At 62.0% G+C, this 110045-nt stretch carries 115 protein-coding genes, 1 tRNA gene and 2 pseudogenes (2 of these 118 only partly in view); 39 read left to right on the top strand and 79 right to left on the bottom strand.

Annotation, left to right across the window (positions count from 1 at the left end; all coding sequences use genetic code 11):
- Nucleotides 1-471, top strand: the 3' portion of a protein-coding gene (locus HPDFL43_RS08870; protein ID WP_007196977.1) for a hypothetical protein. It extends 249 nt beyond the left edge of the window; only the last 471 of its 720 coding nucleotides appear in the window; the start codon falls outside the window, past its left edge; the stop codon is at nt 469-471.
- A gap of 119 nt (nt 472-590) precedes the next feature.
- On the opposite strand, the gene HPDFL43_RS08865 is transcribed toward HPDFL43_RS08870, so the two are convergent.
- The 6 genes from HPDFL43_RS08865 to HPDFL43_RS08840 form a co-directional block, all read right to left on the bottom strand.
- On the bottom strand, nt 591-1430 hold the full coding sequence (locus HPDFL43_RS08865) for a DNA adenine methylase (protein ID WP_007196976.1): 840 nt from the start codon (nt 1428-1430) through the stop codon (nt 591-593).
- A gap of 154 nt (nt 1431-1584) precedes the next feature.
- A complete protein-coding gene (locus HPDFL43_RS08860) occupies nt 1585-1977 on the bottom strand; it encodes a DUF1515 family protein (protein WP_007196975.1) in 393 nt (130 codons plus the stop codon).
- The gene (locus HPDFL43_RS08855) at nt 1974-2270 is read right to left on the bottom strand and encodes a hypothetical protein (RefSeq protein WP_007196974.1); all 297 of its coding nucleotides are present in this window, start codon (nt 2268-2270) and stop codon (nt 1974-1976) included. Before HPDFL43_RS08855 ends, HPDFL43_RS08860 begins: the two co-directional genes overlap by 4 nt.
- Nucleotides 2236-2652 carry a hypothetical protein gene (locus tag HPDFL43_RS08850; RefSeq protein ID WP_007196973.1) on the bottom strand — a complete coding sequence of 139 codons (417 nt, stop codon included), beginning with the start codon at nt 2650-2652 and terminating at the stop codon, nt 2236-2238. Before HPDFL43_RS08850 ends, HPDFL43_RS08855 begins: the two co-directional genes overlap by 35 nt.
- The gene (locus HPDFL43_RS08845) at nt 2649-2897 is read right to left on the bottom strand and encodes a hypothetical protein (protein WP_007196972.1); all 249 of its coding nucleotides are present in this window, start codon (nt 2895-2897) and stop codon (nt 2649-2651) included. The genes HPDFL43_RS08850 and HPDFL43_RS08845 overlap by 4 nt, the downstream gene beginning before the upstream one ends.
- A 2-nt stretch (nt 2898-2899) precedes the next feature.
- Entirely contained in the window at nt 2900-3715 is an 816-nt protein-coding gene (locus HPDFL43_RS08840) for an NlpC/P60 family protein (RefSeq protein ID WP_210165631.1), read from the bottom strand.
- A gap of 112 nt (nt 3716-3827) precedes the next feature.
- Here HPDFL43_RS08840 and HPDFL43_RS08835 point away from each other — a divergent pair, with 112 nt between their 5' ends.
- A complete protein-coding gene (locus HPDFL43_RS08835; protein ID WP_007196970.1) occupies nt 3828-4745 on the top strand; it encodes a hypothetical protein in 918 nt (305 codons plus the stop codon).
- A 226-nt stretch (nt 4746-4971) separates the two neighbouring features.
- Here HPDFL43_RS08835 and HPDFL43_RS08825 read toward each other — a convergent pair whose 3' ends face one another.
- From HPDFL43_RS08825 to HPDFL43_RS08630, 40 genes are all read right to left on the bottom strand, one after another.
- Nucleotides 4972-6048 carry an SGNH/GDSL hydrolase family protein gene (locus HPDFL43_RS08825; RefSeq protein WP_007196968.1) on the bottom strand — a complete coding sequence of 359 codons (1077 nt, stop codon included), beginning with the start codon at nt 6046-6048 and terminating at the stop codon, nt 4972-4974.
- Nucleotides 6045-6839, bottom strand: a complete 795-nt coding sequence (locus HPDFL43_RS08820; RefSeq protein WP_007196967.1) for a hypothetical protein — start codon at nt 6837-6839, stop codon at nt 6045-6047. The genes HPDFL43_RS08825 and HPDFL43_RS08820 overlap by 4 nt, the downstream gene beginning before the upstream one ends.
- Entirely contained in the window at nt 6836-7732 is an 897-nt protein-coding gene (locus HPDFL43_RS08815) for a hypothetical protein (RefSeq protein ID WP_007196966.1), read from the bottom strand. Before HPDFL43_RS08815 ends, HPDFL43_RS08820 begins: the two co-directional genes overlap by 4 nt.
- Before the next feature lie 19 nt (nt 7733-7751).
- Nucleotides 7752-8588, bottom strand: coding sequence for a putative phage tail protein (locus HPDFL43_RS08810; RefSeq protein ID WP_007196965.1), 837 nt, complete (start codon nt 8586-8588; stop codon nt 7752-7754).
- A 4-nt stretch (nt 8589-8592) separates the two neighbouring features.
- Nucleotides 8593-9684 carry a baseplate J/gp47 family protein gene (locus HPDFL43_RS08805; protein WP_007196964.1) on the bottom strand — a complete coding sequence of 364 codons (1092 nt, stop codon included), beginning with the start codon at nt 9682-9684 and terminating at the stop codon, nt 8593-8595.
- A 132-nt stretch (nt 9685-9816) separates the two neighbouring features.
- Complete coding sequence (locus tag HPDFL43_RS08800) at nt 9817-10350, bottom strand: phage GP46 family protein (RefSeq protein ID WP_007196963.1); 534 nt, start codon at nt 10348-10350, stop codon at nt 9817-9819.
- Nucleotides 10347-10826 (bottom strand): phage baseplate assembly protein domain-containing protein, encoded by a 480-nt coding sequence (locus HPDFL43_RS08795; protein WP_007196962.1) that lies wholly within the window; start codon nt 10824-10826, stop codon nt 10347-10349. Before HPDFL43_RS08795 ends, HPDFL43_RS08800 begins: the two co-directional genes overlap by 4 nt.
- 3 nt (nt 10827-10829) lie before the next feature.
- A complete protein-coding gene (locus HPDFL43_RS08790) occupies nt 10830-11882 on the bottom strand; it encodes a phage baseplate assembly protein (RefSeq protein WP_007196961.1) in 1053 nt (350 codons plus the stop codon).
- Nucleotides 11879-12469, bottom strand: coding sequence for a hypothetical protein (locus HPDFL43_RS08785; protein ID WP_040449155.1), 591 nt, complete (start codon nt 12467-12469; stop codon nt 11879-11881). Before HPDFL43_RS08785 ends, HPDFL43_RS08790 begins: the two co-directional genes overlap by 4 nt.
- A gap of 11 nt (nt 12470-12480) precedes the next feature.
- On the bottom strand, nt 12481-12942 hold the full coding sequence (locus tag HPDFL43_RS08780; protein ID WP_040450029.1) for a DNA circularization N-terminal domain-containing protein: 462 nt from the start codon (nt 12940-12942) through the stop codon (nt 12481-12483).
- A gap of 8 nt (nt 12943-12950) precedes the next feature.
- On the bottom strand, nt 12951-14885 hold the full coding sequence (locus tag HPDFL43_RS08775; RefSeq protein ID WP_007196958.1) for a phage tail tape measure protein: 1935 nt from the start codon (nt 14883-14885) through the stop codon (nt 12951-12953).
- A 97-nt stretch (nt 14886-14982) separates the two neighbouring features.
- Nucleotides 14983-15336, bottom strand: coding sequence for a hypothetical protein (locus tag HPDFL43_RS08770; RefSeq protein WP_007196957.1), 354 nt, complete (start codon nt 15334-15336; stop codon nt 14983-14985).
- A gap of 3 nt (nt 15337-15339) precedes the next feature.
- On the bottom strand, nt 15340-15711 hold the full coding sequence (locus HPDFL43_RS08765) for a phage tail tube protein (protein ID WP_007196956.1): 372 nt from the start codon (nt 15709-15711) through the stop codon (nt 15340-15342).
- A 58-nt stretch (nt 15712-15769) separates the two neighbouring features.
- Entirely contained in the window at nt 15770-17254 is a 1485-nt protein-coding gene (locus tag HPDFL43_RS08760; protein WP_007196955.1) for a sheath protein, read from the bottom strand.
- On the bottom strand, nt 17251-17475 hold the full coding sequence (locus tag HPDFL43_RS08755; protein WP_007196954.1) for a hypothetical protein: 225 nt from the start codon (nt 17473-17475) through the stop codon (nt 17251-17253). Before HPDFL43_RS08755 ends, HPDFL43_RS08760 begins: the two co-directional genes overlap by 4 nt.
- Nucleotides 17476-17480: 5 nt before the next feature.
- On the bottom strand, nt 17481-18236 hold the full coding sequence (locus HPDFL43_RS08750; protein WP_007196953.1) for a hypothetical protein: 756 nt from the start codon (nt 18234-18236) through the stop codon (nt 17481-17483).
- Nucleotides 18236-18643, bottom strand: coding sequence for a hypothetical protein (locus HPDFL43_RS08745; RefSeq protein WP_007196952.1), 408 nt, complete (start codon nt 18641-18643; stop codon nt 18236-18238). Before HPDFL43_RS08745 ends, HPDFL43_RS08750 begins: the two co-directional genes overlap by 1 nt.
- A gap of 21 nt (nt 18644-18664) precedes the next feature.
- Entirely contained in the window at nt 18665-18991 is a 327-nt protein-coding gene (locus HPDFL43_RS08740; RefSeq protein ID WP_007196951.1) for a DUF2190 family protein, read from the bottom strand.
- An 86-nt stretch (nt 18992-19077) separates the two neighbouring features.
- Entirely contained in the window at nt 19078-20730 is a 1653-nt protein-coding gene (locus HPDFL43_RS08735) for a phage major capsid protein (protein WP_040449153.1), read from the bottom strand.
- Nucleotides 20731-20811: 81 nt separating this feature from the next.
- Entirely contained in the window at nt 20812-21438 is a 627-nt protein-coding gene (locus tag HPDFL43_RS08730; RefSeq protein ID WP_007196949.1) for a hypothetical protein, read from the bottom strand.
- On the bottom strand, nt 21431-22960 hold the full coding sequence (locus tag HPDFL43_RS08725; RefSeq protein WP_007196948.1) for a phage portal protein: 1530 nt from the start codon (nt 22958-22960) through the stop codon (nt 21431-21433). The genes HPDFL43_RS08730 and HPDFL43_RS08725 overlap by 8 nt, the downstream gene beginning before the upstream one ends.
- Nucleotides 22960-23160 carry a phage head-tail joining protein gene (locus HPDFL43_RS08720; protein ID WP_007196947.1) on the bottom strand — a complete coding sequence of 67 codons (201 nt, stop codon included), beginning with the start codon at nt 23158-23160 and terminating at the stop codon, nt 22960-22962. The genes HPDFL43_RS08725 and HPDFL43_RS08720 overlap by 1 nt, the downstream gene beginning before the upstream one ends.
- Nucleotides 23160-25169: a phage terminase large subunit family protein gene (locus HPDFL43_RS08715; RefSeq protein WP_007196946.1), complete on the bottom strand. Its 2010-nt coding sequence runs from the start codon at nt 25167-25169 to the stop codon at nt 23160-23162. The genes HPDFL43_RS08720 and HPDFL43_RS08715 overlap by 1 nt, the downstream gene beginning before the upstream one ends.
- Nucleotides 25169-25795, bottom strand: coding sequence for a winged helix-turn-helix domain-containing protein (locus tag HPDFL43_RS08710; RefSeq protein WP_169743243.1), 627 nt, complete (start codon nt 25793-25795; stop codon nt 25169-25171). The genes HPDFL43_RS08715 and HPDFL43_RS08710 overlap by 1 nt, the downstream gene beginning before the upstream one ends.
- Nucleotides 25796-26003: 208 nt before the next feature.
- Entirely contained in the window at nt 26004-26549 is a 546-nt protein-coding gene (locus HPDFL43_RS08705) for a phage tail protein (protein WP_169743242.1), read from the bottom strand.
- Nucleotides 26550-26714: 165 nt separating this feature from the next.
- Nucleotides 26715-27521, bottom strand: coding sequence for a hypothetical protein (locus HPDFL43_RS08700; RefSeq protein WP_007196943.1), 807 nt, complete (start codon nt 27519-27521; stop codon nt 26715-26717).
- Between the two features lie 280 nt (nt 27522-27801).
- Nucleotides 27802-29625, bottom strand: a complete 1824-nt coding sequence (locus HPDFL43_RS08695) for a DNA primase family protein (RefSeq protein WP_007196942.1) — start codon at nt 29623-29625, stop codon at nt 27802-27804.
- Nucleotides 29622-30509 carry a DNA adenine methylase gene (locus HPDFL43_RS08690; RefSeq protein WP_040449151.1) on the bottom strand — a complete coding sequence of 296 codons (888 nt, stop codon included), beginning with the start codon at nt 30507-30509 and terminating at the stop codon, nt 29622-29624. Before HPDFL43_RS08690 ends, HPDFL43_RS08695 begins: the two co-directional genes overlap by 4 nt.
- The gene (locus HPDFL43_RS08685; protein WP_007196940.1) at nt 30506-31861 is read right to left on the bottom strand and encodes a DUF7146 domain-containing protein; all 1356 of its coding nucleotides are present in this window, start codon (nt 31859-31861) and stop codon (nt 30506-30508) included. Before HPDFL43_RS08685 ends, HPDFL43_RS08690 begins: the two co-directional genes overlap by 4 nt.
- Nucleotides 31858-34125 (bottom strand): DNA cytosine methyltransferase, encoded by a 2268-nt coding sequence (locus tag HPDFL43_RS08680; protein ID WP_007196939.1) that lies wholly within the window; start codon nt 34123-34125, stop codon nt 31858-31860. The genes HPDFL43_RS08685 and HPDFL43_RS08680 overlap by 4 nt, the downstream gene beginning before the upstream one ends.
- The gene (locus HPDFL43_RS08675) at nt 34122-34448 is read right to left on the bottom strand and encodes a hypothetical protein (protein WP_007196938.1); all 327 of its coding nucleotides are present in this window, start codon (nt 34446-34448) and stop codon (nt 34122-34124) included. The genes HPDFL43_RS08680 and HPDFL43_RS08675 overlap by 4 nt, the downstream gene beginning before the upstream one ends.
- Nucleotides 34445-35041: a hypothetical protein gene (locus tag HPDFL43_RS08670; protein ID WP_007196937.1), complete on the bottom strand. Its 597-nt coding sequence runs from the start codon at nt 35039-35041 to the stop codon at nt 34445-34447. Before HPDFL43_RS08670 ends, HPDFL43_RS08675 begins: the two co-directional genes overlap by 4 nt.
- Complete coding sequence (locus HPDFL43_RS08665) at nt 35038-35250, bottom strand: hypothetical protein (protein WP_007196936.1); 213 nt, start codon at nt 35248-35250, stop codon at nt 35038-35040. The genes HPDFL43_RS08670 and HPDFL43_RS08665 overlap by 4 nt, the downstream gene beginning before the upstream one ends.
- Nucleotides 35247-35693, bottom strand: coding sequence for a hypothetical protein (locus HPDFL43_RS21380; protein ID WP_007196935.1), 447 nt, complete (start codon nt 35691-35693; stop codon nt 35247-35249). Before HPDFL43_RS21380 ends, HPDFL43_RS08665 begins: the two co-directional genes overlap by 4 nt.
- Nucleotides 35693-36286, bottom strand: coding sequence for an MT-A70 family methyltransferase (locus tag HPDFL43_RS08655; protein ID WP_040449149.1), 594 nt, complete (start codon nt 36284-36286; stop codon nt 35693-35695). Before HPDFL43_RS08655 ends, HPDFL43_RS21380 begins: the two co-directional genes overlap by 1 nt.
- Nucleotides 36280-37236, bottom strand: a complete 957-nt coding sequence (locus tag HPDFL43_RS21375; RefSeq protein ID WP_007196933.1) for a ParB N-terminal domain-containing protein — start codon at nt 37234-37236, stop codon at nt 36280-36282. Before HPDFL43_RS21375 ends, HPDFL43_RS08655 begins: the two co-directional genes overlap by 7 nt.
- Entirely contained in the window at nt 37233-37511 is a 279-nt protein-coding gene (locus HPDFL43_RS08645) for a hypothetical protein (RefSeq protein WP_040449148.1), read from the bottom strand. Before HPDFL43_RS08645 ends, HPDFL43_RS21375 begins: the two co-directional genes overlap by 4 nt.
- The gene (locus HPDFL43_RS08640; RefSeq protein WP_007196931.1) at nt 37511-37996 is read right to left on the bottom strand and encodes a hypothetical protein; all 486 of its coding nucleotides are present in this window, start codon (nt 37994-37996) and stop codon (nt 37511-37513) included. Before HPDFL43_RS08640 ends, HPDFL43_RS08645 begins: the two co-directional genes overlap by 1 nt.
- Before the next feature lie 179 nt (nt 37997-38175).
- Nucleotides 38176-38251, bottom strand: a tRNA-Met gene (locus HPDFL43_RS08635).
- 20 nt (nt 38252-38271) lie between these two features.
- Nucleotides 38272-38517, bottom strand: a complete 246-nt coding sequence (locus HPDFL43_RS08630) for a hypothetical protein (protein ID WP_007196930.1) — start codon at nt 38515-38517, stop codon at nt 38272-38274.
- Nucleotides 38518-38612: 95 nt separating this feature from the next.
- Here HPDFL43_RS08630 and HPDFL43_RS08625 point away from each other — a divergent pair, with 95 nt between their 5' ends.
- A complete protein-coding gene (locus tag HPDFL43_RS08625; protein ID WP_040449147.1) occupies nt 38613-39239 on the top strand; it encodes an XRE family transcriptional regulator in 627 nt (208 codons plus the stop codon).
- Here the strand turns inward: HPDFL43_RS08625 and HPDFL43_RS08620 are convergent.
- Nucleotides 39202-39852 carry an SWIM zinc finger family protein gene (locus HPDFL43_RS08620; protein WP_007196928.1) on the bottom strand — a complete coding sequence of 217 codons (651 nt, stop codon included), beginning with the start codon at nt 39850-39852 and terminating at the stop codon, nt 39202-39204. The two genes, HPDFL43_RS08625 and HPDFL43_RS08620, sit on opposite strands and share 38 nt — an antisense overlap.
- A gap of 166 nt (nt 39853-40018) precedes the next feature.
- On the opposite strand from HPDFL43_RS08620, the gene HPDFL43_RS21650 reads away from it, so the two are divergent.
- From HPDFL43_RS21650 to HPDFL43_RS08575, 10 genes and pseudogenes are all read left to right on the top strand, one after another.
- A complete protein-coding gene (locus HPDFL43_RS21650) occupies nt 40019-40252 on the top strand; it encodes a hypothetical protein (RefSeq protein ID WP_007196927.1) in 234 nt (77 codons plus the stop codon).
- Nucleotides 40249-40434, top strand: coding sequence for a hypothetical protein (locus tag HPDFL43_RS08610; protein WP_007196926.1), 186 nt, complete (start codon nt 40249-40251; stop codon nt 40432-40434). The genes HPDFL43_RS21650 and HPDFL43_RS08610 overlap by 4 nt, the downstream gene beginning before the upstream one ends.
- On the top strand, nt 40434-41120 hold the full coding sequence (locus HPDFL43_RS08605) for a hypothetical protein (protein ID WP_007196925.1): 687 nt from the start codon (nt 40434-40436) through the stop codon (nt 41118-41120). The genes HPDFL43_RS08610 and HPDFL43_RS08605 overlap by 1 nt, the downstream gene beginning before the upstream one ends.
- 11 nt (nt 41121-41131) lie before the next feature.
- Nucleotides 41132-41479, top strand: coding sequence for a hypothetical protein (locus tag HPDFL43_RS08600; RefSeq protein ID WP_007196924.1), 348 nt, complete (start codon nt 41132-41134; stop codon nt 41477-41479).
- A 200-nt stretch (nt 41480-41679) separates the two neighbouring features.
- Nucleotides 41680-42837, top strand: coding sequence for a DNA polymerase III subunit beta (gene dnaN / locus HPDFL43_RS08595; RefSeq protein ID WP_007196923.1), 1158 nt, complete (start codon nt 41680-41682; stop codon nt 42835-42837).
- Between the two features lie 3 nt (nt 42838-42840).
- A complete protein-coding gene (locus HPDFL43_RS08590; protein ID WP_040449145.1) occupies nt 42841-43146 on the top strand; it encodes a hypothetical protein in 306 nt (101 codons plus the stop codon).
- Nucleotides 43147-43157: 11 nt separating this feature from the next.
- Complete coding sequence (locus HPDFL43_RS08585) at nt 43158-43370, top strand: hypothetical protein (RefSeq protein ID WP_007196921.1); 213 nt, start codon at nt 43158-43160, stop codon at nt 43368-43370.
- Nucleotides 43367-43528 (top strand): annotated as a pseudogene (locus HPDFL43_RS22425) (helix-turn-helix domain-containing protein); the annotation flags it as partial. The gene HPDFL43_RS08585 and the pseudogene HPDFL43_RS22425, both read left to right, overlap by 4 nt.
- Before the next feature lie 14 nt (nt 43529-43542).
- Nucleotides 43543-44643, top strand: coding sequence for a tyrosine-type recombinase/integrase (locus tag HPDFL43_RS21370; RefSeq protein ID WP_007196920.1), 1101 nt, complete (start codon nt 43543-43545; stop codon nt 44641-44643).
- Nucleotides 44644-45186: 543 nt separating this feature from the next.
- Nucleotides 45187-46812 (top strand): pilus assembly protein, encoded by a 1626-nt coding sequence (locus tag HPDFL43_RS08575; RefSeq protein WP_007196919.1) that lies wholly within the window; start codon nt 45187-45189, stop codon nt 46810-46812.
- A 170-nt stretch (nt 46813-46982) separates the two neighbouring features.
- Here the strand turns inward: HPDFL43_RS08575 and HPDFL43_RS08570 are convergent, their stop codons facing one another.
- Nucleotides 46983-47252, bottom strand: coding sequence for a P-loop NTPase family protein (locus tag HPDFL43_RS08570; protein ID WP_007196918.1), 270 nt, complete (start codon nt 47250-47252; stop codon nt 46983-46985).
- A gap of 11 nt (nt 47253-47263) precedes the next feature.
- Nucleotides 47264-48484, bottom strand: a complete 1221-nt coding sequence (locus HPDFL43_RS22370; protein ID WP_342586390.1) for a GNAT family N-acetyltransferase — start codon at nt 48482-48484, stop codon at nt 47264-47266.
- Nucleotides 48485-48568: 84 nt separating this feature from the next.
- Here HPDFL43_RS22370 and HPDFL43_RS08560 point away from each other — a divergent pair, with 84 nt between their 5' ends.
- The gene (locus HPDFL43_RS08560; RefSeq protein WP_007196916.1) at nt 48569-49567 is read left to right on the top strand and encodes a LysR family transcriptional regulator; all 999 of its coding nucleotides are present in this window, start codon (nt 48569-48571) and stop codon (nt 49565-49567) included.
- Between the two features lie 141 nt (nt 49568-49708).
- Here HPDFL43_RS08560 and HPDFL43_RS08555 read toward each other — a convergent pair whose 3' ends face one another.
- The 6 genes from HPDFL43_RS08555 to HPDFL43_RS08530 form a co-directional block, all read right to left on the bottom strand.
- Nucleotides 49709-50257 (bottom strand): MerR family transcriptional regulator, encoded by a 549-nt coding sequence (locus tag HPDFL43_RS08555; protein ID WP_007196915.1) that lies wholly within the window; start codon nt 50255-50257, stop codon nt 49709-49711.
- Between the two features lie 278 nt (nt 50258-50535).
- Complete coding sequence (locus HPDFL43_RS08550; RefSeq protein WP_007196914.1) at nt 50536-50859, bottom strand: integration host factor subunit alpha; 324 nt, start codon at nt 50857-50859, stop codon at nt 50536-50538.
- A 168-nt stretch (nt 50860-51027) separates the two neighbouring features.
- Nucleotides 51028-51999, bottom strand: a complete 972-nt coding sequence (locus HPDFL43_RS08545; protein ID WP_040449144.1) for a beta-ketoacyl-ACP synthase III — start codon at nt 51997-51999, stop codon at nt 51028-51030.
- Nucleotides 52000-52008: 9 nt separating this feature from the next.
- On the bottom strand, nt 52009-53067 hold the full coding sequence (gene plsX / locus HPDFL43_RS08540) for a phosphate acyltransferase PlsX (RefSeq protein ID WP_007196912.1): 1059 nt from the start codon (nt 53065-53067) through the stop codon (nt 52009-52011).
- Nucleotides 53068-53172: 105 nt separating this feature from the next.
- A complete protein-coding gene (locus HPDFL43_RS08535; protein WP_040449143.1) occupies nt 53173-53727 on the bottom strand; it encodes a YceD family protein in 555 nt (184 codons plus the stop codon).
- Between the two features lie 16 nt (nt 53728-53743).
- Nucleotides 53744-54295, bottom strand: coding sequence for a ubiquinol-cytochrome C chaperone family protein (locus tag HPDFL43_RS08530; RefSeq protein WP_007196910.1), 552 nt, complete (start codon nt 54293-54295; stop codon nt 53744-53746).
- 144 nt (nt 54296-54439) lie between these two features.
- Here HPDFL43_RS08530 and HPDFL43_RS08525 point away from each other — a divergent pair, with 144 nt between their 5' ends.
- Nucleotides 54440-54940, top strand: coding sequence for an outer membrane protein assembly factor BamE (locus tag HPDFL43_RS08525; protein WP_210165630.1), 501 nt, complete (start codon nt 54440-54442; stop codon nt 54938-54940).
- Nucleotides 54941-55080: 140 nt separating this feature from the next.
- Here HPDFL43_RS08525 and HPDFL43_RS08520 read toward each other — a convergent pair whose 3' ends face one another.
- From HPDFL43_RS08520 to ribH, 4 genes are all read right to left on the bottom strand, one after another.
- Nucleotides 55081-57234, bottom strand: coding sequence for a sodium-translocating pyrophosphatase (locus HPDFL43_RS08520; protein WP_040449141.1), 2154 nt, complete (start codon nt 57232-57234; stop codon nt 55081-55083).
- A 245-nt stretch (nt 57235-57479) separates the two neighbouring features.
- On the bottom strand, nt 57480-58721 hold the full coding sequence (locus HPDFL43_RS08515; protein ID WP_007196905.1) for an MFS transporter: 1242 nt from the start codon (nt 58719-58721) through the stop codon (nt 57480-57482).
- A gap of 5 nt (nt 58722-58726) precedes the next feature.
- A complete protein-coding gene (gene nusB, locus HPDFL43_RS08510; protein WP_007196904.1) occupies nt 58727-59221 on the bottom strand; it encodes a transcription antitermination factor NusB in 495 nt (164 codons plus the stop codon).
- A 2-nt stretch (nt 59222-59223) separates the two neighbouring features.
- Entirely contained in the window at nt 59224-59679 is a 456-nt protein-coding gene (gene ribH, locus HPDFL43_RS08505) for a 6,7-dimethyl-8-ribityllumazine synthase (RefSeq protein WP_007196903.1), read from the bottom strand.
- 356 nt (nt 59680-60035) lie between these two features.
- Here ribH and HPDFL43_RS08500 point away from each other — a divergent pair, with 356 nt between their 5' ends.
- Nucleotides 60036-60722 carry a DUF2161 domain-containing phosphodiesterase gene (locus tag HPDFL43_RS08500; protein WP_007196902.1) on the top strand — a complete coding sequence of 229 codons (687 nt, stop codon included), beginning with the start codon at nt 60036-60038 and terminating at the stop codon, nt 60720-60722.
- Nucleotides 60723-60839: 117 nt separating this feature from the next.
- Nucleotides 60840-62291 carry an O-antigen ligase family protein gene (locus HPDFL43_RS08495; protein ID WP_007196901.1) on the top strand — a complete coding sequence of 484 codons (1452 nt, stop codon included), beginning with the start codon at nt 60840-60842 and terminating at the stop codon, nt 62289-62291.
- A 15-nt stretch (nt 62292-62306) separates the two neighbouring features.
- On the opposite strand, the gene HPDFL43_RS08490 is transcribed toward HPDFL43_RS08495, so the two are convergent.
- The 6 genes from HPDFL43_RS08490 to HPDFL43_RS08465 all read right to left on the bottom strand — a co-directional run bounded on the left by HPDFL43_RS08490 (nt 62307) and on the right by HPDFL43_RS08465 (nt 67934).
- A complete protein-coding gene (locus HPDFL43_RS08490; protein ID WP_007196900.1) occupies nt 62307-62921 on the bottom strand; it encodes a riboflavin synthase in 615 nt (204 codons plus the stop codon).
- Between the two features lie 4 nt (nt 62922-62925).
- Nucleotides 62926-63999 carry a bifunctional diaminohydroxyphosphoribosylaminopyrimidine deaminase/5-amino-6-(5-phosphoribosylamino)uracil reductase RibD gene (gene ribD / locus HPDFL43_RS08485; protein ID WP_052093283.1) on the bottom strand — a complete coding sequence of 358 codons (1074 nt, stop codon included), beginning with the start codon at nt 63997-63999 and terminating at the stop codon, nt 62926-62928.
- 34 nt (nt 64000-64033) lie between these two features.
- Nucleotides 64034-64516, bottom strand: coding sequence for a transcriptional regulator NrdR (gene nrdR, locus HPDFL43_RS08480; RefSeq protein ID WP_040449140.1), 483 nt, complete (start codon nt 64514-64516; stop codon nt 64034-64036).
- Nucleotides 64517-64522: 6 nt separating this feature from the next.
- Complete coding sequence (gene glyA / locus HPDFL43_RS08475) at nt 64523-65836, bottom strand: serine hydroxymethyltransferase (protein WP_007196897.1); 1314 nt, start codon at nt 65834-65836, stop codon at nt 64523-64525.
- A 268-nt stretch (nt 65837-66104) separates the two neighbouring features.
- Nucleotides 66105-66521 (bottom strand): VOC family protein, encoded by a 417-nt coding sequence (locus HPDFL43_RS08470; protein WP_007196896.1) that lies wholly within the window; start codon nt 66519-66521, stop codon nt 66105-66107.
- A gap of 141 nt (nt 66522-66662) precedes the next feature.
- Nucleotides 66663-67934, bottom strand: a complete 1272-nt coding sequence (locus HPDFL43_RS08465) for a L,D-transpeptidase family protein (RefSeq protein ID WP_052093179.1) — start codon at nt 67932-67934, stop codon at nt 66663-66665.
- Nucleotides 67935-68089: 155 nt separating this feature from the next.
- Here HPDFL43_RS08465 and HPDFL43_RS08460 point away from each other — a divergent pair, with 155 nt between their 5' ends.
- Nucleotides 68090-68875: a DUF1295 domain-containing protein gene (locus HPDFL43_RS08460; protein ID WP_169743241.1), complete on the top strand. Its 786-nt coding sequence runs from the start codon at nt 68090-68092 to the stop codon at nt 68873-68875.
- 103 nt (nt 68876-68978) lie between these two features.
- Here HPDFL43_RS08460 and ldtR read toward each other — a convergent pair whose 3' ends face one another.
- Nucleotides 68979-69503 (bottom strand): transcriptional regulator LdtR, encoded by a 525-nt coding sequence (gene ldtR / locus HPDFL43_RS08455; RefSeq protein WP_007196892.1) that lies wholly within the window; start codon nt 69501-69503, stop codon nt 68979-68981.
- A gap of 125 nt (nt 69504-69628) precedes the next feature.
- Complete coding sequence (locus tag HPDFL43_RS08450; protein ID WP_007196891.1) at nt 69629-70078, bottom strand: DUF6163 family protein; 450 nt, start codon at nt 70076-70078, stop codon at nt 69629-69631.
- A gap of 199 nt (nt 70079-70277) precedes the next feature.
- Between HPDFL43_RS08450 and HPDFL43_RS08445 the strand changes: the two genes are divergently transcribed.
- The 3 genes from HPDFL43_RS08445 to HPDFL43_RS08435 all read left to right on the top strand — a co-directional run bounded on the left by HPDFL43_RS08445 (nt 70278) and on the right by HPDFL43_RS08435 (nt 72712).
- The gene (locus tag HPDFL43_RS08445; protein WP_156970230.1) at nt 70278-70676 is read left to right on the top strand and encodes a hypothetical protein; all 399 of its coding nucleotides are present in this window, start codon (nt 70278-70280) and stop codon (nt 70674-70676) included.
- Between the two features lie 151 nt (nt 70677-70827).
- Nucleotides 70828-71883: a porphobilinogen synthase gene (hemB, locus tag HPDFL43_RS08440; protein ID WP_007196889.1), complete on the top strand. Its 1056-nt coding sequence runs from the start codon at nt 70828-70830 to the stop codon at nt 71881-71883.
- 358 nt (nt 71884-72241) lie between these two features.
- Nucleotides 72242-72712 (top strand): RDD family protein, encoded by a 471-nt coding sequence (locus HPDFL43_RS08435; RefSeq protein ID WP_007196888.1) that lies wholly within the window; start codon nt 72242-72244, stop codon nt 72710-72712.
- On the opposite strand, the gene HPDFL43_RS08430 is transcribed toward HPDFL43_RS08435, so the two are convergent.
- Nucleotides 72713-73183, bottom strand: a complete 471-nt coding sequence (locus HPDFL43_RS08430) for an Lrp/AsnC family transcriptional regulator (protein WP_040449138.1) — start codon at nt 73181-73183, stop codon at nt 72713-72715. It abuts the gene before it with no gap.
- A gap of 126 nt (nt 73184-73309) precedes the next feature.
- Here HPDFL43_RS08430 and HPDFL43_RS08425 point away from each other — a divergent pair, with 126 nt between their 5' ends.
- The 5 genes from HPDFL43_RS08425 to HPDFL43_RS08405 all read left to right on the top strand — a co-directional run bounded on the left by HPDFL43_RS08425 (nt 73310) and on the right by HPDFL43_RS08405 (nt 81399).
- Nucleotides 73310-76729: an indolepyruvate ferredoxin oxidoreductase family protein gene (locus tag HPDFL43_RS08425; protein ID WP_007196886.1), complete on the top strand. Its 3420-nt coding sequence runs from the start codon at nt 73310-73312 to the stop codon at nt 76727-76729.
- A 192-nt stretch (nt 76730-76921) separates the two neighbouring features.
- Nucleotides 76922-78754, top strand: a complete 1833-nt coding sequence (locus HPDFL43_RS08420) for an SLC13 family permease (RefSeq protein WP_007196885.1) — start codon at nt 76922-76924, stop codon at nt 78752-78754.
- A gap of 19 nt (nt 78755-78773) precedes the next feature.
- The gene (locus tag HPDFL43_RS08415; protein WP_007196884.1) at nt 78774-79526 is read left to right on the top strand and encodes an arginyltransferase; all 753 of its coding nucleotides are present in this window, start codon (nt 78774-78776) and stop codon (nt 79524-79526) included.
- Nucleotides 79527-79691: 165 nt separating this feature from the next.
- Nucleotides 79692-80603, top strand: coding sequence for a DMT family transporter (locus HPDFL43_RS08410; protein ID WP_007196883.1), 912 nt, complete (start codon nt 79692-79694; stop codon nt 80601-80603).
- A 70-nt stretch (nt 80604-80673) separates the two neighbouring features.
- The gene (locus tag HPDFL43_RS08405) at nt 80674-81399 is read left to right on the top strand and encodes a DUF3750 domain-containing protein (RefSeq protein ID WP_040450010.1); all 726 of its coding nucleotides are present in this window, start codon (nt 80674-80676) and stop codon (nt 81397-81399) included.
- Nucleotides 81400-81431: 32 nt separating this feature from the next.
- On the opposite strand, the gene parC is transcribed toward HPDFL43_RS08405, so the two are convergent.
- A complete protein-coding gene (gene parC / locus HPDFL43_RS08400) occupies nt 81432-83678 on the bottom strand; it encodes a DNA topoisomerase IV subunit A (RefSeq protein ID WP_007196881.1) in 2247 nt (748 codons plus the stop codon).
- 206 nt (nt 83679-83884) lie between these two features.
- Here parC and HPDFL43_RS08395 point away from each other — a divergent pair, with 206 nt between their 5' ends.
- The 4 genes from HPDFL43_RS08395 (at nt 83885) to HPDFL43_RS21940 (ending at nt 87160) form a co-directional block, all read left to right on the top strand.
- Entirely contained in the window at nt 83885-84235 is a 351-nt protein-coding gene (locus tag HPDFL43_RS08395; RefSeq protein ID WP_040449137.1) for a YciI family protein, read from the top strand.
- A 5-nt stretch (nt 84236-84240) separates the two neighbouring features.
- Nucleotides 84241-85506, top strand: a complete 1266-nt coding sequence (locus HPDFL43_RS08390) for an RNA polymerase sigma factor (RefSeq protein ID WP_007196879.1) — start codon at nt 84241-84243, stop codon at nt 85504-85506.
- A gap of 128 nt (nt 85507-85634) precedes the next feature.
- Nucleotides 85635-86855, top strand: coding sequence for a hypothetical protein (locus HPDFL43_RS08385; RefSeq protein ID WP_007196878.1), 1221 nt, complete (start codon nt 85635-85637; stop codon nt 86853-86855).
- Nucleotides 86856-86989: 134 nt separating this feature from the next.
- Nucleotides 86990-87160 carry a hypothetical protein gene (locus tag HPDFL43_RS21940; RefSeq protein WP_007196877.1) on the top strand — a complete coding sequence of 57 codons (171 nt, stop codon included), beginning with the start codon at nt 86990-86992 and terminating at the stop codon, nt 87158-87160.
- Between the two features lie 107 nt (nt 87161-87267).
- Here the strand turns inward: HPDFL43_RS21940 and aspS are convergent, their stop codons facing one another.
- The gene (gene aspS, locus HPDFL43_RS08380; protein ID WP_007196876.1) at nt 87268-89055 is read right to left on the bottom strand and encodes an aspartate--tRNA ligase; all 1788 of its coding nucleotides are present in this window, start codon (nt 89053-89055) and stop codon (nt 87268-87270) included.
- Nucleotides 89056-89288: 233 nt separating this feature from the next.
- Here aspS and HPDFL43_RS08375 point away from each other — a divergent pair, with 233 nt between their 5' ends.
- The 3 genes from HPDFL43_RS08375 to HPDFL43_RS08365 all read left to right on the top strand — a co-directional run bounded on the left by HPDFL43_RS08375 (nt 89289) and on the right by HPDFL43_RS08365 (nt 92345).
- Nucleotides 89289-90578 carry an MFS transporter gene (locus tag HPDFL43_RS08375; protein WP_007196875.1) on the top strand — a complete coding sequence of 430 codons (1290 nt, stop codon included), beginning with the start codon at nt 89289-89291 and terminating at the stop codon, nt 90576-90578.
- A gap of 15 nt (nt 90579-90593) precedes the next feature.
- Nucleotides 90594-91739 carry a ribonuclease D gene (gene rnd, locus HPDFL43_RS08370; RefSeq protein WP_040450006.1) on the top strand — a complete coding sequence of 382 codons (1146 nt, stop codon included), beginning with the start codon at nt 90594-90596 and terminating at the stop codon, nt 91737-91739.
- 93 nt (nt 91740-91832) lie between these two features.
- Entirely contained in the window at nt 91833-92345 is a 513-nt protein-coding gene (locus HPDFL43_RS08365; RefSeq protein ID WP_007196873.1) for a GNAT family N-acetyltransferase, read from the top strand.
- Nucleotides 92346-92568: 223 nt separating this feature from the next.
- On the opposite strand, the gene HPDFL43_RS08360 is transcribed toward HPDFL43_RS08365, so the two are convergent.
- From HPDFL43_RS08360 to HPDFL43_RS08335, 6 genes and pseudogenes are all read right to left on the bottom strand, one after another.
- The gene (locus HPDFL43_RS08360; RefSeq protein ID WP_007196872.1) at nt 92569-93864 is read right to left on the bottom strand and encodes an SAM-dependent methyltransferase; all 1296 of its coding nucleotides are present in this window, start codon (nt 93862-93864) and stop codon (nt 92569-92571) included.
- Nucleotides 93865-94000: 136 nt separating this feature from the next.
- Nucleotides 94001-95527: an exopolyphosphatase gene (ppx, locus tag HPDFL43_RS08355; RefSeq protein WP_007196871.1), complete on the bottom strand. Its 1527-nt coding sequence runs from the start codon at nt 95525-95527 to the stop codon at nt 94001-94003.
- Nucleotides 95528-95738: 211 nt separating this feature from the next.
- Nucleotides 95739-97880, bottom strand: a pseudogene (locus tag HPDFL43_RS08350) (RNA degradosome polyphosphate kinase); the annotation flags it as partial.
- Between the two features lie 195 nt (nt 97881-98075).
- A complete protein-coding gene (gene hdaA / locus HPDFL43_RS08345) occupies nt 98076-98783 on the bottom strand; it encodes a DnaA regulatory inactivator HdaA (RefSeq protein WP_007196868.1) in 708 nt (235 codons plus the stop codon).
- The gene (locus HPDFL43_RS08340) at nt 98780-99940 is read right to left on the bottom strand and encodes an AI-2E family transporter (RefSeq protein ID WP_007196867.1); all 1161 of its coding nucleotides are present in this window, start codon (nt 99938-99940) and stop codon (nt 98780-98782) included. Before HPDFL43_RS08340 ends, hdaA begins: the two co-directional genes overlap by 4 nt.
- 41 nt (nt 99941-99981) lie before the next feature.
- Nucleotides 99982-100527, bottom strand: coding sequence for a CDP-alcohol phosphatidyltransferase family protein (locus HPDFL43_RS08335; protein WP_007196866.1), 546 nt, complete (start codon nt 100525-100527; stop codon nt 99982-99984).
- A gap of 198 nt (nt 100528-100725) precedes the next feature.
- Between HPDFL43_RS08335 and purM the strand changes: the two genes are divergently transcribed.
- From purM to HPDFL43_RS08320, 3 genes are all read left to right on the top strand, one after another.
- Complete coding sequence (purM, locus tag HPDFL43_RS08330) at nt 100726-101796, top strand: phosphoribosylformylglycinamidine cyclo-ligase (protein WP_007196865.1); 1071 nt, start codon at nt 100726-100728, stop codon at nt 101794-101796.
- A complete protein-coding gene (gene purN / locus HPDFL43_RS08325; RefSeq protein WP_084594601.1) occupies nt 101793-102416 on the top strand; it encodes a phosphoribosylglycinamide formyltransferase in 624 nt (207 codons plus the stop codon). Before purM ends, purN begins: the two co-directional genes overlap by 4 nt.
- 119 nt (nt 102417-102535) lie before the next feature.
- Nucleotides 102536-103807, top strand: a complete 1272-nt coding sequence (locus HPDFL43_RS08320; RefSeq protein ID WP_007196863.1) for an SAM-dependent methyltransferase — start codon at nt 102536-102538, stop codon at nt 103805-103807.
- Between the two features lie 112 nt (nt 103808-103919).
- Here the strand turns inward: HPDFL43_RS08320 and HPDFL43_RS08315 are convergent, their stop codons facing one another.
- Nucleotides 103920-104879 carry a VOC family protein gene (locus tag HPDFL43_RS08315; protein ID WP_007196862.1) on the bottom strand — a complete coding sequence of 320 codons (960 nt, stop codon included), beginning with the start codon at nt 104877-104879 and terminating at the stop codon, nt 103920-103922.
- Between the two features lie 292 nt (nt 104880-105171).
- Between HPDFL43_RS08315 and HPDFL43_RS08310 the strand changes: the two genes are divergently transcribed.
- Nucleotides 105172-105924 carry an SDR family oxidoreductase gene (locus HPDFL43_RS08310; RefSeq protein ID WP_007196861.1) on the top strand — a complete coding sequence of 251 codons (753 nt, stop codon included), beginning with the start codon at nt 105172-105174 and terminating at the stop codon, nt 105922-105924.
- A 52-nt stretch (nt 105925-105976) separates the two neighbouring features.
- Here the strand turns inward: HPDFL43_RS08310 and HPDFL43_RS08305 are convergent, their stop codons facing one another.
- Nucleotides 105977-108100, bottom strand: coding sequence for a molybdopterin-containing oxidoreductase family protein (locus HPDFL43_RS08305; RefSeq protein WP_007196860.1), 2124 nt, complete (start codon nt 108098-108100; stop codon nt 105977-105979).
- An 85-nt stretch (nt 108101-108185) separates the two neighbouring features.
- Between HPDFL43_RS08305 and HPDFL43_RS08300 the strand changes: the two genes are divergently transcribed.
- Nucleotides 108186-109037: a 23S rRNA (adenine(2030)-N(6))-methyltransferase RlmJ gene (locus tag HPDFL43_RS08300; RefSeq protein ID WP_007196859.1), complete on the top strand. Its 852-nt coding sequence runs from the start codon at nt 108186-108188 to the stop codon at nt 109035-109037.
- A 22-nt stretch (nt 109038-109059) separates the two neighbouring features.
- Here the strand turns inward: HPDFL43_RS08300 and HPDFL43_RS08295 are convergent, their stop codons facing one another.
- Nucleotides 109060-109626: a Crp/Fnr family transcriptional regulator gene (locus HPDFL43_RS08295; protein ID WP_007196858.1), complete on the bottom strand. Its 567-nt coding sequence runs from the start codon at nt 109624-109626 to the stop codon at nt 109060-109062.
- Between the two features lie 76 nt (nt 109627-109702).
- Between HPDFL43_RS08295 and HPDFL43_RS08290 the strand changes: the two genes are divergently transcribed.
- Nucleotides 109703-110045: the 5' portion of a hypothetical protein gene (locus HPDFL43_RS08290; protein WP_007196857.1), read on the top strand. 269 nt of this gene lie beyond the right edge of the window; the window shows 343 of its 612 coding nt (coding positions 1-343); the start codon lies at nt 109703-109705; the stop codon falls past the right edge of the window.

Raw genomic sequence — 110045 nt, 5'->3', positions numbered from 1 at the left:
AGAGGCTTGTCCCATTATCCCTTCTGGCGTCGCGTGCTGCCGATCGTATCCAGCAACCAGATTTACCAAATAGAGGCATCAGAACTAGCCCCATTAATGGAGGCTAAGGCGAATGAAATTGTCTATGCCGCCACTGACATGCTCATGCAGCACAGTGTTCTAATTGCTGCTCTCCAAAGTTATTCCGAGAAGCGGGGAGAGCTGAAAAAAATAATAAAACGCCATACGGCAACCGAGGACGGCGTGCTTACTTCTGGACTCACCGAAAGTGAAGTTGCCGAGATGGCACCTTACGAGATTGAGCTTGAAAGCTTGATAAAGGAAGTTCGTTCTCGTTTACACCCCGTCCAAGAGCTTGCTGAGAAAGTCACCTTCGGAATTGGCCCTGCAATACAAAAGCATTATGGAGACAACGACTTCCCGGTATTTGTAGCCGCTCAAATTGGGCAAGAAGCCGCGACTGAGTCTTGATCGAATTTCTGGTCCGCGTATTTAATTCGTAAAGGGATTCACGCTGGACCAATCGTCTCAATTGTGCGTCAGGATAGCACGAGAGCCAGAAAAGCAGAATATGCACCACGGGTTGAGTGTCACCCCCTTGGCATGTTCGCCGGCGAAGGCTCCTTGTTGTCGAAAATGATGACCTCGCCCACCTTGCTCCCCTCGCCGCCGTGCAGCGTGTATGTCAGGCCGACGTCGGCGAAACGGAACCCGGAGAACACAGCCCGCACCTCCGGACGATCGTTGAGCGAGAGTATGAACCGGCCCTGGATGCCGACCAGCACTTTTGCCAACCTTGCAAAATCTGACCGACTGAAGACTCCAGGGCCGTAGTCGTCCTCGTTGCCGTAGTAGGGCGGGTCGAGATAGAAGAGTGTTTCTGGCCGGTCATAGCGATCGATGAATGCCTGCCAGTCCAGGTTCTCGATCGTCACTCCGGCAAGACGCTCGTGAATTTCCGCCAGCAGCGGCCCGAGGAGATTGACGTTGAAGCGAGCTCCGCCGGTGTAATCCACACCGAAACTGCGGCCACTCACCTTGCCGCCAAACGCCAGCCGCTGCAGATACAGGAACCGAGCCGCCCGCTCGAGGTCGGTGAGTGTGGTCGGATCCGCCTTGCTGAGCCGGTCGAAGTCGGACCGGCTGGTGATCTGGAATTTGAGCGCATCCATGAACTGCGGATAGTGCCGCTGCAGGATCCGGAACAACGTCGTCACGTCGCCCGAGCGATCGTTGATCACCTCTGACCGGGCCGCTTGCCGGCGCCGGAAAAAGACGCCGCCCATGCCGACGAACGGTTCTGCATAAATCCCGTGCGGGATCTGCTCGACGATGGATGCGACACGCTGCGCAAGCTGTTTCTTGCCGCCGATATAGGCTGCCGGTGGCGAGACGGGGCGGACTTCTGTGAAGGGAAAGAGATCGGTCATTGTGGTGAGACCCGTTTTCTGACACACCGCTAACGCCCGCGAGGGCCCGGGTGCGACGGTATCTCTGGTGCTGTCGGGCGGGATTCCCTATGCCAATAGGCCCGCTGTCTGAAGCCCCTGCAAGGGCTTTTGGCCACCCGGGGACGGCGGTAGACTACGGAGGCGGCTTTCCGGTGAGATAAGTATAGGCGGACACCAGCCAACCCGCGACGGCAAGGACCGCAATTCCGATCTTGATGAGCCAGTGACCGAGCGTGCCTGCCCCTTGCGCCTGCTGGCGCATCGCCTTCACGTCATCCGTAACCTTCTGAACATCTGAGACGGAGGCCTTGAGCCCTTCAAGGGCGGATGCCTGGCCGGAGGTTTCCAGCCGAAGATCATGAATTTCCTTCTGCACGCCGTCGATACGGTTGTGCATATGCCCTCGGCTCTTGTCTGACTTTTCTTCGGACTCCTTCAAATCGACGCGGGTTTCATCGAGCTTTGTGTTCAGGTTTCTGACCTGCTCGGCAATAGTCGCCAGTAGTTCGCGCGTCGTGTCCGTCACTGCGCCACCCCTTTTCTCACTTCGTCATACCAGCCGGCACATTCCCGGATCTGTCCGTTGGCGCGCGCCAGCGCCCGGTCCGTCCTGATCAGCGCCGCATCGAGCCTGTCGCCGGCGGCAACGCCGGAGCGGTGTTGTCGGCGGCAGTCATCCGGATAGGCCGGCAGGGTGCGGCCGATGCGGCGTTCCTCGTCGGCGACTGCGAGTGCAGCCGGCACCTGCCCGGCCTCGGCCGTAATGCTGCCGGCGCGGGCGAACCTATCGGGATTGCAGCCGGCCAAGAACATCAGCATCAACAGCGCAGTCCCGATCAACAGGGCGCGAAAGCAGATCTGCCAGGTCGTCATTGAGGATCTCGTTTTCTGTCTGGATGGCCATGAGGCGCATCGAAAGGTTGGTCCGGGCTGTCGCCTCCACCGTGAGCCGCCGCTGCGCCTCACGCGCAGCCTCGGCGGAACGGGCCGCTATCTGGCGCTGGGCGGCGATCTGCGCTTCAAGCGCTTCGATCTCCGCACCCGCCACCATCTCCTTCACCCGCTCGTTGACCGCGCTGCGGATGGCGGACGACTTGTCGAACTGCACCCATGCCAGCGCGGCGAGGATCAGCGTCACCGGAACCGGAATGGTGAAGCCGAGGATGCGCAGCGCGGCCTTGCCCACAAGAGCCAGCGTCATGGCCCCGGCGCCCGGTCGTCATAGGCGGCCGGGCCCATGTGCTTCATCACGTTGTTGTCGTCTATCGTGGCCGCTCCGGTGTAGACCGAGAGCAGGATCACGCAGACGCCGAAGGCCGTGGTGATGGCTGCCTGGTCGACGGCGCTGCCGGTGTTGCGCCACAACAGCCAGACAATCAGGCCGGCGCAGAAGATCAGCGCGAGATCGATGCGCCGGCGACGTTCTTTCCAGGGCGGGCGGTTCATGGTCAGGCCTCGTTCGTGGTTTCGACCAGGCGTCCGCCATCGGCGATGACGCGTCCGCCGGCGGGCAGCGGGAAGCCCGCGGGCCAGCGAATGCCGCCGTCGCGCAGCCGCCCCTTCTGTATCTTGGTGATGGTGATGGCGTTGGACTGGTTGCCGCCCAGCACATGGTAGTGGGTGGCGTCCTCGCCGACATAGAAGCCGACATGGCCCTGCCACCCGGATTTCGAGCCGCGCCAGAAGACGAGCACCGCGCCGAAGGCCGGGGTCTTCATCTCGCGCCCGAATTTCAGCCAGTTGATCGAGGCCATCGGGTTGGCCGGCACCGGCTCATCGGGCAGCGCGCGCAGGATGGCGGTTTCCACCGCGTCGCCGCACCAGGGCGTGCGCGCCGGGTCGACGGCAGATCCGGCCGAGCGGAGCCAGGCCGAGAGCGACGCGTGGTCCCTGCCCTCGTGCAGCCCCTTGCGCCGCATCATCTCGTCAACCCATGGAGGCGTCGGCCGCGCGGTGCCGGCCGGCGCGCCCTTCCTGGTCAGCGCCCTGTCGAGCGCCGACCAGGTGCGCGGCCCCGCCACCCCATCGATGCCCAGCCCGTGGTCGGCCTGGAACTCCCGCACGGCCTTGCGCGTGTTCGGCCCCATGGCGCCGTCGACAATGCCCGGATTATAGCCGAGCGCCTTCAAGCGCTCCTGAAGATCGCGTATCGTCTGCATGGTGATGTCCTTGTGGTGATGGGCACGGCAAAGCGCCCGGTAGACGTGAAACCCCGGAGAAGGTCCGGGTTGCTTGGGCCCACGCTGCGTTGTAGGAGGGGTCATGGAAATGACAATGCCGACGCGGCAATGGGACATTATGCATTTAGATATCTGTGCGGACGTAGCCTCTCTCACCCGCGATGAGGCCGTAGTCCTCAACCCCAGCCGTTAGCGCATGCTGGCCATGCGCCTTCTCCTTTCCGCTCTTTTCGCAGCCGCTACAGCTGGTGCCGCACACCTTGCAATTAGCGCAGCGGTGACGTTCTTCATGATGAGCTATGACGAGCGGATATTCGATGTACGCGCTTTTGAAAGTCCACTCTACGCGTCGTTGATCGGCGGTTATTTGGAGAGCCGTGATGGAAAGATTGACAGGTTGGCCATCGGATCTTCCTTCACTTACGGCTATCCGTTCGCACCAGAGTTCGCTTATCCAACCGCCATCGGCGCGGTAAACGCTGGCGTTCTGTCAGGCGATCTTGAGATGTCATTTCACGCATCGCTGTGCGAAATGAGGGCTCGCAATATTCGCGCCCAAAAACTGATCCTCGAGATCCCGATCGTAAACGAAGCCTACACTCTGGTTCACTACAGTCGCCGCCCGATGCAATGCGATGAGGGTCGGCGCGCATCGCTCTTCGAGTTCGCTCTGCTTCGGCCTTGGGGGCTACAATGGCTGGGCATGGTCAGTGATCCGCATCAAGTGCGCCTTGAAGGGCCGGTCGACATCAAAACCGTGGATCCTGGGTACTTTGTCGATCTGGACGAATTCGAGCCCTTCCGAAAGGAATTTACTGACCGCCTTCGCGCCAACTATACTCTCGCCCAGCAAGTATCCGACGAAGCGTTCCTCTTTGTCTCTCCTATATATATTGGAGGAATCGAAGCCGCAGGCGACGACCCCATCAAGGTCAGAGCGCTGTTCGACATCGCGCAGTCAGCCTGCATCGACGTGGCAGGCGATCGATGCATCAGAACGGACGGTTACCTCGACAATCCGGCTTTCTATGCTAACTTAACCCACATGAACATCACCGGACTGAAACAGTTCGCGGACGACACCATGAAGATCGTTGAAGGCACACCCAGATGAGTTCCTCCACTAGTACCGCCAAGCCCGGGCCGATTACATGGCGACTCTTTCTGGTCTCTGTCCTCATGGGCATCGTAGGCTATGTCGGCGTTGTCGGTCTTTACATGTTCGCGCCGCAGCCTCCCCAGGCGGAAAACTGCATTCGCCTCTGGGAGCAGCCGTGGCTTGCCAGCATGATGCGCGAAGATGGCACGATCGACGGAAAGTGCGTGTGGACTTCGCCGCGTTAAAACCCGTCCGTCTGGATTTCAGTGACCAGGGACAGATAGCCGGAATAGCCGGTAAAACCGGAGACACTCAAACACGCAGCTTCGTCGCCCGGCTTGTAAAATGTTGCGACGCCCGGAACGCTCGTCTTCGCCGAGAGTCTATCAGCACCCGATCCGCCATTGCAGTGACCCGTGAAAATTCGTGGCCCCCCAGATGAAGGGTAGGGATCGCTGGTGATCTTTCCCCCCTGCGGGACCGTGAATGCCGTTTGCCCGTTGATGCGCATCGGAACAAGGCTTGAGGCGTTCGCACCGGACGATTGCGCACCGGAAAACACTTTGCTGAACGTGATCGGCTCATCCGGATGGCCTTGGAACGTCGCCCGCTCCATTGTCACCGTTCCCGGCTGGCTCATTGCTGCCGTGGGTATCACAACCCGGAACGTGCCGCCATTGACGTTGCCGAAGCTGCCATTGTGCGTTTCGTCCAGCACTGCGCCAAGTGTTGGCATATTCGGGGCCGGAATTGCCGACCAGTCCATGTCCCCGATGAAAGCATGGCCTGCGGCAGCCAGATGATGTTTGTCCGGGTCGGCCAGATACAACGCCAGGAACGACGCCTTTGAACTTTCGATGGCAACGCCGGCGATAGCGTCATAGATGTTGACGAATCCGATGCTCTTGCTGTCGCAAAGGGTGGCGAGCGCATCGACCAGATGAGGAAGCCGGAAACACATCTCCGGGATGCGGGCGGGCGGGGGCGTGAACAGCACCGGGAATATGCCTGCCGTGAGCAGCAAATCCGTGGCGGCGTCCATGTCCGAGATATAGCTCGATGTCATCGTGGCATTGGAGATGTCGTTTTCATGCGCCCATGCGGCGTTGTTGGTGCCGAAACCGGCCACGCACGTTTGTGGATTTTGAGCGATTACGTCCGCTTCGACGCGCGCCAGAAAGTGCGAGGACTGATTGCCAGAGATGCCGGATGCTGAGACAAATGGATAGCCGCGAGCCGAGCCGACGATTGAACTGAACTTTTGCTGGCTGCTTACATACTGGTCAAGGTTGCTGTCACTCGGAAAGATGATTTTCATCGCACTGCCTCAATCGAAAAGAAGGTCTGACTACTATTGAGTACCGAGAGATCAGATCCACGCGTATGAGTGACGAGAGCCTGAAAGTAATCACCTGGGCTCACAGCTATTGGCGCGCTACACACCTGCTGTGTTGAACCGCTCCCCGAACCGTCCGAAACGACCGCACCTCCACCGGCAAAGGCTGCGCCGTTCTTATAAATTTCAAGCGACCTGACGCCGGCAGCTACAGTATCCCACCTGATATTTGCTTTGACCCGAACTCTCGAAATGCCCGCTGGTACGGTCAGTCGGCTTGGTGCTCCCCCAGTCCACCAGCCGCCGGCGTCTTCCAGTTCTGTACTCCACGCAATTGCTGTCGCTGTCGAGTTGACGATTGTTGCATTTGCACTCAACCGGACAAGAGCGCCGCTAAAATCCAGACCGATGCCCGTCCGAAACGCAGCCGCGTCAGCAACTCCATTCAGTCCCTGCACGAAGGCCGAGAAACCAAGCGCCGTCAGAAGCGTTCCCGCCCCCGCGCCTATGTTGGCACCATCAAGATCGAGCTTACTGGCCACCGCCGCGACCAGCGACGCCAGCCCGTCCTCATTGTCCTTGATCTGCGCGACCACCTCCACCCAGGTGTCGAGCGCGGCGTTACCGTCATCGACGATGATCTGCCGCACGCGCTCCGCGACCTGCGCCATCGTCAGCCCCTGGGCAAATCCCGCCAGCATTGTGACAAAGATGTGGGCGTCATTGGCGGCTGATGCCGGCGGGAGTCCAGCAGGAGTGATTTGGGTAGTCATAGCCACACCGTATAGTCATAGACGGTTGCATAAGTCGTCCCGTTGGAAATCGTGTAACTCTGCACTGAAAGCGAATAACGTGTCTTAACGGTTGGAAAGACCGCCGTCTCACCGCCGTCATTTGCGCTTCCCGTGGTGTTTTGCGAAAACTTCGATAGGGCGATTTCCGGTGTACGCGCTAGATCGAGCACATAGGTGTCCGTTTGCGCTCCAGCTCCACCAATATCGACAAAAGCCGCCCGTCCCACCGTCGTCGAATATCTGTCCCTGTTCACCAGGTTGGTGATCGTCGCCACGTTGCCGGCGCTGGTGACGATGCGGGCAATCAGCATGTCATCATAGGTGCTATCGAAGGCGACATTGCTTTCGGCCAGGACCGACGGGTTGTAGCCGCTGTCCGCAAGATCCTCGAGCGTGAAGCCATCGACCGGGTTCCAGCGCAGGTGATAGGTCTTGTTGGCCAGCGTGTCGAAAGTGCGGGCGGCTTCGAGATAATCGGAGGTGGAGACCGGATAGCTGCCGCGATGCGTGAAGGTGACGGATGTCGGCACCTGCACCGTGCCGGCCGACGGGCTGGTGACGTTCATCTTGCCGTCGGCGCTCTCGATCTCCGGAAAGAACTTCAATCGGGAGCGCGCCTGGCTGATCAGTAAGAATTGCGAGGTGTCGCCTCCGCCGGTGGCCGCGGCGATCGCCGCCTCGATCGCCTTGCGCAGTTGCTGCAGATCCGTGTTTGCAGGCGTCAGCCCGAAGAACGAAATGACGTGGTCGATCTCGCGCTGCGGATTTTCGACCGCCGCCGCGGGCACCAGCGAGCCCTTGGTGCCGGCCGAGCGGTTGCCGTCGACATAGGACGCGTCGGCGGCCTCGCCGAGGGGTTGGACATATTTCATCGGAATGTCTCCGTCAGTGTCAGAGGGATGAAGCAAGAACAGGCATGATCAGCGCCTTGCCGGTTTCGGTAACAATGCGGGCGCCGGTCTCGGTGACGAGATAAAGCCCCAGCGGCTGTTCGGCGTAATTGAAGACAACGATGGTCCACGCAGGCGAGATGCGGCGGATCTCGCATTCGAGCGTGCCGTGGTCGAAATCGAGCAGCCGGTCGACCCCGGCCTCGCCGATGCCCGCCTCGAACTGGGTGAACGGCGCATCGCGAACCAGCACAACCCACTGGCTTTCCAGCGCCACGTTGGAGAGTTCGCCGAGCCCCATGCATGTGCTTTCGCCGCAGAGAAAGGCGTCCGGTTCCTCGATCGCCACGACATAGCCGAGCCGGGCGGCAAGCCGCACCACGTCGGCCGGGGTGATGGTGGCGAGCCGCGCCACCCGCGCCCGCAATGTCGCCAGCCGCTGGTCCGCGCTCTGGCCATCGCCGGCGCAGTCCGACGGCAGGCCGAAATCGGCTTCCCATTCGTCCATGCTGTCGACCAGCGACGAGACCCGCGATTCCTCGGTCAGCCGCCAGGCCCTGGCGTAAAGCTCCGCGAACGCCGAAAGCAGCGCCCGCGTCAGCCCGGCGATCCTGCTCGCGGTCGAGGGCGCCTCGCCATCCGGCGTGCCCCAGGCCGGGCCGCTCGGCCACAGCGACAGGCCGGCATAGAGCAGCCCCTCGACCGTGGGCGCGGCTTCCGCGTCGCGCGGGTCTATCTCCAGGTCGGAGAACCCGTCATCGGGATCGACCCGGAACACGGGCCCGCCATCGACCGCGTAGAAATCGGTCCAGTCGTCATTGACATGCCATGTCGACATGTCGCTATGACCAGCTGATCGCGCCCAGCACCGGCAACTCGCCAGGCTGGAACACGGGGCCGGTGGCCGGCACTGTGAGCACATGGCCGGTTTCGCCCGGCACGGTGGAGATCACTTCCGATATCCACGCCAGCGGCAGCGTGAACGGATCGTCAGGCAGGCCGGGCCGCAGCCGCGTGTCCTGTAGCGTCGCGTCGAAGAACGTCGTCAGCGCGTCGGTCACAGCCGTGCGGTTGGCTGACGTGTCGGGCGACAGAGCAATCGTGAGATCGACGGGCTTGGCCACCGGCGCCACCGTGAAGTAGCCGGCGCGCACCAGCCGCAGATTTTCGATATAGGCGTCGACCGCGGCGAGATCGCCAGCCTCGGGAATGCCGTTTGGCCGTCCGTCGAACAGGATCCAGACGCCGACCGTGCCGATGCCATTGGCGAAATTGGCGGCCCATGCGCTGACCACTCCGGGCACCTCGAGCGCCCAGTTCTCATAATCCGGCAGGGTGCCGCCCTGCGGTGGCGAGGCCTTGCGCTTGAGGCCGCGGGCGCGCAGATCCTCGATCGATTCGATGTCCGCACCGCCGCCAAGACCGCCCGCGCCCACCGCCACCACAGTCGGCAATGTCGGGTAGAGCGCCGGGTCGGCGAGCAGCAATTCCGCCGCGGCGTCGCGGTTGGTGGCAGCGCCTGCGCTTTCGGCCTGCACGCTCGCCGTGAATTGGCCCACCGCATTGGCGGTGAAGCCCGCCGTCGTCACATAGGTGACGCCTGCGGAGACGAAGCGCACGCCCGCCGGATAGGTGGCGTGGGCCTGCGCCGTGCCGGTCACCGCGCCGGCGGCCGCCGAGGCGGGCTTCTGCAGGATGCGGTATTCGGCGGCGTGCAGCCGGATGATCGCCGGGCTGGTCGCGGTCGTCAGGAACAGCTGTTTGAAGATCCATTGCTGCCGCAGCTCGTAGGTATGCGAAAGCAGCGTCACCACCTTGCCGATGACGCGCAGCACGTTCTGCATCAGGCTGGCGTCGGTGCCCGGCAGATATTGCCTTATGGCCCCGCGAACCGAGGCCGAGATCTCGTCGAGCGAGCGGATGGGAAAGGCCATTAACGGATCTCCGAAAGGACTAGAGAGCTGGCCACGTCGCCGCAGGCGACGAAGCGTCCGACCGGACGCCGCGGACCGTTCCGCGCCCCACCGGAGCGCCAGGCGGCGAAGCCGCCGGTACGGCGCGTGAGGTCAGGGATTGAGCGGATCGGAAACACCATTGAGCTGCTCCCACAGGACTGCGAATTTCTGGTCATGAACCTGGCTGCCGTCGCGGCCGTAGCCGGCGATGGAAAGCACAAGCCTCGAATTGGGCCGGTCGGCCACAGCGGTCACATCGAAGCGCGCCACCGCGCCCTGGTCGATCAGCGTCTGCAGCGCCGCCCGGGCATAATCCTCGGCCAGCGTCTCGATACCGGCGGTCAGCGCCCGGCGCCGGAGCAGCCAGAGCTTCGAGCCGAGCGGTGGCTCGCCGGGGTCGCGGTCGAAGCTGTCGCCGGCCCAGCCGCGGTTGATGTCGCCGTCGCGCAGTTCTGTTTCGTCGGCGCGCGCATCGGTCATCAGGCAGATCAGGATGGCGGTGGCCAGCGCCTGGGTGGCGCGCAGCCCGCCCGGGTTGACCGGATCGTCAATCGATGTTGTCGCCAGGTCGCCGACGCGCCCGTCCCAGACCAGGTCCGGATCGAGCAGCGGCTCGGCCGTGGGCGCAAGCGGGATGATCCTCATGTCGCAAACACACCGGCTGCGAAGTTGCTGGTTTCGGCATGGCCTGCGCTGTCGAGCGTCCCCTCCGCCGACACCGGTCGCGATGCCCCCGGCCCGCCGAGAAAGACGACGCCTTCGAGAATGATCTCCGGCGCGATGATGTGAACCTTGGCGGAATGCACGATCCGGATCTCCGGCTGCACCACCGAGACGACATTGCCGGTATGGTCGTAGATCTTCACGCCGCCCAAATCGACCGATGGCCGCAGGCCGGGGTTCTCTCCGCCGAACACATAGGCCGAATCGCGGTTGCCCCGCGCCGACATGGCCACGCCGATGCCGCCCTTGACCGGGTTGCTGGCAAATCCATGCGGCTCGATACGGTGCACCCGCTCGAACCGGTCGCCGGCAAAGCCCTTGCCGTTGACGAATTGCTGGCCCTCGCGGTGCTCGACCGTGCCGTCGAGCTCGAACCGCGTCAGGTTTCCGTCAAACATCTCTCAGCCTTCCCGGTAGTCTGCATCTGCCGAGCCGGGAGCGGCCCAGGCATCATTCGATTTGCCGCGCGGATTGTCGCCGCCGAGTGCACGCGGATCCTTCAGCGAAAGCGTCGTCGTGGTGCCGCCCGCCCCGTCCTGTGACAGTTTTGCCGAGGCGATCACCATGTCCTGCTCGATCCCCAGCCAGTCGTCGTCGACCTCGACCAGCCGGTTGCGTTGCCACAAGCGTCCGGCCTCGTCGCGAAACCCGGGCACGGTGATCGTGCAGGTCACGCCCTCGCCGCTCGCCCGCCGGGCTTCCCACTTGGCGCGCTTCTTCAGCCGCTCCGATGTGGCCTCGCCCTCGAACGGCACGATCAGCACCCGCTTGCGGCGGCTTGCGCCCTTCGCCTCGGCCTCCGCCCGCAGCGCAGAGGCGCTGACCCCGATCGAGGCCTGCCCGCGCACCTTGACCTTGGAAAAGCTGGTGGCGCCCGACAGGCTGCCCGAGGCGCTTTCGATATTGACCCCGCGCCTCAGCGCGCCGGCGTGTCGGCCTTCCGGCTTGTCGGCCAGCACCAGTTTGCCTTCCGGGCTGTCATAGATCAGCACGCCCTGCGCCCGCGCGTCTGTCTCCAGTGTCTGGAACAGCGTCTCGCCTGGGCGGATCTTGTGCACCGATTTCCTGATGGTATTGGCCTTGATCTCGACGCCGACGCCGTAGCTGTCGAACGCCTCGGCGATGTCGCCGAGGTCGGCGTCGCGCTTCAGCCCTTCCAGATCATCGACCGAACATTCCGTCGCGTCGCAGGTCTTCGAAACAAAGCTCACCGCATAGGTCCGGCTGTTTTCGTCATGGGCGCCGCGCACGTCGCGCACATAGCCCGTGCCCCACAATTCCCCCGAGATGGTGATCGTCGCCTCGTCGTCGGGCGCGCAGGGAATGCCGGGCCCCGTCCACGCCACATCGAACACCGCATTGCGCACAGCCTCTTCGGCGGATTCGTCCAGCGTCGCGGACGTGTGCGGCAAAGGCCTGCCCTTGACCGAAAACACGATTGTCTCCAGCGTCACGGCGCCACCGCCTCGAAGCTCACCGGCATCAGCAGCGATGTGCTGATCCGGTTGCGATCGACCAGTTCACCGGCGCGGCCTGCATCGCCGTAAAGCTGATAGGCCAGCACCGTCGCGGGCAGCGATATGCCGGTCTCGACCCGCACCGCCGGCGCCCGTTCCGCCGCCGTCCGCGACAGATAGCGCGTAGCGACGCCGGTCAGCGACATCAGCCAGGCAAGCGTCTCCGGTCCGTAGGCCGAGACCTCGGTGTAGACGATCTCCGCCCGGGCGCTGATCGCGGTCCGCGCGGCCTGCGCATCCTGCCGTGACGGGTAGTCCGCCCGCACTGCGGCGAAGCACACAACCACCAGCCCGGCCATCCGCCACAGTGCGCTGTCGTCCTGCACCCGGTCGACGGCGTCCGTCACAGCGCCGGCATCGTCGGCCGCCTCGCTTGTCAGCCGCGCCAGTTGCAGAAGCGCCGTCACGCCGCTTTCCCCACCGGCCTGCGCCGCCACGGCAAGCGCGTCGACGCTCGCCAGGTCGTCGGCATCGAGAATGAGCTCCCGCGCCAGCCCGGAAAGGATGGTCAATACCTGGTCCATTGTCATCCCGATCAGAATTGCGCCGCGATCAGCACCGAGACCGCTGCAACGCCGGCATCGAATGCCGTGCGCAGCTGCCCCAGCCCGCTGGCCGTGAACGCCACCGCCCCGCCTGCCTTCATGAATTCCAGCCGGTAGGCGATGAAGCCGTTCCTGTCCTTGCGCCGGCTGCGCGAGCAGGAGAGGCAATGCGCCGTTTCGCCCGCATCCATCGGCAGGATCAGCAGCGACGCACCCGGCGCACCGCAGGCCCGCTCCAGCGCGTGACCGGCAACGTCCGCAAGGTCGCCCGCCACATAGGCCTCGACAAAGATCGTCTTGGTTCGAGCGCCCATGTCCTCGGTCAGCGAGGCGTCGCCGCCGGAGATCTCATGCGCCACCACGCGGCGACCCACCTCCGGATCCTCACCATCGACCCAGAACGGCACGCCCCGGAACGACGCATGCCGCAGTGTTTTCGCCCAATCACGCATCGGCATCTCTATTGCGCCCTTCCGGCTTGCCCGGCCGCAGGCATGGTGCGCCCGCGATTGCCGGAGACGGCGGGCGAAGAACCTGCGCCAAACGCGCCGCTGATCGCCGCCCGGATCTGCGAGGCCAGCGAGGCGCCGGCGTCGCGGATAGCCGCCGCCGCGTCCTGTCCGCCGCGGGCGATATCGTCACCGGAAGCGCGCACCGCGGTCGCGGCATCCTCGCCACCCCTGGCAATCTCCGTCGCCGATTGCGATCCGGCTTCCTCGAGCCGCGCCAGCAACCCCTGCATCTCGCCGACAGTCTCGCCCGGCCTCACGGATATGGCCCCGAATGAGCCGGACGCGGATGGCAGCATTCCGCCCAGCGGGCTCATGCCTTCGCGCCGCATGCCGCGTGCTGCCGCCATGCGGGCCGCGTCAGAGGCTTCTATTGCCATGTCGGTCTGGTTGGGCCGTGCCTTCGGCAGAGGCACCGCGGCGCCGCCTTGCGCAGCCGCGGCAAGAACCGTTCCATCCCGCAGTGTCACGATCGGCCCGGCTGAGGGCATTGCTCCGCTCGGCATCCGGAAGGCCGGAGCCGCGCTGCGGGATTCTCCATAGGCCCCGTAACCGGCAATCATCTTGCGGTCCTCGTCGGTGCGATAGCCGCCCTGCCAGGCTTTGCTGCGATAGGCGGCAGCGCTCTGGTCGCCTCCGGCAATCAGCGGAGAATTGGCCATGTACCAGGCCTCGCGCGCCAGAAAACCCTTGCCTTCCTTCTCCAACTGCCGGTCCATCGCCGTCTTGCGCTCGGTACCGTCAGTCAGGCTGTCCAGGACAGATGTCGCGCCGGGAGCCAGCTTTTCGCCGAAACTGGTCTTGAATCGCTCCCACGAATTTGCCATCCGGTCGATCGATGCCTGCGCATCGTCCGTCACGCGCGCCAGGTCCTTGGCGACCGTTCCGGCGGCGCTGCCCAGCTCGCCATAGAGATCGCGCAGTTCTTCGGTGTTGTTGATCAGCGCCCGCATGCCGATCTGCATCTGCTTGTCGGTAAACAGCAGCGGCAGTTTCGACATGTCGCCATTGACCGCCTCTTTCGACAGCCGGATGAAGGCTTCCAGCGTATCCTCGCCCGCGGCCTTTGCCCGTTCCATTTCCTCGCGGATGTCGATGCCGAATTGCTTGGCGAAATTGTTCGACACCGTCACCGAATTCATCTTCGTGATCACATCCATGAAGGATGTCGCAGCCTCGCCCGATGTGCCTGTCTCCATTCGCACGGTCTGCAACGCCGCGGTCAGGCGCTTGAGCCCGTCCTCGCCGGCATAGCCGAGCGCCGCGAAAGCTGGCGCCAGCGAGGGCAGTTCGGCCGCCATGTCGCGCAGCTCGAACTTTCCGGCCTTGCCGCCAAGGGCAAGAATATCGAAGGCCGACTGCATGCTCTCTCCGGCAATGCCGAAGGAGTTAGACACGGCGTCGGCCGTCGTCGCCATCTGGCCAAAATCCGCGCCCGCCGCCTGCGCCGTCGCCGACACCGAACCGATCAGCGCCATTGCCTCTTCCAGAGACTTGCCCGACGCGATCAGCGAATCCAGCCCCGCCACGATATTCTCCACCGGGGTCGCGGTCGATTGCGCCAGTTGCTGCAATTCTGTGTAAACACCCGCCATCTGTGCGCGGCTGGCGTCGGCATTGATCCCGATCCGCGTCAGGGTCCGCTCGATATTGGCAAACTCGACCACCGCCGCCTTGGCGCCATAGGCCAGCGCCGCCGGCGCCGCATAACGCATCAGCGCCAGGCCTGCGGCATTGGCGCTGCGCGCCACCATGGTCTGGGTGCGGTTGAAGTTCGCGGCCTTGTTGTTGACGTCCGTCAGCTTGGCGCCCAGCTGCCCGAAAGCCGCCATCGGCCCAAGCTTCGCCGACAGCCGGATAATGGCTTCGATTGTGCGGTTGCTCATCGATTGATTCCGGCTTCAAGGCCGCGTGCGGCCCAGGACAGACATTGCGATGGCGTCATCGCCATCACGCTTTCAAAGCCAAACCCGAACCTGAAGATCAGGAGGTCGGCGGCAACTCGGAGGGCGCGCTCCGGGAGGGCTTCCCTCGCGCTTGAATAAAAAAATCGGTGATAGCCTCTTTCACCGCGATGGCATCGCCCAGATCCAGCTGGTCGATATCGGTCGAGGAAGGCAGGTCCGCACCGCTTTTCATCAACCTGTCGCGGTATTTCCAGATGCGGTCGTCATGGGAAATCACCATGCTCCCGCCCCCCGGCGCCGGCTGGGTCTCGGCAATCTCCCCGATCGCTTCGAAATCCGCCATCACCGGTGCGCGGAAGGTCAGGCTGTCAAATGTCCGGCCATGCGCTTCATAGCGCCGCGACAGCCGGACGGTCTTTTCCCCGGCCATGGATCAGCCCTTCGACTTGTAGGTTTCGGCAGCGCCACCAAGACCGCTGACCTCGCCGTTCATCCGATTGATCGATGTGTCCCCGACAAAAAATGCCCGCGTGTAGTAATGCGATTTGCCGTTGTCATCCTCGATGAAGGTGGCGTCGAATCTGTCGGCCTTGAGCAATGCCTCGAAATCCTGGCCGTCATCCTTGCAGGTGATCTCCCAGCCATAGGGGGCAAGCGTCGAGACACGGTCAATCGAGCCGTCCTGGTTGCGAATTGCCTCGACCACGCGACCGGTTGTTTTCAGCGTCATGGTGCCGCGCAACGACAGTGAGGTGCCATTGGACAGGCGAAGGCGGATCTGCCCGCCGAAATCTTTACCAGCCATTGTGATGGTCCTTTGTTGGAATTGGGATCAACCGGCTACCGCGGCGGCCGGGTCTGCTTCAATTACGAAACTGCGAGTAGGCGCGGGCCAGGCCCGAGAAAATGTCGAGCGGATTGGTGAAATCCATCGGGATCTCCGCGTCGACACGGTTCGGGTTGTCGGCGTTGCGGGTCACTGTCATGTCCCTCAGCGCCGTGGCGGAATTCTCCAGCACGCCGCGCAGTTCGAGATCCACATAGGCGTGATAGCATGTGGCCTCGATGTCCTTCGGCGTCGAGATCGAACCGACTCCGCCGGGATTGTCGTCGGCAATCACCTTGTTGGAATGCTCGAACGCCAGCTGCGCCAGTATGTAGCGCAGCGAATACATCAGCGCGTGCGGCTTCTGGATGTCGCGAAACGTCGTGTCTGGCACGCCCGACGTGGTGCGGGCATGGGTGATGATCTTGTCGACGGCCACCCTGCCATTGCCGTTGACGCTCCATGACGACATGCCGGCGACAAGAAAGGCGTTGCGCGTCGCGAGATCCGGCCAGTATGCGCCGGCCGACGGCGCGGTAAGACCTTCGACCACCAGGCCGGTCTGGTTGCGGTTCACATCGCCGGTCGCGCCACCGGCAAGCCAGGGCGCCACGCGCCCGATCATCGCCGCCACCCACAAGTAGCCGGGTTCCGCATGGCCGCCGGAGGTGAAGGTCGGAACCGCGCAAAGCTTCCATGTGTCCTTCCCCTCGCCATAGGAGATCAGATTGGCCTGGCTGTCCCGCTTGGGATAATAGGCGATGCCGAACCGCTGGTTGGCATAGCTCCACCGGCCCGACACTTCAGACAGCAAAGTGTCGTACTTGCCGACATTGGTGGCGTCGCCGAAGGCCGAGATCAGGAACGACCAGTCGTCTTCCTCGATCGCCGCATTGGCGGTGGCCGTGTCGGGCGTGCCCGCCCCGGCAACGCCTTCCGCAATTGTCAGCACACCGGTCAGCGCGTTCGAGCCGTCAAGCACCGGAACGCTGACGCCGATCTCGGCGGCATAGGCGCCGAGATGGCGCGCCGTCATGGTGACCACGTTGGTGGCCACCGTCGATGTGTAGGGCAGCGCATGACCCGACTGCGCATTGTCATAGGCGTTGATCGCCGCGTCGATCGCGGCCGCCACCGTGTCGGCGCTGTCGCCGGCGGCAATCGAGATCGACACCATCTCGCCCATGATCGAGATCATCCCGGTGCCGCCGCCTGCCGGCACGGTGCCGACGGTGATGGTGCGGGTCTCGGCAGTGCCGCTCGGCGCGATCGAGACGATATAAAGCGGGTGCGTCGGCGCGTTCTTGCGGAACACGGTCACCATCTGCTCGAGCATCGAGCCCTTGCCGGCCAGCGCACGCGCCTGGGAACGGCTTGCGCAGGAAACCTTGACATTGTTCGCCATCGACCCGGCGTCGGTCTTGTGGCCGTACATGATGACGGGCGCCAGGTCTTCGAACTGGCCGCCGCTCTCGACCGAGAATGCGAACAGCGGCGCGACCAGATTTGCAGGTACGCTCATTTGCGTGTCTCCCTTTTGGATCCGGCAGCAGCCGCCGGCTTGTCGGTTTCGGTTTCAGGTTCGGGCTGCGCAACATCGTCGACAGCCACCAGGGCCTCCTCGCTGATCAGTCGCGCGTAATAGCGGTTCGCCGGGTCGATCATCTTGCCGCACTCCGGGAATGCTTCGCCTTCCGTGGTGCGCAGCAGCGGCGCGCCCTCGGCGGGTTTGTAGGATTTCATCAGGGTCACTCCAGTGTGATGACGGCAGTTACGCCGGCATACGGATCAGGCTCGGCCTCCGGGTCCGGCTCGAAGTCCGGATCAGTCGACATCGTGATTTCGGTCAGGTCTGTGCGGGTAATCTGCGTGAACGCCGCTTCAAGCGCCGTCAGACGTGCCTTGGCATAGGAACCGTTCGGCAGGTTTGCGAGCAGCGTCGCGGCGGGCTCCGGCAAGCCGGCGGCATCGGCATAGACATCGTCTGGTGCGTGAAACGTCATGGTCATGAAAATCCGGCAGAACCGGAGATCGAGTTCCGGCACCGCATGCGGCTCGCAACTGATCTCGATCGGTGAGCCGATTCTCATCTTGCGGAACAAGGCGCCGTCAGGCCCATATTCAAGTGTCCGGCGGATCTGCGCCACCAGCGCGTCCAGCACGATCAGTGCCTCCGGATCTGTCGCGACAATCGCATCGACCGTTGGTCCGCCGTCTTCACCTTTGATCGATTCGGCCAGCTCCGCCACGAATTCCAGTGTTGCCATGGCCGCCCTGTCGTTCGACGCGGCAGCCGGCCCGCGCAACGTCGACGTGGCCTCACCCGAATAGATCGAGACCACCGGCGTATATGGCTTTGACAAGTCAAGATCGCCGATCGCCGGTCGCTTGCTGTCAAGCACATTCAGACCGGCCAGTGTCGGCGCCGTCGTCGAACCCGCCAGCGCCGAAGTGGGGCACAGGCACTCGATGGCAGCCAGCCGCAGCGCGGTTGAAAACAACATCAGGCAACCTCGCTTGAGCGATAGATCGAAATGATGACGGTTCCCGCTTCGTCGGCCTGCGGTGCCCGCATGGCCCACCAGGAGCCGTCGGAGCGCTGCACCCTGTCGCCGTCGACCAGGTTGATTGCAGGCCTGTCCATGGCCAGTATCGTGTCCTGCGCCACGTGCAGTGGCGTCCGCTCGGAACCGCTCACCCCGACCTGCATGCCCCCGCGTGCGTCCGGCACGTTGGTCATGATCTTGTAAGGAATCGCCAGCACATCGAATGACGCGCGTAATGGATCAACGACATATATCGATGAATTCGGACCACCCTGACGGATCACCGGCACAACGGTGATCGTCTCACCCATGACAGCACCAACCGTGCCACGCGCCAGCGCCGCGAGATCGGAGAAATCTGTCATGGGTGTTATCCTCCGCCTGGCTTAGGTCAGGCAGATCTTGCCAGTCGTGGCGGCGGAATCTGCCGGTTCGGAAGCAAAGCCGAACAGCGTGTTGCCGGATGCGGTCTTGTTGAACTCGGTTCCATCGGCCTTGAGATAGATAAGATCGCCGACCGCCCATGCTACACCAGCAGCCTTGATGGCCGTGCTGAAGACGCCGGAGCGCGCGATGGCGACATCGTCGCCTGCGGCGGCCGTCGCGGATGCGAAGCCGCGCAGATTGCCGATCACGACAGCAGCTCCGGAGACAACACCTCCGGACGGGGCGGCGACGGTCAAGACGTCACCGGGTTGCACATAATTTTTCATGGTCCTGTCTCCTGGGAGATTTGAGTTGAGAGAAGCACCGGCGGCAACGCCGCCGGCGTCTATTCAGGCATCAAGGAGAGCCGCGCTTAGGCGCCGACGTTCTTGTAGCCGAAGCGGAAATCCACGGCGCCAGCGCCGAAGTCGTGTTCGACCGACATCGCCATGCCCTGGCGACCGAACGGCGTGTCCAGCCGCACGCGCGGCGCTTCGTAGCCTTCCAGGTAGCCCCAGCGGTAATTGCTGCCAACGGACGGGTCCGCGAACAGATACCAGTTGTTGCCGGACACCTGCGCCGTATCGAACGGAGTGAGGCGCCCGGAAAACACATTGACCTCCGCAACCGTCGAGGGCGTAATGGTCCGCACCAGTGCTTCCGCTTCGGTGATCTTGTCCGGGCCAGTGAGGATCAGTGCAGGCGGGTTGGAAAGAAGCGGGTTGCCGTCAAGCGACTTTTGCTTCGCCATGGCAGCCCGCCCGAGCGCGACAGCCGCCACGGTGATAGCTGCGTTGGCGCCGGCCAGGTTGGTGTGCGATGCATGGAACACCGGGTTCCCATCGGCCAGTACACCATTGAGCGCCGATGCGTAGAAGGTGATTTCCTCGAACAGCGCGACGGTCTGGCCGTAGCTCGACAACATGTCGTTGATAGCGCCCAGATCGTCATTGATCATCAGCTGACGCGACACGGAAAGCGCCTTGGCGTAGGACAGCACGGACAGGGTTTCCTTGCCTTCCGACAGGGTGCCGTACTTGATTTCACCGTCTTCCGCGATCTTCTCCAGCAGCGGAAAATCACCCATCTTCACGGTGGTGTGAGGACGGAAGTCGCGGAAGTTGCGCTGGCGCGAGATCCGGCGATAGGTCGGCTGGGCCAGTGCATAGCGCTGTTCAAGTGTACGGTTCAGCGAGTTTTCCAGAATAATCGGGAAATCGCTGGTCGTGTGCGACGCCCGTTCGAAAAGCTCTTCGATCTGGCGCGGGTTGCGAGGGTAGCTTCGCTCCTGAGCACACTCCATCGCCAGGACGATCAGGCCGTCATTCATGCGCTCGCGCGCGCCGGCGCTGGGACCGGCGGCAGGAATCGGAGCGCCCATCCGGTAGGACAGCGCTTCGATCTGCAGGTTGCGCCGCGTTTCCTGTTCATCCCGCTGGACCCGCACCGGATCTGTGCGGGTGCCGTTCTGCTGCGACGTCATGTGGTCGAAGGCGCGCTGGCGGAACGCATCAAGCGTCATGCCTGACCGGATTGCCTCCTGGATGACATCCGTCGCCATGCCGGCGCGGGTTCCGACATCGAGAATGTCGGCGGAGCGGGCCGCGTCATTGACGCTGGTGTTAGTGGCGTTCGGCTGGTTGTTCGGCTGATTGCGGGTCGCCGGGTCGCCAAGCGCTTCCTCGTCGGCAATTTCCTTGCGCTTCGTGGTAATCAGGGCCAGCAGTTCCGTATGCTCTCCTTCAATCGATCGTGCCGCATCGGGCACGGTGTCATCCTTGATTTCGGCGATCTTGGCTGCGGCCTTTTTTGTCAGGCCGTCGAGGTCCGCACGCAGGGCGATCAGCGCCGGCCATGCGTGCTGCATGTTGTCCAGCAGCGACACGCGAAGCATCTCTCCGTGGCTGGACCAAAAGTCGGCGGGTGCCGCCATGGCATCGGTGGCTGCAAAGCCCATGATGCCCAGCGCCAGAAGAGGGAAGACGGCAAGCGCAAGGGCTACCGCCACAAAGCGATAATTTTTCATGATGGTTTCCTTTAGTGATTGCCTGGCCCAGGGGCTGGTGTAGGGCACCGCGCATGGCGGGTTTGGCGGCAGCGGGTCTGGCTACCGAACAACTTCAAAGTGCCGCTGCTGCATTTCCATGCGCAGCCGGCGAACTGAATTCAGATGTGCTGAACAGAGATCGACCCGGCAGGAGAAAAGCTCGTCATCGCTGCCGCTCCTGACCTGGGCGCCGGGATCGAAACCCACAGGCACGGCCGATATCTCCATCGGCTCCCAGTCGATCACCCGGTGGAGTGGAACCATCCCCTCGCGCTGGGTTTTCTCGACGCCATGGATCCGATAGGCAACGGAGACATTCCGCACGGTACCTTCGATGATCTTGGCAACGCGGTCGAGTGTACCGGCAGCCTTGGAAAGCTGGATCCGGGCCGTGCCGACGCCCTTGGCAATCTTGGCCGTACCAGCGACAACCGAACCGATCACCGCATCAAGGCTGTAGCGATCATGCGTATCGAGGAACGGCGCGCCGGCGTTCAGTCGATCGAGCCGGACCGCCTTGTCACTGACCACCAGCTCCTCGTCGAACTCACCTTCCATCCAGCTTACGCGGCGGCCGGTCGACCCGGTTGTCCACACCACCTCGATCGTGTTGTCCTGCTCGTCGTAGGAAGCGGCGCGGATCTCCGCGTCCCGCTGCATCTTTGGCAGGCGGATCAGTTCAGTCATTGTCGCTTGCTCCTGTTTGCTCTTCCCGCGGCGCGGCGGCGCCGTTGGCCGGGCGCCTTGGATCGATGTCGAACATCAGGCCCTGCAACGCGTTCTGATCACAGAACTTGAAGAATGCGTCGAAGTCGGTAACGACCTTGCGCCAGTCGCGGCCCCATGCCGAAATGAATTCCTGTGGCGACATCCGCCCCGACCGGACCGCAAGGATATCGGCTTCCATGTCCTTCTTCGGGTCGATGGGCTCGACGGCCGGCATGACATAGTCGACGCGGTATCCGTCCTTGCGCCTGGGCAGAATTCCCGCCATCACGGCTGTATTCTCGAACTTCCTGTCGATCGGACGGCAGAACATCGGAACGACCATGTGCCACTGCATCTGCTCCACCAGCCGGCGGAACTCGATCTTGCCGGCCCGGAGGCTCGAGTAATTGGCCTGGCGCAGGTCTCCGGTCAGTTGGTCATAGGTCAGGCCTGCGCCTGCGGCCATGGCCATCATGCCTGCGAGATAGGCCTCACCGAACACTGAGGTGCCCGACGGATTCGCAAAACTGATCTCGTTGTTTCCGATATCCTGGATCTGCCCGGGTCGGATCTGGGTGACCGTCTGCGACTTGCCGTCGCCGCTTTCCGTGGTTTCCGTGGCAAAGGGATTTGCCTCGCCAGGCGCGCGCCTGATGAAGCCGGCGAAGCTGGCCTGGACCTTCTGCTGGACGATCGCCGCGTCCATCAGGTCCTGTATGTCCCGCCCGGTCATCAGGATCGGCGCGAACACCGGAACACCCAGGAGCTGCCCGAACCGCAGCGGCCGATAGAGGTGGCACAGATCGTTCCATCCAACCAGCGTTGAAGCCTCGATCCTGGCCACGCCCTGCTCGCCTGGATGGGTCTTGTGCAGGTAAATACCGAGGCGCTGATTCCATTCGCCCAGTTGAACCCCGAGGCGCACTCGCTCGCCGGTCGTGTTCCGGGTCACGCCCGACAAGGTATCGCGGGTCATGTCGATCTGGTCGCCCTCGATGCCCTGCAACCGGAGCGGCACGATCCGGCGGCGCCTGTCGGTGTCGCTGTCCGTCAGATGACGGATAACACTGTTGCCGCACTCCGCCATCGAGCGCAACGCCATGGCCTGCTGCCCGCCGTAGTCGAGCACGCCTTCGATATCGCTGTTTTCTTCCCACTCTTCGCGGGCGAGGCGATAGACCCTGTCCGCCCGGTCGGAGCCCGTGTTCGGGACGGTCATGATGCCCGTCCCCACGACATGCGACGTGAGAACGTCGAGGATGCGCTGGCCCTGCCAGCTGTTGCGAACGAATTCGCGCGATCGCGCCATCAAAAAGGTGAGCGATCCCGAGACCTCCGTCGCGGCCGACGTGTTACGCCCGCGCCACCCCGCGTTTCGTCGCCCCGTGCCAGCCGCTGCGTACTCCCGCTTTGCGGTCTGATCGAGCAGTTGCCGGGCACATGCTCTTTGCAGGCCGCTCACGGGCGAGAAAAAGGCGACTGTCTTGTCGACGATGTTCATCAATAATCGCTCTCATACTGGGCATACATGGCGCCGCCACGGGCGCTCGATGGATTGACTTCCGCCGCGATCAGGTCGCGAGCCTTCAGCATGTCGGCGACGCTCTGGTATTCCACCTCGTGCGTCTGGAAGCGCACCCGCTTGGCGCCGGACGCGATGGCCTTGCTGATCTTGTCGAGGTCGTCTTGTGTCCACGCCATCAGTCGTCCCACCATCCGGTTGCATTCGAGATCCAGCCGTCGCCGTCATCTTCGACCATCGGTCGTTCGGCGTCCCGCGCCGGCGCCGGCCCCGGTTTCGGCGCGACTGGGGCGACGCTCGCCACCTTCACAGGCTCCGGCGCAAACATGTCCGGATTGGCAATTTCGTCAGGCACGCCGCGACGACTGGCAAGCGTGGCCCACTGGTCGCTCGTCATCCGCGACACGCCGAGATAATCGGCGAGCGCGTAGTTGTAGACCCTGCAGTCGAACAGGTGGTTTTCTTCGCCATTGCGAACCTTCCACACCCGCCGCACGCGGCCTCGATAGTTCTCGTTTGACAGATACTCCGACGTGATCTGCCTGAAATAGACTTCGTCCATCCAGTCGCCGAAATGGCCGTAGCCGGCAGGATCAACATCCTTGCCCGCAGCCACGCCTTCCTTGCGCAGGTCCGCATAGATCGCGCCCTTCAGCGGCCATGTGCCGACACCCCAGACCATGGCGCCGCGGCGAACCCGCTGGCCATTGAAGTTGATGTCGACAGGCGAAGGCGCGCCTATCGCCGGTTTCGACCAACCGTCAAGACCCTTGAGCGCGAATGTCGCCGCCTTGCCGCGAACCCAGGTGTAGACGATATGGCTTCGATAGCCCGAATCAACACCGAAGCTGTCAACCGCGCGGGCGCCGCCGAACGCGTCGGGCCACTGCGCCTGGCGGATCTCCTCGAGGCGGGCAAACGCCCCGCCGTGCGGGTCGTCGGTAGAGCCCTCGATATAGCCGGCATCCACCGTCCAGTTCTCGCGGTTCGATGCCCACGCGACGATCTCGTACCAGATGCCGTTCATCTGGACGTCCGCCGCGCCTGTCAGGATCAGCCCCCGCGCCGGGATGTGGCCGCGCTTCAGGTCCTTCTCGCGGCGCTCCATCAGCCGGACATGGTCCGGCGCGTCGCCCTTCATTTCGTAGGCAAGACCGAGCGTCAGGTTGTAGAACGCCTTCATCTTCATCGGATCGCCTTCCGCGCCGATGAAGCGCGATGCGATCTTGTCGAAGGGCACGAAGGGCGATGACAGCGCGTCGAAGTGATAGCCGCGAATGGCGCCCGGGCGCGGATCGGTGGCGATCCAGCGCCCGCGCTTCATCACCGAGACCTTGTCGGCATCCTCGATTATCGAGCCGCAGCACGGCGTGGCGTAGTGCGCCTCATGCGGCCATTCGGCCTTGAACCGGAAATACTTCCGGTCGAACTCGTATTTGAACATCTCGCCGCAGCCGGGGCACGGCATGTGCCAGTAACGCTTGTCGGAGCGCTCCCATTGCGCGTCGATCCGCGAGACGGACTTGATCGTCGGCGTCGAGACATAAGCCCGTAGCCATTCGCCCGACATCAGGAACGATTCCTGCCGGGCTTCGATCATCGACATCGGATCGCCCTGGCCGTCCAGGTCGTCCGGATATTCGTCAATCTCGTCGCACAGCGCGATCTTGACCGTCTTCGACCGCAGGTCGGCGGCCGAGTTGGCGATCGCCAGCGTGATCGAGCCGCCCTGGAATCGCTTGGACGTGACCGTCGATGCGTCGCCTGACCGGCTGGTCTGGGACCTGATCTTCGCCGCAAGCACCGGCGACTGCTCGAGCGTCGGCGTCAGCTTGTCCTTGTTGAAGTCGGCAAGCGCGCCCGAGGTGGGCTGGACGATCATCACCCGGCACGGGTCCCGATCGATGATATAGGCCGCTGCGGCAAGCAGCATGGTGGTGAAGCCGGTCTGGGCGGACTTCCTGACCGCTATTTCGTTGACGCCGGAGCCGGCCACCATCAGGTCAAGCGGCTCGACGATGTAGGGCGTCTGCGACGGGTCCCACAATTCGCCGGCGCGCGGACCGTCGGCGACGATCATGATCTGGGCCGCCAGTGCCGACGGCGTCATCAACGGCGGCGGTGTGATCAGCGCGGCGAGCGTGCTGGCAACGATTGCCAGCGGGGAGCGGCTGAGCATGATTTTCATCAGGCAAGGCCCTGGAACAGATCGATGTCGATTTCCGCTTCAAGACCGCCCGCCGCCTCGACCTTGCGGCCTTCCTCGGCCAGCAGCCGCAGCGCATCGCCGATGGCAACGCGCTGGGCATGGATGACCTTGCGGATCTCGCGCCGCGCTGCAGGCTCTCCTTCGCGGGCAGCTATCGCCAGGTCCGGCGCCGCCCGAAGCATCAGGTCAAGCACCGACAGGATCTTTTCTGCCGCCACCACCATGGCGTCCTCGACGCCGCCGGGACCGGAGACCGGCACCAGCTGGCCGGTCCGCTCGGCATAGTCCAGCGCCTTCATCCGCGCTTCGTAGCGCACTCGCTCAAGCTGCGCGTCGCGCATGCCGTCAGGAGCCGGAAGGGGCTTGGCCGTCTGTTCCTGCCTTGCGGCCCGCACCGTCTCGGCCGCCGCCTCGCGGGCGGCATCGCCGAAATCGCCGACGGCCCTGTCGTACTCGACCAGGTCGACCAGCGTTTTCTTTCCGTCGCGCCGCGGCGTCACCTTGCCGTCAGCCTCAAGCAACTTGACGCGCTTCGAGACCGCCTGGTGCGACACGCCCTTGCGCCGCGCGATCTCCGATACTGTCAGCCACACACCGTCCGTCATTGCATCGTTGCCCGAAGGCATCCTTTCATCAAAGCCGCAACCCGCAACGCTGTCGCCGCAACCGCCGCAACCATCGCAACCCGGCTTTTCAACTCGAAATCCTAGCGAAATTTCGGGGTCGTCCCGCCCCGCGTGCTGTTAGAGGGGGGAAGGACCCGCGAGGGGTGGGGGTGGCCCTGGCCTTGTGTCACACACTCATCGGGCAGGATTAGCGCGCCGAGCGTGGGATAAGCCGGTTGATCTCGTGCAGCAGGCGGTCGGCGAAGTCGCGGTCCATAAGGGATTGCGCCAGACGCTCGAACTCGCCGTGCCGGTCTTCGCCCATCGCATGAGCCGGGTTGGCGCCGTAAAGTTCGCGCACCGGGGTGCGGCTCTTGCCCTTACGGATCAGCACCGCACGGCCACCGGAGATCTTCGAAGTGGCGATGAACGCCCCTGCGTATGACCCTCTGCCGCGAACCCGCACACCACGAGGCGATTTGACCGCACCGAGCGCCGCCAACGATATCCACTTCGACCGCAGCCTGATCTCGACATCGTCGCCGGTCAGCTTCATCTGAGCCGCGTCGCGGGTGAAGCGATAGGGCAGGCCCGAATACTTGGCAGCAAGGCGCGCCACCTGGGTGCGCGCCTTCTTGCCGGTGTGGTTGACGGCCGATCGAAAGGCCTTGGCCTTCAGTTCCGCAGGCAGGCGATGGATCGCCGCGCCGAGCACGCGGAAATCGCGCGCGTCGATGCCGAGTTCAACACTCACAGCCGGACGCCTCCGCAATGGCAGCATTCGCGATGGCGGGCTTTGACCGCCGGGATCATGGCAACCTCCATCGGGAACGAAAAAACCCGCCGGGGCCGCCAGCGGGTTCGAAAGTCTGATTTCCTTTTCAGGGTGAGATGACCATTGTCAACTTCTCTCCGCAGGTCAAGAAAAAAGCGACACGGCGTGAGGGGGGTCCCCCTGCCCTTCCAGTCCGGCAACAGCCGCCCAAGGCGCGAGCGTGGGCACTTCGGCAGTCAATTGATGGCTTGAAAGCCACGCAGCCACGTACCGCGCCACATGGCGAACGGCCAAAGCCCAGACGGTGCGGCGGAAACGGTCGATCGCCAGGCCTTCCACATCATCGGTCAGCCGGTATTTGCGATAGGCGCCCGGCTTGGGCCGCTGACTGCGCGGGTTGAACCCGTCGACCTCGCGTTCGACAGGATTGCCATAGGCGTCCTTGCCCGCCATCTTCATGAACCATGCCGGCTTGCCGCCGCGCGTGATCATCGCCCGGCCCGGCTCCTCGCCGCGCCAGTCGGGCTTGCGGCCGAGCACAGCGCGCGCGATCAGCATGGTCTGGATCTCCTGCCCGGTGATCGCCGCCAGCCTCGGACGGATGCGCGCCACAGTCTCCGCCACCAGCCCGTCGGTGTCCGCCCACTCCGGAAAAGGCGACCAGCCGTCCGAAATCCAGACGCCCAGCGAGGAAAGAGCGGCAACCGCTTCGCCGACGATCACAGCGTCGGGATGAGGATCACCTTCATCGAAACTGACCGGCACCACGCCATAGCCGTTTGTCGGAGCATCGATCACGGTGCCGAGGATGCCGAGATTGTAGACCAGACCCCATGACGACGCCACGGATGCGCTCATCCCGGCCCCTGCCCGCTCCGCCTTCGGCAGTTCGTGCCGATAGGCCCATTCGAGAAGCTCGACAATTCCGATCTGTTTCCCGGTCTGTTTCATGGCGTTTTTCCTTCTCTTGAGCCTCTGCACCAGTTTTCACCAGTTTGCGATAGTTTAAGCGATAGTTTTTCTATATGTATTTCAATGGTTTGCACCACTTGCACCAGTTTTTGACGCCTATACGCATATGGTTTTTTCTCTCCGCCGTTTTCTCCCATGTGTATAGGGGCGGCAAAACTGGTGCAGACTGGTGCAAGCCATTGATTTCATTCCCCCAAACCCCCTTGAAGAACTATCGCAAACTGGTGCGCGACTGGTGCAACTGGTGCAGGTTTCAACCTCATATCGGCGGGATCTCGTCCCAATGTGAGGGCGGAGCGCCGCCGCCGTCGCCCTCGCCACGCGGCACGTTCTCCAGCGCCACACCCAGATAATGGTTGGTCCGGCCTTCCTCGCGCTCGAACTTGCGCTTCATGATCAGCCCAAACCGCGTCAGCGAGATCGGCTTGCCGCCCTGGTCGACGGTGTAGTTGACATAGGCGTGGTAGAAATCCTTGGCGGTGAGCCGCTCCCCGGGCGCGATGCGCACGCAGGCGGCGCAGAAGGCGGCGGTCGGGTCCATCTCGTCGCGATAGTCCTGGGTGGCGCGGGCCACCGCGTCAGGTATCACCAGCCCCTCCTCGAGGAACATCCGCATGCCATCGATCAGCCAGTTGAGGATGCCGGGAAACTCGGTCTCGAACTCGCCCATTACATCCTCGAAATCGCGCTGCTGGTCGGCGGACAGCTGCACCGGCCAGTGCACCACGCACATGCGCCGCCAGATGCCGTTGTCCATGCCGGTGATGCGCGGATAGCCGTTGCCGCTCATATGCGGGGTAAACAGCGGGTCGAAATCGAAATAGCCCTGGTGCAGGTCGCGCGCTGTGATCGCCTCGCCGCCGGTCACCTCCTTGACGAGGTTCTCCTTCAGGTCCTCGCCCACCGGCAGTTCCTTGACGCGTAGGAATCGCCGCCCGTAGAGCCGGGCGATATCGGGCGAGGCCGAGCCGCCGGTGTTGCTTTCGCCGATGAAGGAGGTGGCGGGCAGCGTCACCGAGGCCGAGCCCAGGAGCCGGCAGATCACCTCCATGGCGACCGACTTGCCGTTGGCGCCCGAGCCGTAGTGGAAAAACAGCTTCTGCACGGTGACGCCGACCAGGCCGAGTGCGAAGGCGATCTGCACCAGCTTGCGCACCAGCGGGTCGGGCAGCATCTGGGTGAGAAACGCCTCCCATTTCGGGCACGCCGCATCGGGATCGAATTCAACCGGCACCAGTTGCGTAATCAGATCCTCGCGGCTGTGCCCCTTGCGCACATCGACCACGGCGCGGATCTCTTCGCCATCCTCCTGGGCGTCGGACTGCGCCGGCACCACCACCGTCCGCCGCCCGAACTTGATCGTGTGGTTGAGCGTGGCGAAGGAATAACGATCGGCGTTGAAATCGTCCGGATCTCGCATGATGTGCGGCGCTGCGCAGGAGAGCATGGCGTTCATCTTCGCCAGGTTCTTCGAACCGACGGCAAAGGAGGCCCGAGCGGCGCGGCGTTTCCCCCACGTCTTCGCAGCCTCCTCGGCCATGCGCTTGGCCTTTGTCTCGGCCTTGCCGAGATCCTCGTCAGGCTTGTCCAGAAACTGGCCGCCGGCGTCGAGCGCGGACTGCTCATCCGGCGTCGGGCCGAGATGCTCGACCTCCATCATGATCAGGTCGCCGAGCTGCTGCGCCAGCGCCAGCGCCCGTGGGCCGCCATTGTCGGTGTCCCAGCTCGCCCCGGTCCACACCGCATAGAACGGGCTCTTGGCCTTGGATTGCGTGACCACCAGCAGGTCGGAGCCGAAATGGGAAAGCAGCCGCTTGGCGTTGTCGGTGTCGGAATGATCGAGGAGCGAACAGGCCTCGACGATGTCGGCCAGCGACGGTTGATCAGGATCACGCGAAAAAGCGCCCTTTTTCCTGCCGTTGTCCGGTTTTTTGCGCATGGCACCAGTTTCACCACCGCGAGCCAAGCCCAAAGAGGGGTCCGGGGATTTGGATGCATGCACATCACCGGGCGCATCATCAGGCGGCTGATGCCCCATGGCGTCAAGCATGGCCTGGACGGCGGGCGGTATGTGCTGGTTCATTGTGCGACCTCGGCAAACAGCGGAGAGCCCGCACCGCCGGCGCGCGCATCAAGGCGCGCGGCACAGGCCGGGTTGATCCACAGCACTTCGGTCCGCTCGCGCGCGCCATCTGCCAGCGCCAGGCGCTCAACCCGCCGCCAGTCCGGCATTGAATTGTCGTAAAGCTTCGCCGGATAACCCGACAGGACCACCATCCCCGCCAGGCCGCGCAACGCCTCGAGCAGTTCGACATGATCGTCGACATTCATTTCGTGGCGGTATCGATGCTTCGGATCATGCGGGTTTCGCCGGTTTCGTGTCTCGGGGAGATAGGGCGGGTCGACATAGTGCAGCGTCTCCGGGCTGTCGTGGCTTGCCATGATCTGCAGGGCCGGACGGCGCTCGATGATGACGCCGCGCCACCGCTCGACAATCGCCGGCAGGCCGTCCGGATAGTTCTCCCAGTCGCGCGCCGGCGTGGTGCCGCTGCGCATGGATGACGCCCGGAAGCCGGTGGTCTTGTGGCCACGGCCCATATCGGAATGGGCGTTGGAACCGAAACCCATGAAGGACCGCGCAATCAGCCGCCGCGCGCGCTCCACCGGATCGGTGCAGACATCCCATGCCTGTTCGAAGTCAGTGCGGGAAAACGGCGTCAGCTCCAGCTTGAGCCGCAATTGCGCCGCCGCCTTGTCGTCCCGCAGCACGCAAAACAGGTTGACCACCTCGTCATCAAGATCGTTGTAAATCTCGGCATAGGCCCGCTGCTTGCGCAGCAGCACCGAGCCCGCCCCGCCATACGGTTCGACATAGACCCGATGGTCGGGAAAATGGCCGATGATCCATGGCGCCAGCAGCCATTTGCCGCCATGCCAGCGCAACAGAGGCCTGGTTATTTCTTTCACGCCACTTCACCCCTCAGCCCATCGAGTATCGTCTCCGCCCAGTCCTTGCCCGCCGGCGGCCACAGCACCGGCACCCGGGCCTCGGGCGCCAGCAGCCGGGCGCGGGCCTGGGCGCGCGCCATCATCGTGGCCGTCCAGTAAGGCTCGGAATCGCCGTCGCCGAGCAGCAGGATCTCGGCAATGTGCGGACCAACCGGAAAGCCCTCATCAAGCTTCTCCGGGTCGGGGTCCGGGCTTGGCAGCATCACCGGCCGGGCCACGCCCTTGGCGTCGATCTTCGTCTCGCTCGGGTGCTTCCAGCGCCCGGTGCGGGCCGCAGCACCGGCCAGATTGCCGATGTCGCCGGCGGCGGCGTAGAAGGTCGATCGCGCCAGTTCCTCGTCCTGGCGGAACTCCTTGCCGAGCCAGGCGCAGACATTCTCGATGCCCTCGCCCACCACCCAGCGCGTGGCGCTCATGTCGCCGGCGATCGGCAGCAGCCCGCCCTTCTTGGTGCCGCGCATCTTCTTGGTCGGCAGGGCCTCATAGAAGCCGGCATCGAGATCGGCCGGCGCCGGCCAATGCTGCGTGGGCGGCCCGGCGCGGTCTTCGCGCCCGGCCTCCGCGCCGGCCCGGGTCAGGCCGTAGAGCAAGGGGCGGTGTTTCGGCGCGTTGCTCGCGTCGATCCATGTCTGGTGGATGCCGATGATCTCTCCCGCGCCATCGACGAAGGGCAGCACCATGGCAGGTCCGCACCAGATGTCGCGGGCAAAGCCGCGCTCGTCCCTGCCGTGCCAATAGGTGAGCTTTTCGACGAACCGCGCCGCATGCAGCAGGACCATGCAATCGAGCGGCAGGCCCGACCGCACCGCCAGATAACGCGCCGCATCGGTGCCGCCGATTCCGGGATAAGCCGCATCGTAAATGCCGCGGCACCTGGCCAGTTCCTTCTCGCGGAATTCGCCCGACGCCTTGTCGCGCTCCTCAGCCTCCGCCTCCGCCCGCGCCTGAAGCGCCTCGGCCTCGGCGCGGAGTTCGGCGCGCCGCTCATCGCTGATCCGCTCCGCCCCGTCGGGCACAGCCTCGCCCAGCACCAGGCCGCAGGCCTCGAGGAATTCCTCGCGGCGATTGAGATCGAGACCCTTGAGATGTGCCGCCATGCCGATCGCGTCATTGCCGCCGACCGAGCCGCCCCTGCAGTTCCACTTGTTCTTGGCGGTGTTGAGCGCAAACCGGTCCTTGCCGCCGCAGCGCGGGCACGGCATCGCCTGCTCGGCCTTCCGGCCCGAAAGCGCCAGCCCCAGCCGCGGCGCGCCTTCGGCAAGCGTGACCTCGCGGGCGCGGGCGACGAAGAGGTCGAGGATCTCGCTCATTCGGCGGCCTCGGCAAATGCCGCCAGATGCGGGACGTTGGCCCGCGTGATCGCCTCCGCTAAGGGAGGGCAGACGCTGTTGCCGGCGCGGCCCACCTGGTCGGATTGCGAGAACACGCGGCCCTCAAGATCGCGGTCGATCCGGTAGCCGTGCGGGAACCCTTGCGCGTTGAACAGCTCGCGCGGGATCAGCATGCGCAGGCCGATGTCGACCATCACCAGCGTCACCATGCCGGCGTCGGTGGCCACGTCGATGGTGACGAATTCGCGCTCATCCCAGAAGCCATGGGCGCGCAGGAACGCCGCCACCTCGCGGGCCCGCTCATGGTGCTCCGGCCCGAAGGGCGGAGCCGCCAGCGCCGCCCGGGTCAGGCAGAACCGGTCCTTGGTGGTCACGGTGTGCAACGGCTCTGTCGCCTCCTGCCCGTCGCCGGTGCCGTAATACTTGACCAGCGCACCGGCCACGACGCCGGTCTTGTTGACATCGGTCGTTATTGTGCCGGTCGGCTCGCTGGCGTCATGGCCGACGGATGCGCCAAACTGGCGCGTCACATGAGCCGCCACCACCGCCGCCTGCCCGCCTCCGGTGCAGGCCACCCGTGCCGGTTCGTCCGCCCCGCTGGCCCGGCGCTCGCTACCCTTCATCGAAAGCATGCTGGCCGCGACAACGCCCTGTTGCGCGCCCGAAGCCGTGACGGTCGACACCGGATCATCGGCGGCCCGGCCCGGATTGACCCCGCCGATGCGGCGGCTGTCATTGTTGTGCTGCGCCATGTAGGCCGCCACCGGCGCATGTTTCACGCCACCGGCCACCACGGTGCCGAGCGGCGCGGCAGGATCGAGCGAGCGAGGGTTCTGCCCTTCCCGCTCGCCATAGCCGGTCTGTGCCAGCGAAGCCGCAACACAGGTCAGCCCGGCTCCGCCGGCGGTCACAGTGTGTGTGGGTTCGTCCGCGCCCTGGAATGGCTTGCCGGCGTTGCGCATGGTCATCAGGTGCGGCGCCGCGACGCATGTATCGGCCTTGGCGGTCACCGTCGCCATGGGTTCGTCGCCGCCGCGCGGGCGGCTCTGCCCTGCCCGTCCGCCGCATCCGGCCAGCACCGGCGCTACGACGCCGAGCGGAGCCGCGCCGCCGGGGCGCTTTTGAAAGCTGTTGGCCGTCACTGTCGGCACAGGTTCATCCATCCCCGCGCCGGTGGCGCCTGAATTGAACCGGGTCAGCGATGGCGCGACCACTGCATGCTGCACGCCACCCACCGTCACGGTGTGATACGGCTCATCAACCGGATATTCCCGCCGCCCGCCGCTGTCGCCGTGGGCAATCGACACCATGGTCGGAGACACCACGGCCTTCTCGCCCCGGTTGGCGCAGGTCACGGTGCGCAGCGGATCGTCGACGCCTTCCAGGCGCGCCCCGTGGGTCAGGTTGACCAGAAACGGGAGATGAGCGTCGAGCACGTAGCGCTTGATGCCCCGCGCCACCCGCGCCATCGTGTTGTCGGCGAGGGGCCGCACGGCGCGCAGGCCATAGCGTTCGAGGATCATCGCCCGCGTGTCGAAGATCGACGGACAGGCAATGTCCCAGTCGATCACGTCATGCCCGGCGGTCAGCCAGGGCTGCAACCTGCCGGATTTCACCTCGTCGCTGTCCGGCTTGCCGTGGCTCGGCTCCGGCCAGACGATTTTCTTGCCGTCAAACCGGATGATGATGAACACCCGCTTGCGGATCGTCGGCGCTCCATAGTCGCAGGCGCGCAGTTCGCGCCATTCGATCCTGCCGCCGAGCTGTTTGAGCTTTTTGCACCAAGCCTTGAATGTCTCGCCCTTGCGTTCCGGATCGGGCACCAGCCCCTTGTCGGTGGTCAGCAGCGGGCCCCATGTCTGGAATTCCTCGACATTCTCGATCGCCACCACGTCGACCCTGCCGCCCGATTTCTGGATCCGCTCGATCCAGCCGGGGATGATCCATGCCAGGTCGCGGATGTTCCGCTGTACCGGCGCGCCGCCCTTGGCCTTGGAAAAGTGCTTGCAGTCGGGCGAAAACCACGCAAACCCGATATGGGCGCGATTGAAATGGTCGAGGGGGTCGACCTGGTAGACGTTCTGGCACAGATGCACCGAATCCGGGTGGTTGACCGCATGCATGGCGACGGCCACCGGATCGTGGTTGATGGCATAATCCGGCGAGCGCCCCAGCGCCATCTCGATGCCGGTGGAAGCCCCGCCACCGCCGGCGAAACAGTCGATGATCAGCGGGCGGGTCACTGCCCCGCCCCCACGCTTTCGCCCTGCACCGCGGCCAGGTCATCGCTCGATGCCACCCGCAAACGCCCGGTGCGCACCAGCAGGTCGATGGCCGTATCGAGCGCGTGCACGTTCGCCATGGCCTTCACCCAGGTGTCCCGGCCATGGGTGATGAAGGGCGTGCCCGGCCGCGTGCCGCGCAGCTGGTAGGCGTCGGTGATCGAGCGGACGTTTTCCATGGTTTCCGGGTCAAGCCCGTGCGCGATCGCCGCCTGGCGGCACTGCCAGAGATCCGGCGCGATGATGTAGAGCGGGCGCGGCTCGCGGGCGACATGGGCCATCATTGCGCCGCCCTCCGGTTGAGGATGGAAAGCCGCCGGTGGCCGACGGGGGTGACGACGACCAGCTGATGCTGGCCGGGGCGCAGGGTGCGGGCGATAAGCCCTCGCGTTTCCAGCGCCTGCATGCGCCGCCGCGCGGTCTCGATGCCGAAGCCCATGGCCTGGCAGAGTTCGCCATTGGTGAGTTCGAAACCCGCGTCCGGCCCGGCACCGGCTGCAACCCGCAGCGCGTCGATCGTCAACAGCGCATCGTCGAGCGTGCGATCCACCGCGGCGCTGTCCACCGGCCGCTTGAGCAGCAAGGCGGTGCGGCTGCCGCGCGTGTCGTCGGGATCTCCCTTGATGCCGACCGGCGGACAGCAGCGCGTGGCCAGCCGCGCGACATCATCGACCGGGAGATCGACCGCCGCGGCGATCGGGCCGTCGCCAAGTCCCAGCTCGCGCATCATCAGCACGGCGCTCTGCCGCTCCGCCATCGGCAGAGCCGCAAAATGCGGCGCGATCGCCTCCGGGCTGCCGAACGACCCCACGGGCTCAACCGCGGCAATGTGCGGAAACGGCCCGACAAACCATGAGCTTCCAAGTCCGGCGTTCATCGCATCTTCTCCGGTGGGGCCGCGCGCAGCGCACCGGTCTGCGCGCGCACAAGGTCGAGCACCGTGGCCACGCGGGCCGGATGCAGCGACACGATCGCGCCGATCTCGTCATGATCGAACCCGGCCTGCCACAGCGCCACGATGCCCAGCTGCTTGATCTCGGACGGGAACCCCCTGGCCGGGCTGCCGACATGCAAATGAACGCTCATTGGTTTGTCCTCGCGCTGTCGCCTGCGGCTTCGCTCCGGACGGGACGGGCAACGATGCCCGACGCCCGGTCGGGCTTGCCGCCTCCGGCGGTGTTGATCCTGCGTTCACTGACCACCATGCCGCCGGTGGCGGCGGCGAGGCTCGAATCGATGCCCGCCCGCGCGCCATGGCGTTCCGCCCACTGGACAAGACGATCGCAATCCTCGAGCGACAGGCCGACGAGATCGCCTTGCAGCCGCCGCGTCTGGAACGCCCATTCGAGCGACGAACGGTGCTTGCGCGGCTCGAACCATTGCCCGATCACCTTGGCCCCGGGAGCGAGATCCCGCACGCCGGCAAGAGTGGTGACGACAGCCACCCAGGCGGGCGCCGCCTCGACGCCGAGGACGGCCAGCACGGCGCGGGCTGGATGGTTGGTTACGATGGTAAGACGGGCTTGCATCACGCCACCTCCCCGAATTTGTCGGTCTGGTTGCCCCAGACGCTCCAGCCGGGCCGCGAAGCGCGCGCGAACAATTCCAGCTTGGGCACGTCCCCGGTCAGCCTTGTGATCGCATCGGCGAAATGGTCGGGCTTGCGCGAATGTTCGCGGATGCCTTCCAGATGCACCTGCGCCTCGCCCTTGGTCAGCCGGTCGTAGCCCTTGCCACGAGTGGCGAGCCAGCACTGTTCCATGCCGGAGCGGGTGTGATAGCCCAGCCCCTTGCGCACCGAGCCGGAGTCGGCGAACAGATATTGCTGCCCGGCTGCGCCCTTGATCTTGATCCAGCCGAAGGCGACGGTCTTGTAGGTAAACCCCCAGGCATTGATCAGCTGCAGCGCTTCGGGCAGCATCGGCTGCACCACCCACATGAACAGCGCCGCGTCGGGCGCGGCGATATCGGCCACCGGCAGCGCCGCGATGGCGTCGAGATCCATGCAGTCATAGTGCTGGGTCGCGCCGCGATCCTCGCCGCGATGCGACCAGGGCGCAAACCGCCAAGGTGGATCGGCATAGATGACGTTGAACGGGCCGGGCGGGAACGGGATCAACAACCACCCTCCCCGGCCTTGATGAATGCCGCCTTGGTCTTGAATACCTCGTCGAGCCGGTCCTGAAAGTCGGACATGAGCAGCCGGTAGACGGGTGCGGTTGGCCTGCCGTCACGCTTTGCCTGGCGATAGCGATCCTCGGCTCTGGCCAGTGCCTCGCCGAGGCCCTCCCGATCAAGAAACGACGCGAGCGAACGAACCGCGCCAGCCGCTTCGAGCCAGTCGTCGAGCGCCTCGACTGCGCTGTACCAGCCGCGCAGGGCCGAATAGGTCCATATTCCAACCTCCGAGCCGCCCTCGCGGCTGGCTTTGAGGCTCCCAAGCGCCACCTCCATGACGGTTAGAGAAGAGCGGGAAACGGCCCCGTCACGCTCGATCCGTTCGCGCACCCATTGCACCGCGTAGATCTCGCCCGGCTTTCTCTCGGTAGCGGTGCGGTTGGAGGTCATCAGCCGACATCCGGCCCGCGCAATTGCCCGGTCGGCTTCGACCGCCCAGGGAACGCCGGCCGCAAGGCTGGCGCGCAACACATGAAACGGCGTGATCGCGGTGACATTGCCGTTGATGCCCATGAAGGCGCGGGCCTGGCCTTCCACCGGGGCCTGGACAACGCGCACCGGCACCTTGTCGATACCGACCATCGCCGCTGCATGCACACGGTGCTGACCGTCAATGACCGAGAACCTCCCGTCACCCACCGGGGCAATATCGACCACCGTGAACAGGCTCCAGTCAAATGCCCGCGCAATCCGGCCGATCGCTTCCCAGTTGTGCCGCTGCAACGGCCGCTGGTAGCGATCGTCAATCCGGAGTTTGGAGATCTCCACCCAGCCGAGATGCGGGCGCTCGCCCCGCACCACAGGTTTTGCCATGGCGGCGGGAATCGTGACGCAGCGGAGAACCGGCGCATCACGGCCGACGGGCGGCGGTGCGGGATGTTGAGGCCCGCTCATTTGCCAAACCTCGCCCGCCGCGCCCGCAAAAACCGCGCCCGGCCCTCGACCGCATCCATGGCGGCGACATCGGCCAGCGCCAGGTGACGCCCGGCGGAGCGGAACGACGGCACGGCATCACCGGGGAAGACGTGAAGCGGCAGGCGATCAGGGCCCAGCATCGCGCGCGGGACGCCGATGGCCTGTTTCAGTTGCTGGCGGTGCAGATCGAACAGCCGCGCCACAGCCCACGCACCGGACGACTGATTGACGGGCGGGTGAAGCTTATTCCCCATCAAGCGCCCTCCCCGCCGACGATCCGGATCTCTCCGGCACGCACCCGGGCCAACGTCTGACGAAAATCGGCAAGCCCGCGCTCGAGCACGGAGACTGCGCGATCGACGGAGATTGCCTCGGCGGCGGTCACCTTGCCATCCGCCAATGCAATGGCGCCGGCGCTCATCATCTCGCCGGCATGGCGCACCGTTTCGGCATAGGCCGACAGCACATCGGCGCTCGCGCCGGCGCCCTCGCTCTCGTCGATCAGGCGGCGGCCATTGAGTTCGGCCATCACGCTGGTCACCAGCGCCACACCGCAATGCTCTTCCAGCACCAGCACCGCGTTGAGCGGCATCAGGTCGGTGTCCTGGGCGTTGTTCCATCGACCGACATGGCTCTTTGAAAAGCCGGAGATTTCGGCGGCGCGCTCGATGCCGCCGGAAAGCGCGATCAGGTCGCGCTGCGCCGCCTTGATGCGGTAAAACCAGGAATTCCTGAGCATCGGACACACCTTTCCCGCGCCGGGAAAACCCGGCGTCGTTTCCCATGGTGGGAAGAGTTCAAAACTGGTCAGATCATCGGGTGATCAAGGAGGACCCGACGATGCAAATGGAACACCCGCCCCGCCGCTGCAGGCTCTCCGTTCGTAGACGCGCAAGTCAGCGGGCGCGCTCGGGTATCTGGTTGCAGGGCCCGGATTCGAACCGGGGACATCCTGGGTATGAACCAGGCGGGATAACCGCTTCCCCACCCTGCGTTGAACTTGAACCGGGCCGCTCATTCCGCAGCCTCCGGAAACTTCTCGGGGCGATTGACCTTGAGCCAGTCGAGCCGCGTGTCGTGCATGTCCGTGGCGGTCACCTGCCCGTCAGTGCGACGGGCAATGACCTCGACCAGATCCGCGTCCGCACGGGTCTCTCCGGTCTCGTAACGCTGATAGGTTCTGGCGCTCGCCAGCCCGAACAGGGCGGCGCACTCGGTCAGCGTCTTTATCTGGGTCAATCGCCATTGTGTGAGCTTCATGGCGCAAATATAGCGATATTCGCCATATATCTGTCAACCGATATTTGGCGTATAACGCTATATTTCGGGTTAGCGAAATTCGCTATATTTGTAACATGTTGAGATTAAAGACAATTCGCAAAGAGCGTCGCATGACGCAAGCCGAAGTTGCTGAGCGGCTCGGACTCGATTTGACCAATTACAACCGGCTGGAGAACGGAAAGGTCGAGTTGACCTACAATCGCATGCGTGAGCTGGCGGACATTTTCAACGTCGAACCGGTGGACCTGATCAGCGATTCCAGCGGCGTTCGGACCGTCCGTGTCCGCGGATGGGTGGAAGCCGGCTCATGGCGCGAAGCCTCGGAATGGGACGAACAGGATTGGTATGATGTCGCGGTGCCGGCAACCCCCGGCCTCTCGACGCTTTCCCTATATGGCGCGGAAACCCGTGGTCCATCGATGAACCGGGTATACCCGGAAGGCACCGTCATCATCTTCACATCGATGATTGAGCGGCCGGAAGAGCTTGAAGTGGGCAAGCGCTATGTCGTCGAGCGGGAAAAATCCGACGGGCTGCGCGAAGCGACGGTCAAGGCTCTCGCCCGCGACGAGTCCGGGAATCTCTGGTTGATGCCCGATTCGAACGATCCGAGACACCAGGAACCGATAGCCTTGGGCGGCGACGCCGGTGATATTATCCGCATCATTGGGCGAGTGGTCTATTCGGTGCGCCCGGAATAGGCGCCAATCGCTCTGCCTCATCAAGGAAAACCGGCAACCCCCGGTCGAGGCTCCCGAACGTTCCTGTCTTTTTCCCCCGAACGATCCATGGTCGGGACCTTCTCTCGCCACGGACCTCTTCTATCGATCCGTCACCCTGCTCAACGATCGTGTAGACATACTCCTGGTACTCAAGCGACACGGCAGGCCACTTGCGCGGCTGTCCGCTCTTCGTCTTCTTGAACAGGCCTAGCACCTCGTCACCGTCTACGCCCGTCGCACCGCACTCCAGATGCCATCCCAGCCCGCGCAGCTTTTCCCCATATCCGGCAACCACCGCATGGAGGTCAGGATAACCATGAATGGCCGCCCGCTTGGCGGCGCGCGGCACATGGCGCAATGCGCGAGCGATCAGCGGGCTGCCCGCAGCGAGCACGCGCAGTCTTTCCACATCCTGTGCCGGTGATTGCAGAGATGAGATCTCTCCGACAAGCAGCGCGGCTGCATGCTTGCAGAACTGCCCGCCCAGCCCGCCAGCCGGGCAGGTGCAATACATCCGCAGGTCGATTCCCGCGCCCTCGGCGGTAACCTGATACGGCGATCTGGCAGACCCCTTCACTTCAAATCTAAGCATCTGATTTCAATCCGGAATTGCTGCACTTCCGTATGCTACCAGCGGTATGCGACCGCGATAATAGCGATTATCGCCATATTCTGGCTTGACATTTTATAGCGTTAATCGCCATATTTGGGAGGTCCAATCAGCGTAGCCGGCCGGGAGGCCCGAGAGAGGCAAGAAGATGATCCAGTATCAAGCCCAGCCGCCAGCGGCCCCGTCCGCGCCCACCGCATCCTGCCGCGAGGCGCTGACCGGGCGCATGGCCGACCAGATGCGCGAGATGGCCTTTGCCGGCGAGACGGTGAGCCCGGAAACTTTGATCCAGCGCGGATGGACGGCGGAGACGGTCGAGCGTCTGTCGCCCGCGGCGATCGCGCAGGCCCGGCGCCAGAGCGTGCGGAGGGTGGAACGATGAACCGCATTGTCCACCCTCCCTTCGACGGCGAACGGCTCGCGGCGCTGAAGCGCCCGTCGATGTCCCTCGCCGGCATCGTGCTGCTTGCCAGCCTCGCCCTGGCGCTGATTCTGTCCGTGGCGGGCCTGACCGTGCGGGCGGTGGCTATCGCCGAGCATCAGCACCGGATCGAGAGGGTTTGATGCAGAGCACTCGCCTCGCGCCTGCCCCCGTCTGGTCGTTCCGGCCTGACGGCTCGGTGCGCGATCTCGCGGCACCCGATCCGCTGGAAATCGATTTCTTTGCCATGGCCAACGGCCTGTCGAAGCTCGCCCGGTTCAACGGCTCCAATCCCGGGCTCGCCTATTCCGTGGCGCAGCATTCGGTGATGGGCGCCGAGGCGATCCACAACGAGACCGGCGACGCCCAACTGGCCGCATGGTTTCTGCTGCATGACGGCGAAGAACATCTGGTCGGCGACAAACCGACGCCGGCGCAGGCCCTGCTGGTGGCGACGATCGCTGACGCCAGCGAGCTCGCCGCCGCCAGCGCCGATTACTGCTGGGACCGGATCAAGCGCAAATGGCGCGAAGCAGGATGGCTGGCGGCGGCGCTCGGCCTGCCCGATGCAGGCGCCCAGGCCGATCTCGACGATTACGACCGGCGCATGTGCAACGCCGAAATGCTGGCGCTGTTCGGCCCCGCCGCCCACGCCCGCACCATCCCCACCGTCACCCGCGCTCCCCTGCGCCTCAAGGGCGCCATCCGCCCCTGGGCGCCGATGAAGGCCGAGGAACGCTTCATCGAATGCGCCCATCGCTTCATCGGCGAAGAACGGCTTTACGAGCAGCGCTCCATCCATGCCGCCCATGTGGCGTTCAAATCCTGAAAGGACTGGGCATGAAGATCGATCATTTCAACGCGGTCAAGACCCTGTCGGAACAGCGCGACGCGGCGCTCGTGCGACAAAGGCGGCTCCAGGAAGAGCCGTTGCGGCGCGGCGGCATCATCGGCAGCGTCGCTGTTGTCGATGTCGTCACCGAGAGCGACAGCCGCTGGTTTTTCGGACCGCGCGGGCTTGTGCTGGCCGATCCCGAGCCATGCGATCTGATCCCGGCCATCGGCGCGCTTGGCTATTTCGCCTGGCAGCCGGTGAGCCCCGACATCCTCCCCGCGCCGAACAAGTGGATGCTGCCAGCCGGTGCGAAAGCGGCAGCGGCCACCGCCCCGCAGCCAACATTGCTCTGAAGGACCGATCCAATGCCGAGAAACAAGAAAGACCCAGAATTCCCCTGCCCGAGTGCATGCGAATGGAAGACTTGGCGCGCTGACAGCGGACGCGAAGATCAGTCGAACATTATCTGCGAAGAGGTGGACTGCGTGATTGCTACGAACCTGCCCACAGCCCAGGCACGCCAAATCGTGACCAATCACAACGGCTACACGACATGACTACCCCCTTCTCCCTCACCGCGCCGCGCGCGGCGCTGCTTGCGGCGGTCGAGACTGCGCTGGGCGCGGTGGAGCGGCGCAACACCATTCCGGTGCTGGCCAATCTTCTGCTCGAGTCGACAGCCGACGACGGATTGCGCGTGTCGGGCACCGATCTCGACGTGATGACGACGGTGGCGACGGGCCTCGATGCGGAGCCCCGGCAATATGCCGGCGTCACCCTGCCGGCGCATCTGCTGCACGATATCCTGCGCAAGCTGCCGGACAAGGCCGAGGTGAGCCTCAAGACGGATGGCAGCGGCCAGATGACGCTGACCTCCGGCCGCTCGCGCTTCAACCTGCAGACCCTGCCGGGCGCGGACTGGCCGCGGCTTCAGGAGAAGACCGCGCCGGCGGCGACGTTCGAGATCCCGGCGGCCAAGTTCGCCGCCCAGCTCGCCGCCGTCGGCTTCGCCATCTCCACCGAGGAGACGCGCTATTATCTCAATGGCGTCTACATGCACGCGATCGACAACCGGCTGGTCACCGTGGCCACCGACGGCCACCGGCTGGCCCGCGCCGTCTATTCCGCTGCCGTTGGCGTCATGCCCGCGGCGGACGCCATGCCAGGCATCATCATCCCGCGCAAGACGGTCGGCCTGGTCGCCAAGGCGCTGGCGGCGGCGGCAAAGGACGCCACGCTGGCAATCGCCGTCAGCGAGAACATGATCAGCTTCGAGCTGGGCGCCACGCGCATCGCCTCCAAGCTGATCGACGGCACATTTCCCGATTACGAGCGGGTGATCCCGATCGCCAACCCCAACAGCTGGCGCTTCGATGTGGCAGCCCTGCTGCAGGCCACCGAGCGGGTGTCGATCATCTCGTCCGAGCGCGGCCGCGCCGTGAAGATGGCATGGGGTCGCGAGAGCATCGACCTGACGGTCATCAACCCCGACGCCGGCGAAGGCCAGGACCAGGTCAGTGTCGACGCCGACACCGGCGAGGAAGTGGAGATCGGCTTCAACGCGAAATACCTGGCGGACATGCTGGGCCACATGAGCAAGAGCGGCAGCGTCCACCTCAACACCGGCGGCGACCCGGCACGGTTCGAGCCGGTGCACGCCGACGACGACGAGATCGCCATGACTTTTGTTCTGATGCCGATGAGGGTTTGAGAGATGAGAGCAAGACCTATCGAGGAATGGCATGAGGACATGGGCCAGAAGCTCTGGTGGTGCCTGCGCGGCAGCGCATGGCTGGACGAAGCGCCCTATGTCGGCTCTCCACTCGACTGCGGCCTGACCGTCGAGTGCAACACCCGGGCGGAACAACCCGCCGCGCGGTTCAATGTCGGCGGATGGCCGGGTTACCACACCCACTTCACCGACATGCCGGAGCGCCCGGAGACCCCCGAACAAACCAGCCGCCGCAGGAAGGCAGACAGTGAAGCCTTCGCCCGCGACATGGGCCTGAGAAGTTGGTGAGGAGCGGGACGATGACCCTGCCTGACCCCTGCTTCCACTGCACCCTGCCCGATTGCGACGAAACTGACCCGGGCTGCCTGCGCCGCGCCGTGTTCCGGACCGCCAGCGCAAAGCGCAAGCGCAATGAGCCCCTCACCGACGAAGAGCTGCTCATCTATCGCGAAACGCGCCGGGACTGGAAGCGCACGTCCCGCGACCGCAGCGCCGAGAGGGCGGCATCATGACCCCGCTCTTGACACCGGCGCGAGCTGCGGCCTTTCTTTCCGTCTCGGTCGACACGCTGGCGGCGATCGTGGCGCGCGGGGATCTGCCGTTCGTCGAGGTCGGCGCCGGCAACAAGCGGCCGCGCCGGCGGTTCGATCCGGCTGATCTCGAAGCCTATGTGGGAGAGCGCAAATGTCGATCTGGAAACGCCCGGGACAGGACACATTCTCCTACGACTTCACGGTCCGGGGTCACCGATATTCAGGAAATACTGGCGCAACGTCGCGCCGCGAGGCAGAGCGCACCGAAGCCCGCCTCAAGGACGAGGCCAGGGCGGAAGCCCGCGCCCGAGCCGGACAGCCGGCCCGCGGGCTGAGGATTGCGGCCGCCGTCTCGCGCTACTGGCTGGAAGCCGGCCAGCACCACGCCAATGCCGATTCGACCCTGCATGACATCGCCTGGCTCGAACGCCACTTCGGCAAGAACCGTCTGCTCGCATCGCTGACCAACCAGGACGTGTCCGCAATGGTGGCCGCCCGCCGCGCCGATGGCGTGTCGCCGGCGACCGTCAACCGCACCGCCACCGCCCGACTGCGCGCCATCATCACCCGCGCCCGCGACGCATGGGACGAGCCCGTGCCGCGCATCGCATGGAAGAACCATTTGCTGCGCGAGCGGCAAGAGGTGCTGCGCGAGCTTTCCGCCGAGGAGGAGACGGCGCTGTTTGCCCGCCTGGCGCCCGGCTATGCCGAGCTGGTGCGCTTCTCGATGCTGTCGGGCTGCCGCATGGCCGAATGCCTGGGCCTCGAATGGCGGCTGATCGACTGGCATGGCGGCTATATCGTCATCACCGGCAAGGGCGACAAGACCCGCCACGTGCCGTTGTCGGACGCGCTGCGCGCCCTGCTCTGGCCGCTGCCTCGCGCGCACGCGCGAGTCTTTACTCACCGCATCCGCCGCGGCTCGATCCACCACAAGCGCGGCGACATCGCCCCGGTCGAAGAGGAAGCGCTCAACAGCCATTTCGCCAGAGTCTGCAAGAAGGCTGGCGTCATCGGCTTCCGCTTCCACGATCTGCGCCACACCTTCGCCACCCGATTCCTGCGCGCCACCGGCGACATGCGCGCCCTGCAGCTGATCCTCGGCCACTCGAGCATCGAGACGACGATGCGCTACGCCCACGTCACCGCCGCCGACGCCAAGCGCAGGATGGATGCCATGAGCGCGACAAAAATCCCCACAAATATCCCCACCGGTGACCGGGACGAGGCGGCAACTGTCAGCAAGGATTGAGGATTTCGGAACGGGGGTCGCTTCCCCCCAGACAAGTGCGCTACCGGGCTGCGCTACGCTCCGACTGGTGAAAGGCCTTAGATCATCACCGATTTGGGCGCAAGGCCGGTTTTGGGATTTGCTGAAAAAACACTCCTGCCATGGCCCAACTCCGGCCAGTCAACACGCGATCGAGTGTCGAGAAAAGCTGGGCGAATCCAACTGGCGGCGGTCTGGACGCTATAGCGCTTTGCATCTGATGCAGGCCTGCTGCGCTGGTGGAGTCAGGTTTGAAGAATGAAGGATCATTGCTCAGCGCGCCCCTGCCCGCACCACAAGCGACTGCACAAAGCCAGTCAAACAGACAATGCAGGAGCAGGAAAGCCGGTCAGTTTTTAACATATTTTTTTAGCAATGTTTTTACCCACCTCAGCAACCGAATATTCAACACTCCTAATTATTCTGCGACTTGTGAATGAAATACAGGTCGGAATTTTGGAGGGGCTTTCTCGCTTACAGGCAGATTGAACCATCAATACAGCAACCAGGGTCGGGATCTCGCTTATGAACCATACGTCATCGTTTTTGAAGGACACATCTGGCAACTTTGCGCTGGTATTCGGAATTCTTGCCGTCCCGGTAATGGTCGCTGGAGGATTGGCCGTCGATTATGTCGGGCTGAGCGTTGAAAAGAGCAAGCTTCAGAATGCTGTCGACTCCGCGGCCCTCTTGATCGCGCGTGCAGGCGACATGAGCGAAACCCAGGCCATGAAACTGGCGAAAACCACGATCACCACCAACTACGGCATCAACGTTGCAAAAGTTGCCGTATCGATGGTTGACGGTGACGCGACAGTCAAGGCCAGCATGGACCAAGCGCTGGTCTTCGGTGGCTTCATGGGCAGAAAGAATGCAGCCGTGAGCGCCGAGGCAACCGCGACATACGCCTATACAAAGTATGAAATCGCGCTGGTACTTGACACCACCGGCTCCATGCTGGGCGGCAAGCTGACCTCCCTGCAGAATGCGGTGATCGGCTTGGTTGATGGCATGGAAGCATTGGGCCTCAACAAGGAACAGCTCAAGTTTGCAGTCGTGCCCTATGCGGGGTTTGTCAATGTCGGACCAGAATACGGGCCTACGATCAACGGTGCGGGCAAGGTCAAGAAGCCGGCTGCGGCCTGGATTGACCAGGATGCAAAAGCGCCGATCCCGCAATCCGATCTGCCTTCGGACTTCAGCCGCTTCGCGATGTTCAACCATCTGAAGGTGGAGTGGCCCGGCTGTGTCGAAACACGCGTTCCCGCCGACAAAATCTTGCACGATGTAAAAGATACCGTGCCCGACATTACAGATCCGAAATCGCTGTTTACTCCGTTCTTCGCCATCGACGAACCGGACAACAAATGGGGCTATCCCAACTCCTACCTTCCTGATGGCGGCAAGCCGGTGAAAGGCAACAAAGCCACCGAAGCGGAAAAACAGGATCAGTTGGCCCGGTATGGGAAAACCGGCGAATACAAGAAACCCAAAAACACCGATGACGCGATTGCTCTCACCGGAAAATGGAAAAAGGTGAAGGTCGACAATTCGCCATCGAATTTCTACTCGAACAAGAAGGATCCCAAGGGCCCGGGTTTCGGATGCGAAATGGAGCCTCTGGTGCCGCTGACGACCGACTTCAGCAAAATCAGGACGACGGTCAAGGCGCTGGAGGCAAACGGCTCCACCAACATGCTTGAAGGCGTGATGTGGGGCTGGCGCGTGCTGTCGGACCGGGAACCCTTTGCCCAGGGCGCCCCGAAGAGCGATGCATCGGTCGAGAAGATCATGATTTTCCTCACCGATGGGCAGAACTCATTCGGCAACCTGAACAATGACCTGGGGTCAGCCTACACCAGCATGGGCTACCTCGTTGATGGTCGCCTGGACGGGATGACAGCCGCCAACATTGGTCAGACCAACAATGCGCTGGACAAGAAGACTAAAGCCGCCTGTGAAAACGCCAAGGAGGATGGTGTTACGATCTACACGATCCGGCTTGAGGAAGCGGATGTGGGAACCGGGAAAATGCTGGAGGAATGCGCAACGAGTTCGGCACACTATTTCGACGCCCCGTCCCGGCAGCAGCTGACGCCGATCTTCGACGCCATCAAGAAAGGTGTGGTCAAGCTGCGCCTGACATCCTGAACAGGCACTCCAGAGCACACAAAAGGAAAACCCGGCCTGCACTCAGCAGTCCGGGTTTTTTAATGTACGGGGATCTGCCGCAAACACGGCAATCCCTCAATTCTGAACCGGGTGGGTGCGCCGCGGACGGTGGCGTCAACCCATGCACCCACCCGGCAAACCGCAGGACGTTAGGCTTCCCCGGCGGTTTTCGAGCCCAGAAGGACGACATTGTCGCTCCGTTCTGAAAACGCGAGTTTCATTTTCAAGCGCAACAAAGCATCGAGGCTTGTTTCATCGCTCCTCGACGGCTCCGCGCCCTCCCAATCCAAGGCGGTTTGCAGCACCGCCATGTTGATCAAGTTGCTCAGGCTGCTCCGTTCGAGTCGATCGGCCTCCTCCCGGCATGTCACCAGCGTTCGGATGATCCAGGCGTAGGAACCGGAATCGACGTCTTCCATAACCAATCCCTCTAGACTTGCGCGGTGTGAAGCGCGTTTTGCCGATCCGCTGAGAGTTCCAGCGGACCTGGTTTGTGCCAGTGCCCCTCCGGACGGATCAGGCGATAGGGGCCGTCCTTGAGCGAGAGAGCGGTGGGTGACGGTTCAATGTCATCGACCATCTCCACAAACACCTGGTCGGAAAAGGCAAACGGTGCGCCGTTTTCGTTGACCTTGAAGCCGAAGCTCTGCCAGAAAGGCAGGTAATCCTGGCGCGCATGGCCATAAATCCGCCGGTACCCCTTCTCCTTGCACAGAGCCACACTGGCGCGGACCAGATCGAATGCAGCGCGTGAACGGCGGTACTCCTTGCGGACGGCGAGCCGTTCCATCTTGGCAAAATCGCCGAAGAACCGTATCCGCATGCAGCCAACCGGCTCGTTGTCGATGAACGCCAGCAGATGGGTCGACGCCAGATCGTTTCCATCGAACTCTTCATCATAAGGACAGGCCTGCTCGCCGATATATACGGCTGAGCGGATTGCCGCGATACGCATCATGTCATCAAAATCATTGACCACCCGGATGCCCGTGGGCCTGAGCGTGGAGTCGTGTGTCGCGTAGCGTGGCAAACGTTCAGCAAGGGTCTTGGGACGCCGGGGGATCATGTAGAAATCGTCCAGAAACCGGCCATCATGCCAGACACCCTGCTCGAAACCCCGGCGCACCATTGCACGGTGCCCACGGATGGTGAAAGACGTCGAGATCACATCCGCGTCGGCATAATGCGGTGAATCAAAGCGGTCCATCACACGATTGATGCCCGCTGCAAGGACTCCGGGTGTGTAACTGGCCCAGACATAGATCGCCGCGGGACGCTCGTGCTGACTGACCAGATACTCATCCTGCGGATCGAGCAGATCGAGACCGCCTTCCAACAAGGCCGACCGGCCCTTTTCATTGAGAAGAAGCGCGGACATGAAGCCCTCGGGCCGGGACCGGCCCCGACGGGCGAACAGCCAGATGGCATCAGGGTTCTTTTCGCCGACGCGGATCACCGTTTCGGGGGCCGCAAGCTGGCCGATGGCTTTGCCTGCGGCTTCCAGCAGTCTCGGAACATCCGTCCGCTCGAGCCTGTTGGTGACCGTTACGAGGGCTGCGGCACGAAGCATCCGCTCGGCCTCCTGTGCCGCTTCGGTTCTAAGTAGACTTGCATTCGATGAAGAAAGACTATCTTCTGGTGTGGTCGGCATAGGTTAGCTCCCCTAAATTAGGGGCACCTTAGCCACACTCGGACCGTATGACTTTGGCAAATTCGAGCACAGAGAGTTCCACCCATGGAACACCAATGGCGTAACGCGGACTGGAACAGCATTCGGGTATTTCTCGCCGTCGCCAGGCTTTACAGCTTTCGCAAGGCGGCCGAAGAACTTGGCATGTCCGTCAACACAGTGCGAAGAACAATATCCCGTCTCGAAGACATATTGGGGTATCCGCTGCTGTTTCGAGAATCCGAAGGCGTGAGGCTGACCGATGAGGGCCGAAGGGTCGTGCTGGCCGCCCGTGATGTCGAAAACTCCGTCTCGGACATGTGGCGCGTGGCCTCAATGGCTGAACGGGACGCCAACGGACCGATCAGGCTGGCCATCACCGAGGGGCTCGGGAGCTTCTGGCTGACACCACGCATTGTCGATTACATGAACGATACCGGCGCTCAGAACCGGATCGAGCTGCAATGCGCCATGCGCTCGGTCGACGTCTTGCGGATGGAAGCTGATATCTCGGTGCAACTCGAACGCCCCAACCGCCCGGAACTCAAGACCAAACGGCTTGGCTATCTGCATCTCAAACCCTTTGCCAGCCGGAGCTATCTCGAAAGATTCGGACATCCCAAAAACGTCGCGGACATGGTCAATCACCGTGTGGTCGAGCAGCAGACGGACCAGTTGCGCGGATATGAGCTGGACAAGATCTTCGGGCCCCAGATTGCCAACCGCATGGTTCGCATGAAAACCAATTTCTCATCGGCCCATTACTGGGCGGTTGCCAAGGGGGCGGGTATCGGCCTGATGCCCAACTACGCACGTGCGATTGGCGGCAATGTCGAGCATATCGACCTGGGTTTCGATTTCCGGGTCGAGATCTGGCTTGCCACACATCCCGAGGTTACCAAAAGCGCCCGGCACAGGAACTTCATCGACTTCCTGACCGAGAGTTTCGATGACCGCAAATTTCCCTGGTTCGGCCCCAAAACAATGACGCCCGAAGAGATCGAGACCCAATTCTCCCGGGAGGATTTGAGGTCGTATTTTGAGGGTTTCACTGCCAATTCGTGACGCTCCGCCACACGTGCCGAAGCGTTCAGCGCGCTCACCGCATCGATTGGGAGCTGCTCCCGGATGCCCGACGGGCATGAGAGGGATAACGTGAGGGCTTTGTGGATCGCGCAGTGGCAGCATGTCATCGCGCCTGGTAAATCAGCGGACCTGGTCGAGAAGCCGTTTGCACTCGAGGAGATCATAGAGCGCTTCTTGAAGCAGCGCCCTGTCATCGCGTGACATCCCGGCCTTGCTGTCAGGCTCGTGCGCTTCTTCCCCGGGTTTGCCCGCGTCTCCGCCAAGCCCGAAAAAGCGCCGTGTTGATGGCAACCGGGCCTTGCCGACGAGCTGGTCCTCTTCCGCCCCAGCGGCAGCACGGGGCGCCGGCGGCTTGTCCTCAGCGATGCTGGTGGACAACGCCTCGACGGCGGCCATGTCGCCGGAACCGATTGCGATGACGAACTTGTTGCCGTTTTGCTTGAGCAGTTTCTGGACACCCTTGATGGTGTAGCCCTGATCATAAAGCAGCGTCCGAATTCCCTTGAGCAGTTCGACATCGTCCGGCCGATAATAACGACGTCCGCCGCCGCGCTTCATCGGCTTGATCTGAGTAAACCTTGTCTCCCAGAATCTGAGCACATGCTGTGGAAGATCGAGGTCGTCGGCGACCTCGGATATGGTCCGGAATGCGTCAGGGCTTTTGTCCATGGGGCAACTCCGTGATTCAACCACAATTGTGGGCCGTTTCCGGCCCAGGCGCGAAGCCTTCGCGGCAATGTACAGGAGCCGCACTGCCCCAAGGACTCATATCAATCCGACCGTACAGGACGAATCGCTGAGAGCGCCATCGGGCTTCTCATACTTCAACGCTTTGCCAAACGAATATCAAGTCCGGGATGGGCTGGAATGGTGCTCGTTCTTGAATGATCTGGAGCGATCGATTGTCGTTCACTCCAAGGCTTTGGCCGATATCAAACGGGTTCCGGTCAGGGCTTGCCCTTGCCCTTGCGTGCCAAGTGGCCCTTGAGCACCCGGTTCTTAAGCACATTTGATGCCTTGAACGTCATCACCCGACGTGGGCTGATCGGCACTTCCTCGCCGGTCTTGGGGTTCCGGCCGATCCGTTCTTTCTTCTCACGCACCTGAAAAGTCGCGAAAGACGACAGCTTCACGCTCTCTCCGCGCACAATCGAATTGGACACTTCCTCAAGAACCATTTCAACAAGTTCGGCGGATTCTGTTCTCGACAGCCCTACCTTGCGGAAAACCGCTTCAGCAAGATCAGCTCTGGTGATCGTTTTTCCACTCATAAAGTCCACCAAACCGGTCAGCTTCCCCGCTGCCCTGAAATGCATTTCAGGAAGAATATGGGTCATCCCTGGGAAGGTCAAGCAACTCTGATCATCGCCGAGGCTTTACGCTAGCGAGACTGAAAACTACGCGCGGGATGCAGCTCAAACTATTTTAAGCATTAATTTTTACCAACGCAGAAGCACTGAACCCCATGTAAAACCGCCGCCCATGGCCTCCAGAAGGACCAGATCGCCTTTTTTGATACGACCGTCGGAAGCGGCATCATTGAGCGCCAGCGGGATTGAGGCGGCTGATGTGTTTCCATGCTTATCCACGGTAATTACTACTTTTTTATCATCAATCCCGAGCTTTTTCGCCGAAGCGTCAATAATCCGACGGTTCGCCTGATGCGGTACGAACCAATCGATATCTTCAGAGCCCAGCCCGGTGGCCCCGTAGGCCGCTTCGATCACATCGGTGATCATGCCGACGGCATGTTTGAAAACCTCGCGGCCCTCCATGCGCAAATGACCGACAGTCCCCGTGGTTGACGGGCCGCCATCAACATAGAGCTTCTTGCGGTGGGCGCCATCGGAGCGCAAATGCGCCGTCAGAACACCCCGGTCGGCAACGGTTCCACTTCCCTCTTCGGCTTCCAGCACGATCGCGCCGGCGCCGTCGCCGAACAGCACGCAGGTTGTCCGGTCAGTCCAGTCGAGAATGCGCGAGAACGTCTCTGCGCCGATCACCAGGACCCGGCGCGCGAGGCCCGACTTGATGTAGCTGTCCGCAGTGGTGACAGCGAACACGAAGCCGGAACAGACGGCCTGAACATCAAAGGCCGCGCCATGGTGCATGCCGAGACGATCCTGAATGTTGACCGCAGTGGCGGGAAAGGTGTTGTCGGGCGTCGAGGTTGCGCAGATGATCAGGTCGATATCGGCTGGCGTCATGTTGGCCCGCTCGAGAGCGGCCCGCGCGGCCATTTCCCCCAGCGACGCTGTAGTCTCCTGCTCGCCGGCGATGTGGCGCTGACGAATGCCGGTGCGCTGGACAATCCAGTCGTCATTGGTTTCGACAATGCTCTCGAGGTCACTGTTTTTCATTACCCGCTCGGGCAACTGTGCCCCAAAACCGCGAACTACAGAACGGATCATGCTTGGTTCCTAATTTGAAGAAACGTCATCAGACGCCAACGCTATGGCCGAACGGCGCTTGTGATAAAGGTTGAGATCTTGCTCGATCTTGGCTTTCAAACCGTTGCGAGCCATGTCGTAACCGACATCAACGGCGGCCGCAAACCCTTCGATGTCCGCGCCACCATGGCTTTTGATAACAATCCCGTTGAGGCCCAGAAAGACGCCGCCATTGACCTTGCCGGGGTCCATTTTCTCGCGCAGACGGTCAAAGGCGCCCTTGGCGAGAATGTAGCCGATCCGCGCCAGCAAGGTGCGCGACATCGCCGCGCGCAGATATTGCGCGATTTGCCGGGCAGTCCCTTCCGCTGTCTTGAGTGCAACGTTGCCGACAAAGCCTTCGGTAACGACCACATCAACGGTTCCCTTGCCCAGGTCATCGCCTTCGACAAAGCCGTAATATTCAAAGCTTGGCATCGCAGCCTCGCGGATCAGGCGTCCGGCCTCCTTGACCTCTTCCTGGCCCTTGATTTCCTCAACACCGATGTTCAGCAAGCCCACGGTGGGCTTCTCAACCTCGAAAAGAGCCCGCGCCATCGCGGCCCCCATCATGGTGAAGTCGATGAGCAGCTGCGCATCCGCACCGACTGTCGCTCCGACATCGAGCACAATGCTCTCGCCGCGCAATGTCGGCCAGATCGCGGCAATGGCGGGCCGCTCGATGTTTGCCATGGTGCGCAGGCAGAATTTCGACATCGCCATCAGCGCACCGGTGTTGCCGGCCGAAACGCAGACGTCGGCATCACCCGTTTTGACTGCATCAATAGCGCGCCACATGGAAGACTTGTAGCGGCCCTGGCGCAACGCCTGGCTGGGCTTGTCGTCCATCCGCACCGCGACTTCGCAAGGGATAAATGTGGATGCCTCGCGCAAGGCGGGATATCTGGCAATCACCGGCGCGCAGGACTCTTCGAGGCCAAAAAGCAAGAAGCGAATCTCGGGATGACGCTCCAGCGTTTTGGCGACGCCTGGGACGACCACTTCGGGGCCATGGTCCCCACCCATCAAGTCGACAGAAATTCTGATCACGCCCCGTCCCTTATCTCCGGCACTTCAGGCCAGATTGGTGGGCCGAAAATACTGTTTTTCCCACTGCACACAACCGATTTGTGACCCAAAGCAATCCGACCAGCGCTATTCATCGCGCTTAAACCCCTGCAAAACAGCAAAGGGTGACGGTTTTTTGTCCACCGTTTCGTCACTTTCGATCCTGTCGAGGTAATCAAGGCCCGGCTTGCGGGGATAGGCATCGATGGCAAGCGCTGCGAACTCGGCTGCAACAGCGCCGACATCAATGGTGTCTCCGGAAAAAGTGTCGGGCAGATCGGGACCTTCGGGGTCGAGGAACATTTCGCCACTGGCATCCGTGATCCGTTTTACCAACCTCGAGTTCTCCGGCAGGAACACAGCCTCCAGATTCTCGTCGATGCACTGTTCTACCGGATCAAGCGTAACCACGCATTCCTGCACCATGGTGGCCGTGACGTTGCCCTTGAGGCGAACGCCGTCGCGTTTCCAACGTCCTATCACGATCTCCGCATCGAAAGCGCGAACCTCGAGCACACCCCATTGTGCTGCAAGCTTCTTGAGATCCGATTGATCGGCCGAAATCGTGATTGTCACCGGATTGGCGGAGACATGGCCAACCTTGACCGGAAAGGAAAATACGGAATTGTCATGCATCGTCATTGAAAAACTATCCTGCCTAAGCGCCAGCGCCGGTCTGATCCTGCGGGAACTCCAGAAGGCCCGACGCGAGTGTCTCCTCCCCTGTCCGCTCAAGTGCGGTTGCAGCTCTCATCATCCACTCGGCGAGGGCCTGCATTGAAGGAGCGGCTGCGCCCGCTTCAGGGTGAATGTTGCGGCTGAGCGCTTCGGCGAGCGCGGTCTCATCAGCCGCTTCAAGCGCTTCGCCATAGGAGTTGGCCCGGCCATAGAACATGCGGGCAAATTTCTTCATGCGCTTGGGCACCCCGGTGTCACCAATGCCGAGCTCACGAATGGAATGATCGACATCCTCGAAAAACGCTTCGAGGACCTCCTGGGCAAGCCCCTGAACCGCCGGGCCGGACGAGGAGGTACGGCGCAAGTACAAGACAAGGTGGAGGGTGATCATTTCGAAACGCCCGATCACCGTATCGGGAGCATCCATTTCCTCATAAAACGCCGGCCACCGCGCAGCAGCCGTGATCGCCTCGTATTGGCGCGTCACAAGCGCCTGATTGGATTTTTTTCGTTTTAACAGAGACCAGATCATGAAAATGCCTTCAATGGCGGTTGGATATCATCGCAATCGTGGGAGACTGGCGTGTTGCATCCATGCGGAAGCTGGTTTACCGAAAGGGACGCAAAACGCAATGGCTGCTTCTAAGATACGCGCCAAGGGGAGATGTCGTTTAAGATGAGAGTTTTCAAGGCAACCGGACGGAATTTGCGTCTCGGCGCCGCAGTCGCGGTCATCTCGACGGTCATGCTTGCAGGCTGCTCAACCAGTGAAGTGCTCAATCAGGGCTATGTGGTCGACCAGACTGCACTCGACCTCACGCCCGTAGGTTCGAGCCGCGAACAGGTTCTGCTGTCCCTCGGCACTCCGTCGACAACGGCGACATTTGACAATGAAGTCTTCTATTACATCTCTCAGCGACGGGTTCGCGGCGCGATGTTCATGAAGCCAAGGCTCGTCGATCAGTCTGTGCTGGCGGTCTATTTTGACGGCGAAGGCACGGTCGAGCGTATTGCAAACTACACCCTGCAGGATGGCAAGGTGTTTGATATGATCACGCGGACCACACCGACCGGCGGCATCGACAAATCGTTCCTGGCGCAGGTCCTGTCTGGTGTAGGCAGTGGCCAATCAACGGGCAACTCGGTGGCGAGGTCTATTCTTAGCGGCGGCCAGTGATGGGTTTGTGCATTTTCTGACCTGGCCGTGTGCTCTAAGGCTGACGCGTCACACACAGGCTCAAGACGGCACAGAGATACAATTGAAAACCCCGCGGAGATTGCTCTCCGCGGGGTTTTTGTTTTCAAGCTCAAGATCGATCAGTGCGCCAGCACCGCAAGCAACAGAAGTGCGACGATGTTGGTGATCTTGATGGCCGGGTTGACGGCTGGACCGGCGGTGTCCTTGTAAGGATCGCCAACCGTGTCACCGGTGACGGACGCCTTGTGCGCCTCCGACCCCTTTTCATGCTTGACGCCATCCTTGTCGACGAACCCGTCTTCAAAGGATTTCTTGGCGTTGTCCCATGCGCCGCCGCCCGAGGTCATCGAGATGGCAACGAACAAGCCGTTGACGATCACGCCGAGAAGCGATGCGCCAAGAGCAGCAAAGGCCGAGGCCTTGGATCCGGAGATCAGCAGCACGCCGAAATAGACGAACAGCGGAGCAAGGACCGGCAGCAGCGACGGCACGATCATTTCACGGATCGCGGCCTTGGTGAGAAGGTCTACCGCGCGGCCATAATCAGGTTTTTGCGTGCTTTCCATGATGCCCGGGTTTTCCTTGAACTGCCGGCGGACTTCTTCCACGATCGAGCCGGCAGCACGACCAACAGACGTCATGGCAATGCCCCCGAACAGATAGGGGATCAAACCACCGAAGATCAGACCGGCAACCACATAGGGGTTGGACAGATCGAACGAGATTTCGCCCATATCCTTGAAGTAGGGATAGAGCGTCGAGCCTTCCGCATTTGCCTGTCTGGCAAAGAACTGAAGGTCGTTCGAATAGGCCGCAAACAGCACCAGCGCACCAAGACCGGCCGAGCCGATTGCATAGCCCTTGGTGACCGCCTTGGTGGTATTGCCAACCGCGTCGAGCGCATCGGTCGCCTGACGGACTTCCGGCGGAAGACCCGACATTTCGGCGATACCGCCAGCATTGTCGGTGACCGGACCGAACGCGTCGAGTGCCACGATCATGCCGGCGATGCCAAGCATGGCTGTGACCGCGATGCCCGTGCCGAACAAGCCGCCGAGCTGGTAGGTCGAGATGATGCCGCCAACGATGACGATCGCCGGCAGAGCCGTCGACTCCAGCGAGATGGCGAGGCCCTGGATCACGTTGGTGCCGTGACCGGTAACCGACGCCTGGCTGATCGAGTTGACCGGCCGCTTGTTGGTGCCGGTGTAGTACTCGGTGATCACCACGATCAAAGCCGTGACGATCAGACCGACGATACCGCAGATGAACAGGTTGGTGCCGGTGATCGTCTTGCCGTCGATAACGGCGATTTCACCCCAGCCGATTGTCATCGAGGTAGCACCGCCAAGGCCGATGATCGACAGAACGCCGGTCACGATCAGGCCCTTGTAGAGCGCGCCCATGATGGAGCCGTTGGTGCCGAGCTTGACGAAGAATGTGCCGATGATCGAGGTGATGATCGAAGCGCCACAAATCGCAAGCGGGTAGAGCATCGCCGAACCCAAGACATCCATGCCGCCGAAGAAGATGGCAGCCAGAACCATGGTGGCGACCACGGTCACCGCATAGGTTTCGAACAGGTCAGCAGCCATGCCGGCGCAGTCACCGACATTGTCGCCGACATTGTCCGCGATGGTGGCAGGGTTGCGTGGGTCGTCCTCCGGGATCCCGGCTTCGACCTTGCCGACGAGATCGCCGCCAACATCAGCACCCTTGGTGAAGATGCCGCCGCCCAGACGGGCGAAGATCGAAATCAGCGACGCGCCGAAGCCCAGGGCAACGAGCGCATCGATCACCTGCCGGCTGTCCGTGGCAAGCGCCATCGGGCCGGTCAGGATCCAGTAATAGACCGCCACACCCAACAGCGCGAGACCTGCCACCAGCATGCCGGTGATGGCGCCCGCCTTGAAGGCAATGTCCAGGCCGCCGGCGAGATTGACCGCAGAGGCTTGCGCCGTGCGCACATTGGCCCGCACCGAGACGTGCATTCCGACATAGCCCGCAGCGCCAGACAGCACTGCCCCGATCAAAAAGCCAATGGCGGCAGTTGCGCCCAGAAGCGCGAAAGTGATGACACAAACCACAGCGCCGACGATGGCGATGGTGGTGTACTGGCGGTTCAGATAGGCCTGAGCGCCTTCACGAATGTAACCTGCAATCTCCTGCATGCGTGCGTTGCCCTGATCGGCTGCCATAACCGACTTGGTCGCCCAAATGGCGTAGACAACGGAAAGCACTCCACAGGCGATGACAGCAAAAAGTACTGACATGCTGATTTCCCTCCAAAATGGCCGGATCCAATAGAACTCCCCCCGGCCAACAGTTCATACGGCGAGAGGGGCGCAGACCACATGCCCAAACCCCCTGCCGCATCGCGGCGGATGATTGCGACTAAGGCAGGGTGTCGTCAAGGGCGCAGATGGTCTTATTGCCCGCGCAGTCATTTTAGACTTGGGAAACTGCCAGATCGGACGCCATTTTGCTGAATTTCGCAGCAATAAACCGATGTCTTGGCTCAGACCAAGGCGCGGCGGCGTTCCCACAGGTTCTGCGCAGCCAGGGCGATGAGACAGAATGCGGCCACCGGCCAAAACAGGCTGTTGAGCGCGTCCCAGCCCCAGGCGTTGAGCACCTTGCCAGACATCAGCGACGAGAAGGCTACGATGCCGAACAGGGTGACATCGTGAAAACCCTGCACTTTGTTCTTCTCCGACGCCCGGTAGGTCATGGTCACCATGGTGGTGGCCCCGATAAAGCCGAAATTCCAGCCGACACCCAGAAGCACCAGTGCCGACCAGAAGTGCCACAGCTCAATGCCCATATGGGCGACGACGGCACAGCCAAGCAGGATCACAAGGCCGGTCGCGGTGATCGTGTCCCGTCCAAAGCGGGCGATCAGCTTGCCGGTGAAGAAGCTTGGCAAAAACATCGCCATGACATGCCATTGGATGCCGAGTGTGGCGAGCTCGGGGGAGAACCCGCAGCCAACCATGGCCAGCGGCGCGCCGGTCATCATGAAGGTCATCAGCGCGTAGGATCCCACACCGCAGATCATTGCAGTGATAAAGCGCGTCTGGCTGATGATCTCGAGAAGCGGACGCGCTGGAGTGTCGTCATGGTCCGCATCGCCGGGTTTCGTGTCTTCCGGGATCTTGAGGAACCACAGGATCCCCATGGTGATCAAAGCCAGCGGCACAAGCGCAACAAAGGAGCCGGCAAACATCACCGGGGCGAACAGTTCGCGGGTGAAAATTACCGTTTGCGGACCGATAATGGCAGCGAACACACCACCTGCCAGCACCCAGGAAATCGCCTGAGCCTTGAAATTGGTGGGCGAGCCGTCGGCGGCGGCAAAGCGGTACTGCTGAACAAAGGAACCGCCGAGACCGATCAACGCCATACCGATGGCAAACAGCCAGAAATCATGGCGAAACAGCGCGATCGCGGAGACAATGCCCCCAAGCGCGGTCATCACCATGCCGGAAAGAAAGCCGTGGCGCCGCCCGACCTGACGCATCAGCCACGCGGCCGGCAGCGCGCCCACGGCAACACCGAGATTGAAACCAGTCACCGGTGCGGTGGCAAGCGATTTGTCCGCACCGAGCAGATAAAAACCGGCAAGCCCACCCATGGAAATCGCAATCGGAGCGGCCGCGCCGCCGAAGGCCTGCGAGGCGGACAGCAACAACGCGTTGCGCCGCGCAAGGTTTTCAGCCTCATTGGCCCCGGCAAGGCCAACCCGATCAAGAAACGCCATGGCGCTCAGCCCTGCTTCGGGGTTTGCTCGGCCCGGTATTTGCGCGCCAGGCGATCAAGCACGGCATTGACGATCTTGGGCTCGTCTTCCTCGAAGAAGGCGCGTGCAACGTCGACATATTCGGTCACAATCACTGCCACGGGCACATCTTTTTTGCTCGAAAGCTCCCAGGCCCCGGCACGCAGGATAGCCCGAAGCGTCGCGTCGAGCCGGGACAGCGGCCAGTCTTCGGTCAAACTTGAGCGGATCACCGGGTCAAGGGCGCGCTGGTTTTCCACCACGCCCGAAACGACTGCCTTGAACCAGGCGGCATCGGCGGGGCGATACTGTTCGCCGTCAATCTCATGGCCAAGCCTGTGGGCTTCATATTCGGCGACGACCTCAAGCACACCGGCGCCGCCGATGTCCATCTGATAGAGCGCCTGAACTGCGGCCAGCCTTGCTGCACCGCGCTGGTTGGCAGTTTTGACTGCCGGTTCCGGATTTTGCTCTGTCGTCACGGTTAGCCTGCCAGCCTGTCTTTCAGTGCAATCATGGTGAGCGCCGCGCGGGCAGCAAAGCCACCCTTGTCGAGCTTGTCCTTGCTCACCCGCTCCCAGGCCTGCTCGGCATCCTCGGTGGTCATGATGCCATTGCCGAGCGCCAGCGATTCCGAGACGGAAAGCGTCATCAGTCCGCGGGCGGATTCATTGGCGACGATATCGAAATGATGGGTCTCGCCGCGTATGACAACGCCAAGCGCAACGAAACCGTCATATTCGGCGCCGCCCTCGTCCATCGCATCAAGCGCCATCGCAATGGCCGGTGGAATTTCGAGCGCCCCGGGAACGGTGACGACATCGAAGGTCGCGCCGCCCTCTTCCAGTGCGGTTTTCGCACCGTTGAGCAGGGCATCGGACATGTCATCGTAAAAACGCGCTTCAACAATGAGCAGATGTGGAATCTTTGGCGGCGCCATGGCGGCTTTCCTTCTTGCTGGCCACCCGTCTCATTGGAGGGAGCGGCAGTCTTTCAGGCCTTCGGGCGGGTCTTTCGCACGCTTGTATTCGGGTGCGAGGCCAGCGCCAGATGTAGTGTTGGATCGAAGCGGGGGTCAAATCACTTTGTTCGCCGCTTGGCAAGGGGAAATGGCCGCGCGGAAACACTCGCGTGGGCATTTGCGCACTCACGGGTCAGAAGCGTCACTGAACCAAGCGGCCCGGCGCTTGATGCATGCCCATTTCATGGACAGCAACGACACAGCTTGCCTGGGCCGACACTGTCGCAAGGTGAAGGTCTTTTCCGCGCCCTGCGACTCCGTTAAACAGGCCGGTGATGAGTGCAACAAAACCCCGCGAAACAGACCTCTATCTGCCGGTCAAGACATTGCTTGAAGGCCAGGGCTATGAGGTCAAGGGTGAAATCGGCGCCGCTGATGTGGTCGGGGTCCGCGGCGACGAGGACGCTGTCGTGGTCGAGCTCAAGACGAGTTTTTCGCTGTCGCTGTTTCATCAGGCGATAGAACGCCAGGCGATCACCGATGTCGTCTATATCGCAGTGCCGCGCAGTTCCGGACGCGCCGGCCTGAAAGCGCTGACGGCCAACAAGTCGCTCTGCCGCAGGCTCGGGCTCGGGCTGATTACGGTGCGGCTCAAGGACGGGCTGGTCGAGGTGCATGCAGACCCCTCGCCCTACAAGCCGCGGAAATCGGCGCTGAAGAAAACCCGGCTGCTGCGCGAATTCGCCAAGCGCACGGGCGACCCGAATTCCGGTGGGGCGACACGGCAAGGCCTGATGACCGCCTATCGGCAGGATGCGCTGCGCTGCGCCCGGGTGCTTTCACAACAGGGCCCGACCAAGGCGTCTGAGGTGGCCAGACTCTCCGGCGTTGAAAAGGCCCGATTGATGATGGCGAACAATCACTACGGCTGGTTCGAGAAGGTGGCGACCGGGATTTACGGCCTGTGCCCGAAAGGCGCAGAAGCGCTGGCGCAGTTGGGTGACCCCGACCAGGCTCCCTGAAGGCACACATGTGGCTGGTGTCTGCACCCATCTGGGCGGATTCGAAGGCAAATATTCACACTCGATTAACCATAAATGCCGATGGTGAAGCCTGCTCCCTCTTGTCCAGGCATTGGCATGCGCCACAGGTATACCATTCCCAACGCGGCCTCCCCGCACTCCGGTTCTGCGCCACTGCATCTGGCTGCAACGCTGCAACTCGCGCAGCCATCATTGTTGAGCGAAACGACGACCAGGTTGATCACAATCCTGGTCTCCGGTTTGTCTCTGGCTCTCATGTTGATTTCGCTCAGGCCGTTCGCGGTGCGGCTGACCTATGATTCAGCCTCTGCCAACAGCGGCGACGCCCTCAATCAGCTCGGGTTTCTGGCTGCGGGCTGCATTTGCCTGCTGACGCTTCTGTGCCTGGCCAACAGAAAGGTGCTCACAAGCCTGATCACACCCGGCTTTGCCTTGCTCGGCGCGATTCTGGTCCTCAATCTCATGCGATCGCCCTACCCCGACATCATGCTGCGAACCCTGGTGTTCACCATGATCGGCATGCTGATCGCTTTTACAGTGGTTGCACTTCCACGCAGCCAGGCTGATTTTAGAATGGCGCTGACGATTGGCGCAGGCGCTGCTCTGGCACTGTCCTATATCGGCCTGGTGGCGTTTCCCGATCTCGCCAAACATGGCTATGACGCATACGAACCCCAGCACAGCGGCCTCTGGCGCGGCCATTTCAGCCACAAGAACATCGCAGGGCCGGTGATGAGCGTGATTGCCATTTTCGGGATTTACCTGATGCGCTCTGGGCAGCGTTTTTCGGGCTTCGTGATCTTTGCGGCCGCTGCGCTCTTTGTCGCCAACACGGGTTCGAAAACCACCGTAGGCCTGTTTCCGATTGCCGTCCTGATCGTTTTCATGGCGCCTTTGTTCGGGCGCGCCAGCATGGCAATTTTTGCATCGCTTGTGGCCATTGCCGGGTTCGGCGTGTTCACACTCGGCGTGCTTTACAGCCCGGGCCTGGCGGAGTTCGTTGGCGATCTGCTCGGCGACAAGACTTACACCGGACGAACAACACTGTGGGAATTCAGCCTCTCGATGATCCCCCACAAGCAATGGCTTGGGTATGGTCTGTATAATTTCTGGCAGACCCCAAATGTGCTGGGGCTGGATGCGCCCTTCGAGGCGGCCTGGGATTACCGCTACATCGTGCATGGGCACAACAATTATCTCGATATGCTGCTCAATCTGGGAGTGATCGGCACCGCAGTGCTGTGCTGGGTTCTGTTTGTCGCCCCGATGTTCAATTATGCGCGCGCCCGGCGCAGACGCGGCAACCGGCCGATGGCCGACATGTTCTTCATGGTGATCGTGTTTGCGAGCCTACTGTCATTCATCGAGACATTCTTTCTGGCGCGCAATGATGCGATCTGGCTGATGCACATCTTCGCGGTGTTCGGATTGCACCTGCTGGCGCGGTTCGATTTCGACGGCCAACCAGGCCGGACCACGCCAGAAACGGCTTGGCACGGATCTGACGCCTGGCCCAGGAACGCAATCAGGTTCAAACCAGACAGATAACAGCTGAGAAGGCGGTTACGCCCGGCCCGACATCTCGGTCAGCCGTGCCGCATAACGCGCCATCTGGTCCACTTCGAGATTGATCCGGTCACCCGCCTTGCGATCGGCCCATGTGGTGACCTCCAGCGAATGGCGGATCAACAGCACATCGAAGTCCGCACCCTCGACGCCGTTGACGGTCAACGATGTCCCGTCGAGCGCGACCGAGCCCTTCGGCGCGATGAAGCGGGCGAGCCCATCGGGCGCGCGCAATGTGAAGCGCCGGGCTTCGCCCTCGTCCTTGACCGAAACCAGATCGGCCATGCCATCCACATGGCCGGTGACCATGTGCCCGCCAAGTTCGTCGCCGATCCTCAGCGAGCGCTCGAGGTTGATGCGGGTGCCCTCGCCCCAAGCGCCGATCGTGGTCAGCCTGAGCGCCTCCTCCCAGGCTTCGACCTCGAACCAGCGCGCAGTCTCCCCCGCCTCCGGCAATCCCGTGACTGTGAGACAGACGCCGGAACAGGCGATCGAGGCGCCGATGTCGATTGTGGCGGGATCCCATGAGGTTTCAATTCGCAGGCGGATGCCCTGATCGCGCGGGCTGATCGCGGCCAGCCGGCCGATGTCGGTGATGATGCCGGTGAACATGGGTTTAGAGCCTTTCAAATTCATCCATATGGTCCGCGCCGAAAGTCATGGAAGAGGTCTTTCGGAATCCGGGCGGAACAATGCCGGGTGCAAATGGCGCGTCAACCGCGTCGCCCTCGATATCGATCTGGCCGGTCAGCAGGATAAGCCGGTCAACCAGGCCCTCGGCCAGAAACGCCTCCGCCACCTGCTCGCCGCCCTCGACCAACACGCTCGACAATCCGCGTGCTGCCAGATCCTCCAGCAATTCGGGCAACGCGATCTGGCCATCATGGGTTTCACAGGCAATAAAGTCGGCACCGGCTGCGGCGAGTCCAGCGCGGGCCGGGTGGTCCTGCGCAGCGGAGGTCGCGATCCAGAGAGGCACCTCGCGCGCCGTGCGCACCAGCTTCGAAGCGACGGGCAATTTCAACTGCGTGTCCAGAACAAGCCGGATTGGCGAGCGGTCCTCAAGCCCCTCGATCCGGCAGGTCAGCGACGGATCATCATTGAGCGCGGTGCCAATGCCAATCAGGATCACGTCGGCCTGGGCGCGCAACGCATGGACCTGACGGTTGCTGACCTCGCCGGTGATCAGCACCTGTCCGCCGTCACGGCGGCCGATCTTGCCGTTGCGGGAAAGCGCAAGCTTTAGAGTCACATGGACACGGTTTTTCATACGCCGGGTTAAATAGCCCGCCAGATCGCGCGCGGCCTCTTCGGCGAGCACGTTCTCTTCCACCTCGATCCTGGCATCGCGCAGGATCTGGTATCCCCTGCCCGAGACCCTGTCATCAGGGTCACTGGCAGCGGCCACAACCCGGCTGACCCCGGCGCTCACCAGCGCCTCAGCGCAAGGCGGGGTTCGTCCGTGGTGGGCGCAGGGTTCGAGCGTGACATAGGCAGTGGCGCCGCGGGCGAGATCGCCCGCTTCGGCCAGTGCCTGAGGTTCGGCATGAGGGCGGCCACCAACAGCTGTCACGCCTCGGCCTACGATGACCGGCTCGTCATTAATCTCGCGCACGATCAGCGTAGCAACGGAGGGATTGGAGCCGGTCCTGCCCTGGTGCCAGCGAGCCAGACGGATTGCGGCCGCCATGAACCGCCGGTCAAGCGCGTCCACGGCCACGGCCTCAGTCGTCTCCGGCGGTGCTGTCGCCTGCAATCCGCGCCGTCAGTTCGGCAATGGTGCGCTCAAAGTCCTGTGGACCCGAGAAATCCCGGTACACCGAAGCGTAGCGGACGAAGCCTACATCATCGAGTGCCTTGAGAGCTTCAAGCACCAGAAGGCCGATGCCATCTGTCGCGATTTCGGTTTCGCCGGAGCTTTCGAGCCGCCGGACAATGCCCGAAACTGCACGGTCTATGCGCTCGGGGTCAACCGGGCGCTTGCGCAGGGCGATCTGGAAGGATTTGGCCAGCTTGTCGCGGTCAAACGGCACCCGCCGCCCGGTTTTCTTGAGCACCTGCAGATCGCGCAGTTGCACCCGTTCGAAAGTGGTGAAGCGGCCGCCACAGTCCGGGCATACCCGGCGGCGGCGGATCGCAGCACCATCTTCAGCGGGCCGCGAATCCTTCACCTGACTGTCTTCGGAACCGCAATAAGGACACCGCATGCGCGATCAACCCAGATGCGGGTAGATCGGGAAGCGATCGGTCAGCGCGATGACCTTGGCCTTCACCGCGGCTTCCACCTCGGCGTTCCCCTCTTCCGAATTGGCCTTCTTGAGACCATCGAGCACCTCGAGGATCAGCTTGCCGATCTCGCGGAATTCGGCTTCGCCAAAGCCGCGGGTGGTGCCTGCCGGCGTGCCGAGGCGAACGCCTGACGTGATCGTCGGCTTTTCCGGATCGTTGGGCACACCGTTCTTGTTGCAGGTGATGAAGGCGCGGCCAAGAGCAGCCTCGGAAGCCTTTCCGGTCAGGCTCTTGGGGCGCAAGTCCACCAGCATCAGATGGGTGTCGGTCCCGCCCGAGACGATTTCCAGACCACCTTCGACCAGGGTTTCGGCCAACACTTCCGCATTGCGCACGACGTTGCCGATGTAGGACTTGAACTCCGGGGTCAGCGCTTCGCCGAAGGCGACTGCCTTGGCGGCGATGACATGCATCAGCGGACCGCCCTGAAGACCCGGGAAAACGGCTGAGTTGATTTTCTTGGCGATGTCCTCGTCATTGGTCAGCACGATGCCGCCGCGTGGGCCGCGAAGGGTCTTGTGCGTGGTCGAGGTGGCAACATGGGCATGCGGGAACGGGCTCGGATGCGAGCCGCCAGCGACGAGGCCTGCAAAATGCGCCATGTCGACCCAGAGAATCGCGTCGACTGCATCGGCAATGGCACGGAAGCGGGCGAAATCGATGTGGCGCGAATAGGCCGAGCCACCGGCAATGATGATGCGCGGCTTGTGCTCATGCGCCAGCGCCTCGACCTGATCGTAGTCGATCACGCCGGTCGCCAGATCAAGCCCGTACTGAACCGCATTGAACCATTTGCCGGACAGGTTGGGCCGCGCGCCGTGGGTGAGATGGCCGCCGGCGTCGAGGCTCATGCCCAGCAGCGTGTCGCCCGGCTTGGCCAGCGCCAGAAGAACCGCCTGGTTGGCCTGAGAGCCGGAATTGGGCTGGACATTGGCAAACCCGCAGCCAAACAGCTGCTTGATACGGTCGATCGCGAGTTCCTCGGCGATGTCGACAAAATGGCAGCCGCCATAGTAGCGGCGACCCGGATAGCCTTCCGCATATTTGTTGGTCATCACCGAGCCCTGTGCTTCCAACACGGCACGCGAGACGATGTTTTCGGAGGCGATCAGTTCGATCTCGTGGCGCTGACGGCCCAATTCGTCCTTGATGGAGCCATAGAGCGCAGGGTCGGCGTCGGCCAGAGAACGGTTGAAAAAGGCGTCTGAAAAACGGGCTGCTTGGGTCGCGTTCGACATGGGTCCGGGTTCCTTGTTGGCTCGGTCGTATGGCACGGTTTGGTCGCAACGCAGGCCGGCGATTGGTGGCGGCGCTACGTCAAACGGGCTCGAATCCGGAATGCGGCTTGGCCAAACCGGATGCGGCTGTTTAACGCTCTCGCATGACAAGGGCAATATCCGCCGTCCTGATTGCGTCACAGCACCGCGGTAAACGGAAAACCTATGTGTGCAAAACGCATTGAGACACCACACGAACAGCCCACTGCCCGCTTGAGTGCAAGCCGCGTCAGTCTTTACGTCCGGGTTCGTTCGGATCACTTGAAAACAGTGCGACCTTGTTGCCTTGAGGGTCGCGGAGGTAGCCGACATAAAAATGCGGTCCATAGGCCTCGCGGAAGCCGGGCTGGCCCTCGTCAGATCCGCCGGCGACAAGCGCGGCGGCGTGAAGCTCACGAACCTGCTTTTGATTGCGCGCCTCGAACGCGACCATAGCACCATTCCCGGCCGAGGCCGGGCGGCCATCAAAGGTCGGTTTGACATAGAAATCCGGCAGAACCGGAGACTGACCGGGTTCCACCGGCAGCGCGTAGCTCAGGCCCTCCGGGCCCTCCTTGAGCCCGTATCCGAGCACCGGCAGGAATGCCGAGTAAAACCGCTTTGCATGAGAGAGGTCATCAGCACCGACGGTGACATAGGCAATCATGCTGCGTGTTCCCTTCCGGACGTCTGGTTATGGCAACGGATCTGCCGGCCTTTTGTAGAGCGACACGAACGGGACGAACAGCCAAAAGAAAAGCCGCCCGGCCGGGCGGCTTTTCCTGATTGAATGATTGTCTTATCTGCTTCAGCGAAGTGCCAGTTCTTCCACGCCGTCGCGCTGATAGACGTCGTCGCGGAACTGTACGACGCCATCCTCAGAGGCCCAGGCGGTGAAATAGGTGAAATAGACAGGCACCGGCTCGGAGAGCAGGATTTCGGTGCTCTCACCGGATGCAATGGTGGCTTCGATCGCCTGACGGTTCCAGCCGGGCGTATCGCGCAACAGCCAGGTGTTGAGATCTCGCACATTCTGCACTCGCACACAGCCGGAGCTTTCAAACCGCATCAGCTGGTTGAACACGCCCTGCTGTGGTGTGTCGTGCATGTAGACGGCATGCGGATTGTGGAAATTGATCTTGGTCGAGGACATGGCGTTGCCCTTGCCAGGATCCTGGCGGAACATCAGGTCAGGTGCCTTTTCAGCATGCCAGTCGATGGTCTCCGGCGCCACCTCATTGCCCTTACCATCAAACAGGCGGATCGAGTTGCGTGTCAGATAGGTTGGGTCCTTGCGCATCAGCGGCACGATATCCTTTTCGATGATCGAGCGCGGCGAGGTCCAGTAGGGATTGAGAATGATCTCGTGAATCTTGGAATTGAGGATCGGTGTCTGCCGGTCGATCTTGCCAACAATCGCGGTATGGCGCAGCACAACGCGGCCGTTCTCGACAGCTTCGATCTGGGCTGCCGGGATGTTGACCATCACGTAGCGGTCGCCAAGAAAGCCGGACATCGAGCGCAAGCGCACAAGGTTGGTTTCAAGCTGACCCAGACGGACGTCAGCGGAGACGTTGAGAGCCTGGTAGGAGTAATTCCCCAGAATGCCATCCGGCGGCAGGCCGTGGCGCGCCTGAAATTTCTTGACCGCGCCGTCGACATAGGAATCGAAGGCGTTGGACAATCCGGTGTTTGCAGACAGATCGCCCGAGGCAATCAAACGCTGGCGGAGCAGCCGCACTTCAGGTTCGGAGACCCCCATGCGCAGCTTCTTGGTGGCGGGCACGAAAGGCCAACCGCCCCTTGCAATAATGTCCTGATAATCAAAGACCGCGCGCTCGACGAAGCCGATCGTGTCGGCACTGGAAATCGGGTAACGGGTCGCCGTCTTTGCGACAGAGCGCGAGCTCTTGGCATCAAACTGGTCATCCCAGGAACCACGGCGCGGCGAGTTGATAATGGCCTCGATGGTCGATTGCGCCTTGGCAGCTCCAGCCGCGGATACTGTCGCAACAGCGCCTGCGGCTCCGGCCAGAAACCGTCGGCGGCTCATTTTGTCTAATCCGATTGGCGTTTTCATGCGTAATCCACCATGCAGTCCAATGTAACCTCGCTTAAGCGAATTTATACAAGTACTAGCGTTAACAATTGGGGACCAAAACCTCCCCTTCAAGCTGTCCGCCTCACTTTTACGTGAGCACACAACGTCAGAGAGACACCATGGACCCGTTCCTGATGACCAGCCTAGTCGTCACACTTATCGCTTTCACGGCAATATGGCTAATTCATGTTCCGCTCGAGGACGCGGGGATCGTGGACTACTACTGGGGACCCGGCTTTGCAGTAATCGGATGGACCGGTTTGGCCTTCGGCGCCGAAGGGTCCGGGGCAAAGCTTGTTCTGCTCGGCGCAGTCACGCTGTGGGCCGTGAGGCTCGCCACCCAACTGATCATGCGGCACCGCCTGATGGAGGGTGAGGACGGCCGGTACCTGAAAATGCGCCAGAATGGAGGGCCGCAATGGTGGTGGCGCAGTCTGTACAAGGTGTTCTTGCTCCAGGCGGTGATCCTCTGGCTGGTCGCAACTCCCGTCCATGCCATTGTCGGCGCACCGGCTGATGCAGGTCTTTCGCTCCTGGGATACACGGGCATCGCCTTGTTCGTGGCCGGCTTGGCTCTTGAAAGCGCGGCCGACTGGCAGCTCTACCGGCACCGGCTCGAAGGCCGTGCCGGAAAGGAAACCTTGTCTTCCGGGCTCTGGTCCTACAGCCGCCATCCCAATTATCTCGGAGAGATGATGCTCTGGTTCGGTCTTGGCTTTGCCGCCTATGATCTGTCGGGCGCCTGGTGGGCCCTGGCCGGTCCGGTGGCGCTGGCCGCGGTGATCCGGCTGGTTTCGCTGCCACTCACCGAGCAGCATTTGGTGGCTTCGCGGTCAGACTATGCCGACTACGCTGCCCGCACCCCGGTGCTGCTGCCGCTTCCAAGAACGGGTCAGTTCAACGCCGACCCGGCTGAGTAGCGGCCGCCCATTTACGCACCACCTGACGCAGAAAAGCGGCGGAGCCTCAAGCCCCACCGCTTTTTCTTTCTGGCCAGTCGTCCTGGCCCACTTCTCTAACCGCTTAGAGCCGGTAGAGAATCTGGTCGTTCCAGAAGCGGTCCAGGCGCTGCATCAGCTTGTTGAGTTCCTCGAACTCATCAGCACCGATGCCACCAACCTTGGCAATCGAATTGATGTGGCGGTCGTAAAGCCCGGCAACGATCTCGGCGACTTCAACACCGTGTTCGGTCAGGCTGATGCGGACCGCACGGCGGTCAACCCGCGAGCGCTGATGGTTGATGTAGCCCAGATCCACCAGCTTCTTGAGATTGTAGGACACATTCGAGCCCAGATAGTAGCCGCGGGAACGCAACTCGCCGGCAGTAAGCTCGGAATTGCCGATGTTGAACAACAGCAGCGCCTGAACCGCATTGATGTCGGTGCGGTTGTTGCGGTCGAACTCATCCTTGATGACATCGAGCAGACGGCGGTGAAGCCGCTCGACCAGCTGCAGCGATTCCAGATACAGGTCCTTGAGAGCTTCGTTCTCATCGCTTGCAGGAGCGGCTTTGGTTTCTGCCGCAAGCGCAGAATTGGTATATGACATAATGACTGCCTCACTGTTTGTGGTGGCGGCTTTTGTTCCCGCCTTGAGACAGACCCTACGCAATACGCATAAAATTCTACTTAAAATGCAAGCTTAACAGGCTCTTACCGAGGTTTCAGTGCGAGTTAGAGTGAATCAGTCCTTACCTGCTGCTGCGCCTCCCTGCGCCATTTCAAGAACAGCAACACCCTGAAGCACAGATAGACAACCATGACCACGGCGTGGGCGATGACCAAAACCGGCCGCTCTCCAAAATACTGTGGAAGCCCCAAATGCATGATGACTTCGGCGCCGGCGGACACGACCCAGAGGACCGGACCCCAGGAGACCTGCATCCAAAGCCCGACGGCGGCAACCGGAAGCAATACGGCGAGTGAGGCAGAGGCGAACTGCCAATAGGACGGGATAAGATCAAACCGTGACGCCCCGCCATCGGAGAAACCGATAAGCCGTCCCCAATATTGCAATCCCGCCATCAGACAGCTCAGCGCAACCAGCCGCACGAACAGCCGGTAACTCGCGTCCAGCCGGCCGTCACCTTGCTCCGGCTTTGTTCCAATTTCCAGCATGGCCATAAGAGGCGTCTTTCCCTGTCACGCGTCCGATGCGGCACTTTGTGAACGTCCGCAAACAATAACAATTGGCCGCCAGGAGCAAGAGGCCACTTCCGGCAGCACGAATCTCCAGGCTGTGAGCGTTTTTGATGGTACTCTTGCTCATTGGCAATCCCTTTCCTGCCTTTCCCATGAATGTCGACTGGCCCCGGAGACCATGATGGCGAAGAACTGGACACTGTCGCAGAGTTTCGAGCGCCTCGGCACCGTACCGAAGAACAAGCGCTGGAGCTGGTCCGGACGCAGCGCCGATGGCAAAAAGGTTTCCGTGACGCTCTGGCAGGATCTCTTCCAGAACGGCACGATGATCTACCAGTCGACTGCCACGGGCACAGAAGAGGGCTGGGTGGGCTCCAACGGACATCTGGAACTGATCGAGAATCTGGTGTGGGCCAGGGATCATCTGGACGGAGAAGTCAGCGTCATCATCGCTGTCGCCAAGGACAAGACCGCCTCGCCCCGATCCATTGCCGAGTGTTTCCCTCAACCGAACCTGATCATGCGTGTCATCGAGCTTGACGAGAACAGCGGTGACTTCACTCTGGAACGCATTGGCTGAGCAGCAATTGCAAGCCGGGCTTTGTTGGCGGCCTTGACCTCCCTGCCCCAGGTGCGGTCTATAACTCAAATCGGGCATGTCCGACACAAGGCCAACCGTCAGCAGGACTGGCCACATCAGCTTGGCCGCGTATCGGGGAGGATCAGAGAAGATGGCATCAAAAGGCAAGAACACGGCGGCGGGCCTGAAGGCGGCGAGCGAGATCAATGTCGATGAGATCACCGGACACCGGCGGATGCGGCGCACCCGGGTGGCGGACTGGTCGCGCAGGCTGACGCGCGAAACCCGGCTGAGCGTTGATGACCTGATCTGGCCGATCTTCATTGTTCCGGGCAGCAATGTGCTCGAACCGATTGACGCCATGCCGGGGGTCAACCGGATGTCGGTCGACAAGGCCGTGGAAGCAGCAAAGATGGCCGCTGATCTTGGGATTCCTGCGCTCGCCACTTTTCCAAATGTGGAAATGGAACACCGCGACCAGACCGGCTCCTATGCGCTTGAACCGGACAATCTGATCAACCAGACCACGCGCGCAATCAAGAAAGCCGTCCCCAATATCGGCGTGATCACCGATGTCGCGCTCGATCCTTTCACCGATCATGGTCATGACGGGATCCTGCGCGATGGCGAAATCGTCAATGACGAGACGGTGCGCCAGATCGCGGCGGCGGCCGTCCATCAAGCCGATGCCGGCGCCGACATCATTGCACCCTCGGACATGATGGACGGGCGCATCGGCGCCATCCGCCGCGCACTCGATGCCGCCGGCCACCAGTCGGTCGGCATCATGTCCTATGCCACCAAATTCGCCTCCGCCCTTTACGGCCCCTACCGCGAGGCCATCGGCACATCCGGGCTTTTGAAGGGCGACAAGCGCACCTACTATCTCGATCCTTCCAACGCCACCGAAGCGGTTCGCGATGCGGGGCTCGATGTCGAGGAAGGCGCCGACATGCTGATGGTCAAGCCCGGGCTTTGCTATCTCGACATCTGCCAGGCCCTGAAGGAAACCTACGGCCTGCCGGTCTTCGCCTATCAGGTGTCGGGTGAATACTCGATGATCAAGGCGGGTGCGGCTGCGGGCTATGTCGACGGCGAGCGGGTGATGATGGAGAAGCTGCTGGCCTTCAAACGCGCGGGCTGCGACGGCGTTCTGACCTATTTCGCCCCCGAAGCCGCAAGGCTGATTGCCAAGGGCGGCTGGTAGGCTGGCAAAGAGCTGCCGGGTTCTGCCGGTCCAATGATCTATCCGGGGACGCCAACTCCCCCGCATCCGTCATGCCGGGCTCGACCCGGCATCCAGTCACCGCGCGTCGGCGCGGTGAGAGAAACCTTCGGCACATGCATAAAAATGTCTTCTGGCTCACGGACGTTCGCCTGCTGGATACCGGATCAGGTCCGGTATGACGGTGGTGTAAGATAGCGTCCTGCAACACCATAAATTCTCGCGCCAAGATTTGCGCATCGACCGTCCTGCCCGCATCCGACCCTTTAATTCTGCACCGTGAGTTCCTACGTCTTCAGGGCGCAACGCCATTGCCCACATCCGTTGACAGGAGAAACCGATGAGCCAGCCGATCCGCGAGAGCGCCGACAATACCGCTGTAGGCGCCTGTGACGACATCGCGCTCTATGACGGTGTGCGCACCAAGCGCGTGCTGGCGTTCTTCATCGATTACGCGATCGTGCTGGCGCTGTGCGTGCCAATGGCCGTACTGGTGTTCTTCATCGGCATCTTCACGCTGGGGCTGGGGTTCTTCCTCTACCCGATCCTGTTCCTGCTGGTGGCCATCCCCTACATCGGGATTTCGATGGGCGGGCCGAACCAGGCCACGCCCGGCATGCGGATGATGGGCATCCGCGTCGCCCGCCTCGATGGCCGCCCGGTCGATTTCATGCTCGCCGTCGTCCATGGCGTGCTGTTCTGGGCCTTGAACGCGGTGCTCACCCCGTTCATCCTGCTCGCCACGCTGGTGCTCGACCGCAAGCAAACGGTGCATGACTGGCTGCTGGGGACGGTCGTGGTGCGGGGGTAGCTACACCTCCACCCGTGTCTCGTGCTTTAGCTGCCGCAAGATCAGGTTCGTCTTGACCGTCGAGACGCCCTCCAGCGCGAATATGAACTCCTCCAGAAACGCGTTGTAGGCTGAGAGGTCTCGGCAGCGGATACGCAGGTGATAATCGGCGTCGCCGGTGGTGGCGAAGCAGTCGAGCACTTCCGGACGTGCCATCACGGCCTGGATGAAATTCTCGACGTGGCCTGCCTGATGGCGCGAGAGCACCACGTGGACCATCGCGTGGAAGGTCAGGCCGACGGCTTCGGGGTTGACGAGTGCCGTGTAGCGCTCGATGACGCCGCCCTCCTCCAGCACCTTGACCCGCCGCCAGCAGGCGGATGCCGACATTCCGGCGCGCTCTGCCAGGTCCTGGTTGGAGATGCGGCCGTCGTCCTGGACGGCCTTGAGAATCTGCCGGTCTGCCGGCTGCATTTCAGTCTCTCTGGCCATTTTGGATATTTCTTTCTTTCATGAAGACATAAATGGCAATATTTGCCGAATTGGTGACAGAAAACGGCAATTCTGGCAAGTTCTGCCAGCGCCGGAGTGGTACATTGACGGGCGGAGGACCTGCCCATGACATTCCATACCCCTGCCCCATCCGCCTACACGCTCAACGACCGCTACGCGCTCGCTTCCGGCCGGGTGTTCATGACCGGCACCCAGGCGCTGGTGCGGGCGCTGTTCGACCAGGCGCGGCGCGACCGAGAAGCAGGGCTCAAGACCGGTGGCTTCGTTTCGGGCTACCGCGGCTCACCGCTTGGCGGACTCGACATGGAATTGTGGCGGCAGAAGGCACGGCTTGCCGAAGACGGGATCGAGTTCCTGCCGGCGGTCAACGAGGACCTGGCGGCGACCGCGGTGCTCGGCTCGCAGCAGGTGGAAACCAATCCGAACCGCGCCGTCGAGGGCGTGTTCGGGCTCTGGTACGGCAAGGGACCGGGCGTCGACCGGGCCGGTGATGCGCTCAAGCACGGCAACGCCTACGGTTCCTCGCCGCATGGCGGAGTGCTGGTGGTGGCGGGCGACGATCATGGCTGTGTTTCGTCCTCGATGCCGCATCAGTCGGACGTGGCCTTCATGGCCTGGTTCATGCCGACGCTCAACCCGTCGAGCGTCGCCGAATATCTCGAATATGCCGAGTACGGCTACGCGCTGTCGCGTTATTCGGGCATGTGGATCGGCTTCAAGGCGATATCCGAGACGGTCGAGGGCGCCAGTTCGTTCCTGCTCAAGCCTGACCGGGTGTTTGCCGAACCGGACTTCCAGATCCCCGCCACCGGCCTGCACTACCGCTGGCCCGACCTGCCCGGCCCGCAGATCGAGGAGCGGATGGAGGCCAAGAAACACGCGGTCTTCGCCTTCGCCGAGGCCAACCCGATCGACCGGGCGATCTACGGCATTGATGACGCGCGTTTCGGCTTCGTGACCACCGGCAAGGCGCATCTCGACCTGATGGAGGCGCTCAGGCTGCTCGGGCTCGACAAAGCGCGCTGCCGGGCGCTCGGGATCGACATTTACAAGGTCGGCATGGTCTGGCCCTTGGCGCGCCGCGCGGCGCTCGATTTCGTCCGGGGAAAACGCGAAGTGGTGGTGATCGAGGAAAAGCGCGGCATCATCGAGAGCCAGTTCAAGGAGTATTTCTACGACTGGCCCGGCGACAAGCCACAACGGATGGTCGGCAAGCATGACGAGACCGGCCGGCGGCTAATCCCGTGGACCGGGGAACTGTCGCCGAAACAGTTGCTGCCGCTGATCGCCAAGCGGCTAGACGGCGTGTTCCGGGGCGAGAATTTTACAGCACGCGCCGCAGAGATCATTGCAGAGCCGCTGGTTGCGCTCAGCGATCCGGGCGCCACCCGCACGCCCTACTTCTGTTCGGGCTGCCCGCACAACACCTCGACCAAGGTGCCCGAGGGCTCGAAGGCGCTGGCCGGCATCGGCTGCCATTTCATGGCCAGCTGGATGGACCGGGAAACCTCTTCGCTGATCCAGATGGGCGGCGAAGGCGTCAACTGGGCGGCGTCTTCGCGCTTTACCGGCAAGGATCACATCTTCCAGAATCTCGGCGAAGGCACCTGGTATCATTCGGGTTCGATGGCGATACGCCAGGCGATCGCGGCCAAGGCCAACATCACCTACAAGATCCTCTACAATGACGCTGTCGCCATGACCGGCGGCCAGCCGGTCGACGGTCCGGTGAGCGTGCAGGCGATCGCCCATATCTGCCGTGCCGAGGGTGTCGAGCGGATCGCGCTGGTGTCCGATGATCCGGACAAGTTTGCGAGCGCCGATTTCCCGCGCGGGACCAGCATTCATGCGCGCGGCGAAATGGATGCGATCCAACGTGAACTGCGCGAGGTTCCGGGTGTCTCGGTGCTGATCTACGAGCAGACCTGCGCCACCGAGAAGCGCCGCCGACGCAAGCGCGGCGAATTGCCGGATCCAAAGGTTTTCGCCGTCATCAACGAACTCGTCTGTGAGGGCTGCGGCGACTGTTCGGTCGAATCCAATTGCCTGAGCGTCGAGCCGAAGGAGACCGAATTCGGCCGCAAGCGGCAGATCAACCAGTCCAACTGCAACAAGGATCTCTCCTGCCTGAACGGCTTCTGCCCGAGCTTCGTGACCGTCGAGGGGGCCGAGCGGCGCAAGCCGAAGCCGGCCGATCTCGACATCGACCAGATGATGCGCGGTGTCACCCTGCCCGCGCTTCCCACGCTCGATCAGCCGTTCAACCTGCTGGTGACCGGCGTTGGCGGCACCGGCGTGGTCACCGTCGGACAGCTGATCTCGATGGCGGCGCATCTCGAGGGCAAGGGCGCCAGCATTCTCGACTTCACCGGCTTTGCGCAGAAATTCGGCTCGGTGCTGAGCTACGTCCGGATCGGCCGCGGCCCGGACGCCATCAACCAGGTCCGGATCGACAGCGGCATGGCGGACGCGGTGATCGGCTGCGACGTGGTCGTCTCCTCGTCACCCAAAGCATCGGGCACCTACCGGGCCGGCACACCGGTGGCGCTCAACCTGGCGTCGATGCCGACCGGCGACCTGGTGCTCCGGCGCGATGCCGATCTCAACATCGATAGCCGCGCAGCCGCAATTGCTTCAGTCGTTGGCGCCAACAACGTCGGTGCGTTCGACGCCAATGCCGCCTCCGAGGCACTCTTCGGCGATGCCGTCTACGCCAATGTGATGATGCTCGGCTTTGCCTGGCAGCGCGGTCTCGTGCCGGTGACGCTCGATGCCCTCAATCGCGCGATCGAGCTCAACAATGTCGCCGTCGAGGCCAACAAGCGCGCATTTGCCTGTGGCCGGCTTGTGGCGGCCGATCCGTCGGCTCTTGAAGCGCATCTTAACCCGAAGCCGGACTTCGCCGCCGCGCTTGACGACATCGTCGCGCGGCGGGCCGCGTTCCTGGAGGGCTACCAGAACGCCGCCTGGGCCGCGCGGTACCGTGCCCGGCTCGAGGGCTTTGCCGCCCGGATGCCGGCCGATCAGCGGGAGGAACTGGCAAGTGCAGCCGCCAGATCGCTGTTCAAGCTGATGTCCTACAAGGATGAGTACGAAGTCGCGCGGCTGCATCGCGACCCGGCCTTCCGGCAAAGCCTCCAGGACCGATTTGAGGGCGATTTCCGGATCATGCATCATTTCGCGCCACCAATGCTCTCAAGTGGCACGGATACGCGCGGACGGCCGCTGAAGCGCGCCTTCGGCCCCGCCATCGGGCCGGTGCTTTCCCTGCTGGCACGGCTCAAAGGCCTGCGCGGCACAGCCTTCGATCCCTTCAGTTACACCGCCGAACGCAGGATGGAGCGCGGATTGATCGTCTGGTTCGAAGCCTTGATGGGGCGCTGTGAACACGAAATCCACTCTGGCAACGCTGATATCTGGAGGCAGGTGCTGTCCGCGCCGATGGAGATCCGCGGCTATGGGCCGGTCAAACATGCAGCAGTCGACAACGTAAAGGCCAGGGTGGAGATGCTTCTTTCGCAATAACAGGGTGCGATCCATAGCGGCGCCCTGTGGGCGCGGGGCATGGACAGGCTGGAATATTCGTTTCATTTCCTATCAACCATTGTCGCACCCGTTGCGCCAGAATTGAGTGGCCTGAAATATTCGTCCTAGGCGCGTGAGTGGACGGCGCGGTAAAGTGGCAGCAGACAGCTCCACCGGAGTCGCCCCTTTTCCATGCTCGATCTTCACCTCATCGCCACCTTCGCCATCATTGCGGCAACCATCATCGCCTATGCCTCCGAGCGCTGGCCAATGGAAACGGTGTCACTGGTCTCGCTTGCAGCAATTCTGCTGCTGTTCGGCGTTGTTCCCTATACCGGCCCCACGGGTGGCGCCAATGGAGAGGCGCTGAGCGCAGAGCGGCTGCTTGCGGGCTTTGCCAACCCGGCCCTTGCCACCGTGATTGCGCTTCTGATCGTCGGTCAGGGGCTGTTTGCCACCGATGCCATGGAGGCGCCGGCGCGGATGCTGGGCAAGATGGGTGGCGCCAGCACCTTCCGGCCGATCCTGTTCATCCTGATCGGCGCCGGGATCATCTCCGCCTTTCTCAACAACACGCCGGTGGTGGTGATCTTCATTCCGGTGCTGGTGGTGATTGCCGCGCAACGGTCGATTTCACCCAGCCGGGTGTTCATTCCGCTGTCCTTCATTTCAATCCTTGGCGGCATGACCACCCTGATCGGCTCCTCGACCAACCTGCTGGTGGCGGGTGTGGTGCGCGACTACGGCATTGAGATCGGCTTTTTCGACATCACCGGCATGGGCGTCATCCTGGCGCTGGTGGGCAGTGTCTATGTGTTGTTCGTGCTGCCCAGAATGATGCCCGAGCGCGAAGCGGAACTGTCCGCGGGGGCAAAATCCGGCGCGCAGTTCATTGGCGAGATCACCCTTACGCGGGAGCATCCCTTCGTCGGGATCCAGGCCAAGGCGGGGATGTTCACCGGACTTGGCGATCTCACACTGAGGCTGCTTCAACGCCGCGATGCGCCCATTCTTCCGCCATTCGAGGATTTGACGCTGCAAACCGGGGACACGCTGGTCATCACCGGCACAAGGCGGGCCTTCTCCAAAGCGCTGTCGCATGGGCGCGCCGGGATTGAGAGCGATGATGCGGACAACGAGGACACAACGCAGGAACTGCCGCCTGGTCCGGATTACCATCTGGCGGAGGCTGTCATATCGCCGGGCTCACGCTATGCAGGACGCACCATCCAGCTCTCCGGCCTCAGGCCGCAATTCGGCATCTCGGTGCTGGGCGTGCAACGCAAGAGCCGCATGGCGCGCGCAGCGCTCTCCGACATCCGGCTTGAACCGGGCGATACCCTGCTCATTGGCGGGCCGATGCAGGCCATCACGCAGCTTCGGGGCAACCACGATCTTCTGATGCTGGAGCATTCCGCCGAAGCGGTTCCGCAATCGCGCAAGGCCCGCATTGCGGTGGCAATCTTTGCGGCCCTTGTGCTCGCCTCGGCGTTCTCGCTTGTCCCGATCGTGGTTGCAGCGATCACCGGGGCGGTGCTGATGCTGCTTACCGGCTGCCTGTCTTTCCTTCAGGCCGCGCGCGCCTTTGACCGGCAGATCTTTCTGCTGGTGGGATCCTCTGTCGCGCTCGCAACCGCACTTGAATTCACCGGCGGCGCGCAGCTGATAGCCGACACAGCGCTTGCCCTGATGGGAGGTGCAGGACCCGCGGTCATCCTTTCCGGGCTGTTCCTTGTCATGGCGGCACTGACGAATGTCTTGTCGAACAACGCCACCGCCGTCCTGTTCACGCCGATAGCACTGAGCATCGCAAACGGGCTGGGCATTTCCCCTGCCCCGTTCATCGCGGCGGTCATATTTGCGGCCAACTCATCCTTCGCAACCCCCATCGGTTACCAGACAAATCTGCTGGTCATGGGGCCGGGACATTACCGTTTCAGCGACTTTTTACGCGCGGGAACGCCGCTTGTGATCATCATCTGGTTGACCTTTTCGCTGCTTGCGCCATGGTATTACGGCATCTGAAAGCTTGCGAATCCAAGGCATGACAAACCACCCGGTCAATTCACCGCAGTTCTTTCTCACCGCGCCCTCGCCCTGTCCCTATCTGGAAGGTCAGAGCGAACGGAAGGTGTTTACTCACCTGGTGGGGGAAAAAGCGCCGGATCTCAATGATCTGCTGACCCAGGGCGGCTTTCGCCGATCGCAGAACATCGCCTACCGGCCGGCCTGCGAAACCTGCCGTGCCTGTGTCTCGGTGCGCATCCTGGCCGATGAGTTCAAGCCCACGCGCTCCATGCGCCGCAACCTTGCCGCCAACAGCGATCTGGTTGCGACCGAGTATCATGCGGAACCGTCGAGCGAGCAGTTCCGGCTGTTTCGCCGCTATCTTGATAGCCGCCATCGCCGAGGCGGTATGGCGGATATGAGCATTGGCGACTATGCGATGATGGTGGAAGACACCCATGTCGACACCCGCATTATCGAATACCGCATCAAGGTGGAAGGCGACGGACTGCAGGATCACCCCACCGGCCCCCTGGTCGGCGTGGCACTGACCGACCGGATGGGCGACGGGTTGTCGATGGTCTATTCTTTCTATGATCCCGACGAGGCACCGCGATCGCTGGGAACATTCATGATCCTCGATCATATCGAGCGCGCCAAGGCACTTGGCCTGCCGCATGTCTATCTGGGCTATTGGGTCGAGGGATCACAGAAAATGGAATACAAGGTCCGCTTCCAACCGCAGGAGCATTTGATGGCTCAGGGCTGGCAACGCTACGAAAACTCCTAATGCCCCCCGCCTTGGAGGCTGCTTCCCAATAGCCCGGCAACCGATATTCACATCATCATCAGGCAAAGCCATAAGGTCAGTTGGCTTGCGCCCCGGTTGTGTGAATCCGGTCGGGAGACTATGCCGGTCTCTCTGTTCCTCGAGGTTTTTCAAAGGCCAGTTTTCATGCAAGACCAGCTCCAACAGGCTGCAGACCATCGCAAGGGGCTTTTGATCACGGCCATTGGCGGATTGATTCTGACCATCGACATCCCGTTGATCAAGCTGTCCCAGGGCGAGGCCTGGTCTGTACTTGCCACACGCGGTGGACTGACGTTCTTCGCCGGACTGGTGATGTGGGCCGGATTGCGTGTTTTGACATCAAACCGCGAACCGGTGATGCCCGGCAGGGCCGGACTGCTCGTCACCGCGTTGTATGGAATAGCCGCGGTCAGTTTCACTTTGGCGGTGTTTTACAACACCACCGCCAATCTGGTGTTCATTCTGGCATTCAACCCGATGTTTGCAGCCCTCATGGGCTGGCTGCTGATCGGGGAGCGGCCGAAACGGCAGACATTTGTGGCGATGGCCGCGATGATCATCGGCGTCGGCCTGATCGTGTCTGACGGACTGCAAGCCGGCAACATGCTTGGCAATCTGCTGGCCTTGTTCACATCGCTGATGCTGGCGCTGATCATCACGATCAGCCGCAAGGCGCGCACCGGCATGGGGTTTGCGCCGCTGTTCGCGGCGATCGTGCCCTGCATGGTGGGGCTGATCGTGGTTGGCGGGCCATCAGGCATCGTGCTGCCGGAACCCGGTTGGCTGGTGTTGAACGGCCTGATCGTCATCCCGGTGGCGTTCTGGTGCCTGGCGACGGGGCCAAAATACATTTCCGGGCCGGAAGTCGCGATGTTCTATCTGCTCGAGACCATTCTCGCCCCGGTCTGGATGTGGCTGATCTTCGCCGAAGCGCCAACGCGACTGGGGCTTGTCGGCGGCATGATCATCGTGACCGCGCTGGTGGCCCATTCTCTGTGGCAGCTTTCAGCTCACCGGCGTGCGGCGCGAAGTCTGGTGCCGCGTCATCCGCTTTGACGTCTTTGCCGTATTGTGGACGTGAGCCCGTGCTTGGGTGGTTCTGTTCCAAACAGATGTGTCCGCCAAAATGAAAAAACTGATCCTGTTCCTGTTGCTTTGCTTCATCGCCCCGGCGCTCGCCTCTCTGGGCGTGCGCGCAGCAGACTCACAACCCAATTCCTGGCGCAGCGCCGACTGGTCGTCGTCCGGCCAGCTGCCTGCTGCAGAGGATGATGCACCGGCAGCGGTCTATGTGATGGCGGCGCGAACCGGCGGTCTCAAGGGCGCTCTTGCGGTCCATAGCTGGATCGTTACCAAGCCTGCGAACGGCGGCTACACCCGCTACGACAAGGTCGGCTGGGGCAACCCGATCCGCGTCAACGGCTACCCTGCGGATGGGCGCTGGTACTCCAACGATCCTGAAACCCTGCTGGCATTGCGCGGTGATGAGGCGGCGCGGCTGATCCCGAAGATCGAAGCCGCGATTGCCGCCTACCCGTATGCGGCGCGCGGTGGTTATGTCATCTGGCCGGGACCCAATTCGAACTCATTCGTCGCCCATGTGCTGCGTGCCGTGCCGGAGCTCGGCATCGCACTGCCGCCCGAGGCGGTGGGAAGGGACTACCGGCCGTTTGGTGAGTTCGTGACGCTGTCACCGGACTGGCGCGACCTGGAACTGTCGCTGGGCGGCTATGCCGGCCTCGCCATCGGTGCGCGATATGGACTGGAAGTGCGGATCGCTGGCCTGGTGTTTGGACTTGACGTGCTACGGCCGGGCATCAAGCTGCCCGGCTTCGGGCGTATCGGGGTGTGAAACCGGGACGGTCTGCCTGGAGCCGATCGTCTTTAGCTGAACTTCCCTGAACGTGGGAAGCCCTTTGGCACCAGACGGCCGGCCTGGGCGCGGTCGGCGATCCATTCGGTGAGTTCCGCCTGGGTCCGGTTGTGGGCGCGGCCAGCGCTGTCTTCCCATGTCAGCCCGTCCGCCATGGCAAAGCAGCGGATATCGGCAATACCACCATCCTTGTAGCGCTGCAGCCGCACGCCCTTGCCGCGGCTCATTTCGGGCAGCTGCGAGAGCGCGAAGATCAGCATCTTGCGGTTTTCGCCAATCACGGCGACGTGGTCACCGCTCACCGGGACGCAAAGCCGGGTTTCGTCGGGCAGACCGACATTCATGATCTGCTTGCCCTTGCGGGTATTGGCGACCATATCGCTTTCCGCGACGATGAAGCCGTTGCCGGCGGTTGAGGCCATAAGCAGCTTGCGCGCGGAATCATGGACGAAGGCGGTCAGCACTGCCTGATCATTGTCCATGTCGACCATGATGCGCAAAGGTTCGCCATGTCCGCGACCGCCCGGAAGCTTGTCGGCGCCCAAGGTGTAGGCTTTGCCGCCGGTCGTCACAATCACCAGCTTGTCGGTGGTGTTGGCATGGAAGGCAAGCTTGAGCCCGTCGCCATCCTTGAACTGCAGACTGGCAAAATCGGGCAGATGGCCTTTCATGCCGCGGATCCAGCCCTTTTCGGAGATCACGACAGTGATCGGCTCTTTCTCGATCATCGCCTGCTCGATGGCCGCAAGATCGGCAACCGGCGCTTCAGCGAAATTGGTGCGGCGCGCGCCGAGTTCGGTTTCCTTGGAGAAGGTCTTGCGGACATTGCCGACCTCCCAGGCCACTGTCTGCCATTGCTTGGCGTCAGAAGCGAGAAGGCTCTCGATTTCGGCCTTCTCCGCGGTCAGCGCATCAAATTCCTTGCGGATCTCAAGTTCCTCGAGCTTGCGCAGCGAACGCAGGCGCATGTTGAGGATGGCTTCGGCCTGCACATCGCTGAGCTCGAAGGTTTTCATCAGCTCGAGCTTGGGTTCATCCTCCTCTCGGATGATGCGGATCACCTCATCGAGATTGAGATAGGCAATCAGGAAGCCCGAAAGCAGTTCCAGCCGCCGCTCGATGGCCGCAAGCCGGTGCCGTGAGCGCCGCTGCAGCACCTCGCGCCGGTGTGCCAGCCATTCCGACAGGACCTCACCAAGACCCATGACCTTGGGCACCCTGCCCATGGACAGCACGTTGAGATTGAGCGGAATGCGGCTTTCCAGGTCGGTCAGGCGGAACAACGATTCCATCAGCAGGGTCGGATCGACGCTGCGGCTCTTGGGAATGAGCACCAGCCGCACATCCTCGGCGGATTCGTCGCGGACATCGTCAAGCAGCGGCAATCTGCGCGCAATCAGCAGTTCGGCGATCTTTTCGATCAGCCGCGACTTCTGAACCTGATACGGCATTTCGGTGATGACGATCTGGTAGCCACCACGCCCGGTGTCCTCGGTCTCCCATTTGGCGCGGACGCGGAAACCGCCTCGGCCGGTCTTGTAGGCTTCGAGCATTGCCTCGCGGCTCTCGATCACAATGCCGCCGGTCGGGAAATCCGGACCCTGCACGTGTTCGAGCAGATCCTCGACGGTGGCATCCGGCTTGCGGATGAGCAGCAATGCCGCATCACAGAGTTCGGCTGCATTGTGCGGCGGGATCGATGTGGCCATGCCGACCGCGATGCCGGTTGCGCCATTGGCGAGCAGATTGGGAAAAGCGCCGGGCAGAACCGTCGGCTCGCTGTTTTCCTCGTCATAGGTGGTCCGGAAATCAACCGCATCCTCGCCAATGCCCTCGATCAGCAGCTCGGCGACAGCGGTCATCTTGGATTCGGTGTACCGCATGGCGGCGGCGTTATCGCCATCAATGTTGCCGAAATTGCCCTGGCCGTTGACCAGCGGGTAGCGCACGGCGAAATCCTGCGCCAGCCGCACCAGCGCATCGTAGATCGACTGGTCGCCATGGGGATGGAAGTTACCCATCACCTCACCAACGATCTTGGCGCATTTCTTGAACGAGCCGCCGGAGCGCAGGCCCATATCGCTCATCGCGTAAACGATGCGGCGATGAACCGGCTTGAGGCCGTCGCGCACATCGGGCAGCGCCCGGTGCATAATGGTCGACAGCGCATAGGCCAGATATCGCTCTTCAAGCGCTTTCTTCAGATCAACGCCCTGAATGTCATCGCCCCCGCCGGGCGGTACCAAGCTTTTTCCCATGCCGATGGATTAGAGGAAGCCATGATTCGGGGCAAGGGGCAGCGCCAAAAGCCGCGGCACTGCGCCTCTCAGGATGATCACCCTCATGACTCTCAATTTTTTTCAGCGCTCATGTCGAAACAGGCTCTGCCCGTTCGTCCCCATGTCGTAAACTCCGGCCAAGGCGCATCCCGCTGCGGCCTCAATCCATGAAGAGGAAAATGACCATGAAATATCTTGCCCTGATTTACGCCGCTCCCGGAGCCGGGCCGGACTACGGCACACCGGAATTTGGTCCCTATATGGACGGCTACCGCAAGGCCACTGAAACCTACCAGCGTGATGGTGTGATGCTGGCAGGCGAAGCCCTGCAAGACACCGCAACCGCAACAACCGTGCGGGTTCGCAACGGCAAGACCGAAACGATGGACGGGCCGTTTGCCGAGACCAAGGAGCAGCTTGGCGGGTTCTACATGTTCGAATGCGCCAATCTCGATGACGCCATCAAATATGCAGCGATGATCCCGACAGCCGAGCATGGATCGGTGGAAGTCCGCCCGATTATGGAAATCGAATAGCCGGCATGGCATCGGACGCTATCGAGAAGGAAACGCGCGCGCGCAAGACCGTTGAGGCGCTTGCGCGCGCCGACACAGGGCGCCTGCTTGGCGCTCTGCTGCGCGATGTCCGTGATTTCCAGCTGGCGGAAGATTGCCTCCAGGAAGCGCTTGAGTCGGCGCTGACGCACTGGACGCGCAACGGTCTGCCGAGCTCTCCGGCAGGCTGGGTGCTGCAAGCGGCCCGCCGCAAGGCCATCGACCGGTTCCGGCGGGCGCGGACCTTCAAGCGCAAGGCGGAGGAATACGGGCTGCTCATTGAGCTCGACCAGCAAACCGTGGACAGCCAGGAGCCGCCGGCGATCCCGGATGAAAGGCTGCGGCTGATTTTCACCTGCTGCCACCCCGCGCTGGACAGCAAGACCCGCGTTGCCCTGACCCTTCGAACCTTATGCGGGCTAACGACCCGGGAAATCGCCCGCGCCTTTCTCGACGCGACGGAAACGATGGCGCAGCGGCTGGTGCGGGCGCGCCACAAGATCACCAAGGCCGGCATTCCCTTTGAAATTCCCGAGCCCGAACACTGGTCCGAACGGCTCGATTCGGTGCTGTCGGTGATCTATCTGATCTTCAATGAAGGGTATTCGGCGACCGCAGGCCCGGATCTTTTGCGCCACGATCTCTGCCTTGAAGCAATCCGCCTGGGACGGCTGATGCTGGAACTCGCCCCCGGCGATGCCGAATGCGAAGGCTTGCTGGCGTTGATGCTGCTCAACCACTCACGCGCCCAAGCGCGGCTCGACGATGAAGGCGGAATGATCCCGCTCGACCGGCAGGACCGGGGCCAATGGCGGAAAGCAGAGATCGAAGAGGGGTGCCGGATACTCGACCAGGCGCTCGAACGCGGACGCGCGGGCCTGTTTCAACTGCAGGCGGCCATCAGTGCCTTGCATGCCCAGGCCGCGAGCCACACGGACACCGACTGGCAGCAGATTGTGCTTTTGTATGAGGCCATGCACGCGCACTCGGGCAATCCGGTCCACCTGCTCAACCGCGCCGTGGCATTGTCCTATGCCTGCGGTGCGGATCAGGCGCTGGACGCTCTTGCCACCTTCGAAGCCGGGCTCGAGGGCTACCAGCCGTTTCATGCCGCGAAGGCCGACCTGCTGCGCCGGACCGGGCGGTTCGAGGCTGCCCGTGAGAGTTATCATCGCGCAATCGCGCTGAGTGGCAACGAGAGCGAGCGCCAGTTCCTCGCCAGCCGAATGGCGGCGCTTGCCGAGCAAGTCTAGAATGACTGTAGCCTTACCCGCACCACAATGCTGTGGACGTTGCGGACAGACGAACATAATTTGTGCAAACGATTTGGCACCATGCCCGAATGGCCACCAGAGCCTCATGGCAAGAATAAGGGAATTCCATGTCTTTCCAAAACTCACCCAAGCATCTGATCTCAGTCTCTCTGCTCGTGGCCGGCCTTTCGGGTGCCGCCGCCCCGGCCCTGGCGCTCGATGCGGATGATTTCGCCACCAAGGTGGCTGCAATTGTCAGCCAGGGCGGTGCGAGCCTGACATTCAACGACATCGAGCAGGACGACGGTACGATTGTGCTCAAATCCGCCCGGTTCGAGGCCGAAGCGCAATCGAATCGCGGCCAATTCGACATCGGTGATCTTGTCTTCAAGGGCATCGAGGAAAACGGCGACGGCAGCTATTTTGTCAATCTGGTGGAGTTCGAGGACGTGGATGTCGTCGCGGATTCCATGCGAATCTCTGTCGCAGACATCGAAATGAACGGCCTGCTTGTCCCGGCTGACCTGGGCGCACTCCCCCTGCCCGGCGTGATCCCGTTGGAAACCTTTTCGACCGGCGACATCAAAATCGAAGAGAATGGCAGCCAGGTCTTTGCCATGTCCGGTTTTGTGGCAGACAACAACTATTCCGACGATTATTCCTCTCAACAGGTGGAAATGACCGGTTCGGGACTTTCGGTCGATGTCTCCAAGCTCAACGATCCCAAGGTCCGGGATGCATTTGCGGGTCTGGGGTATCAAACCCTTAGCGGGGACTTCAAGATGGTTGGCGACTGGGAAGCCGAGAACGGCTCGCTCGATATCAGCGAATACTCGCTCACACTCAAGGATCTCGGGCGTCTTGCCCTGTCGCTGGAAATCACGGGATATACGATCGAAGTCATGAGCGCGATGCAGCAGGCGCAGGAACTGGCTGCGGCCAACCCTGACTCGCAGGCCGCACAACAGGGGCTGGGATTTGCAATGATGGGCCTGGCGCAACAACTCAGCTTCGTCAGCGCGTCGATCCGGTTTGAAGACCAATCACTGACCGGCAAGGCGCTCGCGTATGCAGGCAAGCAGCAGGGAATTTCGGGGGCGCAGATGGCTCAGGCAGTCAAGGGCATGCTGCCCCTGATGCTCGGACAGCTGCGTATTCCCGCTCTCCAGCAGCAGATCTCGGCGGCGGCCAACATCTATCTCGACAATCCGGGCAACCTCACCGTTTCGGCCAAGCCTGAAAACCCGGTTTCCCTGCCGGTGATCATGGGCGCAGGCATGGGAGATCCCAAGACACTTGTTGACCTGCTCAATGTCGAGGTGACGGCGAACCAGCCCGCGGACCAGTGAGGCGAACGGACAATCCGCGTTCACCGGGTTGCTTGTTTGTGAGTGCGGGCGCAAGGTGCGTGCATCGAACCGCTTCAGCCGCAGAGTCGCTAGCCTCGACGGTTCATTCTCATGACACGCACTGGACCTCTTCCATGATCCGTTTCAAGGCAAAGCCTGACGACATCCCCGCCGCTCCTGCCGGCAAAGCTGCCAAGGCGGCTTCAAAGGCAAAACCAAAGTCAACAGTTGAACCAGATGCCACTGCGACGCCGGAAAAGGATCTTCTGGATCTGGAAGCGAAGCCCACAGACAAGCAGGCCTGAGGTTTCCAACGACCTCTTCTCAACAAGAAAAACCCGGAAAACCATAAGGTTATCCGGGTTTTTTCAGTTTTTGATTCCGGCTTTCGTGAGATAAGCCTGCTTGCAGCCTACTCGGCTTTCGGCGGGATCGCGCGCAGCGAAAGTTCGCGCATCTGTGCCGGCGCGGCCGGGCTTGGCGCCCCCATCAGAAGATCCTGGGCCTGCTGGTTCATTGGGAACAGCGCCACTTCGCGCAGGTTCTTTGCGCCGACAATGAGCATGATCACCCGGTCGACACCGGCCGCCATGCCGCCATGCGGCGGCGCGCCGTACTGGAACGCCCGGTAGAGACCACCGAAGCGCTCCTCTACATCGGCCTGGCTCAAGCCAACCTTCTCGAAGGCCTTGACCATCAGTTCGGGCGACTGGTTCCGGATCGAGCCCGAGGCGATCTCGAAGCCGTTGCAGACCAGATCGTACTGGTAGGCCTTGAGCGTCAGCGGATCCTGGGTCTCCAGCGCTTCCATGCCGCCCTGCGGCATCGAGAACGGATTGTGGGCGAACTCGACCTTCTTGGCGTCCTCGTCCCATTCGTAGAACGGGAAATCGACAATCCAGCAGAGCTCGAAGCGGTTCTCATCGACCAGGTTCAGCTCTTCGCCGGCGCGGGTGCGGGCGTCACCGGCAAAGCGGGCGAACTTGGCCGGATCACCGGCGGCGAAGAAGCAGGCGTCGCCGTCTTCCAGGCCCATCTGCAGGCGAATGGCTTCAGTGCGCTCCGGACCGATGTTCTTGGCTATCGGACCGGCGCCTTCGAGAGTATCGCCTTCCTTGCGCCAGAAGATGTAACCGAGGCCCGGCTGTCCCTGCCCCTGCGCCCAGGAGTTCATCCGGTCACAGAATGCGCGGCTGCCGCCGGTCTTGGCCGGGATTGCCCAGACTTCGACCTTCGGGTTGTTGGCGATCATCCCGGCAAAGACCTTGAAGCCGGAACCGGCGAAATGCTCGGTGACGGCCTGCATCTCGATCGGATTGCGCAGATCCGGCTTGTCGGAGCCGTATTTGCGGACGGCCTCGTCATAGGGAATGCGGCGGAATTCCTGGGTGACCGGCTTGCCCTCGGCAAATTCCTCGAACACGCCGCGCATCACCGGCTCCATCGTGTCCCAGACGTCTTCCTGGGTGACGAAGCTCATCTCGAGGTCGAGCTGGTAGAATTCGCCCGGCAGGCGGTCGGCACGCGGGTCCTCGTCGCGGAAGCACGGCGCGATCTGGAAATAACGGTCGAAGCCCGCGACCATCAGCAGCTGCTTGTACTGCTGCGGCGCCTGCGGCAGCGCGTAGAACTGTCCGGGATGAATGCGGCTCGGCACCAGAAAGTCGCGCGCACCTTCAGGCGAGGACGCGGTCAGGATCGGCGTCGCGTATTCGGCAAAACCGATGTCGGTCATGCGCTTGCGCATGTCGGCGATCACCTTGGTGCGGGTGACGATGTTCTTGTGCAAGGTTTCCCGGCGCAGATCGAGGAAGCGGTATTTGAGGCGCACGTCCTCGGGATAATCAGGCTCGCCGAACACCGGCAACGGCAGTTCCTTGGCGGACGACAGGACTTCGATCTCCTGGGCGAAGACTTCGATCTCGCCGGTGCCGAGATTGGGGTTGATGGTGTCGGCCATCCGCTCCTTGACGACACCGTCGATGCGGATCACCCATTCACCGCGCACGGTCTCGGCGATCTTGAAGGCGGGCGAATCCGGATCGGCGACGACCTGGGTCAGGCCGTAATGATCGCGCAGGTCGATGAACAGCACGCCGCCATGGTCGCGCACGCGGTGCACCCAGCCCGAAAGCCGGACATTGGCGCCGGTGTCGCTCTTGCGAAGCGCGGCGCAGGTGTGTGAACGGTAGCGATGCATGTCAAATCCTCAAGGCTGGGGCGTCGCGCTGACAACGGTGGATCGGCGGGAAAGTGAACGCGATCCATCACCGTTTCGGCGCACGGTCGAAATCGCGCGGAAAAGCGCATGGCGCATCCGGTTTGTCAAGTTGAAAGGGCGCAATCGGGCCCGGCAGTGGCGGGTTTTCAGGGCGACGACTCGCCCAATTCCATGTAAGGATCCGTCCAGGCAAACCTCTCGCCCGGACCATCATGCATTCGCTTCGCCCGCTTTTCCCGCTCCTGATCACCGCCGGCGTGCTTTTGGCAGGCAACGGCCTGCAAGGCACTCTGGTCACGCTGCGCGGCTCGGCGGAAGGGTTTTCGGCCACGGTAATCGGCCTTTCGGGCGCGGGGTATTATTTCGGTTTCATTGTCGGCTGCTGGGTGACCCCGTGGCTGCTCAGAACCGCCGGACACATTCGCGCTTTCGCGGCCCTTGCAGCGATTGCAGCCTGTGCGTCGCTCGCCATGGTCATCATCATCGATCCGTTCTTCTGGTTCCTGATGCGGCTTGTCACCGGGATTTGCTTCGCCTCGATGTTTGCCAATGTCGAAAGCTGGATCAATGCGCAGGTCAACAATTCAAACCGGGCCAGAACGCTGGCGATCTACCGCTTTGTCGATCTCGGCGCTGTGACACTGTCGCAGTATATGCTGCCGGTGTTCGGCATCGGCGGTTTCGAGATTTTCGCGGTGATGACCATGCTGATCATCCTGTCGATCGTGCCGGTGGCGCTTGCCGACCGGTCGAACCCTGCCCCGCCAGCACCGTTCTCCTTCAATCCAAAGCGGTTGTTCGCCGTCTCGCCGCTGGCCTGTGCCGGTGCCGTCACCGTGGGGCTGACCACCGCTTCGTTCCGCTCAGTCGGTCCGCTCTATGCGGAAGGACTTGGTCTCAATGTGTCTGACATCGCCTCGTTCATGAGCGCCGGCATCATTGGCGGCATCGTGCTGCAATATCCTTTGGGCTATCTCTCCGACATCATCAGCCGCCGCTCGGTGCTGTTGATGGCCACCGCCGGGTCAACCCTGACGGGGCTCGCCATGGTGTGGTTTGCCGGGAGCAATCTGGCCCTCAATCTGGCTGGCATTTTCCTGTGGGGCGCATTCACCATGCCTCTGTATTCGCTGTCGGCGGCGCATGCCAACGACAAGGCGGAGGCCGGCGAATATGTGCAGATCGCTTCGGGGCTGATGTTCTTCTGGGCGATTGGCGCGTCGATCGGCCCGCTGCTTTCGGCAATCCTCGTCGACTGGTTCGGGGCGATTGCATTCTTCACCTATGTCTGCGCCATGCATGGCGCTTTCGTGCTCTACACCATTGTCCGCATTGTCCGTGGCGCGCCCGATGAGCCTGATCGCGGCCGGTTTGCAGCACTGTTGCGCACATCCCCGGTGTTCGCCCGAATGGCGACGCAATCGGCCAACATCGAGCAGAGTGATCAAGATGCCAGCCAAAATGGTGATCGGGCACAAGACAAACCGGAAAAATCCGGTTAAACGCCAGATATGGACATGATTACAACGACCGAGGCGCTCGCCGCCTTTTGCGCCCGCCTTGCAGCCCATGAATTTGTCACCGTTGACACCGAGTTTCTGCGAGAGACCACCTACTGGCCCGAACTGTGCCTGATCCAGATGGCTGGACCGGACGACGAGGGAATCGTCGACCCGCTTGCGGAAGGCATTGATCTCAAGCCGTTTTTCGAGCTGATGGCGGACACGTCCGTGGTCAAGGTGTTCCATGCCGCACGTCAGGACATCGAAATCATGGTCCATCGCGGGGACCTTGTTCCGCATCCGATTTTCGATACGCAGGTGGCCGCGATGGTCTGCGGCTTCGGCGAATCGATCTCCTATGACCAGCTGGTCTCACGGATCACAGGCGCGCATATCGACAAGTCATCGCGGTTCACCGACTGGAGCCGCAGACCCCTGAGTGACAAGCAGCTTGACTATGCGTTGGCTGATGTGACCCATTTGCGCGACGTCTATCTCGAGTTGCTTTCACGGCTCAAGGCAGAAGGCCGGAGCCACTGGGTGGCCGACGAGATGGCGGTTCTGGAATCGCGCGCCACCTATGAAATCGAGCCGTCCGACGCCTGGCGCCGCTTGAAAATGCGGGTTCGCAAGCCAGTCGAACTTTGCGTGCTGCAGCACGCGGCGGCATGGCGGGAGCGGGAGGCAAAGGCCCGCAATGTTCCACGCGGGCGGATTCTCAAGGACGATGCACTCTATGAAGTCGCCCAGCAGCAGCCGGCCGATGTCGAGGCGCTGTCGCGTCTGCGCACGATCCCGCGCGGATGGGAACGGTCTGCATCGGGGGCAAAGCTGATCGAAGTCGTCAATGAGGCTTTGGGGACAGCCAAGGAAGACATGCCGCGCCTGCCACGGCCAAAACAGGCGCCGGAGGGTGCGCAGGCCGCCATCGAGTTGCTGCGGGTATTGCTCAAGCTCACGGTGGAGAAGGAAAATGTCGCCGCCAAGATCATTGCCACCGCGGATGATCTGGAAGCCATCGCGTCACAGGGCGAAGATGCTGATGTGGCAGCGCTCAAGGGATGGCGGCGGGAGCTGTTTGGCGGGCGAGCACTCAAGCTGATCCGCGGCGAACTGGCGCTCAAGTTTACCGGCAAGAAGGTGGAAGCCGTCGAGGTTTAGCCGATTGACCGGCAGTCTAGCTTCCTGCCCAACAGCACACAAATCCGTTATCGCGGCATTGTAAGCACTCTCACTTTTCGAGAGAGGACCAATATGTACGAGGGGATTGTAACCATCACCACCGAGCGGTTGACGTTGAGGCCGCAAAGTCTGGGTGATTTCGCCGAGTATGAGATGTTTCTTGCTTCAGATCGGTCCGCGGGCATGGGCGGTCCGTACGACAGGCGTGCGGCTTGGGGAATGTTCTGCCACGACCATGCCTGCTGGAGCTTTTATGGCCACGGTGCGCTCATGATCGAACTCAAAGCAACGAAGGCATGCATCGGTCAAGTGGGTATCAATCACGGACCGCTTTTCCCAGAAAAAGAACTGGGATGGCTTCTTTATGAAGGGTATGAATGCAAGGGCTATGCTTCGGAAGCCGCTGCTGGCATGCTCGACTGGGCCTGGCACACACGCAATTTGAAGACCCTTGTGAGTTATGTGGATCCGGACAATCTGCAATCACATGCAGTGGCCAAACGGATCGGCGGAACGGTTGATCCTGCGGCACCGCGGATGGATGCCGAGGACATTGTCTACCGCCATCTTCCGCCTGCCGTTTGAGCCTGCCGCAATGTTGAAGTCTTTGACAAGCGCCGGATCATCCGCGCCTCTAAACAAGGTCGGGCCTTGCAATAGCGCCCGGACGCACCATATACTGATAAACAAAGGAATTTGTCTCCACGCTGACCACGGATGTACTGGCAGATGTGTCGAGGCAAGGCAGGAAGGTCGGTGCGAGTTTCGCCCGGCCTTTTTCTTTGCCAAGTAACCGGATGCAGGCGGCCTACCGATACAAATCAGCCCTTGTCGGCGGCAGGCCGGCCGGCCCGCGGCCTCCGCGGGTGGTCACAGTCTGATAGAGCTTGACGGTGTTGCGTTCAAACGCAATGGAACATCCGCCCAGATAGACCAGCCATAGCCTGGTCTTGACCTCGCCCACTTCGGCCACCGCCGCATCGTAGTTGGCCAGCAGACGGTCATGCCAGAGCCGGCAGGTGCGCTGATAGTGCTCGCGCCAATTCTCAACATCATGAACCTCGAAGCCGTGCTGCTCGAGCATCATCACCGTGTTGCCGATATGATCGAGCTCGCCACCGGGGAAGATGTATTTGGTCAGGAGTTTGAATTCCTTGTTCTTCTTGCGGAAGGTTCTGGCGTCTTTCTTGGCAGGCCGGGTGATGGCGTGGTGGAGGTAGATCCCACCCGGTTTAAGCACCCGCGCGACGGTTGAGTAGTAAGTCGCATAATTGTCGATGCCGATATGTTCATGCATGCCGATTGAAGTGATCTTATCGAACTGACCTTCTATTTCGGCATAGTCGAGAAGTTCGAAACGAACCCGGTCGGCAAGGCCCATTTCTTCGGCTCTGGCCCGGGCATGATCGAGTTGCTCCTTTGACAAGGTCACGCCGGTCACGTGCGCACCGTAATTCCTGGCTGCATAGAGCGCCAGAGAGCCCCAGCCGAAGCCGATATCGAGCATCGTATCGCCCGGCTTGAGGCGCAGCTTGCGGCAGATCATCTCCAGCTTGTCAGTCTGCATCTGGTGGATGTCATTGTCCCAATCGGTGCAATAGCCGCAGGTGTAGACCATCTGGTCATCGAGAAAGAGCTTATAGAAGGCGTTGGAGACGTCGTAGTGATAGGCGATGTTTTTCTGGTTCTCTTCGGCATCCCCATCGGAGGGTTTCTCGTCAGGCTGATCGGTCAGCGGCCAGGGGCCGCCCTTGTCGAGAAACAGGAATTTCCGCGCCGTGTTCAAGGCCAGAAACTTGCTGACTTTCTTGCGAATGTTGCGGGTGCGAACCTTCGGCCGCCGCGCCACCAGATCGAACATGTCGCCATTGACGAGATCGATGCGCTTGGAAACCCAGAGATTGAGCAGGGTTTCCGGATTGGGCGAGCGGATCAAAGCCGCAATCAGGTTCTCGTCAGCGAAATGGATGGCAAATGCATCATCCGCAAGATCTTCGGGCACACGCGAGCCGTCCCAAAGCCTGAACCCGATATCCAGCTCCAAAAGCTCACGCGCATGCGCCAGAAGTTTCCGCAGGCTTTTCAGCCGACCTTGTGCGCCCATCGCGGCTTACTCCAAATCCGTTCCCACGCGCTGCCTATCTCATTTATTCCATATGGATGCAACGCGGCGGCAGCTGGTGCGTAGATCCAAACCATTCTGATTGTGTGATCGAGGCGGAGTACACGCAGCCAGACGCTCAGGCCAAGCGAAACCCGAGTTTCTTGCCAGTCAGTTTGGACAATTGCTGGAGACGGCCTTCAAGCCGCTCGCCCAGCAATGCTTCGCAATCGCGTGGCGCAACGAGCACAATCTCGACGTCGCCGTCTGAAGGTTGGGCGGGCTCAAATGCCAGTCTTGGGATCATGCCCGGCATGGAAGCGGAGAACAGGTAAACGACCCGGAGCATCCCGCCCAAGAGCTTTGCGTGTTCGAGGTATTTCGGTCCGGCAATTGCCGCAAGCCGCGAGGAGACGCCATCATCATTGAGGCCCTCGAAGCGGTAATAGCTTGTCAAAGCAATGTAGGCTCGGCCTGCATGACTGATGCCGGTGAAGGTGCTGTGGGCAATGATGTTGAGGGCCTGAAGGCCACGATAATCCGGATGCGCGCGCCAGGAGATATCGGCGAGAAGACATGCCGCCTGGCGGTAGCGGGCTTCTTCAACGCTTTCGCTGACCCCGAAGACCGGAAACATCTTTCCGGTCCAGGAGGCAAGTTCACGGGCATGTTCGGGGGAGCGGGCACGCAGGATCGCCAGTTCGCCTGCGGCGGTGAGCAACGGATCGCGCCCAGCCTCAGCACGGCCCAACAGCGAATAGAGATAGCCTTCACGCACGCCGAGCGCGGAAAAGCTGACCCGCGCGGCACCCATCGTGGTCAGCACTTCCTGCAGCGCCACCGCGCCATAGGGCAGCAGCGTCCGCCGGTTGCGCGAAATCACCTTTATCCCATCGATCTTGGACTGCTTCATGGCAGCAACGCTCGCCAGGAACTCAAGGGCCTCGGGCGCATCGATCTCATAGGCCTGCATCATATGCAGCGGATAGCCGCGCTGATCCATGTGCAGCTTGGCAATGTTGCGCCAGGTTCCGCCAACCGCATAGAACGTCCGCCCCTCGGCACCTTTGAGAACCGCGGCTTTCCTGAGATGCTGGCGGGCGATGGTGCGCGCCTTGGAGATGGAATTGTCCGAAAGCTCGGCCAGGCGCAGACCGCCCAGCGGCAAGGTCTGTCCGCCCGAGTAGCTGGAGCCGCGCACATCGACCAGTTCGAGAGAACCGCCACCAAGATCTCCGGCGACACCGTCAGGTTCAAAATATCCGGCAATGATGCCCATTGCCGAGTAACGCGCCTCCTCCTCGCCGGTCAGCACCTTGACCGGCCGGCCGAGAATGGATTCCGCATTGTCGATGAAGGCTGCACCGTTTTCAGCTTCGCGGGCTGCGGCGGTGGCAAGGACATGCATCTCGAAGGCGCGGGCCTGTTCTGAGAGGGCGCGGAACCGCTTGAGCGCAGCCAAGGCACGGTCAATCGCGGTCTCATCCATGCGACCGGTTGCGGCAAGCCCCTTGCCCAGCCCACACAGCACCTTCTCATTGAAAAGCACCGTCGGCGCCCGGTTGAGCCCCTCATAGATAACGAGTCGGACGGAGTTGGAGCCGATATCGACCACCGATATTGGATTGATGCCGGGCAGACGCCCCTGCGCTTCAGATTCCACCATGCTCAGAGCATTTCACTGTTGGCCGTTCGGTTCATGCGCGTAGAGCTTTGGCCCAAATTGAAGGGGTTTGGCAAGCACGCACTTCGGCCAATGCCGAATTGGCTTTGGATAGATGCTCCATGGATGGGCACCGACCAGCAGCTTGATCGGGATCAGAAAGCCTGGGAACCGGCAAAACAGGTCACCGGTTCACCATCAAAACCGTGAAAAATCAGCGATTGCTCTGGGTGGATTGGGCAACCCGGTGGGCAATCAGTTTGGGCGCATTGGATTTGAGCGATTCTCCCCGGCCCGAAAGGCTCGGATTGGTCATGAAGTAAAGCTGAGCATTGAACGGCTCCTCGTCCTGCCCTGGCTCAATCCGGCGCGAGGTTCCGTCCGGCAGAATCTCGTAGCTCTGCTGGTTGTCGATCACATTGCCGAGCATGATCTGCGAAAGCACCTGCTCATGCACGGTCTTGTTGATGATCGGCACAAGCGTCTCGACCCGGCGGTCAAGATTGCGCGGCATCAAATCGGCCGAGCTGATGTAGACCAAGGCATCGCCGGTCGGCAGGCCATGGCCGTTCCCGAAACAATAGATGCGGCTATGCTCGAGAAAGCGCCCGACGATCGACTTGACGCGAATGCGTTCGGACAGGCCGTGAACCTGGGGCCTCAGGCAGCAGATACCGCGGACCACCAAATCAATCTCCACGCCCGCGTTGCTGGCACGGTAAAGCGCGTCAATGATATCCGGATCGACCAGCGAATTCATTTTCATCCACACCGCGGCTGGACGCCCCGCCTCGGCGTGCTGGATCTCAGCCTCGATATGCTCGAGAATCCGGGCCCGCAGATTAAGCGGGGAAATGGCAAGCTTGTTCAAGTGCTCGGGTTCACCGTAACCGGTGATGAAATTGAACACATGGGCCACGTCACGCGCCACCACGGGATCGCAGGTAAAATAGGACAGATCGGTGTAGATCTTGGCGGTGACCGGGTGGTAGTTGCCAGTGCCAAGATGGCAATAGGACACCAGCCGCCCCTCTTCACGGCGCACGATCAACGACATCTTGGCATGGGTCTTCAGTTCGAGGAAGCCGAACACCACCTGCACGCCGGCGCGTTCGAGATCGCGCGCCCAGCGAATATTGGCCTCTTCGTCAAACCGCGCCTTGAGCTCCACCAATGCAGTTACGGATTTGCCTGCTTCAGCCGCATCAATGAGAGCCCGCACGATCGGACTGTCATTTGAGGTGCGGTAGAGCGTCTGCTTAATCGCCAAGACGTCGGGGTCGCGCGCCGCCTGAAACAGGAATTGCACCACCGCATCGAAGCTTTCATAGGGATGGTGGATTACCAGATCCTTTTCGCGGATCGCGGCCAGGGTGTCGCCGGCATGCTCGCGGATGCGCTCGGGAAAGCGGGCATTGTACGGTTCGAACTTGAGATCGTCGCGCGGTGCCTTGGTGATCTCCGAAAGCGTGTTGAGCGCCAGCAATCCGGGCAGCACTGCGACACGGTTGTCCGGCACATTGGTCTCGTGAATAACGAATTCTCGCAGGCTCTGGGGCAGTTCCGAATCGAACTCGATACGGATCACCGAACCGCGACGGCGGCGCTTGAGCGCGCTTTCGAACAGCCGCACCAGATCCTCGGCCTCTTCCTCGACCTCGATATCGGAATCGCGGATGATCCTGAATGTACCGGATCCACGCACCTCGTAACCCGGGTAAAGCGAGGATATGAACAGGCTAACCACGTCCTCAAGCGTTATGAAGCGGATTGCGCCATCGCGGTCGGGAAGCCTGAGAAACCGGTCGAGCGCCACCGGAAGACGGATCAAGGCCGTCATGGGCTCGTTGGCCGCTTTCGAGGCCAGTTGCAGACAGATCGAGAAGCCGAGATTTGGGATAAACGGGAACGGGTGCGCCGGATCAATCGACAGTGGCGTCAAAACCGGAAAGATCGATTGGAGAAATTCGTCCTCGAGCCAGGCCATATCGCCTTCGGCCAAGCCCGAAGGCCTTACAAAATGAATATTCTCGTTGGCCAGATGCTGCTGCAGGATCGCAAGCGAGGCCTGTTGCTCCAGCTGGAGACCGTCGATCTCCTCGAGAATCCGGTCAAGCTGTTCGGCGGGTGACAAGCCGTCGGGTGAGCGGTTGGTTATGCCTTCACGCACCTGCCCTTCGAGACCGGCGACGCGCACCATGAAGAACTCGTCGAGGTTGGCGGCGGAGATCGACAGGAACCTGATCCGCTCAAGCAGCGGATGATTGATGTTCAGTGTTTCTTCAAGCACCCGGCGATTGAACTGGAGCCAGGAGAACTCACGGTTGACGAAACGCTCCGGGCTCGTGGTGAGATCGGTACCGGGCGCCACATCGGTCTCCGGGTTGACCCTCAATTCGCCGATTCCAGCTGCGTCAATCGTGTCCATGTCCTACTCCACAAAGCCCAATGCATGCTGCATTTGAAGGCGTTACAGCACCGATTGCCGATCCGCTCCAATGCGCTGAACTGCAGTATGCTTCGCTTCGTCTATAACACAAGAACGAAGGAACTATGACGGTTTGCTGTCAGGCGAGCCTTGGTCCATTCGCGCAAGCGCCTCGGCGGCAAGCGCCCTCGTGATCTTCGAACCACGGGCGAGAGCCAGTTGGTCCAACCCGTCGACAATATGGCGAACGGCAGCGAGAGACCTCTCCATGCGGGCAACAAGCCAGCGCACAATCCGGTCATCCACGTTCAGCTGCCGGTCGGCAAAGAGTTTGACCATGACCTGGGCCAGAAGCTCTTCATCAGGTTCACCAATCTCGACCACTGTTGCGGCCTTCAGCCGCGAGGCGAGATCGGGCAGAGCAACGTTCCAGCCGGCGGGGAACTGGCGTGCCGTCATCAGAGCGGTGGCGCCATGGGAACGTACCGCGTTGATCAGGTGAAACAATGCGGTTTCATCATAGGCCGTGCGGTCGACATCCTCGATGAGCACCGGACCGGAGGCTGCGGCCGCGATCGCCTCATTCGCGCGGGCGCCAAGGTTGACCCTGTGCGCACCGGTTCGGTCCGCCCAGATGCTTGCGAGATGGGATTTGCCTGATCCTGTGGGGCCGGCGAGGATGACAACGGGCGAAGGCCATTCCGGCCAGCGGTCGATCATGGTGACGGCGCCACCCACGCTTTCAGAGACGATCAGATCGTCGCGGCCCGAGGCCGGATCATGCTCAAAAGCAAGCGGCAACTGCTGGGCTGGAGGCGGTTTGGCACTCATTGGGACCGGTGTCTATCCGACTGATACCCAGCAGGCTGGTCTGCCTCGGACGCTGGTTCCATGTCCAGGCTGAGCTGTCTCTGCTCGCCGTGATAGAGATCACTGTCGAGATAGCGAGACAGGGCAAAGCGTACCAACACACCGACCGACGCGGCGGCAGGAACGGCAATCAGCATCCCGACAAAGCCGAACAGCGCACCAAAGGCAAACAGGGCAAACATCAGCCAGACCGGGTGCAGGCCGACCGACGAGCCGACCAGCCGCGGCTGCAGAATGTTGCCTTCGAAGAACTGACCGACCACGAAGACACCGATCACCGCGCCGATCATGATAAAGTCCGGCCAGAACTGAACGATCGCCACCACCAGTGCCAGCACAAGCCCGACCATCGACCCGACATAGGGAATGAAGCTGATGATGCCGGCAAACAGGCCGATCAGCAGGCCGAAATTGAGTCCGACAATCGACAGACCGACGGCATAAATCAGGCCCAGGATCAGGCAGACGCTGCCCTGCCCGCGCACGAAACCGGCAATCGCCTGGTTGATCTGTCGCGCCAGGTCGCGCACCGTCTCGACATGATCACGCGGGATCCAGCCGTCAACTCTCTCGATCATCCTGTCCCAGTCGAGCAGCAGATAAAAGGCAACCACCGGCGTGACCACGAACAGTGCCGCGATGTCGAGCAGCGCCATTCCGGAGTTCCAGATCTGCTGGAAGATCGTGCCGATGAGGCCCGCCCCTTCCTTCAGCAAGGCTGCGAAACTCTCCTTGACCTGCGACAGCTGATCACTGAACCAGGCCGGCATGATCGTTGTCTCAGAGCTCAGGAGCTCTTGGAGTTGCGTGATATAGCCCGGAATGCGCCCACCCAGATCAGCGGCCTGTGTCACCAGAACCGGAATAATGACGACCAGCGAGATCGCAAACAGAGCCACAAAGGCGCACAGGATCACAATGGTGGCCATCAGCCGCGACAGCCCGCGCCGTTCGAACCAGTCAGCCACAGGGTCGAGAAAATAGGCCAGCGCCATGCCCGCAATGAAGGGCAGCAGAATGGAGCGGAACACCATCAGGAATGCAATGAAAAGGCCCAGGGCCAGCAGCCAGAAGAAAATCTGCCTGCGCAGCGCACGCTGGTCGATCCGTGTCGTCATCGTCACCTCGCTTGGCCACACCTGAGCGACCTTGCCGCAGTTTACCCGGCTTCGCTGTCGCTGGCCATGTGCCGGAGCCAGGAGACGAGATAGGCGCTTGCCGAAGCAATGGTCAAGCCCGCGACGAGATAGATCATCAAGTTGCTCAGCGCTGTGAACTGGGCGATGCCCGCGTGTTCCGCCAGAACCAGCACCAGCAAGACGATTTGTGCTGTTGTATTGGCCTTCGACACCATCAACGGCCGCATCTCCACAGGATTGTCCATCAGGCTTGAGAGAACCACCGCGCCAACAATAAGCCCGTCTCGCGAGACTGCGAGCAGGACCAGCCAGATCGGCAATGCCCCAAGCCAGCCAAGCATCAGAAACACCGCAACCAGCATGAATTTGTCAGCCATCGGATCAAGCCAGGCCCCAAGTTCGGACCTCTGGTTGAACTGGCGGGCGATGAAGCCATCGACCCCATCGGAGAGACCTGCGAACACGAACAGCACAAAGGCAACCATCATATGGCTGTTGATCAAGGCAAATATGATCAGCGGCACCATGATGAAGCGGGCGATGGTGATGTAGTTGGGCAGGGTCATGGCGCTTTTGTTCCTGACTCGAGCGCATATGGCGATTGCCCGGGCACATTCCAAGGGCGGGGATCGGGCAACTGCCGTTTGTCCCCGGTTTTTGCGCTCTTTGTGGAACCGCAGCCGCGCCTTTGGCTTGCAGAGACGGCTGCAACATGCGATCCCCCGCGCATGTTCAAAACCATGGGAAGCTGAGGCGGTGGCGCGATGGCAGATCTGAAGAATGGTCTCACCTATGCCGACGCCGGTGTCGACATCGATGCCGGCAATGAAATGGTCAACCGCATTAAGCCGCTGGTGCGCGCCACCCGCAGGCCGGGCGCCGACGGCGAGATCGGCGGATTTGGCGGACTGTTCGACCTCAAGGCTGCGGGCTTCACCGATCCGGTGCTGGTGGCCGCCAATGATGGCGTCGGAACCAAGCTCAAGGTGGCCATTGAATCGGGCCTCCACGACACGGTCGGCATCGATCTGGTCGCCATGTGCGTCAACGATCTGGTGGTTCAGGGCGCGGAGCCCTTGTTCTTTCTTGACTATTTTGCCACCGGAAAGCTCGACCCGGATCAGGGGGCTGCCATCGTTGGCGGTATCGCCAAGGGCTGCAGTGAATCCGGCTGCGCACTGATTGGCGGCGAGACGGCGGAAATGCCGGGCATGTACCGCGACGGCGATTACGATCTTGCGGGCTTTGCCGTGGGAGCTGCAGAACGCGGGCACCTGCTTCCGTCGGGCGATCTGGCTGAAGGCGACGTGCTGCTCGGCCTCGCCTCCTCCGGCGTGCACTCAAACGGCTATTCGCTGGTGCGCCGGATCGTCGAGATGAGCGGTCTGGGCTACGACGCGCCGGCGCCGTTTGACGTGTCGCAAAGCCTCGGCGAAGCGCTGATGACACCGACCCGCATCTACGTCAAACCGATCCTGTCGGCGATCCGTGAAACAGGCGCGATCAAGGCGCTTGCCCATATCACCGGCGGCGGCTTTCCCGAGAACCTGCCGCGTGTCTTGCCGGAGGGCCTGGCCGCGGACATCGATCTTGGCGCAATGACAGTGCCGCCGGTGTTCTCATGGCTTGCCAGAACGGGCGGGGTCGAGCCTCAGGAGATGCTGCGAACCTTCAATTGTGGTGTCGGGATGGTCCTGGTGACAGCCCCTGACGACGCGGAGCTCCTCACCCGCGCACTCGAATCGGCGGGAGAAACCGTGGTCCGGCTGGGCCAGCTCAGCGTTCGCGAAACCGGCAAACCCGGTGTGACATACCGGGGCGCATTGGCGCTGTGAACGCGGGCTCAAAAACCCCGGTCGCCGTTCTGATTTCCGGACGCGGATCGAATATGGGCGCGCTGATCGCGGCATCGCTGGATGAAAACTATCCGGCGCGGATCGTTGCAGTGTTTTCCGACAAGGCGGATGCGGGAGGGCTGGACCACGCCCGCGAGTTTGGCATCGCGGCACAGGCCATCCCGCGCAAGGACTTTGCCAGCAAGGCCGAACACGAGGCGGCTGTGGGTGCGGCAATCGAAGCGTCGGGTGCCCAAATCATTGCGCTTGCGGGCTACATGCGGATTCTTTCGGGTGACTTCGTGCGCCGCTATTCCGGCCGGATGATCAACATCCACCCCTCGCTGCTGCCCGCCTTCCCCGGTCTTGCCACCCATGAGCGGGCCCTGGCTGCCGGATGCCGGGTGCACGGCTGTACGGTGCACTTCGTCACCGAGGGAATGGACGAAGGCCCGATCATCGAACAGGCGTGCATCCGCATCGAGTACACTGACACGCCGGATACGCTCGCCGCGCGTGTGCTGGAGGCCGAACACCGGATCTACCCGCAGGCCCTCGCAATGCTGGCGCGCGGCCAGGTCCGGATGACCGGCGACGGGCGGAGCCAGTTCAGCCTTTAGCCGGAGCATTGAGCCCCCCGGTACAGGCACCTTTGCAACCAGCACGGATTATCCAAGCAAATGCTTTGACATCCAAGTCACTGTTCTTATCCTGAGCCTCAACAAAAGCCGGGGCCAAGATGTTTTCACTTTACGGATTGCTCGACAAAGCCATCAAGAAGGGCCGCCTCACCGTGGTCGACGCCAAGGGTGTCACTCGTGAATTCGGGGGCCAGGAACCGGGGCCGGAGGCGGCGATCCGCTTCACCTCCTCCTCGGCGGCTCTGAAGATCCTGCTCAATCCGGAGCTGAATGCGGCAGAAGCCTATATGGACGGCCATCTGGTGGTCGATCGCGGCAGCATCCATGACCTGATCCAGGTGTTTTATGCCAACAAAAGGCATTTCGACCTCTCCCCGAGCCAGATCTTCTGGCGCGGGCTGTCGCGCAAGGTCCGCCGGTTCCAGCAAAACAACGTGCTGTCGCGCTCGCGCGCCAATGTGAAGGCGCATTACGACATCGGCGAGGATCTCTACCGGCTGTTTCTCGACCGGGACATGCAATATTCCTGCGCCTATTTCCCCGATGGCCCGGAAACCATCGAGGATGCGCAGACCCTCAAGAAGCGCCATATCGCCGCAAAACTGTGCCTGAAGGATGGTCAGCGGGTGCTCGATATCGGCTGCGGCTGGGGCGGAATGGCGCTCTATCTTGCCCATGTTGCCGATGTCGAGGTGGTGGGCGTGACGCTGTCGGAGCGGCAACTGGCCGTGGCGCGGCGCCGGGCGGAGATTCTCGGGGTCAGCGACCGGGTCAGGTTCGAGCTGATCGACTACCGAGAGGTCACGGAAAAGTTCGACCGCGTGGTTTCGGTGGGCATGCTGGAACATGTCGGAGCGCCGCATCTGGGCGCCTATTTTCTCAATGTTCGCGACCGGCTTGGGCCGGAGGGTCTGGCGTTGATCCACTCGATCTCCACCAAATCACCTCCGGGGGTCACCGGTCCGTTCCTGCGAAAGTACATTTTCCCCGGCGGCTATTCGCCGGCCCTGTCGGAAACGGTCGCGGCCATCGAGCCAACAGGGCTGTGGCTGCTCGATTGCGAGATCTGGCGCTGCCACTACGGCTATACGCTGGCGCAGTGGCGCGAACGGTTTCTGGCAAACCGGGACAAGGCCGTCGAGATCATGGACGAACGCTTCTGCCGGATGTGGGAACTCTATCTCTCAATTGCTGAATGCGTGTTCCTGCAGGGTTCAAGCAATGTGTTCCAGCTGCAGATCGCACGCGAACGCGACACAGCCCCGATCAGCCGCAATTACATCGAAGCCGAAGAGTGCCGGATTGCCGAGCGCGAGACGGAGTTCCTGGACCGTGTGGTCGCCAGTGCGCAGCAGGCGCTGGATGAGTAGCCACAAGCCTTCCGGGGCCGATGCTTCCTTTCAAAACAGGTTTGCGCGCTGGCCCCGGCATGCCGTCCAGTCCCACTGAGAGCATCAGCAAGCCCCCAGGAGGGCCAGTTGATCAGCTGGCGATAAAGCGGATTTTCGTGCCCCAGGGGTCAAGGGTCTCGATTGTGTTGCCGGATTCCGCAATGTCGGAGCCATGGGTTTTCAGCCTTTGGCGCAAGCCGTCCATCAGGCCGGGCTGGATGGAAAAGGCGGCATCTTCCAGCCCCGACATGTTCTGCGGGCGCTGGCCGGCATTGCGGCTGTGCCAGATATTCGCCCCGATGTGGTGGTGATACCGGCCATTGGAGAAAAAGGCGGCGCTGTCGTCGCGGATCAGGGCGGTCAGATCAAGGCCGGTGGCTTTGACATAGAAATCCTGGGCCAGCTGCGTATCGCCAACCCGCATGTGGACATGGCCGATGCGAAAGCCGCTGGGCGCGCTGTAGGGCAAGTCCCCGTCATGGGGCAGGCCTTCCACCAGATTGTCGAGATCGAGCTGATAGCTGCCCATGATGATCCGGTCATCGCGCCATTCCCAACCCTGGTGCGGACGGTCGGCATAGACCTCGATGCCGTTGCCTTCCGGATCGTTGAGATAGAGCGCCTCGGAGACCCTGTGATCGGAAAAGCCGGTGAAAGGCACGCCATTCATATAGGCCATGATCAGCCAGCGCCCCAGATCCGCGCGGGACGGCATCAGAAATGCTGTGTGGTACAGACCGGCGGTGGTTGGATCGTCGACTTCGTCATCCGGGCGGCGGATGAGCGTGACAAGCGTTTTTCCATCCTTGCCCAAGGTTGTCTGTCCAGGCTCGGCGCTCAGAACATCAAGACCGATGACCGCGTTGTAGAAATAGGTCATCTTCTCGAGATCGCGAACCCGCAACGACAGTGAATGGATGTGGATCGGCGTGGTGACCGCATAGGACGGCGCCACGGGTGCGGCTCCGGCTGTCACGCTATTGGCCAGAACCGGCGCGGCTGCAAGAAAATGCAGCGCGGCGCGGCGGGTCATATCAAATGAGGGGTCCATATCAGTGTCCTTGACGCTCAGCGGGTTGTCGACTCCGTATATGGCAAAACCCCGAGATGCTCGAAAGCCTGCCATTTGGCTTAAATTCGTTCACAAAAACTGAACAATGAGCCTGCATTCAGCAGTCGACTCCATGCAGACAAACCTCTGACAATCAGCTTTGGCTCACATCTCGTGCAGCCAAATCCTCAAGTCGGCAAATCCCAAAACGGCTGGTTTCGGGTGCCCAAATCGGGTGTCGGGGTCGTTTCAACCTGACTAAGCACTGGCTCTTGCAACACAGGAGAGCACAATGCGACTAGACGGAGAAGCAATCATCATCACCGGTGCCAGCAGCGGAATTGGGGCAGCAGCGGCCGAACTCTTCGCGGCCGAAGGCGCCAATCTGGTGCTGGGCGCACGGCGGGAGACAGAGCTGGCGTCGATCGCCGGCAAGATCGGCGAAACCGGTCGCAAAGCGAAATGGCTGGCTGGCGACATCGCTGACGGCGCCTATCAAAAGGCGCTCGTCGATCTCGCAATCTCCGAGTTCGGCGGGCTTGACGGCGCCTTCAACAATGCGGGCACGACAGGCGAGATGGGTCCGGTTCCGGACATGAAGACGCAAAACTGGGAGATGGTCATTGCCACCAACCTGACCGCCGGCTTTCATGCCGCGCGCTATCAGATCCCGGCGATGAAACTGCGCGGCGGCGGCTCGATCGTCTTCACCTCCTCCTTCGTCGGATACAGCATAGGACTTCCCGGCATGGGCGCCTATGCAGCTTCGAAAGCCGGCCTCATCGGTCTTGTGCAAGTTCTCGCCGCGGAGCATGGGCCTGAAGGAATCCGGGCCAACGCCCTCCTCCCCGGCGGCACCAAGACTGCGATGGCGGGCGACGATCCCGCGTTCCATGAATGGGTGAAAGGGTTGCATGCGCTCAAGCGAATGGCAGAGCCCGAAGAAATCGCCCAGGCGGCACTGTTCTTGGTGTCGGAGGAGTCATCCTTCGTCACCGGTAGCGCACTGATGGCTGACGGCGGCAATTCCATCAACAAGACCTGAATCAATGGCCTGCCGGTGTTTTGCCGGCAGGCCTTTTACGGGTCAGACAGCTTCAGGCCTTTCTCACCCACACCCTTGTGTCGTGAAACGCGGCACCGCCATAGGGCGCGCAGGCGTCGGCGCCGGTCAGGGTGTTGATCCCCTCCCCGCCCTCGAAGGCCGAATTCGGCCACAGTCCTTCATGGATCACCACACCGCGGCGCTGGCCGGCGTCGAGGCTGGCATGCATGGCCAGCTCACCGCGGGAGTTGCCCAGCGCCACCCGGTCTCCGTCGGCGATGCCACAGGCCGCTGCATCCTCGGGATGAAGCATCAGGACCGGGCGCTTCTCCTTGGTTCTGGAGGACTTTGTTTCGGCGAAGCTCGAGTTCAGGAAAGAGCGTGACGGCGATGTCGCCAGCCGGAAGGGATGTTCGGTGTCCGCGCTCTCAATCAGTTCGACATGATCGGGGAATTCAGGCAGTTGATCCACCGGCCCCTGCGGCCCCATGCGCTTGGGCGGCTTGTTGGCCGCGGGCGTCCTGGTCCAGTCGGGCTTGAAGCGGAACTTGCCGTCGCGATGTCCGAAACCGTTGAGGAAATGCGCCTCATCGAAACCGGCCTGAACATCGGCCCATTTGTCAGCCTTGAAGCTCTCGAAATCACCAAGGCCGCGCTTTGAGAGCATGTAATTGATGTGGTCGCGCGGGGTCATGCCGAAGCCTTCGCGATCGCTGACGCCGAGCCGCTCGCCCAGTGCCTCGATCACGTCATGGTTCTGGCGCGGGCCTTCGGGGGGCTCGACCAGCTTGGGTCCCAGAATGATGTGCTGATGACCACCGCCACGATAGATGTCGTCATGCTCCAGGAACATGGTGGCGGGCAGCACCACATCGGCCAGTTGCGCGGTGTCGGTCATGAACTGCTCGTGCACCGCGACAAACAGGTCCTCGCGCCGCAACCCTTCGATTACCTTGCGCTGTTCGGGCGCGACATTGGCAGGATTGGTGTTCTGGATCAGCATGGCGGTGACCGGCGGGCCGCCATTCAACGCCTCGGCGTCGCCGGTCAGCACCCGCCCGATCTTGGACTGGTCGAGCCAGCGCACGCCCGGATCGAAATAGCGCGTCCCCTCGACGAGCGACTTGTCGAGCCGGAAGATATCGGAGTTGGAGTGGAATGCGCCACCGCCTTCATGCTGGAAGCTGCCGGTGACCACCGCCAGCGACAGTGCCGCATGCATGTTGACCACCCCATTGCGCTGCCGGGTGAAGCCGTAGCCAAGCCTGAAAAAGGTTCTTTTGGTGTTGCCCACAAGACGCGCGAAATCCTCGATTTCGGATGTGGGAACGCCGCAGATCGCTTCCGCCCACTCGGGTGTGCGGGTTTGCAAATGCGATTCAAGACCTGCCGGGTCGTCGCTGAATTTGTTGAGATAATCGCGATCGGCCAACCCCTCGCGAAACAGCACATGCATTGCTGCGCAGGCAAAGGCACCATCGGTGCCGGGCTTGACCAGGATCTTCACATCCGCCTGTTTCATGGTCGGGTTGTCATAGATGTCGACGACCACGATCTTTGCACCGCGTTCCTTGCGGGCGCGGATCGCATGGGTCATCACATTGACCTGGGTGGAAACGGCATTGGTGCCCCAGATCACCACGCAGTCGGACTTGGCCATCTCGTGCGGATCGGGTCCGCGCAAGGCGCCTGCGCCCATGGTAAATCCGGTCCAGGCCATGTTGGTGCAGAAGCTGCCGAAATGGTTGGAGTAGCGCTTGGCGTGGCGCAGCCGGTTGATGCCGTCACGCTGCACCAGCCCCATTGTGCCGGCGTAGAAATTCGGCCAGACGGTTTCGGAGCCGAATTCGGCCTCGGCCTTGACGAATTTCTCGGCGATCAGATCAAGCGCGGCATCAAAGCTCGCCTCTTTCCATTTGCCCTCGCCCTTGGCCCCGGCCCTGATCAGCGGCTTGAGCAGGCGCTCGGGATGGTGGATGCGTTCGGCATAGCGCGCCACCTTGGCGCAGATCACGCCGGCGGTGTAGCTGTTGCCGGAATCGCCGCGGACGCGGCCAATGCGGTTGTGGGCAAGCAGATCAACCTCGAGCGCACAGGTCGAAGGGCAATCATGCGGACAGGCGGAATGGCCAATGGCTGCAACCGCGCCGGAATCAATAGGGGTCGCGTCGTTCATGCTTTCCCTATAATGCAAAGGCGAGTGCGACGCCATGTCGGCGTGGATCGCATCAGATCAATTCAGGGACAGATCAGCCAGACCGATGAATTACCGTCACAGCTACCATGCGGGCAATTTCGCCGATGTGCTCAAGCACGCGGTGCTGGCGCAGATCATCACCTATCTCAAGCGCAAGGACCAGGCGTTCCGCATTATCGACACCCATGCGGGTATCGGCCTCTATGACCTTTCCTCAAAGGAAGCGCAGAAAACAGGGGAATGGCATGGCGGGGTCGGCCGGGTGATGGAAGCGAAGCCGTCGGACCAGCTTGCTGCGTTTCTGGCGCCCTGGCTGACGGCGGTGCGCGAAATGAACCCCGATGGCGGCATGCGGCTCTATCCCGGCTCGCCCAAGCTTGCGCGACTGCTGTTTCGCAAACAGGACCGGCTCTCGGCCATCGAACTGCATCCTGCCGACGCCAAGCAGCTCAGAAGCGTGTTTGAGGGCGATTATCAGGTGCGGGTGACCGAACTCGACGGCTGGCTGTCGCTCGGCGCGCATCTGCCGCCCAAGGAAAAGCGCGGACTGGTGCTGATCGACCCGCCATTCGAGCAGGAGGGCGAATTTGACCGTCTTGTCGACGGTCTGGCGCGGGCAACGCGGCGGTTTCCCGGCGGCACCTACATGCTCTGGCATCCGATCAAGGCTGACAGCCCGCTGGCAACCTTTGACAAGAAGCTGATCGCGCTTGCCCGCCCGCGCACACTCACGGTGCGGCTTCTGGTGCGCGACAACAAGATTTCCCCCAGCCTCAATGGTACCGGGCTGGTCATCGTCAATCCGCCGTTCACGCTCGAATCCGAGCTCAAGGCGGTGCTGCCCGAACTCGTCACGATCCTGGCAGAAGGCCCCGGTGCCGTATCAGAGGTGCGAGTGCTGGTTGGCGAAAGCTGACAAGAGCCGGACTTGGTCCGGTTCAGGGCAAGGCGTAGGCGCCACGCCCTTTCTTGATCAGCCGGCCTTGCTTCGCCAACGCGGCCAGCGCCCGGTAGGTCGCTTCGTGCGACAGGCCGATCAAGCCTGAAAAACTCTTGATGTCCCTGGACAGCAAGCCATCGGCGACGGCTGCGAAGACCCGGTTATTGGCATTGCGGATGGCGGTGATCTCGATCCTGCGGCGGTAATCCTGGATCTGGCCTGCGAAACGCGCCGAGATCGCCACGGCAAAATCCTGATCCGTGCGCATTCTTTCCAGCACTGCCGCTTTGCTGATCACGGTGAATTCGGCCGGTTCAGCAGCAATCACGTCACAATGGTAACGCGGTGAGAACAGCGCCGCCTCACAGATCGTCTCCCCGGCGCGGGCACGGTGGATGACAATCTCGTCGCCCTGCTCGGTGTATCTGAGTAGATCGGCACGACCGGATTTGATGAAGAACATCGCCTCGGCAGGATCGTCCCGGCGCACAATGGCCGAGGCCCTTTCCAGCTTGCGGGCCGACAACGCCTCACGCGGCAGAAGATTGAATGGCCGGGGCAACATCGCAACACAATATGATTGAAATCATATCCGCGCAACAGACTGTTGCCTATGCTGTGTTCACACAGGAGACAATCCCATGAATTCTTCAGATTTGAACCGCAAGCACCGCACCAAACTGCTATTGGGTGGCCTTGGCATTCTGGCCCTTCTGGCCATTCTCTATCCAGTTTTCAGCGGCATGCACACAGCCGCATCACCGGGTGAAAGCCATCAAGCTCACGCTGACCATGCAGATGGAGCAACCCCTGGCGAAGCCGGCCAATCGGCCTTTGCGGCGATTGCGGAAATCGTGGCGCTTCTCACCGCCGATCCAGACACCGACTGGTCGAAGGTCGACATCACAGCATTGCGCACGCATCTGGTGGACATGGACCGCCTGATCCTGGGCGCTTCGGCCAGCCAGCAGACTGATGGTGACA

Origin of the sequence: Hoeflea phototrophica DFL-43, from assembly GCF_000154705.2 — a bacterium.
In the GTDB taxonomy this organism is placed as follows: domain Bacteria; phylum Pseudomonadota; class Alphaproteobacteria; order Rhizobiales; family Rhizobiaceae; genus Hoeflea; species Hoeflea phototrophica.
The sequence above is the reverse complement of the archived record's forward strand: the minus strand, read 5'-3'. Positions and strand labels throughout refer to the sequence as shown.

What these genes read in the sequence shown, in the direction of transcription:
- HPDFL43_RS08535 (WP_040449143.1), bottom strand. Translation starts at nt 53,727, where the DNA reads ATGACGATGCATGACAATTCCGTATTTTCCTTTCCGGTCAAGGTTGGC.
- HPDFL43_RS08835 (WP_007196970.1), top strand. Translation starts at nt 3,828, where the DNA reads ATGCTGGCCATGCGCCTTCTCCTTTCCGCTCTTTTCGCAGCCGCTACA.
- HPDFL43_RS08315 (WP_007196862.1), bottom strand. Translation starts at nt 104,879, where the DNA reads ATGGACCCCTCATTTGATATGACCCGCCGCGCCGCGCTGCATTTTCTT.
- HPDFL43_RS08630 (WP_007196930.1), bottom strand. Translation starts at nt 38,517, where the DNA reads ATGAAGCTCACACAATGGCGATTGACCCAGATAAAGACGCTGACCGAG.
- HPDFL43_RS08800 (WP_007196963.1), bottom strand. Translation starts at nt 10,350, where the DNA reads ATGAGGATCATCCCGCTTGCGCCCACGGCCGAGCCGCTGCTCGATCCG.
- HPDFL43_RS08750 (WP_007196953.1), bottom strand. Translation starts at nt 18,236, where the DNA reads ATGTTGTTTTCAACCGCGCTGCGGCTGGCTGCCATCGAGTGCCTGTGC.
- HPDFL43_RS08425 (WP_007196886.1), top strand. Translation starts at nt 73,310, where the DNA reads ATGACATTCCATACCCCTGCCCCATCCGCCTACACGCTCAACGACCGC.
- HPDFL43_RS08795 (WP_007196962.1), bottom strand. Translation starts at nt 10,826, where the DNA reads ATGTTTGACGGAAACCTGACGCGGTTCGAGCTCGACGGCACGGTCGAG.
- HPDFL43_RS08775 (WP_007196958.1), bottom strand. Translation starts at nt 14,885, where the DNA reads ATGAGCAACCGCACAATCGAAGCCATTATCCGGCTGTCGGCGAAGCTT.
- HPDFL43_RS08785 (WP_040449155.1), bottom strand. Translation starts at nt 12,469, where the DNA reads ATGGACCAGGTATTGACCATCCTTTCCGGGCTGGCGCGGGAGCTCATT.
- rnd (WP_040450006.1), top strand. Translation starts at nt 90,594, where the DNA reads ATGATTACAACGACCGAGGCGCTCGCCGCCTTTTGCGCCCGCCTTGCA.
- ribH (WP_007196903.1), bottom strand. Translation starts at nt 59,679, where the DNA reads ATGGCGCCGCCAAAGATTCCACATCTGCTCATTGTTGAAGCGCGTTTT.
- HPDFL43_RS08805 (WP_007196964.1), bottom strand. Translation starts at nt 9,684, where the DNA reads ATGGCCTTTCCCATCCGCTCGCTCGACGAGATCTCGGCCTCGGTTCGC.
- HPDFL43_RS08620 (WP_007196928.1), bottom strand. Translation starts at nt 39,852, where the DNA reads ATGCTTAGATTTGAAGTGAAGGGGTCTGCCAGATCGCCGTATCAGGTT.
- HPDFL43_RS08700 (WP_007196943.1), bottom strand. Translation starts at nt 27,521, where the DNA reads ATGAAACAGACCGGGAAACAGATCGGAATTGTCGAGCTTCTCGAATGG.
- HPDFL43_RS08645 (WP_040449148.1), bottom strand. Translation starts at nt 37,511, where the DNA reads ATGGGGAATAAGCTTCACCCGCCCGTCAATCAGTCGTCCGGTGCGTGG.
- HPDFL43_RS08695 (WP_007196942.1), bottom strand. Translation starts at nt 29,625, where the DNA reads ATGAACCAGCACATACCGCCCGCCGTCCAGGCCATGCTTGACGCCATG.
- HPDFL43_RS08435 (WP_007196888.1), top strand. Translation starts at nt 72,242, where the DNA reads ATGAGCCAGCCGATCCGCGAGAGCGCCGACAATACCGCTGTAGGCGCC.
- HPDFL43_RS21650 (WP_007196927.1), top strand. Translation starts at nt 40,019, where the DNA reads ATGATCCAGTATCAAGCCCAGCCGCCAGCGGCCCCGTCCGCGCCCACC.
- ribD (WP_052093283.1), bottom strand. Translation starts at nt 63,999, where the DNA reads ATGGCGGCCGCAATCCGTCTGGCTCGCTGGCACCAGGGCAGGACCGGC.
- HPDFL43_RS08365 (WP_007196873.1), top strand. Translation starts at nt 91,833, where the DNA reads ATGTACGAGGGGATTGTAACCATCACCACCGAGCGGTTGACGTTGAGG.
- HPDFL43_RS08320 (WP_007196863.1), top strand. Translation starts at nt 102,536, where the DNA reads ATGTTTTCACTTTACGGATTGCTCGACAAAGCCATCAAGAAGGGCCGC.
- HPDFL43_RS08840 (WP_210165631.1), bottom strand. Translation starts at nt 3,715, where the DNA reads ATGACCCCTCCTACAACGCAGCGTGGGCCCAAGCAACCCGGACCTTCT.
- HPDFL43_RS08815 (WP_007196966.1), bottom strand. Translation starts at nt 7,732, where the DNA reads ATGAAATATGTCCAACCCCTCGGCGAGGCCGCCGACGCGTCCTATGTC.
- HPDFL43_RS08465 (WP_052093179.1), bottom strand. Translation starts at nt 67,934, where the DNA reads ATGAAAACGCCAATCGGATTAGACAAAATGAGCCGCCGACGGTTTCTG.
- HPDFL43_RS08640 (WP_007196931.1), bottom strand. Translation starts at nt 37,996, where the DNA reads ATGCTCAGGAATTCCTGGTTTTACCGCATCAAGGCGGCGCAGCGCGAC.
- HPDFL43_RS08670 (WP_007196937.1), bottom strand. Translation starts at nt 35,041, where the DNA reads ATGAACGCCGGACTTGGAAGCTCATGGTTTGTCGGGCCGTTTCCGCAC.
- HPDFL43_RS08490 (WP_007196900.1), bottom strand. Translation starts at nt 62,921, where the DNA reads ATGTTCACCGGCATCATCACCGACATCGGCCGGCTGGCCGCGATCAGC.
- HPDFL43_RS08575 (WP_007196919.1), top strand. Translation starts at nt 45,187, where the DNA reads ATGAACCATACGTCATCGTTTTTGAAGGACACATCTGGCAACTTTGCG.
- HPDFL43_RS08845 (WP_007196972.1), bottom strand. Translation starts at nt 2,897, where the DNA reads ATGAACCGCCCGCCCTGGAAAGAACGTCGCCGGCGCATCGATCTCGCG.
- HPDFL43_RS08340 (WP_007196867.1), bottom strand. Translation starts at nt 99,940, where the DNA reads ATGACGACACGGATCGACCAGCGTGCGCTGCGCAGGCAGATTTTCTTC.
- HPDFL43_RS08375 (WP_007196875.1), top strand. Translation starts at nt 89,289, where the DNA reads ATGCATTCGCTTCGCCCGCTTTTCCCGCTCCTGATCACCGCCGGCGTG.
- ppx (WP_007196871.1), bottom strand. Translation starts at nt 95,527, where the DNA reads ATGGTGGAATCTGAAGCGCAGGGGCGTCTGCCCGGCATCAATCCAATA.
- HPDFL43_RS08520 (WP_040449141.1), bottom strand. Translation starts at nt 57,234, where the DNA reads ATGTCAGTACTTTTTGCTGTCATCGCCTGTGGAGTGCTTTCCGTTGTC.
- HPDFL43_RS08825 (WP_007196968.1), bottom strand. Translation starts at nt 6,048, where the DNA reads ATGAAAATCATCTTTCCGAGTGACAGCAACCTTGACCAGTATGTAAGC.
- HPDFL43_RS08405 (WP_040450010.1), top strand. Translation starts at nt 80,674, where the DNA reads ATGAAAAAACTGATCCTGTTCCTGTTGCTTTGCTTCATCGCCCCGGCG.
- HPDFL43_RS08560 (WP_007196916.1), top strand. Translation starts at nt 48,569, where the DNA reads ATGGAACACCAATGGCGTAACGCGGACTGGAACAGCATTCGGGTATTT.
- HPDFL43_RS21370 (WP_007196920.1), top strand. Translation starts at nt 43,543, where the DNA reads ATGTCGATCTGGAAACGCCCGGGACAGGACACATTCTCCTACGACTTC.
- HPDFL43_RS08545 (WP_040449144.1), bottom strand. Translation starts at nt 51,999, where the DNA reads ATGATCCGTTCTGTAGTTCGCGGTTTTGGGGCACAGTTGCCCGAGCGG.
- HPDFL43_RS08740 (WP_007196951.1), bottom strand. Translation starts at nt 18,991, where the DNA reads ATGAAAAATTATGTGCAACCCGGTGACGTCTTGACCGTCGCCGCCCCG.
- HPDFL43_RS08470 (WP_007196896.1), bottom strand. Translation starts at nt 66,521, where the DNA reads ATGATTGCCTATGTCACCGTCGGTGCTGATGACCTCTCTCATGCAAAG.
- HPDFL43_RS08310 (WP_007196861.1), top strand. Translation starts at nt 105,172, where the DNA reads ATGCGACTAGACGGAGAAGCAATCATCATCACCGGTGCCAGCAGCGGA.
- HPDFL43_RS08820 (WP_007196967.1), bottom strand. Translation starts at nt 6,839, where the DNA reads ATGACTACCCAAATCACTCCTGCTGGACTCCCGCCGGCATCAGCCGCC.
- HPDFL43_RS08765 (WP_007196956.1), bottom strand. Translation starts at nt 15,711, where the DNA reads ATGGCTGGTAAAGATTTCGGCGGGCAGATCCGCCTTCGCCTGTCCAAT.
- ldtR (WP_007196892.1), bottom strand. Translation starts at nt 69,503, where the DNA reads ATGTCATATACCAATTCTGCGCTTGCGGCAGAAACCAAAGCCGCTCCT.
- HPDFL43_RS08530 (WP_007196910.1), bottom strand. Translation starts at nt 54,295, where the DNA reads ATGATCTGGTCTCTGTTAAAACGAAAAAAATCCAATCAGGCGCTTGTG.
- HPDFL43_RS08590 (WP_040449145.1), top strand. Translation starts at nt 42,841, where the DNA reads ATGAGAGCAAGACCTATCGAGGAATGGCATGAGGACATGGGCCAGAAG.
- HPDFL43_RS08585 (WP_007196921.1), top strand. Translation starts at nt 43,158, where the DNA reads ATGACCCTGCCTGACCCCTGCTTCCACTGCACCCTGCCCGATTGCGAC.
- nrdR (WP_040449140.1), bottom strand. Translation starts at nt 64,516, where the DNA reads ATGCGGTGTCCTTATTGCGGTTCCGAAGACAGTCAGGTGAAGGATTCG.
- HPDFL43_RS08675 (WP_007196938.1), bottom strand. Translation starts at nt 34,448, where the DNA reads ATGATGGCCCATGTCGCCCGCGAGCCGCGCCCGCTCTACATCATCGCG.
- HPDFL43_RS08600 (WP_007196924.1), top strand. Translation starts at nt 41,132, where the DNA reads ATGAAGATCGATCATTTCAACGCGGTCAAGACCCTGTCGGAACAGCGC.
- HPDFL43_RS08555 (WP_007196915.1), bottom strand. Translation starts at nt 50,257, where the DNA reads ATGGACAAAAGCCCTGACGCATTCCGGACCATATCCGAGGTCGCCGAC.
- HPDFL43_RS08610 (WP_007196926.1), top strand. Translation starts at nt 40,249, where the DNA reads ATGAACCGCATTGTCCACCCTCCCTTCGACGGCGAACGGCTCGCGGCG.
- HPDFL43_RS08755 (WP_007196954.1), bottom strand. Translation starts at nt 17,475, where the DNA reads ATGAAATCCTACAAACCCGCCGAGGGCGCGCCGCTGCTGCGCACCACG.
- HPDFL43_RS08500 (WP_007196902.1), top strand. Translation starts at nt 60,036, where the DNA reads ATGAGTGCAACAAAACCCCGCGAAACAGACCTCTATCTGCCGGTCAAG.
- HPDFL43_RS08720 (WP_007196947.1), bottom strand. Translation starts at nt 23,160, where the DNA reads ATGGCGTGGACACAAGACGACCTCGACAAGATCAGCAAGGCCATCGCG.
- HPDFL43_RS21375 (WP_007196933.1), bottom strand. Translation starts at nt 37,236, where the DNA reads ATGAGCGGGCCTCAACATCCCGCACCGCCGCCCGTCGGCCGTGATGCG.
- HPDFL43_RS08735 (WP_040449153.1), bottom strand. Translation starts at nt 20,730, where the DNA reads ATGAAAAATTATCGCTTTGTGGCGGTAGCCCTTGCGCTTGCCGTCTTC.
- HPDFL43_RS08460 (WP_169743241.1), top strand. Translation starts at nt 68,090, where the DNA reads ATGACCAGCCTAGTCGTCACACTTATCGCTTTCACGGCAATATGGCTA.
- HPDFL43_RS08385 (WP_007196878.1), top strand. Translation starts at nt 85,635, where the DNA reads ATGTCTTTCCAAAACTCACCCAAGCATCTGATCTCAGTCTCTCTGCTC.
- HPDFL43_RS08730 (WP_007196949.1), bottom strand. Translation starts at nt 21,438, where the DNA reads ATGACTGAACTGATCCGCCTGCCAAAGATGCAGCGGGACGCGGAGATC.
- HPDFL43_RS08420 (WP_007196885.1), top strand. Translation starts at nt 76,922, where the DNA reads ATGCTCGATCTTCACCTCATCGCCACCTTCGCCATCATTGCGGCAACC.
- HPDFL43_RS08430 (WP_040449138.1), bottom strand. Translation starts at nt 73,183, where the DNA reads ATGGCCAGAGAGACTGAAATGCAGCCGGCAGACCGGCAGATTCTCAAG.
- aspS (WP_007196876.1), bottom strand. Translation starts at nt 89,055, where the DNA reads ATGCATCGCTACCGTTCACACACCTGCGCCGCGCTTCGCAAGAGCGAC.
- HPDFL43_RS21940 (WP_007196877.1), top strand. Translation starts at nt 86,990, where the DNA reads ATGATCCGTTTCAAGGCAAAGCCTGACGACATCCCCGCCGCTCCTGCC.
- HPDFL43_RS08395 (WP_040449137.1), top strand. Translation starts at nt 83,885, where the DNA reads ATGAAATATCTTGCCCTGATTTACGCCGCTCCCGGAGCCGGGCCGGAC.
- HPDFL43_RS08780 (WP_040450029.1), bottom strand. Translation starts at nt 12,942, where the DNA reads ATGCGTGATTGGGCGAAAACACTGCGGCATGCGTCGTTCCGGGGCGTG.
- HPDFL43_RS22370 (WP_342586390.1), bottom strand. Translation starts at nt 48,484, where the DNA reads ATGCCGACCACACCAGAAGATAGTCTTTCTTCATCGAATGCAAGTCTA.
- HPDFL43_RS08415 (WP_007196884.1), top strand. Translation starts at nt 78,774, where the DNA reads ATGACAAACCACCCGGTCAATTCACCGCAGTTCTTTCTCACCGCGCCC.
- purM (WP_007196865.1), top strand. Translation starts at nt 100,726, where the DNA reads ATGGCAGATCTGAAGAATGGTCTCACCTATGCCGACGCCGGTGTCGAC.
- HPDFL43_RS08850 (WP_007196973.1), bottom strand. Translation starts at nt 2,652, where the DNA reads ATGACGCTGGCTCTTGTGGGCAAGGCCGCGCTGCGCATCCTCGGCTTC.
- HPDFL43_RS08685 (WP_007196940.1), bottom strand. Translation starts at nt 31,861, where the DNA reads ATGAGCGAGATCCTCGACCTCTTCGTCGCCCGCGCCCGCGAGGTCACG.
- HPDFL43_RS08445 (WP_156970230.1), top strand. Translation starts at nt 70,278, where the DNA reads ATGGCGAAGAACTGGACACTGTCGCAGAGTTTCGAGCGCCTCGGCACC.
- HPDFL43_RS08525 (WP_210165630.1), top strand. Translation starts at nt 54,440, where the DNA reads ATGAGAGTTTTCAAGGCAACCGGACGGAATTTGCGTCTCGGCGCCGCA.
- hdaA (WP_007196868.1), bottom strand. Translation starts at nt 98,783, where the DNA reads ATGAGTGCCAAACCGCCTCCAGCCCAGCAGTTGCCGCTTGCTTTTGAG.
- HPDFL43_RS21380 (WP_007196935.1), bottom strand. Translation starts at nt 35,693, where the DNA reads ATGCAAGCCCGTCTTACCATCGTAACCAACCATCCAGCCCGCGCCGTG.
- HPDFL43_RS08305 (WP_007196860.1), bottom strand. Translation starts at nt 108,100, where the DNA reads ATGAACGACGCGACCCCTATTGATTCCGGCGCGGTTGCAGCCATTGGC.
- HPDFL43_RS08745 (WP_007196952.1), bottom strand. Translation starts at nt 18,643, where the DNA reads ATGACAGATTTCTCCGATCTCGCGGCGCTGGCGCGTGGCACGGTTGGT.
- HPDFL43_RS08665 (WP_007196936.1), bottom strand. Translation starts at nt 35,250, where the DNA reads ATGAGCGTTCATTTGCATGTCGGCAGCCCGGCCAGGGGGTTCCCGTCC.
- HPDFL43_RS08360 (WP_007196872.1), bottom strand. Translation starts at nt 93,864, where the DNA reads ATGGGCGCACAAGGTCGGCTGAAAAGCCTGCGGAAACTTCTGGCGCAT.
- HPDFL43_RS08550 (WP_007196914.1), bottom strand. Translation starts at nt 50,859, where the DNA reads ATGAGTGGAAAAACGATCACCAGAGCTGATCTTGCTGAAGCGGTTTTC.
- HPDFL43_RS08515 (WP_007196905.1), bottom strand. Translation starts at nt 58,721, where the DNA reads ATGGCGTTTCTTGATCGGGTTGGCCTTGCCGGGGCCAATGAGGCTGAA.
- HPDFL43_RS08865 (WP_007196976.1), bottom strand. Translation starts at nt 1,430, where the DNA reads ATGACCGATCTCTTTCCCTTCACAGAAGTCCGCCCCGTCTCGCCACCG.
- HPDFL43_RS08390 (WP_007196879.1), top strand. Translation starts at nt 84,241, where the DNA reads ATGGCATCGGACGCTATCGAGAAGGAAACGCGCGCGCGCAAGACCGTT.
- HPDFL43_RS08710 (WP_169743243.1), bottom strand. Translation starts at nt 25,795, where the DNA reads ATGACGGACGGTGTGTGGCTGACAGTATCGGAGATCGCGCGGCGCAAG.
- HPDFL43_RS08810 (WP_007196965.1), bottom strand. Translation starts at nt 8,588, where the DNA reads ATGTCGACATGGCATGTCAATGACGACTGGACCGATTTCTACGCGGTC.
- HPDFL43_RS08295 (WP_007196858.1), bottom strand. Translation starts at nt 109,626, where the DNA reads ATGTTGCCCCGGCCATTCAATCTTCTGCCGCGTGAGGCGTTGTCGGCC.
- HPDFL43_RS08625 (WP_040449147.1), top strand. Translation starts at nt 38,613, where the DNA reads ATGTTGAGATTAAAGACAATTCGCAAAGAGCGTCGCATGACGCAAGCC.
- glyA (WP_007196897.1), bottom strand. Translation starts at nt 65,836, where the DNA reads ATGTCGAACGCGACCCAAGCAGCCCGTTTTTCAGACGCCTTTTTCAAC.
- HPDFL43_RS08570 (WP_007196918.1), bottom strand. Translation starts at nt 47,252, where the DNA reads ATGGAAGACGTCGATTCCGGTTCCTACGCCTGGATCATCCGAACGCTG.
- HPDFL43_RS08495 (WP_007196901.1), top strand. Translation starts at nt 60,840, where the DNA reads ATGCGCCACAGGTATACCATTCCCAACGCGGCCTCCCCGCACTCCGGT.
- dnaN (WP_007196923.1), top strand. Translation starts at nt 41,680, where the DNA reads ATGACTACCCCCTTCTCCCTCACCGCGCCGCGCGCGGCGCTGCTTGCG.
- HPDFL43_RS08715 (WP_007196946.1), bottom strand. Translation starts at nt 25,169, where the DNA reads ATGAAAATCATGCTCAGCCGCTCCCCGCTGGCAATCGTTGCCAGCACG.
- hemB (WP_007196889.1), top strand. Translation starts at nt 70,828, where the DNA reads ATGGCATCAAAAGGCAAGAACACGGCGGCGGGCCTGAAGGCGGCGAGC.
- HPDFL43_RS08725 (WP_007196948.1), bottom strand. Translation starts at nt 22,960, where the DNA reads ATGAACATCGTCGACAAGACAGTCGCCTTTTTCTCGCCCGTGAGCGGC.
- HPDFL43_RS08770 (WP_007196957.1), bottom strand. Translation starts at nt 15,336, where the DNA reads ATGGCCGGGGAAAAGACCGTCCGGCTGTCGCGGCGCTATGAAGCGCAT.
- HPDFL43_RS08760 (WP_007196955.1), bottom strand. Translation starts at nt 17,254, where the DNA reads ATGAGCGTACCTGCAAATCTGGTCGCGCCGCTGTTCGCATTCTCGGTC.
- HPDFL43_RS08605 (WP_007196925.1), top strand. Translation starts at nt 40,434, where the DNA reads ATGCAGAGCACTCGCCTCGCGCCTGCCCCCGTCTGGTCGTTCCGGCCT.
- HPDFL43_RS08410 (WP_007196883.1), top strand. Translation starts at nt 79,692, where the DNA reads ATGCAAGACCAGCTCCAACAGGCTGCAGACCATCGCAAGGGGCTTTTG.
- parC (WP_007196881.1), bottom strand. Translation starts at nt 83,678, where the DNA reads ATGGGAAAAAGCTTGGTACCGCCCGGCGGGGGCGATGACATTCAGGGC.
- HPDFL43_RS08335 (WP_007196866.1), bottom strand. Translation starts at nt 100,527, where the DNA reads ATGACCCTGCCCAACTACATCACCATCGCCCGCTTCATCATGGTGCCG.
- HPDFL43_RS08855 (WP_007196974.1), bottom strand. Translation starts at nt 2,270, where the DNA reads ATGCTGATGTTCTTGGCCGGCTGCAATCCCGATAGGTTCGCCCGCGCC.
- HPDFL43_RS08450 (WP_007196891.1), bottom strand. Translation starts at nt 70,078, where the DNA reads ATGGCCATGCTGGAAATTGGAACAAAGCCGGAGCAAGGTGACGGCCGG.
- HPDFL43_RS08300 (WP_007196859.1), top strand. Translation starts at nt 108,186, where the DNA reads ATGAATTACCGTCACAGCTACCATGCGGGCAATTTCGCCGATGTGCTC.